General features: G+C 69.3%; 116 protein-coding genes, 1 tRNA gene and 1 riboswitch (1 of these 118 running past the window's edge). Of the genes, 61 read left to right on the plus strand and 56 right to left on the minus strand.

Features of this window, described 5'->3' with window-relative positions:
- Positions 1–70 precede the first annotated feature (70 nt).
- Positions 71–736, plus strand: coding sequence for a DsbA family oxidoreductase (locus IWC96_RS12820; RefSeq protein ID WP_021698412.1), 666 nt, complete (start codon positions 71–73; stop codon positions 734–736).
- An 82-nt stretch (positions 737–818) separates the two neighbouring features.
- Here IWC96_RS12820 and IWC96_RS12825 read toward each other — a convergent pair whose 3' ends face one another.
- Positions 819–1,538, minus strand: a complete 720-nt coding sequence (locus tag IWC96_RS12825; RefSeq protein WP_045319357.1) for a hypothetical protein — start codon at positions 1,536–1,538, stop codon at positions 819–821.
- 7 nt (positions 1,539–1,545) lie between these two features.
- Entirely contained in the window at positions 1,546–2,046 is a 501-nt protein-coding gene (locus IWC96_RS12830) for a Panacea domain-containing protein (RefSeq protein ID WP_045319358.1), read from the minus strand.
- Positions 2,047–2,089: 43 nt separating this feature from the next.
- On the opposite strand from IWC96_RS12830, the gene IWC96_RS12835 reads away from it, so the two are divergent.
- On the plus strand, positions 2,090–3,403 hold the full coding sequence (locus tag IWC96_RS12835) for a hypothetical protein (protein ID WP_045319359.1): 1,314 nt from the start codon (positions 2,090–2,092) through the stop codon (positions 3,401–3,403).
- A gap of 6 nt (positions 3,404–3,409) precedes the next feature.
- Here the strand turns inward: IWC96_RS12835 and thiC are convergent, their stop codons facing one another.
- From thiC to IWC96_RS12855, 4 genes are all read right to left on the minus strand, one after another.
- A complete protein-coding gene (gene thiC, locus IWC96_RS12840; RefSeq protein WP_231379082.1) occupies positions 3,410–5,203 on the minus strand; it encodes a phosphomethylpyrimidine synthase ThiC in 1,794 nt (597 codons plus the stop codon).
- A gap of 150 nt (positions 5,204–5,353) precedes the next feature.
- Positions 5,354–5,462, minus strand: a riboswitch (TPP riboswitch).
- Between the two features lie 18 nt (positions 5,463–5,480).
- Positions 5,481–5,858: a hypothetical protein gene (locus IWC96_RS12845; RefSeq protein ID WP_021698415.1), complete on the minus strand. Its 378-nt coding sequence runs from the start codon at positions 5,856–5,858 to the stop codon at positions 5,481–5,483.
- 3 nt (positions 5,859–5,861) lie between these two features.
- Complete coding sequence (locus IWC96_RS12850; protein ID WP_021698416.1) at positions 5,862–6,692, minus strand: TIGR02587 family membrane protein; 831 nt, start codon at positions 6,690–6,692, stop codon at positions 5,862–5,864.
- A gap of 36 nt (positions 6,693–6,728) precedes the next feature.
- Positions 6,729–7,499: a DUF4019 domain-containing protein gene (locus IWC96_RS12855; protein ID WP_021698417.1), complete on the minus strand. Its 771-nt coding sequence runs from the start codon at positions 7,497–7,499 to the stop codon at positions 6,729–6,731.
- Positions 7,500–7,557: 58 nt separating this feature from the next.
- On the opposite strand from IWC96_RS12855, the gene IWC96_RS12860 reads away from it, so the two are divergent.
- Positions 7,558–8,556, plus strand: a complete 999-nt coding sequence (locus IWC96_RS12860) for a D-cysteine desulfhydrase (protein ID WP_021698418.1) — start codon at positions 7,558–7,560, stop codon at positions 8,554–8,556.
- Complete coding sequence (locus IWC96_RS12865) at positions 8,556–9,206, plus strand: aspartate/glutamate racemase family protein (RefSeq protein WP_021698419.1); 651 nt, start codon at positions 8,556–8,558, stop codon at positions 9,204–9,206. Before IWC96_RS12860 ends, IWC96_RS12865 begins: the two co-directional genes overlap by 1 nt.
- On the opposite strand, the gene IWC96_RS12870 is transcribed toward IWC96_RS12865, so the two are convergent.
- Complete coding sequence (locus IWC96_RS12870; RefSeq protein ID WP_196839058.1) at positions 9,207–10,046, minus strand: DUF3298 and DUF4163 domain-containing protein; 840 nt, start codon at positions 10,044–10,046, stop codon at positions 9,207–9,209.
- Between the two features lie 30 nt (positions 10,047–10,076).
- Positions 10,077–11,090: a UbiA family prenyltransferase gene (locus IWC96_RS12875; protein WP_021698421.1), complete on the minus strand. Its 1,014-nt coding sequence runs from the start codon at positions 11,088–11,090 to the stop codon at positions 10,077–10,079.
- Between the two features lie 174 nt (positions 11,091–11,264).
- On the opposite strand from IWC96_RS12875, the gene IWC96_RS12880 reads away from it, so the two are divergent.
- The gene (locus tag IWC96_RS12880; RefSeq protein WP_021698422.1) at positions 11,265–13,499 is read left to right on the plus strand and encodes a TonB-dependent receptor domain-containing protein; all 2,235 of its coding nucleotides are present in this window, start codon (positions 11,265–11,267) and stop codon (positions 13,497–13,499) included.
- A 13-nt stretch (positions 13,500–13,512) separates the two neighbouring features.
- Here the strand turns inward: IWC96_RS12880 and ppk2 are convergent, their stop codons facing one another.
- Positions 13,513–14,262, minus strand: a complete 750-nt coding sequence (gene ppk2, locus IWC96_RS12885) for a polyphosphate kinase 2 (protein WP_196839059.1) — start codon at positions 14,260–14,262, stop codon at positions 13,513–13,515.
- Positions 14,263–14,360: 98 nt separating this feature from the next.
- On the opposite strand from ppk2, the gene IWC96_RS12890 reads away from it, so the two are divergent.
- The 3 genes from IWC96_RS12890 (at position 14,361) to IWC96_RS12900 (ending at position 16,668) form a co-directional block, all read left to right on the plus strand.
- Positions 14,361–15,461, plus strand: coding sequence for a serine hydrolase (locus IWC96_RS12890; protein WP_196839060.1), 1,101 nt, complete (start codon positions 14,361–14,363; stop codon positions 15,459–15,461).
- Positions 15,462–15,517: 56 nt separating this feature from the next.
- Positions 15,518–16,279: an extensin family protein gene (locus tag IWC96_RS12895; protein ID WP_021697935.1), complete on the plus strand. Its 762-nt coding sequence runs from the start codon at positions 15,518–15,520 to the stop codon at positions 16,277–16,279.
- Between the two features lie 185 nt (positions 16,280–16,464).
- A complete protein-coding gene (locus IWC96_RS12900) occupies positions 16,465–16,668 on the plus strand; it encodes a cold-shock protein (RefSeq protein ID WP_021697934.1) in 204 nt (67 codons plus the stop codon).
- Here IWC96_RS12900 and IWC96_RS12905 read toward each other — a convergent pair.
- On the minus strand, positions 16,665–17,627 hold the full coding sequence (locus IWC96_RS12905; RefSeq protein WP_196839061.1) for a DMT family transporter: 963 nt from the start codon (positions 17,625–17,627) through the stop codon (positions 16,665–16,667). The two genes, IWC96_RS12900 and IWC96_RS12905, sit on opposite strands and share 4 nt — an antisense overlap.
- A gap of 74 nt (positions 17,628–17,701) precedes the next feature.
- Positions 17,702–18,601, minus strand: a complete 900-nt coding sequence (locus tag IWC96_RS12910; protein WP_196839062.1) for a hydrogen peroxide-inducible genes activator — start codon at positions 18,599–18,601, stop codon at positions 17,702–17,704.
- A 210-nt stretch (positions 18,602–18,811) separates the two neighbouring features.
- Between IWC96_RS12910 and IWC96_RS12915 the strand changes: the two genes are divergently transcribed.
- Positions 18,812–19,366 carry a peroxiredoxin gene (locus IWC96_RS12915; RefSeq protein WP_045319186.1) on the plus strand — a complete coding sequence of 185 codons (555 nt, stop codon included), beginning with the start codon at positions 18,812–18,814 and terminating at the stop codon, positions 19,364–19,366.
- Between the two features lie 189 nt (positions 19,367–19,555).
- Positions 19,556–20,086: a carboxymuconolactone decarboxylase family protein gene (locus tag IWC96_RS12920; protein ID WP_045319185.1), complete on the plus strand. Its 531-nt coding sequence runs from the start codon at positions 19,556–19,558 to the stop codon at positions 20,084–20,086.
- A 1-nt stretch (position 20,087) separates the two neighbouring features.
- Here the strand turns inward: IWC96_RS12920 and IWC96_RS12925 are convergent, their stop codons facing one another.
- Complete coding sequence (locus IWC96_RS12925) at positions 20,088–20,630, minus strand: SRPBCC family protein (RefSeq protein ID WP_021697930.1); 543 nt, start codon at positions 20,628–20,630, stop codon at positions 20,088–20,090.
- A 47-nt stretch (positions 20,631–20,677) separates the two neighbouring features.
- Positions 20,678–21,529, minus strand: coding sequence for a glutamate racemase (locus IWC96_RS12930; RefSeq protein WP_021697929.1), 852 nt, complete (start codon positions 21,527–21,529; stop codon positions 20,678–20,680).
- A gap of 173 nt (positions 21,530–21,702) precedes the next feature.
- Between IWC96_RS12930 and IWC96_RS12935 the strand changes: the two genes are divergently transcribed.
- The 3 genes from IWC96_RS12935 to IWC96_RS12945 all read left to right on the plus strand — a co-directional run bounded on the left by IWC96_RS12935 (position 21,703) and on the right by IWC96_RS12945 (position 24,920).
- Entirely contained in the window at positions 21,703–23,826 is a 2,124-nt protein-coding gene (locus IWC96_RS12935; protein ID WP_196839063.1) for a M3 family metallopeptidase, read from the plus strand.
- A gap of 157 nt (positions 23,827–23,983) precedes the next feature.
- Positions 23,984–24,187: a hypothetical protein gene (locus IWC96_RS12940; protein ID WP_148291507.1), complete on the plus strand. Its 204-nt coding sequence runs from the start codon at positions 23,984–23,986 to the stop codon at positions 24,185–24,187.
- A gap of 16 nt (positions 24,188–24,203) precedes the next feature.
- Positions 24,204–24,920, plus strand: a complete 717-nt coding sequence (locus IWC96_RS12945) for a Crp/Fnr family transcriptional regulator (protein ID WP_196839064.1) — start codon at positions 24,204–24,206, stop codon at positions 24,918–24,920.
- Here the strand turns inward: IWC96_RS12945 and ppc are convergent.
- Positions 24,917–27,616, minus strand: a complete 2,700-nt coding sequence (gene ppc, locus IWC96_RS12950; RefSeq protein WP_021697923.1) for a phosphoenolpyruvate carboxylase — start codon at positions 27,614–27,616, stop codon at positions 24,917–24,919. The genes IWC96_RS12945 and ppc overlap by 4 nt on opposite strands.
- A gap of 345 nt (positions 27,617–27,961) precedes the next feature.
- Here ppc and ffh point away from each other — a divergent pair, with 345 nt between their 5' ends.
- From ffh to rimM, 3 genes are all read left to right on the plus strand, one after another.
- A complete protein-coding gene (gene ffh / locus IWC96_RS12955) occupies positions 27,962–29,476 on the plus strand; it encodes a signal recognition particle protein (RefSeq protein ID WP_021697922.1) in 1,515 nt (504 codons plus the stop codon).
- A gap of 25 nt (positions 29,477–29,501) precedes the next feature.
- The gene (gene rpsP, locus IWC96_RS12960; RefSeq protein ID WP_021697921.1) at positions 29,502–30,074 is read left to right on the plus strand and encodes a 30S ribosomal protein S16; all 573 of its coding nucleotides are present in this window, start codon (positions 29,502–29,504) and stop codon (positions 30,072–30,074) included.
- Between the two features lie 139 nt (positions 30,075–30,213).
- On the plus strand, positions 30,214–30,741 hold the full coding sequence (rimM, locus tag IWC96_RS12965; RefSeq protein WP_021697920.1) for a ribosome maturation factor RimM: 528 nt from the start codon (positions 30,214–30,216) through the stop codon (positions 30,739–30,741).
- On the opposite strand, the gene IWC96_RS12970 is transcribed toward rimM, so the two are convergent.
- The 3 genes from IWC96_RS12970 to IWC96_RS12980 all read right to left on the minus strand — a co-directional run bounded on the left by IWC96_RS12970 (position 30,738) and on the right by IWC96_RS12980 (position 32,990).
- The gene (locus tag IWC96_RS12970; protein WP_021697919.1) at positions 30,738–30,914 is read right to left on the minus strand and encodes a YegP family protein; all 177 of its coding nucleotides are present in this window, start codon (positions 30,912–30,914) and stop codon (positions 30,738–30,740) included. The genes rimM and IWC96_RS12970 overlap by 4 nt on opposite strands.
- A gap of 101 nt (positions 30,915–31,015) precedes the next feature.
- Positions 31,016–31,882 carry an alpha/beta fold hydrolase gene (locus IWC96_RS12975; protein ID WP_021697918.1) on the minus strand — a complete coding sequence of 289 codons (867 nt, stop codon included), beginning with the start codon at positions 31,880–31,882 and terminating at the stop codon, positions 31,016–31,018.
- A complete protein-coding gene (locus IWC96_RS12980; protein WP_196839065.1) occupies positions 31,848–32,990 on the minus strand; it encodes a mannose-1-phosphate guanylyltransferase in 1,143 nt (380 codons plus the stop codon). The genes IWC96_RS12975 and IWC96_RS12980 overlap by 35 nt, the downstream gene beginning before the upstream one ends.
- A 147-nt stretch (positions 32,991–33,137) precedes the next feature.
- Here IWC96_RS12980 and IWC96_RS12985 point away from each other — a divergent pair, with 147 nt between their 5' ends.
- Entirely contained in the window at positions 33,138–34,073 is a 936-nt protein-coding gene (locus tag IWC96_RS12985; protein WP_196839066.1) for a Gfo/Idh/MocA family protein, read from the plus strand.
- Positions 34,070–34,663, plus strand: a complete 594-nt coding sequence (locus IWC96_RS12990; protein WP_021697915.1) for a GNAT family N-acetyltransferase — start codon at positions 34,070–34,072, stop codon at positions 34,661–34,663. The genes IWC96_RS12985 and IWC96_RS12990 overlap by 4 nt, the downstream gene beginning before the upstream one ends.
- Here the strand turns inward: IWC96_RS12990 and IWC96_RS12995 are convergent.
- Positions 34,660–35,118 carry a MaoC family dehydratase gene (locus IWC96_RS12995; RefSeq protein WP_196839067.1) on the minus strand — a complete coding sequence of 153 codons (459 nt, stop codon included), beginning with the start codon at positions 35,116–35,118 and terminating at the stop codon, positions 34,660–34,662. The two genes, IWC96_RS12990 and IWC96_RS12995, sit on opposite strands and share 4 nt — an antisense overlap.
- Positions 35,115–36,119, minus strand: coding sequence for a threonine/serine dehydratase (locus tag IWC96_RS13000; protein ID WP_021697913.1), 1,005 nt, complete (start codon positions 36,117–36,119; stop codon positions 35,115–35,117). Before IWC96_RS13000 ends, IWC96_RS12995 begins: the two co-directional genes overlap by 4 nt.
- A 46-nt stretch (positions 36,120–36,165) precedes the next feature.
- Between IWC96_RS13000 and glpK the strand changes: the two genes are divergently transcribed.
- The 4 genes from glpK (at position 36,166) to IWC96_RS13020 (ending at position 40,134) form a co-directional block, all read left to right on the plus strand.
- Positions 36,166–37,656, plus strand: a complete 1,491-nt coding sequence (gene glpK / locus IWC96_RS13005) for a glycerol kinase GlpK (RefSeq protein WP_196839068.1) — start codon at positions 36,166–36,168, stop codon at positions 37,654–37,656.
- A gap of 15 nt (positions 37,657–37,671) precedes the next feature.
- Complete coding sequence (locus IWC96_RS13010; protein WP_045319183.1) at positions 37,672–38,745, plus strand: phosphotransferase family protein; 1,074 nt, start codon at positions 37,672–37,674, stop codon at positions 38,743–38,745.
- Between the two features lie 109 nt (positions 38,746–38,854).
- The gene (locus IWC96_RS13015; protein ID WP_021697910.1) at positions 38,855–39,214 is read left to right on the plus strand and encodes a DUF6481 family protein; all 360 of its coding nucleotides are present in this window, start codon (positions 38,855–38,857) and stop codon (positions 39,212–39,214) included.
- Between the two features lie 47 nt (positions 39,215–39,261).
- On the plus strand, positions 39,262–40,134 hold the full coding sequence (locus IWC96_RS13020; protein ID WP_021697909.1) for a pirin family protein: 873 nt from the start codon (positions 39,262–39,264) through the stop codon (positions 40,132–40,134).
- Here the strand turns inward: IWC96_RS13020 and IWC96_RS13025 are convergent.
- Both IWC96_RS13025 and IWC96_RS13030 read right to left on the minus strand, forming a co-directional pair.
- On the minus strand, positions 40,098–40,946 hold the full coding sequence (locus tag IWC96_RS13025; RefSeq protein ID WP_370541143.1) for an SDR family NAD(P)-dependent oxidoreductase: 849 nt from the start codon (positions 40,944–40,946) through the stop codon (positions 40,098–40,100). The two genes, IWC96_RS13020 and IWC96_RS13025, sit on opposite strands and share 37 nt — an antisense overlap.
- Entirely contained in the window at positions 40,943–41,398 is a 456-nt protein-coding gene (locus tag IWC96_RS13030; RefSeq protein ID WP_021697615.1) for an Rrf2 family transcriptional regulator, read from the minus strand. The genes IWC96_RS13025 and IWC96_RS13030 overlap by 4 nt, the downstream gene beginning before the upstream one ends.
- 167 nt (positions 41,399–41,565) lie before the next feature.
- On the opposite strand from IWC96_RS13030, the gene IWC96_RS13035 reads away from it, so the two are divergent.
- Both IWC96_RS13035 and IWC96_RS13040 read left to right on the plus strand, forming a co-directional pair.
- Positions 41,566–43,521 (plus strand): potassium transporter Kup, encoded by a 1,956-nt coding sequence (locus IWC96_RS13035; RefSeq protein WP_196839069.1) that lies wholly within the window; start codon positions 41,566–41,568, stop codon positions 43,519–43,521.
- On the plus strand, positions 43,518–44,810 hold the full coding sequence (locus IWC96_RS13040; protein WP_231379073.1) for an RsmB/NOP family class I SAM-dependent RNA methyltransferase: 1,293 nt from the start codon (positions 43,518–43,520) through the stop codon (positions 44,808–44,810). Before IWC96_RS13035 ends, IWC96_RS13040 begins: the two co-directional genes overlap by 4 nt.
- 8 nt (positions 44,811–44,818) lie before the next feature.
- Here IWC96_RS13040 and IWC96_RS13045 read toward each other — a convergent pair whose 3' ends face one another.
- Complete coding sequence (locus IWC96_RS13045; protein ID WP_021697618.1) at positions 44,819–45,862, minus strand: ribonucleotide-diphosphate reductase subunit beta; 1,044 nt, start codon at positions 45,860–45,862, stop codon at positions 44,819–44,821.
- 155 nt (positions 45,863–46,017) lie between these two features.
- Between IWC96_RS13045 and IWC96_RS13050 the strand changes: the two genes are divergently transcribed.
- Entirely contained in the window at positions 46,018–46,668 is a 651-nt protein-coding gene (locus IWC96_RS13050; protein WP_021697619.1) for a glutathione S-transferase family protein, read from the plus strand.
- 68 nt (positions 46,669–46,736) lie between these two features.
- Positions 46,737–47,573: a neutral zinc metallopeptidase gene (locus IWC96_RS13055; protein ID WP_021697620.1), complete on the plus strand. Its 837-nt coding sequence runs from the start codon at positions 46,737–46,739 to the stop codon at positions 47,571–47,573.
- A 1-nt stretch (position 47,574) separates the two neighbouring features.
- Here IWC96_RS13055 and metK read toward each other — a convergent pair whose 3' ends face one another.
- Positions 47,575–48,765, minus strand: a complete 1,191-nt coding sequence (gene metK / locus IWC96_RS13060) for a methionine adenosyltransferase (protein ID WP_021697621.1) — start codon at positions 48,763–48,765, stop codon at positions 47,575–47,577.
- Between the two features lie 88 nt (positions 48,766–48,853).
- Complete coding sequence (locus IWC96_RS13065) at positions 48,854–49,450, minus strand: type 1 glutamine amidotransferase domain-containing protein (protein ID WP_196839070.1); 597 nt, start codon at positions 49,448–49,450, stop codon at positions 48,854–48,856.
- Between the two features lie 106 nt (positions 49,451–49,556).
- On the opposite strand from IWC96_RS13065, the gene IWC96_RS13070 reads away from it, so the two are divergent.
- Entirely contained in the window at positions 49,557–49,907 is a 351-nt protein-coding gene (locus IWC96_RS13070) for a hypothetical protein (protein ID WP_021697624.1), read from the plus strand.
- A 3-nt stretch (positions 49,908–49,910) separates the two neighbouring features.
- On the opposite strand, the gene IWC96_RS13075 is transcribed toward IWC96_RS13070, so the two are convergent.
- From IWC96_RS13075 to IWC96_RS13095, 5 genes are all read right to left on the minus strand, one after another.
- Complete coding sequence (locus IWC96_RS13075) at positions 49,911–50,522, minus strand: YqgE/AlgH family protein (protein ID WP_231379074.1); 612 nt, start codon at positions 50,520–50,522, stop codon at positions 49,911–49,913.
- 58 nt (positions 50,523–50,580) lie between these two features.
- Positions 50,581–50,742 (minus strand): hypothetical protein, encoded by a 162-nt coding sequence (locus IWC96_RS13080; protein WP_231379075.1) that lies wholly within the window; start codon positions 50,740–50,742, stop codon positions 50,581–50,583.
- A gap of 155 nt (positions 50,743–50,897) precedes the next feature.
- Positions 50,898–51,458, minus strand: coding sequence for an HNH endonuclease (locus IWC96_RS13085; RefSeq protein WP_021697627.1), 561 nt, complete (start codon positions 51,456–51,458; stop codon positions 50,898–50,900).
- Between the two features lie 129 nt (positions 51,459–51,587).
- Complete coding sequence (locus tag IWC96_RS13090) at positions 51,588–52,253, minus strand: trimeric intracellular cation channel family protein (protein ID WP_196839072.1); 666 nt, start codon at positions 52,251–52,253, stop codon at positions 51,588–51,590.
- Positions 52,253–52,906, minus strand: coding sequence for a DNA-3-methyladenine glycosylase (locus IWC96_RS13095; RefSeq protein ID WP_021697629.1), 654 nt, complete (start codon positions 52,904–52,906; stop codon positions 52,253–52,255). Before IWC96_RS13095 ends, IWC96_RS13090 begins: the two co-directional genes overlap by 1 nt.
- Before the next feature lie 53 nt (positions 52,907–52,959).
- Here IWC96_RS13095 and IWC96_RS13100 point away from each other — a divergent pair, with 53 nt between their 5' ends.
- The gene (locus IWC96_RS13100; RefSeq protein WP_196839073.1) at positions 52,960–54,093 is read left to right on the plus strand and encodes a JmjC domain-containing protein; all 1,134 of its coding nucleotides are present in this window, start codon (positions 52,960–52,962) and stop codon (positions 54,091–54,093) included.
- Positions 54,094–54,097: 4 nt separating this feature from the next.
- Entirely contained in the window at positions 54,098–54,955 is an 858-nt protein-coding gene (gene gluQRS / locus IWC96_RS13105; protein ID WP_021697631.1) for a tRNA glutamyl-Q(34) synthetase GluQRS, read from the plus strand.
- A gap of 54 nt (positions 54,956–55,009) precedes the next feature.
- On the opposite strand, the gene acnA is transcribed toward gluQRS, so the two are convergent.
- Positions 55,010–57,706, minus strand: a complete 2,697-nt coding sequence (gene acnA / locus IWC96_RS13110) for an aconitate hydratase AcnA (protein WP_021697632.1) — start codon at positions 57,704–57,706, stop codon at positions 55,010–55,012.
- 187 nt (positions 57,707–57,893) lie between these two features.
- On the opposite strand from acnA, the gene ccmA reads away from it, so the two are divergent.
- The 7 genes from ccmA to IWC96_RS13145 all read left to right on the plus strand — a co-directional run bounded on the left by ccmA (position 57,894) and on the right by IWC96_RS13145 (position 61,504).
- Entirely contained in the window at positions 57,894–58,511 is a 618-nt protein-coding gene (gene ccmA / locus IWC96_RS13115; protein ID WP_021697634.1) for a heme ABC exporter ATP-binding protein CcmA, read from the plus strand.
- Positions 58,508–59,173: a heme exporter protein CcmB gene (ccmB, locus tag IWC96_RS13120; protein ID WP_196839074.1), complete on the plus strand. Its 666-nt coding sequence runs from the start codon at positions 58,508–58,510 to the stop codon at positions 59,171–59,173. Before ccmA ends, ccmB begins: the two co-directional genes overlap by 4 nt.
- 64 nt (positions 59,174–59,237) lie before the next feature.
- Positions 59,238–59,960 carry a heme ABC transporter permease CcmC gene (gene ccmC / locus IWC96_RS13125; RefSeq protein ID WP_021697636.1) on the plus strand — a complete coding sequence of 241 codons (723 nt, stop codon included), beginning with the start codon at positions 59,238–59,240 and terminating at the stop codon, positions 59,958–59,960.
- A gap of 2 nt (positions 59,961–59,962) precedes the next feature.
- Positions 59,963–60,112: a heme exporter protein CcmD gene (ccmD, locus tag IWC96_RS13130; protein WP_021697637.1), complete on the plus strand. Its 150-nt coding sequence runs from the start codon at positions 59,963–59,965 to the stop codon at positions 60,110–60,112.
- Positions 60,109–60,657, plus strand: coding sequence for a DsbE family thiol:disulfide interchange protein (locus IWC96_RS13135; protein WP_021697638.1), 549 nt, complete (start codon positions 60,109–60,111; stop codon positions 60,655–60,657). Before ccmD ends, IWC96_RS13135 begins: the two co-directional genes overlap by 4 nt.
- Before the next feature lie 34 nt (positions 60,658–60,691).
- Complete coding sequence (locus tag IWC96_RS13140) at positions 60,692–60,943, plus strand: hypothetical protein (protein WP_021697639.1); 252 nt, start codon at positions 60,692–60,694, stop codon at positions 60,941–60,943.
- Positions 60,944–61,015: 72 nt separating this feature from the next.
- Positions 61,016–61,504, plus strand: a complete 489-nt coding sequence (locus IWC96_RS13145) for a hypothetical protein (RefSeq protein ID WP_021697640.1) — start codon at positions 61,016–61,018, stop codon at positions 61,502–61,504.
- Between the two features lie 4 nt (positions 61,505–61,508).
- Here IWC96_RS13145 and IWC96_RS13150 read toward each other — a convergent pair whose 3' ends face one another.
- The 3 genes from IWC96_RS13150 to ftsY form a co-directional block, all read right to left on the minus strand.
- Positions 61,509–62,105, minus strand: a complete 597-nt coding sequence (locus IWC96_RS13150; RefSeq protein WP_021697641.1) for a MarR family winged helix-turn-helix transcriptional regulator — start codon at positions 62,103–62,105, stop codon at positions 61,509–61,511.
- A gap of 103 nt (positions 62,106–62,208) precedes the next feature.
- Entirely contained in the window at positions 62,209–62,862 is a 654-nt protein-coding gene (locus IWC96_RS13155) for an inner membrane-spanning protein YciB (RefSeq protein ID WP_045319104.1), read from the minus strand.
- A complete protein-coding gene (gene ftsY / locus IWC96_RS13160; protein WP_021697643.1) occupies positions 62,862–63,797 on the minus strand; it encodes a signal recognition particle-docking protein FtsY in 936 nt (311 codons plus the stop codon). The genes IWC96_RS13155 and ftsY overlap by 1 nt, the downstream gene beginning before the upstream one ends.
- 118 nt (positions 63,798–63,915) lie before the next feature.
- On the opposite strand from ftsY, the gene IWC96_RS13165 reads away from it, so the two are divergent.
- Entirely contained in the window at positions 63,916–65,973 is a 2,058-nt protein-coding gene (locus IWC96_RS13165) for an NAD(+) synthase (protein ID WP_021697644.1), read from the plus strand.
- Between the two features lies 1 nt (position 65,974).
- On the opposite strand, the gene dut is transcribed toward IWC96_RS13165, so the two are convergent.
- On the minus strand, positions 65,975–66,433 hold the full coding sequence (gene dut, locus IWC96_RS13170; RefSeq protein WP_021697645.1) for a dUTP diphosphatase: 459 nt from the start codon (positions 66,431–66,433) through the stop codon (positions 65,975–65,977).
- Between the two features lie 10 nt (positions 66,434–66,443).
- Complete coding sequence (gene coaBC / locus IWC96_RS13175) at positions 66,444–67,658, minus strand: bifunctional phosphopantothenoylcysteine decarboxylase/phosphopantothenate--cysteine ligase CoaBC (protein WP_021697646.1); 1,215 nt, start codon at positions 67,656–67,658, stop codon at positions 66,444–66,446.
- 121 nt (positions 67,659–67,779) lie between these two features.
- Here coaBC and IWC96_RS13180 point away from each other — a divergent pair, with 121 nt between their 5' ends.
- Positions 67,780–68,274, plus strand: coding sequence for a hypothetical protein (locus IWC96_RS13180; RefSeq protein WP_021697647.1), 495 nt, complete (start codon positions 67,780–67,782; stop codon positions 68,272–68,274).
- Positions 68,275–68,280: 6 nt separating this feature from the next.
- Here the strand turns inward: IWC96_RS13180 and IWC96_RS13185 are convergent, their stop codons facing one another.
- The 14 genes from IWC96_RS13185 to IWC96_RS13250 form a co-directional block, all read right to left on the minus strand.
- Entirely contained in the window at positions 68,281–68,700 is a 420-nt protein-coding gene (locus IWC96_RS13185; RefSeq protein WP_021697648.1) for a helix-turn-helix domain-containing protein, read from the minus strand.
- Positions 68,701–68,770: 70 nt separating this feature from the next.
- Entirely contained in the window at positions 68,771–70,441 is a 1,671-nt protein-coding gene (lnt, locus tag IWC96_RS13190; protein ID WP_081703472.1) for an apolipoprotein N-acyltransferase, read from the minus strand.
- Positions 70,431–70,874, minus strand: coding sequence for an rRNA maturation RNase YbeY (gene ybeY / locus IWC96_RS13195; RefSeq protein ID WP_021697650.1), 444 nt, complete (start codon positions 70,872–70,874; stop codon positions 70,431–70,433). The genes lnt and ybeY overlap by 11 nt, the downstream gene beginning before the upstream one ends.
- On the minus strand, positions 70,871–71,839 hold the full coding sequence (locus IWC96_RS13200) for a PhoH family protein (RefSeq protein ID WP_196839075.1): 969 nt from the start codon (positions 71,837–71,839) through the stop codon (positions 70,871–70,873). The genes ybeY and IWC96_RS13200 overlap by 4 nt, the downstream gene beginning before the upstream one ends.
- On the minus strand, positions 71,839–73,287 hold the full coding sequence (miaB, locus tag IWC96_RS13205; protein WP_196839076.1) for a tRNA (N6-isopentenyl adenosine(37)-C2)-methylthiotransferase MiaB: 1,449 nt from the start codon (positions 73,285–73,287) through the stop codon (positions 71,839–71,841). Before miaB ends, IWC96_RS13200 begins: the two co-directional genes overlap by 1 nt.
- Positions 73,288–73,336: 49 nt before the next feature.
- Positions 73,337–73,807: a Fur family transcriptional regulator gene (locus IWC96_RS13210; protein ID WP_021697683.1), complete on the minus strand. Its 471-nt coding sequence runs from the start codon at positions 73,805–73,807 to the stop codon at positions 73,337–73,339.
- A gap of 40 nt (positions 73,808–73,847) precedes the next feature.
- On the minus strand, positions 73,848–74,258 hold the full coding sequence (locus tag IWC96_RS13215) for a GNAT family N-acetyltransferase (RefSeq protein WP_021697684.1): 411 nt from the start codon (positions 74,256–74,258) through the stop codon (positions 73,848–73,850).
- Positions 74,255–74,899, minus strand: coding sequence for a tRNA (adenosine(37)-N6)-threonylcarbamoyltransferase complex dimerization subunit type 1 TsaB (gene tsaB, locus IWC96_RS13220; RefSeq protein ID WP_021697685.1), 645 nt, complete (start codon positions 74,897–74,899; stop codon positions 74,255–74,257). Before tsaB ends, IWC96_RS13215 begins: the two co-directional genes overlap by 4 nt.
- A gap of 22 nt (positions 74,900–74,921) precedes the next feature.
- Entirely contained in the window at positions 74,922–75,302 is a 381-nt protein-coding gene (locus IWC96_RS13225) for a helix-turn-helix domain-containing protein (protein WP_021697686.1), read from the minus strand.
- Positions 75,303–75,368: 66 nt separating this feature from the next.
- Positions 75,369–75,962, minus strand: coding sequence for a helix-turn-helix transcriptional regulator (locus IWC96_RS13230; RefSeq protein WP_021697687.1), 594 nt, complete (start codon positions 75,960–75,962; stop codon positions 75,369–75,371).
- 49 nt (positions 75,963–76,011) lie between these two features.
- Positions 76,012–76,578 (minus strand): NifU family protein, encoded by a 567-nt coding sequence (locus tag IWC96_RS13235; protein ID WP_021697688.1) that lies wholly within the window; start codon positions 76,576–76,578, stop codon positions 76,012–76,014.
- A gap of 60 nt (positions 76,579–76,638) precedes the next feature.
- Positions 76,639–77,106 carry a universal stress protein gene (locus IWC96_RS13240; protein ID WP_021697689.1) on the minus strand — a complete coding sequence of 156 codons (468 nt, stop codon included), beginning with the start codon at positions 77,104–77,106 and terminating at the stop codon, positions 76,639–76,641.
- 19 nt (positions 77,107–77,125) lie between these two features.
- Positions 77,126–82,060 (minus strand): NAD-glutamate dehydrogenase, encoded by a 4,935-nt coding sequence (locus IWC96_RS13245; protein ID WP_021697690.1) that lies wholly within the window; start codon positions 82,058–82,060, stop codon positions 77,126–77,128.
- Between the two features lie 293 nt (positions 82,061–82,353).
- Complete coding sequence (locus tag IWC96_RS13250; protein ID WP_021697691.1) at positions 82,354–83,493, minus strand: AI-2E family transporter; 1,140 nt, start codon at positions 83,491–83,493, stop codon at positions 82,354–82,356.
- A 99-nt stretch (positions 83,494–83,592) separates the two neighbouring features.
- On the opposite strand from IWC96_RS13250, the gene IWC96_RS13255 reads away from it, so the two are divergent.
- From IWC96_RS13255 to mdh, 12 genes are all read left to right on the plus strand, one after another.
- The gene (locus IWC96_RS13255) at positions 83,593–85,092 is read left to right on the plus strand and encodes a helicase HerA-like domain-containing protein (protein ID WP_021697692.1); all 1,500 of its coding nucleotides are present in this window, start codon (positions 83,593–83,595) and stop codon (positions 85,090–85,092) included.
- Positions 85,093–85,174: 82 nt separating this feature from the next.
- A complete protein-coding gene (gene obgE, locus IWC96_RS13260) occupies positions 85,175–86,227 on the plus strand; it encodes a GTPase ObgE (RefSeq protein WP_021697693.1) in 1,053 nt (350 codons plus the stop codon).
- Positions 86,228–86,319: 92 nt separating this feature from the next.
- Entirely contained in the window at positions 86,320–87,510 is a 1,191-nt protein-coding gene (proB, locus tag IWC96_RS13265) for a glutamate 5-kinase (RefSeq protein WP_045319129.1), read from the plus strand.
- A 50-nt stretch (positions 87,511–87,560) separates the two neighbouring features.
- Positions 87,561–88,853, plus strand: coding sequence for a glutamate-5-semialdehyde dehydrogenase (locus IWC96_RS13270; RefSeq protein ID WP_045319130.1), 1,293 nt, complete (start codon positions 87,561–87,563; stop codon positions 88,851–88,853).
- Between the two features lie 79 nt (positions 88,854–88,932).
- Positions 88,933–89,580: a nicotinate-nucleotide adenylyltransferase gene (locus tag IWC96_RS13275; protein ID WP_021697696.1), complete on the plus strand. Its 648-nt coding sequence runs from the start codon at positions 88,933–88,935 to the stop codon at positions 89,578–89,580.
- 156 nt (positions 89,581–89,736) lie between these two features.
- Positions 89,737–90,093, plus strand: coding sequence for a ribosome silencing factor (rsfS, locus tag IWC96_RS13280; protein ID WP_021697697.1), 357 nt, complete (start codon positions 89,737–89,739; stop codon positions 90,091–90,093).
- A gap of 13 nt (positions 90,094–90,106) precedes the next feature.
- Positions 90,107–90,571: a 23S rRNA (pseudouridine(1915)-N(3))-methyltransferase RlmH gene (gene rlmH / locus IWC96_RS13285; protein WP_196839077.1), complete on the plus strand. Its 465-nt coding sequence runs from the start codon at positions 90,107–90,109 to the stop codon at positions 90,569–90,571.
- Positions 90,571–91,668, plus strand: a complete 1,098-nt coding sequence (locus IWC96_RS13290) for a murein hydrolase activator EnvC (protein ID WP_021697699.1) — start codon at positions 90,571–90,573, stop codon at positions 91,666–91,668. The genes rlmH and IWC96_RS13290 overlap by 1 nt, the downstream gene beginning before the upstream one ends.
- Before the next feature lie 127 nt (positions 91,669–91,795).
- Positions 91,796–93,163, plus strand: coding sequence for a S41 family peptidase (locus IWC96_RS13295; protein WP_021697700.1), 1,368 nt, complete (start codon positions 91,796–91,798; stop codon positions 93,161–93,163).
- 93 nt (positions 93,164–93,256) lie between these two features.
- Positions 93,257–94,462 (plus strand): divergent polysaccharide deacetylase family protein, encoded by a 1,206-nt coding sequence (locus IWC96_RS13300; protein WP_021697701.1) that lies wholly within the window; start codon positions 93,257–93,259, stop codon positions 94,460–94,462.
- Positions 94,462–94,947, plus strand: coding sequence for an RNA pyrophosphohydrolase (locus tag IWC96_RS13305; protein ID WP_021697702.1), 486 nt, complete (start codon positions 94,462–94,464; stop codon positions 94,945–94,947). The genes IWC96_RS13300 and IWC96_RS13305 overlap by 1 nt, the downstream gene beginning before the upstream one ends.
- Positions 94,948–95,107: 160 nt before the next feature.
- Positions 95,108–96,070 (plus strand): malate dehydrogenase, encoded by a 963-nt coding sequence (mdh, locus tag IWC96_RS13310; RefSeq protein WP_021697703.1) that lies wholly within the window; start codon positions 95,108–95,110, stop codon positions 96,068–96,070.
- A gap of 56 nt (positions 96,071–96,126) precedes the next feature.
- On the opposite strand, the gene IWC96_RS13315 is transcribed toward mdh, so the two are convergent.
- Both IWC96_RS13315 and zapE read right to left on the minus strand, forming a co-directional pair.
- Positions 96,127–96,603 carry a YbjN domain-containing protein gene (locus tag IWC96_RS13315; RefSeq protein ID WP_021697704.1) on the minus strand — a complete coding sequence of 159 codons (477 nt, stop codon included), beginning with the start codon at positions 96,601–96,603 and terminating at the stop codon, positions 96,127–96,129.
- Positions 96,604–96,663: 60 nt separating this feature from the next.
- The gene (gene zapE / locus IWC96_RS13320; protein ID WP_196839078.1) at positions 96,664–97,770 is read right to left on the minus strand and encodes a cell division protein ZapE; all 1,107 of its coding nucleotides are present in this window, start codon (positions 97,768–97,770) and stop codon (positions 96,664–96,666) included.
- 124 nt (positions 97,771–97,894) lie between these two features.
- On the opposite strand from zapE, the gene IWC96_RS13325 reads away from it, so the two are divergent.
- Both IWC96_RS13325 and rarD read left to right on the plus strand, forming a co-directional pair.
- On the plus strand, positions 97,895–98,944 hold the full coding sequence (locus IWC96_RS13325; protein WP_045319131.1) for an aspartate-semialdehyde dehydrogenase: 1,050 nt from the start codon (positions 97,895–97,897) through the stop codon (positions 98,942–98,944).
- 10 nt (positions 98,945–98,954) lie between these two features.
- Positions 98,955–99,890: an EamA family transporter RarD gene (gene rarD / locus IWC96_RS13330; RefSeq protein ID WP_196839079.1), complete on the plus strand. Its 936-nt coding sequence runs from the start codon at positions 98,955–98,957 to the stop codon at positions 99,888–99,890.
- Here the strand turns inward: rarD and IWC96_RS13335 are convergent.
- Together IWC96_RS13335 and IWC96_RS13340 are read right to left on the minus strand one after the other, a co-directional pair.
- Complete coding sequence (locus IWC96_RS13335; protein WP_045319127.1) at positions 99,887–101,023, minus strand: serine hydrolase domain-containing protein; 1,137 nt, start codon at positions 101,021–101,023, stop codon at positions 99,887–99,889. The two genes, rarD and IWC96_RS13335, sit on opposite strands and share 4 nt — an antisense overlap.
- 164 nt (positions 101,024–101,187) lie before the next feature.
- A complete protein-coding gene (locus IWC96_RS13340) occupies positions 101,188–101,784 on the minus strand; it encodes a hypothetical protein (protein ID WP_196839080.1) in 597 nt (198 codons plus the stop codon).
- A gap of 187 nt (positions 101,785–101,971) precedes the next feature.
- On the opposite strand from IWC96_RS13340, the gene sdhC reads away from it, so the two are divergent.
- The 7 genes from sdhC (at position 101,972) to IWC96_RS13375 (ending at position 106,976) form a co-directional block, all read left to right on the plus strand.
- Complete coding sequence (gene sdhC / locus IWC96_RS13345) at positions 101,972–102,424, plus strand: succinate dehydrogenase, cytochrome b556 subunit (RefSeq protein WP_021698344.1); 453 nt, start codon at positions 101,972–101,974, stop codon at positions 102,422–102,424.
- Positions 102,421–102,825 (plus strand): succinate dehydrogenase, hydrophobic membrane anchor protein, encoded by a 405-nt coding sequence (gene sdhD, locus IWC96_RS13350; protein ID WP_021698345.1) that lies wholly within the window; start codon positions 102,421–102,423, stop codon positions 102,823–102,825. Before sdhC ends, sdhD begins: the two co-directional genes overlap by 4 nt.
- Before the next feature lie 7 nt (positions 102,826–102,832).
- Positions 102,833–104,617 (plus strand): succinate dehydrogenase flavoprotein subunit, encoded by a 1,785-nt coding sequence (gene sdhA / locus IWC96_RS13355; RefSeq protein ID WP_021698346.1) that lies wholly within the window; start codon positions 102,833–102,835, stop codon positions 104,615–104,617.
- A 2-nt stretch (positions 104,618–104,619) separates the two neighbouring features.
- Positions 104,620–105,423, plus strand: coding sequence for a succinate dehydrogenase iron-sulfur subunit (locus IWC96_RS13360; RefSeq protein ID WP_021698347.1), 804 nt, complete (start codon positions 104,620–104,622; stop codon positions 105,421–105,423).
- A gap of 75 nt (positions 105,424–105,498) precedes the next feature.
- The gene (locus IWC96_RS13365; protein ID WP_021698348.1) at positions 105,499–105,819 is read left to right on the plus strand and encodes a 2Fe-2S iron-sulfur cluster-binding protein; all 321 of its coding nucleotides are present in this window, start codon (positions 105,499–105,501) and stop codon (positions 105,817–105,819) included.
- 2 nt (positions 105,820–105,821) lie between these two features.
- Positions 105,822–106,637 (plus strand): D-glycerate 3-kinase plant type, encoded by an 816-nt coding sequence (locus tag IWC96_RS13370; protein ID WP_021698349.1) that lies wholly within the window; start codon positions 105,822–105,824, stop codon positions 106,635–106,637.
- Positions 106,638–106,643: 6 nt separating this feature from the next.
- On the plus strand, positions 106,644–106,976 hold the full coding sequence (locus IWC96_RS13375) for a PilZ domain-containing protein (protein WP_021698350.1): 333 nt from the start codon (positions 106,644–106,646) through the stop codon (positions 106,974–106,976).
- A 21-nt stretch (positions 106,977–106,997) separates the two neighbouring features.
- Here IWC96_RS13375 and IWC96_RS13380 read toward each other — a convergent pair.
- The 3 genes from IWC96_RS13380 to hemC form a co-directional block, all read right to left on the minus strand.
- Positions 106,998–107,073 (minus strand) — tRNA-Thr (locus IWC96_RS13380).
- 40 nt (positions 107,074–107,113) lie between these two features.
- On the minus strand, positions 107,114–107,836 hold the full coding sequence (locus IWC96_RS13385) for a uroporphyrinogen-III synthase (protein WP_196839081.1): 723 nt from the start codon (positions 107,834–107,836) through the stop codon (positions 107,114–107,116).
- Positions 107,836–108,774 carry a hydroxymethylbilane synthase gene (gene hemC / locus IWC96_RS13390; protein ID WP_196839082.1) on the minus strand — a complete coding sequence of 313 codons (939 nt, stop codon included), beginning with the start codon at positions 108,772–108,774 and terminating at the stop codon, positions 107,836–107,838. Before hemC ends, IWC96_RS13385 begins: the two co-directional genes overlap by 1 nt.
- Positions 108,775–108,826: 52 nt before the next feature.
- Between hemC and tsaD the strand changes: the two genes are divergently transcribed.
- Positions 108,827–109,975 (plus strand): tRNA (adenosine(37)-N6)-threonylcarbamoyltransferase complex transferase subunit TsaD, encoded by a 1,149-nt coding sequence (gene tsaD / locus IWC96_RS13395; RefSeq protein ID WP_021698354.1) that lies wholly within the window; start codon positions 108,827–108,829, stop codon positions 109,973–109,975.
- A 10-nt stretch (positions 109,976–109,985) separates the two neighbouring features.
- Positions 109,986–110,246 carry the start of an NAD(P)H-dependent glycerol-3-phosphate dehydrogenase gene (locus IWC96_RS13400; RefSeq protein ID WP_196839083.1) on the plus strand. It continues 741 nt past the right edge of the window, so the window shows 261 of its 1,002 coding nt (coding positions 1–261); its start codon is at positions 109,986–109,988; the stop codon falls past the right edge of the window.

Raw genomic sequence — 110,246 nt, forward strand, 5'->3', positions numbered from 1 at the left:
CCGCTTCGCGGTCCCCCTCCCCCGATGGGGGAGGATTGCCCCGACCGCCCCCGCGCCCCATGTGCCATCCATGACAAAGACCCTGAAGATTGATTTCGTTTCGGACGTGGTGTGCCCCTGGTGCGTGGTGGGGCTGGGCGGGCTGGAGACGGCGCTGGAGACGCTGAAGGCCGAGGGCATCGCGGCGGAGGTGCGCTTTCAGCCGTTCGAGCTGAACCCGGACATGGCGCCCGAGGGCGAGAACATCGTCGAGCACATCGGCCGCAAATACGGCGCGACGCCGGAGCAGTCGGCGGCCAACCGGGCCAATATCACCGCGCGGGCGGCGGAGGCCTGGCCGGGGTTCGAGATGAACATGGGCGAGGACAGCCGCATCTGGAACACCTTCGACGCCCACCGGCTGCTGCACTGGGCCGGGGAGGTCGCGCCCGGGAAACAGGCGGCGCTGAAAAAGGCCCTGTTCCACATCCACTTCACCGAGGGCCGCAACCTGACCGACGCGGGCGAACTGACTGCGGCCGCCGAGGCCGCCGGCCTGGACCGCGCCGAGGCCGCCGAGGTGCTGGCCTCCGGCCGCTATGTGGACGCGGTGCGCGAGGCCCAGGCCCTGTGGCGCGCGCGCGGCATCAACGCCGTGCCCGCCGTGGTGGTGGAGGGCAAATACCTGATCTCCGGCGGCCAGCCGGCGGGGGTGTTTGAGGAGGCGTTGCGGAAGATGGCGGGGGATACGGCCTAGGCCGCCCCGCAGGCCTTCTACCAAGCCGCGTCGGTGGCTTGGTAGAAGCACCGCATGGCGCCGGCTAAGGTTCGTCTAAGACCTATCGCCCGAACAGACTCGGCTGATTGGGGTCCGAGGGCGCCTCATTTTTGTCCGCGACGGGAGCCTCTGCTCCCAATTCGGCTTGGGCAGCGAAGTAACCTTCCGCAAAAATCTCGAGCATTTCATTCTTGCGCGCCTCAGAAAGGCTGGGCACGTCTGACGCCTGAACAATCTTTAGTTCTCTGTCTTTTGAGCCTTTAGGCGCACTAAAGTCCAAGATCTGGAAATCTGCTGCCTCCAAGTCCGGGTCTTCGGCCAAAATCTCCCGTACCATCGTCACGAAGAGTGAAAGCCGCTCGTCCGCGAGCGGATTAGACTTCCAGAAGCTAAACCAAGGAAACACGACGCCCGTCCGGCTCCCGTATATGATCGGCGGGTCGAACGGCACCATCAAGCCACGGCCCGCTGCGTAGTAGCGTCGATCAACACCCATGACGTAGGTGGGCAACTCACCCGCAAAGTGATCAGCTATTAAGGGCAAAAGTTCGAGGTAATAGCCACGAACGTCTTCGCGTTTTACCTTGGTTCGAATTGCGTGTTCGATCTGCTCCCTAGATACACCAAACAGCAACATATCACGCACAAGGCCAAACAGAGCAGCATAGCTGAATGTGGGTGGATTTTTGACAAGATGAACCAACCCCTTTTGAACTTTGGTAGGGGTTTCATGCCAGTTGCGAGCCAAATGCTGCGCGGAAGGGACTTTCAGCTTAGCCATGAGATCATCACTGAAGAGAGAAAGGGACAAACGCGTGCGAATAAAAGCTTACGATACTGTCTTCCTTGATCTTCATCCCTGGATTGACCACGCCAGCGTGGTTCCAAGTTTCGTCCCAAGGCCCCCCCTTAGCATGACTCAACTTCACTAGGTCGCTTGCTCTGAGCTGACTGTAGAAGGAAACCACCTTCTCCAAAAACTCCTGAGTCGTCGAATCGAATTCATAATCCACGATTCGTGAAGAACCTGAAAGAGGGTCAAAGGATTTGGCCCGGGACGTAATTGACGAATTGTCGAACGACTTAAACTCTCGATATAGGTAGGGCAGGACAGGCCCAAACTCCCACGCCTCGAAGGAGTGCTTGACTAGCGGAGTCTTCAGTTCGATCAGGCTCCACACGTGACAGAAATAGACAATTTTTTGGAGCGCAAGATTAGAGATAGGGCGACCCACGTCCTCACAGACGTCCAACACGAAGTTCGCAATCGCTCTGCCGTCGTATACCATTCGGGGTCCGTTCTGCTTACGTTCTAGATGTGCGAAGCTGTGGATGCAATATCGCGCCAAAGATGGAGGTTTCGATTTGTACGAATGCCCCCTGGCCGCTGTGGACCAACGGCTAGCCGATCTCCACCGCCATTGGCACATCGCCGAGGCCGCATACTTCGACCCCGATGCGTTCAGGGTTGGGATTCAGACAGCCATCCAGACCGCCCGCACTGTGACCTTTATACTTCAAGCGCAAAAGGCGATCTTCCCCGATTTCGACGAGTGGTATTCGGGGTGGCAGGACAGATTTAGAGCCGACACGCTGATGCGTTGGATGGTGAACGCTCGGAACAGAATCGAGAAGCAGGGCGATCTCGAAACCCACAGTTGGGTTCGCGCGGAGATTGTTGCTTCGCATCTCTCCGGAGAAGGGCCGCGGATAGATGCACCAGCGGAATTGTTTGACGCTCCCTGGAAGATCGTCCGCGCGATTCCACGAGATGCGCTGGGAGAACATCTCCGCAATAAAGGAACCCTACGAATTGAGCGCAGGTGGGTGGAGAACACGCTTCCAGATTGGGAACTCCTCGACGCTGTGGCCACCACGTATGGGCGATTGGCTGAGCTCGTCGCCGATGCTCACGGAGCATTGGGGCTCACGGAGCCCGAAACCGTAGGGGAAGGGGAAACGGTCTTTGGGCCCGGATTTCGTGAAGGTCGGCTCCCCTGCATGGTTGGTCATGCAGACCGGCGTGCAAAGCTGTTTGGCTTATTGGACGGTCGTCCGCTGACTATCACCACCTCCACGGTCAAGGTAGACATCAGCAAGAGAGCTGAACTTGAAGCGCACTACGGGATGACGCCTAAAGAGATGTTCCCGAAGCCGAAGGGAGCCTCAGCCGAGGAGTTTGCTGAGGCCACCTTCGAGGCGGCCCGGAAGGTGTTCCTCAAAGATGGATACCACGCCCACATCAACTTCCTGCTCAAGAAGGGTGTTCTCGTCCAACTGGCGGAGAGCCGCATCGACGACCCCGGGCAGAAGTACCTTCTCTCCAAGAAGTTGGGAGACCATGTCCGGCTTTCCGGTGCCGACGCAGTCCTGCTGATAGACGAGATTTGGACAGCTCCCTTTGACCCTGCGTTTCCTTATCGGGGAGCCGCCGAAGCGCCCAACCGGGGCGAGGCGCTCGCAGCCAGTTTGGCTCAGCGAGACGGCGACATCGTACGGTGGACCGCGCAGATTCATCGCGACGGGGACAAGGTCACACTTGGCAAAACTCGCCGAGAAAGAGGTGGCGCCGCTTTTCATTTCGCTCACGTCTATGAAGCGTGGGGGAAAGAGATTCCCGCCGCTTGGCGAGCGACGGGCGCCTAGGACCCCTCACACCTTCACCTCGATCTCCCCGCCCCCGGCGCGGAATTTCTCCGCCATGTCCTGCATGCCCTTCTCGGCCTCCGCCAGCGATCCGCCGGCATCATTCTGCGCCGCCGCGGCGTCGCGGATGTCCTGGCTGATCTTCATGCTGCAGAATTTCGGGCCGCACATGGAGCAGAAGTGGGCGGTCTTGTGGGCGTCCTTGGGCAGGGTCTCGTCGTGGAAGCTGCGGGCGGTTTCGGGGTCCAGGCCCAGGTTGAACTGGTCCTCCCAGCGGAACTCGAACCGCGCGCGGGACAGGGCGTCGTCGTGCAGGCGGGCGGCGGGGTGGCCCTTGGCCAGGTCGGCGGCGTGGGCGGCCAGCTTGTAGGTGATGACGCCGGTCTTGACGTCGTCGCGGTCGGGCAGGCCCAGATGCTCCTTGGGCGTGACGTAGCAGAGCATGGCGGTGCCGAACCAGCCGATCATGGCGGCGCCGATGGCTGAGGTGATGTGGTCGTAGCCCGGCGCGATGTCGGTGGTCAGCGGGCCCAGGGTGTAGAACGGCGCCTCGCCGCAGTGCTTGAGCTGTTCATCCATATTGGCCTTGATCTTGTGCATGGGCACATGGCCGGGGCCCTCGATCATGACCTGGCAACCGTGGTCCCAGGCGACCTTGGTCAGCTCGCCCAGGGTGCGCAGTTCGGCGAACTGGGCCTCGTCATTGGCGTCGGCGATGGAGCCGGGGCGCAGGCCGTCGCCGAGGCTGAAGGTCACGTCATAGGCCCGCATGATCTCGCAGATCTCGGCGAAATTCTCGTACAGGAAGGACTCGCGGTGGTGGGCCAGGCACCACTTGGCCATGATGGAGCCGCCCCGGCTGACGATGCCGGTGACCCGCTTTGCGGTCATGGGCACGAAGGGCAGGCGCACGCCCGCGTGGATGGTGAAATAGTCCACGCCCTGTTCGGCCTGTTCGATCAGGGTGTCGCGGAACACCTCCCAGTTGAGGTCCTCAGCCACGCCGCCGACCTTCTCCAGCGCCTGATAGATGGGCACGGTGCCGATGGGGACCGGGGCGTTGCGCACGATCCAGTCGCGGATGTTGTGGATGTTGCGGCCGGTGGACAGGTCCATGACCGTGTCGGCGCCCCAGCGGGTCGCCCAGACCATCTTGTCCACCTCGTCGGCCACGTGGCTGAGCACCGCCGAGTTGCCGATGTTGGCGTTGATCTTGACCAGGAAGTTGCGGCCGATGATGCACGGCTCCAGCTCCGGGTGGTTGATGTTGGCCGGAATGACCGCGCGGCCCCGGGCGACCTCCTCGCGCACGAACTCTGGCGTCACGTAGTCGGGGATGGACGCGCCGAAGTCCTCGCCGTCGCGGATGGTGGCGCGGGCGGCGTCGCGGGCCAGGTTCTCGCGGATGGCGACGTATTCCATCTCCTCGGTGATGATCCCGGCGCGGGCGTACTCCAGCTGGGTGGCGGGGCGGCCCTCGCGGGCGCGCCAGACCGGGCGGGCGCTGTCGTCGAAGGCGGGGGCCAGATGGGCGCCGGACGCGCCGCCGTTGTCTTCCGGTTTGACCTGCCGGGGATCGGCCACCTGCTCCACGTCGCCGCGCCGGGCCAGCCAGGCCTCGCGGTGACGGCCCAGACCCCGCGCGATGTCGATGGCGGGGGCGTCCTCGGTGTAGGGGCCGGAGGGGTCGTAGACGACGACCGGGGGCTCGTCGGCCGTGGGGTGCAGGTCGATCTGGCGGTGGGGGACGCGGATGTGGGGGAAGAGGCTGCCGCTCTCATAGACCTTGCGGCCGCCCATGCGGGGACCGACGGTGACGTCGCCGGTTTGAGGAGCCCTGGAAGGATTCTTCTTGGGGGAAACGTTGATGTTCATGGCGCGGCCTCTTCGTTCGCAAGAGGGTGCGCCGACGATCAGAAAAGGCGGAGCGGTCCTGTGGCGCCGGGGCGTGAGGGCCGCCCGTTCCCGTCCCTTCGCCGGCATGACCCGGATCAGGTTCGACCGGTCAGAGGGACACCTCTATCTCAGCCGCTCAAGCGCGACCCCCGGGAGAACAGGCGAGCAGCCTACGCCAATCTCACGGTTCCGACCAGCCCGTGACGCGGGCCTCCACCGGGGCGGGGGCGCCGGGGAAGGCCAGGGCGACGGCGGTGCGGCCCTTGCCGGGCACATAGTCGATGGTGGTGGAGGCGGTCTGCCCGCCCGAGCGGCCCTCCACCTGCACGGCTGCGGCGGTGTCGCGGCCCAGGTTGCGCACCTCGATCTCGGCCACGAAGCCGCTGGAGGCGGGGCGCACGGCGGTGACCTCGGCGGTCAGGTCGGGCGGGCTGGGAGGCTGGATCGCCGCGTGGACGATGACCCCGGCGGCGGCGAGGGTCAGGACCAGACCCAGCCCCGCCATGATCCACTGCAGGACGGGATGCCCGGGGGTCGAGGATTTGGAGGAGTCGGCCATGGGCTACACCAGAAGACGGGCGGCGGCCGCGCCGATGGCGGCGGGGAAGCCCAAGACGAGGACCACGGACACCAGCTCGGCCAGACCCTGATCGGCGACGCGGCCGAAGGTCCACATGACGAACAGGCCCACCAGAAGGGCGATGGCGTAGCCGGGCAGGGTGAAGTGGAAGAAGGCGGCGACGGGCCGGCCGTGCTCCTCCTGACCGGCGAAGCCCGCGGCATAGACGATCAGGTGCATCAGGGTCACGGACAGGGTCATGAGGCCGAGAATCTGCAGGGGCGAGGCCTTGTAGGCGATCAGCTCCATCTCCTCGGTGGGGGCCATGTTGAGGGCCAGGAACAGGGCGCCGGCGGCCATCAGGAACAGCTCGCCCGGATAGGAGGCCTTGTCCTCGTCGCCGTCGTCCTTGTCGTCCCCGCCGGCCAGCTGACGCCGGGCCAGAAGCGCGCCCATGGCCGCGGGCGCGGCCTGCAGCATCAGCCGCCCCGCGACCTCGCCTGCCGGGTCGCCCCACTGGATGACCCCGAACAGGACCAGCAGCATGGCTGCGGTGATGAAGCCCACGGCCAGGGCGACGGCCACGTCCAGCCCGTCGCTGACCACGCCGCCCCCGTTGCTGAACCCGGCGTAGTACGACAGCCCCCACAGCAGGGGGACGCTGAGCGCCAGAAAGGCCAGCTGGCGCCCCGGCCCCATGGCGGCGCCCGCCTCCCACATCTCCATGGTCATGAGCAGCGGCAGGCCGAACAGCAGGGCGCCGCCGAAGGCGCGGCCCAGATCGCGCAGCCAGGCGCGTTCGCAGTCCAGGTCGATCAGGGCGGCGCCGGTCATGGGCGCTCAACGCGCGAGACGGGCCAAGGCTTCACCCTAGAGGATGGCGCAGAACCGCTGGCGCATTGCGGCGCGTGTCTGATCATCCAGTCCGTGATCCAGCCATGTCTGCTCCTGCCTCGTGAGGGTGAAGGGGATGACGCCGTCCGGGCTGAACCAGATCAGATAGCCGCACTCATCCCGCCGCTCCCATGAGGCGACGTAGTCCACAGCGGCGTAGTATCCGGGGGGAACCCCGTCAGGGTTGGCGTACCAGGTCAGGCGGGCCAGCTGGCGCGAGATGGGGGCGCCCGCTTCGGCTCTGTGCTGTTCCCGGGTGCGCGTCCATTCCGCCAGCGAGGCGCCGCCGGTCATCTCTTCGGAGGTCATGGCGAGGGAATCGGCATGCCGCGCCTCCTCGACGGCGGAGAAATACCGCTCGGTCAGTCCGTCTATTATCGGAGTCAGGCGCTCGAGGTCGGTCTCTGAAAGCGGGGGGGCGGTCGTCGCACTCGATGCCGGTGCGGCCTCTCTCATCCCGCAGGTCACATTCTGGACCAGGGTCACGCTGTCCACGCCGGCCGCATCGCCGCTCGACTCCACGGCTTCATTGGAGGTGAAGCTGTAGCGACCGAAGACCCAGGACTCCGACCCGCAGAGCCGCACCGCCGTCGGCTGCAATGCGGCCTGTGCGTTGCCCGGATTTGTCTCACCTTCAACGGTCACCGTGAGGCGATACGCCTGATCGCCCAGGGTTTCGACCTGCACATCCGGAAGGGGCGTGGGCTGAACCAGCAGCAGGACAGCGGCGAACGTCGATGTGGGCATTGCTGGATCCCTGGGCTAAGGCGACATCTGATCGAAGCAGAGCCAGGACCGTAAAGCCATGCATCTTTCCCGCTTTCCCCGTGTGCGTCTGGCGCATCTGCCCACGCCGCTGGAGCCGGCGCCGCGCCTGTCCGAGGCGCTGGGGGTGGATATCTGGATCAAGCGGGACGACTGCACCGGCCTGGCCGGCGGGGGCAACAAGACCCGCAAGCTGGAGTTCCTGCTGGGCGACGCGATGGCGCAGGACGCCGACACCCTGGTGACCCAGGGTGCGGTGCAGTCCAACCATGTGCGCCAGACAGCGGCGGCGGCGGCGTCCTGCGGCCTGGCCTGCGAGATCATTCTGGAAGAACGCACCGGGTCCACGGCGGCGGACTATGTGGGCAACGGCAATGTGCTGCTGGACCGGCTGTTCGGGGCGGGCATCCGCACCGTGCCCGGCGGGACGGACATGGTCGCCGAGCTGGAGACCACGGCGGATCAGGTGCGGGCGCGGGGCGGCCGGCCCTATGTGATCCCCGGCGGCGGGTCCAATGCGATCGGGGCGCTGGGCTATGTGGACTGTGCGCGGGAGATCGTGGTCCAGGCCGATGATCTGGATCTGGAGATCGACCGCATCGTCACCGCCACAGGCAGCGCCGGCACCCATGCGGGGCTGGTGGCCGGACTGGCGGTGATGGGGGCCGACATTCCGGTGCTGGGCATCGGGGTGCGGGCGCCGAAGGACAGGCAGGAAGCCAATGTGCGCAAGCTGGCCCACGAGACCTGCGCCCTGCTGGGCCATGCGGGGCGCATGAAGGACGAACTGGTGGTCGCGGACTGCGACTATGTGGGCGAGGGCTACGGCCTGATCGACGACGGGGTGATCGAGGCCCTGAAGCTGGCGGCGCGCACCGACGGGCTGGTGCTGGACCCGGTCTATTCAGCCAAGGCCATGAAGGGGCTGATCGCCCTGGCGGGGCAAGGCCGCTTCGAGGGGGAGACCGTGGTGTTCCTGCACACCGGCGGGGCGCAGGGCCTGTTCGGCTATCACAGCGAGCTGGACGGCAAGCTGTAATGGGCAAGGTGCTGGGGGTTCTGGGCGGCATGGGGCCGGCCGCCACGGTGGCCTTTCTGGAACAGCTTCAGGCCCTGACCCCGGCGTCGGGCGACGCCGACCACATCCGGGTCATCGCCGACATCAATCCCCGCGTGCCCAACCGCAACACGGCGCCGGAGGCGGCGGGCCGCGAACTGGCGCGTATGGCGGCGGCCCTGAGGGACGCGGGCGCCGAGGTGCTGGCCATGCCGTGCAACACCGCCCACACCCACGCGGCGGCGATCGTCGAGGCCTCGGGCCTGCCGCTGATCCACATGATCGAGGAGACGGCCCGGGCGGTGCGTGAGGCCGGAGCCCGGCGTCCCGGCGTGCTGGGCACCGGCGCCGGGCGGATGCTGCACGCCGAACGCCTGGACGCCTTGCTGCTGGATGCGTCGGATCAGGCGGCGTTCATGGACCTGATCGGACGCATCAAGGCCGGCGATACGGGCGAGGCGGTGCGAACCGGCATGGCCCGGCTGGCCGGCCGGCTGGTGGATCAGGGCGCCGACGCGGTGGTGGCGGGCTGCACCGAGGTTCCGCTGGTGCTGGGACCGGGGGATCTGGACGCGCCGCTGATCGACACCAGCCGGGTGCTGGCGGCCGCCTGCGTCAAGGCGTGCCGTTGATCAGCCCAGGTCGGTGACGTCGCCGGTGCGGGGGGGCTGGCCGGCGAACTCGTCGGCGTAGGCGGGGGCCAGCAGGGACCGGAACACCGACTGGGGGATGGCGACCTCGTAGCCGCCCTCGGCGTAGGGGCCGACCTGATAGGGGCCGATCAGGAAGATCAGTCCGCCCGCCTTGCCCGGGGTGGTGGACGGGGCCAGCACGAAGGGGGTCGTGCCCGCGCGCGGACAGGACCAGCCGCCCTGGGTCGGGTTCAGGCCGATGGGCTGCGCGTCCGGATTGCGGCCGCGCCGGGCGGTGTTGAGGGCGTCGCACAGGGCCTGGTCCAGGGCCGACAGGTCGGCGCCGCGCCGGAACAGCTGGGCCGGCTGGACGAACTGCTTGAGGGCCTTGTCCCAGATCACCGCGCCATAGGCGGGGTTGGGGTGGGCGCCGCCGGTGTATTCGGAGCTGTTGCGCTGCAGGCTGATCAGCTTGCCGGTCTCGCCCGCAGCCACATAGTCGATGTGCTTGGAATAGGGCGGCAGATCCATGTCGCCTTCGTATTCGGTGCGGTCCGCCTGGGCGCCCTCGGAGAAGGTGCGCAGCTCGCGCACGGCTTCCGCATACAGGCGGGCGTGCAGGTCGGGCTGGGCGCGGACCGCGTCAGGCAGGGCCAGCTCGACCTGGGCGAAGCGGTTCTCGCTTTCGTAGGTCATGGGCGCCGCGCCGTCGGCGGGGGTGACGGCGGCGCCCTCGGCCGGGGCCTCGGGGGCGGGCGCCTCGCGCTCGCGGCGGTCGCAGGCGGCCAGGGTCAGGGCTGCGGCGGCGGTCAGGATCAGGGCGCGGGACGGCAGGCTCATCAAGGGTCTCCTCGGGAAGGAACGGCCAGCCTACAACGAGATCGCGCCGAGCGCGACGGCGGCCAGCAGGATCAGCCCCGCCTCGCGGTTGGATTTGAACAGGCGCAGGGCCAGGGCCCCGTCGTCGGGCTTCAGGCGGGCGATCTGCAGGGCCAGATGACCGGCATACGCCAGCAGGCCCAGGGCGAACAGCGGGCCGAGCCCGGCCAGCACCCCGGCGCACGCCGCGCACAGCACGGCCAGGCCGTAGAACACCGCGACCCCGGTCCTGACCTTGCCGCCCAGCCGCCGGGCGGAGGACTTCACCCCCACCATGGCGTCGTCCTCGATGTCCTGCAGGGCGTAGATGGTGTCGTAGCCGAGGGTCCAGAACACCCCGCCGAGGTAGAGCAGCAGGGCCGCCAGGGTCAGGGTTCCGGGATTGCCCGCATCCATATGGAAAAACGCCACGTCCGGGTTGAACCATTCAAAAATGGTTCCACGCCACGACCACATGCTGGCCGCCGCCGCATAGCCCAGCAGGGCGCCCCAGTTGAAGGTCAGGCCCAGCCAGGCCTGGGGCCACCAGGTGATGCGCTTCATGAAGGGATAGGCCGCCACCAGCACCAGCGATCCGACGCCCAGCAGTACAGCGGTCAGGTTGAAGGTCAGCAGGATCAGCAGGCTGATCAGGGAACAGCCGATGACGAAGGCCCAGGCCCGCTTCACGCTGATGCGCCCGGAAGCCACGGGCCGGGCGGCGGTGCGGGCCACCTGCCGGTCGATGTCGCGGTCGACGATGTCGTTGAAGGCGCAGCCCGCCGCCCGCATCAGGCAGGCCCCGACGGCGAAGGCGATGACCAGCCAGATCGTATGCTCGGGCGTTCGGCTCCGATCCTGCTCAAACAGAGCCAGAGCAATCCCCTGCCACCCGGGCAGCAACAGCAGCCAGATGCCGATGGGCCGGTCGAAGCGGCCCAGCTTCAGCCACGGCTTGAGGCCCTCCGGCGCGAACCGGTCCACCCAGTTGGCGCGGGCTGCGTCGGGAAGCGGCGCGGTGTTCATGGGCGAGCCATAGCGCCGCTTTGCGGCCCGGGCGAGTGGGCTGACGTCGTTTCGGCGCCACAGCGGGAGAAATGCGAACGCATCGCATTGCCATTCGCGACGCCGCCGCCTAAGAGCGCCAAATCTTAAGAATGCGTCGCAATCAAGCGTACGCGCACCCCGGACCTCAGCCCCATGACCCACCGCGCCGCCGTCTCCGTCCTCGCCCTCGCCGCCGCCCTGGCCGCCCCGACCGCCTGGGCCGCAGACAGCGATCCCACGGTGCTGGAGGCGGTCATCGTCACCGCCTCGGCGGAGGACGCCCGCACGGTGGGCGGGTCGGCGACCTTCCTGGACGACGATGCGCTGGAGGTGTTCGGCCACGCCGACGTCAACCAGGTGCTGCGTCAGGTCCCGGGCGTGTTCCTGCAGGAGGAGGACGGCTTCGGCCTGCGCCCCAACATCGGCATCCGGGGCTCGGGCACCGACCGCTCGGGCCGGGTGGCGGTCATGGAGGACGGGGTGCTGATCGCTCCGGCCCCCTATGCGGCCCCGGCCGCCTACTACTTCCCCCGCCTCGCGCGCATGACGGGCGTGGAGGTGACCAAGGGCCCCGGCGCCATCAAATACGGCCCCCTGACCACCGGCGGCGCCATCAACCTGTTCTCGACCCCCATTCCCGAGGCGGCGGCCGGCGAGCTGGAGCTGCTGGGCGGGACCGACGGCGCCCTGCGCGCCCACGGCTGGGCCGGGGGCTGGGCGCCGCTGGGCCAGGGGCTGGAGATCGGCGGCCTGATCGAGGGTCTGCGCGAGGAGAGCGACGGCTTCAAGGCGCTGGACAACGGCGGCCCCACCGGTTTCGGGATCGACGACCTGGTGTTCAAGCTGGCCCTGCGCACCGGGCCGGGCGCCGCCCTGCCCCAGTCGCTGGAGCTGAAGCACCAGACCTATGACGAGACCTCGCACGAGACCTATCTGGGCCTGACCCTGGCGGACTTCGGCGACGATCCGTTCCGGCGCTACAACGGCAGCCAGGCCGACCGCATGGATGTGGCCCACGACACCTGGCAGCTGACCCACCGCATCGCCCTCTCCAGCGCCCTGGACCTGACCACCGTCGCCTATCGCACGGACACCACCCGCGCCTGGTACAAGCTGAACGACGTGCGCAACTCGGCCGGGACCGGCTGGGTCGGGATCAGCGCGGTGCTGGCCGATCCGGCGGCCTATGCGGACCAGATGGCGGTGCTGGTCGGGGCGGACGGCTTCACCAGCGCCGACGGCGCCCTGCGGGTGCGCAACAACAACCGCGCCTATGAGGCGGAAGGCATCCAGACGGTCCTGACCGCGCGCTTCGACACCGGCGCCCTGTCCCACCAGCTGGAGGTTTCGGCCCGCTATCATCGGGACTCCGAGGACCGGTTCCAGCGGGACGACCTCTACCGCATGGACGACGGAACCATGGTCCTGACCAGCGCGGGCGTGGACGGGACCCAGGCCAACCGGGTCGCCGAGGCCGAGGCCTGGGCCTTCTTCGTGCGCGACGTGATCCGCGCCGGCGCCCTGACCCTGACCCCCGGCGTGCGCTATGAGACCATCGACCTGACCCGCACCAACCATGCCCTCGTGGGCGGGCCGCGCGGCGCGCCCCTGTCCGTGATCGAGTCCAGCGTCGACGTGTGGATCCCGGGCGTGGGCCTGACCTATGACCTGACCCCGTCCCTGCGTCTGGTGGCGGGGGCGCACCGGGGCTTCTCCAACCCCGGCCCGGGCTCCTCGGTGGATCCGGAGACCTCGTGGAACTATGAGGCGGGGGTGCGGCATCGGTCCGGCGGTCTGGACCTGGAGGTCATCGCCTACGTCAACGACTACGACAATCTGCTGGGCACCTGCACGGCCTCGACGGGCGGCGGCTGCACCATCGGCGACCAGTTCTCGGGCGGCGCCTTCGTGGCGCGCGGTGTGGAGGCGACGGCGGCCTATGATCTGGGTCCGACGGTGGGCGTGGGCTTCGGCCTGCCGGTGTCGCTGGTCTACACCTTCACCGACACCGAGTTCCGCACCAGCTTCTCGTCCAGCTACGAGCCCTGGGGCGAGGTGCAGGCCGGGGACGAGGCGCCCTATCTGCCGGCGCATCAGCTGACCCTGAACGCCGGGGTCCGGTTCGACCGGTGGCGCGCCGACGTGCGGCTGAACCGGGTCAGCGAGGCCCGCGCCGTGGCCGGATCGGGACCCATCGCCGCCGGGGACCGCATCGACGCGCGCACCCTGGTGGACCTGGCCGGGTCGTTCGACCTGACCGACAATGTCGCCCTGTTCGCCAGCGTCCAGAACCTGACCGACGAGGTCTACAACGTGAGCTTCTCGCCCGCCGGGGCGCGGCCGGGCGCGCCGCGCATGGCCATGGGCGGCCTGCGCCTGAGCTTCTGATCCAAGCCGGAGGTCAGGGCGCCATGCGGCCTTCGGCCTCGTGGAACGGGAAGACGATGTCCGGGTCGGGGACGATCGGCTTTTCACGGCCCGGGCGCTCCAGCCGGGACAGGACGTGGCTCATGATGCCGAGCCGGGCGTCCTTCTTGCGGTCGGTGCCCACGATGGTCCAGGGCGAGTGGCCGGTGTGGGTGGCCCACAACATCTGGTCGCGCGCGGTGGAGTAGTCGTCCCAGCGGGCCTGGGCCACGCCGTCCAGGGCGGAGATCTTGAACTTCTTGAGCGGGTCTTCGCGGCGCGCCTCGAGCCGGGCGGCCTGCTCCTCGCGGCTGATATCCAGCCACAGCTTGATCAGGGCGATGCCGTGGCGGGTCAGCATATCCTCGAATTCGGGCGCGTCCTCGAGGAAGGCGGCGTGCTCGGCCGGGGTGCAGAAACCCATGACCGGCTCGACGCCGCCGCGATTGTACCAGGAGCGGTTGAACACCACGAACTCGCCCGCCGCCGGGAAGTGGGGGGTGTAACGCTGGAAATACCACTGGGTGGTCTCGCGCTCGGTGGGCTTGGGCAGGGCCACCACGCGGGTGTTCCGCGGGGCCATGTGGGCGGTCATGCGGCGGATCGCGCCGTCCTTGCCGGCGGTGTCGCGCCCCTCCAGCACCACCAGCACCCGGCGGCCCTCGGCCATGAGCCAGGCCTGGGTCTGGACCATCTCGATCTGGAGCCGCTTCAGGCTCGCCTTGTAACCATCGTTTTTTGTCATGACCCACAGTGCGGCCGGCGGCGCGGCGGCGCAAGCGGGGCGCGAGGTGACAGGGTCGGCGATCCGGCTAGACTGCGTCCCGAGACAGGAGACACGCCATGCTCGACCGCCGCCGCCTGATGCTGGGCGCCGCCGCCCTGACGGCCGCCGGCGCCGCCGGACCGGTTCTGGCCACGCCCTCGCCGCGCGACGCGGCGCTGGCGGAGGCGCTGGAGCGCTCCGGCGCGCCCGCCCTGGCCGGGGCGGTGATCGGGCGCGAGGGCCTGATCTGGAGCGGGGCGGCGGGGGTGCGGATCGCCGGGGGCGAGGACGCGGTCACCGATCAGGACCTGTGGCATCTGGGATCCAACACCAAGGCCATGACGGCCATGCTGTACGGACGGCTGGTGGAGGATGGCCTGGCCCGCTGGGGCGCGACCCTGCCCGAACTGTTCCCGGACCTTGAGGTCGATGCGGCCTGGGCGGAGACCACGCTCGAGGACCTGATGGCCCACCGGGCGGGCCTGCTGGACGCGGCCGTGCTGGACATGCCGACCCGCGTCGCCGGGCTCAGCGACCCGCGCCCGGTGGACGAACAGCGCACCGATCTGGCCCGCCGCGCCCTGGCCGCGCCGCCCACGGGCGAGCCGGGCGTCTTCGCCTATGGCAATCTCAACTATGTGCTGGCGGGGGCGGCCATCGAGCGCCTGACCGGGACGACCTGGGAAGACGCCATGCGGGCGCGGCTGTTCCAGCCGCTGGGCATCACCAGCGCGGGCTTCGGTCCGCCCGTGGGCGATCAGCCGCGCGGCCACATGAACCTGGGCGGCCCCGTGCCGGTGGAGCCGGACCAGCCGGGATCGGACAATCCGCCATTCATGGGCCCGGCGGGCACGGCCCACATGACGCTGGCGGACTATGGCCGGTTCCTGGCGCTGTTCCTGACCGACGGCGGCGGATTCGTGACGCGGGAGACCCTCGCCCGGCTGACCACGCCGCCGGAGGGCGCGGACTACGCCCTGGGCTGGGCCGTGGCGGCGAACAGCCCGCTGACCGGCGGCCCGATGCTGGCCCACGAGGGCTCCAACACCATGTGGCATGTCACCACCGTGGTGGCGCCCGCGCGCGGCCTGGCCGCCGTCGCCGCCTCCAACGACCACGGCCGGGGCGGCGGCGCGACCCAGGGGCTGGCCGCCCGGCTGATCCGGCCGGAAGGCTGAACACGGCGGACGCGAACCGTTTTGGCGCCGTCACGCCCTTGGGCTAGACAGGGTCGATGGATCGCGATCTGGCCGACTTCTGGAATCTGCTGTGGGAGTTGGCGCTGGGCGTGGCGGCGGGGTTTTTCCTGCTGAACGCCTTCGCACCGCCCCAGGATCTGCCGTGGAAGCCGCTGGATCTGGAAGCGCCCATCGGCCGGGCGACGGCGGCCAAGGTGTCGGACTTCGAACTGGCGCGCACCGCGGCGGCCGAGGAGGTGACGGCGGTCACCGACGCCTGCATGGCGATGCTTCGCGAGGCGGGGGTGGAGGTCGAGCGGGCCCCAGACCGGGACGACGGCGGCTTCTGCATCGTGCGCGGGGCGGTGCGCATCACCGGCGGAGACGTGACCCCGCTGGCGCCGGGCGGGCTGGTCATGCAGTGCCCCCTGGCCATGCGCTATGTGATCTGGGACCGGCAGGTGCTGCGGCCCGCGGCGCAGGAGACCTATGGCGCCGATGTGGCCCGGGTGGACAACTACGGCTCCTATTCCTGCCGCCGCATCTATGGCTCGGAACGGATCAGCGACCGGCCCAGCGAGCACGCGCGGGCCAATGCCCTGGACGTGGCGGGGGTGACGCTGGAGGACGGACGGCGGGTCAGCCTGGCGGCGGACTGGGACGGCGACGGCCCGGCCGGACGTGAGGGCTCGGTGTTCCTGCGCCGCCTCAGCCGGGGCGCCTGCCAGGTGTTCTCCACCGTGCTGGGGCCGGACTACAACGCCGCCCACGAGGACCACCTGCATTTCGACGGCGCCCCGCGCAGCCTCTGCAGCTGAAATCCGCGAGTCGTTTCCCGGTTGACCGTTCTGGACAGACGGGAGAGAAAGTTGCGTGGTCCGAGACTGCGCGTGGTCAAACCCGTGTCGTCGGCCGCCCATCCGGGCGGGTTCTCCTTGATCGGACCGCCGTACGCTCCGTCGGGGCGTATGACTGGAAGAAGCGCCATTACGGAGTGCGCAACATGGCGACCGGCACGGTCAAGTGGTTCAACCCCACGAAGGGCTTCGGCTTCATTCAACCTGAAAACGGCGGCAACGACGTGTTCGTCCACGTCACCGCCGTGCAGAAGGCGGGGTTGCAGGGTCTCGATGAGAACGCCCGCATCGAGTACGAACTGGAGGAGCAGCGCGGCAAGACCGCCGCGGTGAACCTCAAGCTTCTCTAATCCTTCCGGCCGGAAGGCTCAGGATTTGAAGACAGGACGGGCGCGGGATCCACAGGTTCCGCGCCCGTTTGCCGTTCAAGGGCCGCCGGCAGGCGTCCCCGCGCGCTCCATTGCGCCAGCAGCACGGCGGACAGCACCAGGGCGCCGCCGGCCATCTGGATGGCGGTCATGGTCTCGCCGAAGATCAGCCAGCCGAGGACGGCGGCCACCACCGGCTGGATCAGGATGACCACGGCGGTCATGGCCGCCGAGACCCGGCCCAGGGCCCAGGCCACCCCGCCCTGTCCCGCCACATGCATGACGCCCAGGCCGACGCAGGCGGCCCATCCGGCGAGGGTGGCGGGGATGATGGACTCGCCCAGCACCAGACAGGCGGCCAGCATCAGGGGAATGGGGATGGCGGTGCTCCACAGCATGACCCGCACCGCGCCCGCCGTGGAGCGGGCCGCCTTCACCGCCAGGAAATAGCCCGCGTACCAGAGCGCCACCGACAGGGAGAGCAGGTCGCCCAGCAGCGGATCGGTCCCCTGCCCGCCGTCCGCCCCCGCCGCCATGGCGAAAGCGCCGGTCATGGCGAAGGCCAGGGCCAGCACGAACACCGGGCGCGGCCGCTGCTTCAGCACGAGCCAGGCGAACAGGGTGACGACGACAGGCGTCAGGTTGCACAGCACCGTGGCGTTGGCCACGGAGGTCATGACGATGCCGTAGTGCCAGAACGACAGGTCCAGAAAGAAGAACAGCCCCGCCAGCGCCATCCATCTGGACGGCCTCCCCACGCCCTCGCCGCCGGGCCGATGGGTCAGCAGGAGCAGCAGCGGCAGGGCGAAGATGAACCGCCACAGTCCGGCCGCCGCCGGTCCGGTCTCGGTCAGGCGAACCAGAATCGGCGCGAGGCTCAGCACCACGGCGGACGTGATCAGGACGATGAGCGGGAGAAGGGCCGCGAGGCGCGGGGACATCATGGCCGATCAGGCTCGCATTAAACTGGACCGATGCCGGTCTAGCGCCGCGCGGCGGGATTGGGGAGCCGCAATCAGTTCAGGGTCAGGGCCTCGGCCAGCATGCGGGCCTCGGCGGCGCGGCTGGAGCCGGCCCGCCAGGCCACCACGATCTCGCGGCGCGGGGGCAAGCCGGCGCTGGAAATGGAGATGGGCCGGGTGACGACGCCCGAGCCCTGGGTCAGGCCCGCGGTGACGGCCATGCGCGGCAGGAAGCTGACGCCCAGCCCGGCGTCGATCATCTGGACCAGGGTGTGCAGGGAGCTGGCGGCGAAGACGTCGTCGCCGCGCGGCGTCTCGATGTCGATGGCGGCCAGGGCCTGATCGCGCAGGCAGTGGCCGTCCTCCAGCAGGATCAGGTCCGAGGCCTCGAGATCGCCGGCGCCGAGGGTCTCGGCCAGGGCCAGGGGGTGGCCGGCGGGGGCGGCGGCGAGGATTTCGTCATAGCCGATGCGGGCGTGGTCGATGCCCGCCGCCTCATAGGGCAGGGCGATCACCGCCGCGTCCAGTTGGCCGCTCTTCAGCTGGGCCACCAGACGGGGAGTCAGATCCTCGCGCAGGAACAGACGCAGGGCCGGGTGCCGGTCCTTGAGGCGCGGCAGGGTGGCGGGCAGCAGGAACGGGGCGATGGTGGGGATCACCCCAAGGCGGAATCGGCCGCACAGGGGCTTGCCGGCGTTGCGGGCGGCCTCGACCAGATCCTCGGTGCGGGCCAGCACATCCTCGGCGCGCTTGACGGCCTCCGCGCCCACGGCGGTGAGCTGGACCGCGCCGCGGGTGCGCTCGACGACGGGGGAGCCCAGCACCTTCTCGAGCTCCTGCACCCCGGCGGACAGAGCGGGCTGGCTGACGTGCGCCGCCTCGGCCGCGCGGCTGAACGAGCCGTGCTCGGCGAGCAGTTTCAGATACTGGAGCTGGCGCAGGGTGGGGAGCATGAGGGCGGCATAGGCTCTTTCTATGCGAAGATCAAAAGTCATCGCACATATTTATGAAGAGATGAGGCTCGGCCTATGTGGGCCATAACCAAATCTTATGGTTATGCGTCGTTGTGACAGTTTGACTTTGTGCGCTGCAAGGTCCATCTCGCAGTTGCGGTCGTCACCTCCCCCGACGATCAATCGAAACAAAAGCAACGGAGAAACGCGATGCTCGGCGTCGGCGCAAAACTGCCTGAATTCAAACTGGTCGGCGTGAAGCCCGGCTTCAACAACCACGAAGAGAACGGCGTGTCGGCCTTCGAACCGCTCACCCAGGACAGCTTCGAGGGCAAGTGGAAGGTGATCTTCTTCTATCCCAAGGACTTCACCTTCGTGTGCCCGACCGAGATCGCGGAATTCGCCAAGCTGGCGCGCGAGTTCGAAGACCGTGACACGGTGGTTCTGGGCGGCTCGACCGACAACGAGTTCGTCAAGCTGGCCTGGCGCCGCGACCACGCCGACCTGGACAAGCTGCCGATCTGGTCCTTCGCGGACAACGGCGGCAAGTTCGCCCGCGACCTGGGCGTGCTGAACGAGGACGAGGGCGTGGCCCTGCGCGCCACCTTCGTGGTGGACCCGCACAACGTCGTGCAACACGTCTATGTCACCAACCTGAACGTGGGCCGCGCCCCGGCCGACACCCTGCGCGTGGTGGACGCCCTGCAGACCGACGAGCTGTGCGCCTGCAACCGCCCGGTGGGCGGCGAAACGCTCGCCGCGTAAAGACGGCGAACCGAGCTGAGGAAGGCGGCGGCGCGTGTGTCGCCGCCTTTTTCGCGGCTCGCTCTTATTTTTAGGGCGCTATCGCTCGACGCGCGGCGTCTCGCTGCTTGAGCGCGTTCATGTCTTGCGGCTGAAGCAGCGAGCGCCCGCGGCGCGAGCGGTAGCCGCTTTCCGAAGGAAACCTCAACAATGTCCATCGACGCCCTGCGCGACCTGATGCCGTCCTACGCCAAGGACATCTCGCTGAACCTCAGCTCCCTGGCCAACGAGACCCTGCTGAACGACCAGCAGAAGTGGGGCACGTTCCTGGCCTGCGCCCACGCCGTCGGTTCGGCGCCGGTGGTCCGGGCGACCGAGGCGCTGGTGGCCGACAAGCTGAGCCCGGAAGCCGCCGACGCGGCCCGCGCCGCCGCCGCCATCATGGGCATGAACAACATCTACTACCGCGCGCTGCACCTGATGAAGAACAGCGAGTACCAGACCCTGCCGGCGCGCCTGCGCATGAACATCATCGCCAACCCGGGCGTGGAGAAGCTGGACTTCGAGCTGTGGTCGGCGGCGGTGTCGGCCATCAACGGCTGCGGCGCCTGTCTGGACGCCCACGAGGGCGAGCTGAAGAAGCACGGCGTGGCCAACACCCAGGTCCAGGCCGTCCTGCGCATCGCCTCGGTGATGAACGCCGCGTCGCGGGTGGCGGCCGCCGAAGCCGCGCGCGCCTGACCTAGTTCCGGGCGTCCAGATGGTCGCCCAGCCGCCGGAACTGTTCGGCGATGACGCCGTCGATGGTCTCGGCCATGGCCCCGACGCCCGGCCCCTGAACCATGAAGGTCCAGCGCAGTTCACGCTGCGCCGGGCCTTCGGGATCGGCCCAGGTCATGGTCAGGACGGCGTCGGCGCCCACGGCCTGGAGCGGGCCGAAGGGGGCGTCGACGCGCAGCAGCCGCTGGTCCGGCCAGGCCAGCACGATCTCGCCGTGCTTGACCCCGCCGCCGGGCAGATCCTCGCACCAGCAGCCGCCCGGCGTCGGCTCCAGCCGGATGTTCGCGGCCGAGCCGGAATAGGTGTGCGCGTCGCTCCACCAGTCGGCGGGACGGGTCACCGCCGCCCAGACCGCTTCCGGGGACGCGGAAACGGATCGCGAATAGGTCAGGGTGAAACTGGTCTCGGTCCGGGCCGTGATCTCGGCGGAGGCCTGACCGGCCGCGGCCACGACGACAGCCAGGGCGACACCGAGCGTGGCCCATGTGCGCGTGGAGGATTTCATGGCGTAATCTCCCGTTTCCCGCAGGATCGCGCCAATGCGTCGGGGCTTCAAGCCGCGTCGAAGGTCAGGGGCGCGCCCCAGAACTGGCTGACGAGGGCGGACTGGGGGCCGGGGGCGCCGGTGGTCAGGAAGGTGCGGCGGCCCGACCCGCCGATGTCGTAGTCCGGGTGGCGGGCGAAATAGCGCTCCAGGGAGTCGGCCACGGCGGTGGGCTGGTGGATCAGCTCGACCCCCTCGGGCAGGGCGCGCCTGAACACGTCGGCGACGATTTCATAGTGGGTGCAGCCCAGAACCGCCTTGTCCGGATGGCGGCCGATGCGGCGGCGCAGGGCGTCCACGTGGTCGCGCACGACGACCTCCAGCTCCTCGGCCGGCGCGCCCAGCTCGATCAGGCCGGCCAGGCCGGGGCAGGGCTCGGTGAAGACGGCGATATCCTCGCGGCGCTTGTCGATCTCGATCTCATAGACCCGGCTCATGGCCGTGGCGGCGGTGCAGAAGACCCCGGTGACGGCGATGGCCTCGATCTTCTCGTCGCGCGGCTCGGCCTCATAGCTCCAGGGCAGGCCGGTGGCCGCCTCGATGGTGGGCACGATGATGCCCAGCACATTGACCGGACGGCCCAGCCGCTCGCGCTCGCCGGGAATCCAGGTCTGCTGCAGACGGCGCAGGGCGATGGCCGAGGCGGTGTTGCAGGCCAGGACGACCACGGAGGCGCCCGCGTCGAACAGGCGGCGGCATCCGTCGCGGGTCAGGTCGACGATCTCCTCGCCGCCCCGGCCGCCGTAGGGGGCGTGGGCCTGATCGGCCAGATAGATGAAATCGGCGCCGGAAAACCGGTTCACCAGCTCGCGGTGAACGGTCAGCCCGCCCACGCCGGAATCGAATACGCCTATGGCCATGGCCGGGCTTTAGCCGGATTTCTCCAAACCGAACAGGCTTGCGACAGGCGGGCTCGCGCTCCATTACATTCGTTCAGGTGACGGTCAGGCGCAGGATGATACTGTGCCGGTCACAAAAGGCCGAAACGGGCGTGCGCTTTCGCGCCGTGGGGCCGGAGATAACGGGAGTTCTCATGAACAGACGGCAGATGATCCTCACCAGCGCGGGCGTGCTCGCGGTCAGCGCTTGCGCCACCATGCCCGCCGCCCCCGGGGCGGCCGAAACGGTGCTGACCGGCAACCCGCTGGCCGACCCGTGGCCGGGTCCGTACCAGGGCGTGCCGCCGTGGGACCAGGTGACGCCGGACCTGCTGCGCGACGCCCTGAACAAGGGCATTGAACAGATGCGCGCCGAGGTGGCCGTGGTGGTGAACAACCCCGAGCCCGCCACCTTCGAGAACACCATCCTGCCCATGGAGCGGGGCGGCCAGCACATCCAGCGCGCCGGTTCGATCTTCGGCGTGATGATCGGCAACATCGGTTCGGCCGACTATCAGGCCCTGAACCGCGAGATGTCGCCGATCCTGTCGGCCGCCAGCGACGAGATCACCTTCAACGAGGTGCTGTTCCAGCGCATCCAGGCCGTGCATGAGGGCGCCGAGGCCGCCGGGCTGAGCGCCGAGCAGCGCCGTCTGGTCGAGCGGGAGTACGAGGGCCTGGTGCGCAACGGCGCCGCCCTGAACGCCGCGGGCAAGGCAGAGCTGGGCCGCATCAACCAGAGCCTGTCCACCGCCTTCACCAATTTCCAGCAGAAGGTGGTGGCCGACGAGCAGCTGTTCACCCACATCGCCGCCGAAGCCGGCGTGGCGGGCCTGCCGGACTCCAACAAGTCGGCCGCGGCCGAGGCGGCCAGCAGCCGCGACCTGTCGGGCTATGTGATCGTCAATACCCGCTCGGCGGTGGACCCGTTCCTGACCTTCGCCGACGACCGCGGCATGCGCGAGCAGATCTGGCGCAAATTCGTGAACCGCGGCGACAACGGCGACGCCAACGACACCAATGCGACCATCGCCGAGATCCTGCGCCTGCGCGCCGAGCGCGCCCGCCTGCTGGGCTTCGAGACCCACGCCCACTGGCGCATGCAGGACACCATGGCCAAGACGCCCGAGGCGGCCATGGAGCTGATGATGCGGGTCTGGCCGCCCGCCGTCGCCCGCGTCGGCGAGGAAGTGGCCGAGATGACCCGCATGGCCGGTCACGAGATCGAGCCCTGGGACTACCTCTATTACCTCGAGAAGGTCCGCAAGGAGCGCTACGACCTCGATCAGAACGACCTGAAGCCCTATTTCGAGCTCAACTCGATGAAGCAGGGCGCCTTCCACATGGCCGAGCGCCTGTACGGCATGGTGTTCACGCCGCTGCCGGACGGCACGGTGCCGGTGTTCCACCCGGACGTGAAGGTGTTCGAGGTCACCGACAAGGACTCGGGCGAGCACATCGGCCTGTTCTATTCGGACGACTTCGCCCGCTCGGGCAAGCGGTCGGGCGCCTGGATGACCACCTACCGCAGCCACTCGACCATCGACGGCGAGCGCAATGTGCTGGCGTCCAACAACAACAATTTCATCAAGGCGCCGGTGGGTGAGCCGCTGCTGATCTCGCTGGACGACACCCTCACCCTGTTCCACGAGTTCGGCCACGCCATCCACTATCTGCTGTCGACGGTGAACTATCCGAGCCTGGGCGGCACCCCGCGCGACTTCGTGGAGTATCCGTCGCAGGTGCACGAGAAGTGGGTGCTGACGCGCCCGATCCTGGACCGGTTCGCGCGCCACCACGAAACCGGCGAGGCCATGCCCCAGGCCCTGCTGGACAAGATCGAGGAGTCCTCCACCTTCGCCGAGGGCTACCACACGGTCAGCTATCTCTCGTCGGCCCTGGTGGACATGGACCTGCACAACCGGTCCACGGCGGTCACCGACCCGGACGCCTTCGAGCGCGAGGCCCTGGAGCGCATCGGCATGCCGCCGCAGATCGTGATGCGGCACCGCCTGCCCCAGTTCAATCACCTGTTCACGTCCGACGCCTATTCGGCGGGCTACTACTCGTACCTGTGGTCCGAGGTGATGGACGCCGACACCTGGGCGGCCTTCACCGAGGCGGGCGATCCGTTCGACCCGGACACGGCGCGGCGGTTCAAGGAGATCATCCTGGCGCCGGGCAACACCACGGACCGGGCCGAAGCCTATCGTCAGTTCCGCGGCCGCGATCCGGACGTGACGGCGCTGCTGCGCACGCGGGGCTTCCCCACCAGTTAAGCGCGCGTCTCAATCGCAAGGGTTGGAGGCCCGCCGGATCGATCCGGCGGGCCTTTTTCCTGCGTATACCCCCTTCTGTCGGGCGCCAGACAGACAGCTTGGCAGGAACCACCTATGGGTGAGTCTCAATGCGCAGGGGGCTGTGCTAGGGGCGTCGGTGAGTATCTACACATTCATGTTTATGGACGCGGCCGGGGTTTCGGCCATGCTGGAGTTCGACGACTGCGCCGACGATCAGGCGGCGCGTCGGCGCGCTCTCGACTTGCTGGCCTCGGCTCCGCATCGGGGGGGCGTGGAATTCTGGGTCGAGGGGGGCCAGCCCATGCGCGTCACCGCCACCGATCTGCCGGCGTCCAGCTAGGCTTCGGGTCATGTTGATGAACCAGAAGCTCACGGCCAACCGCCTGCTGGGTTCGCTGAGCGAGGCCGACCGCATGGCCTTGTCGCCCTATCTGACCCGCGAGGCCATGGTCAGCGGCCACCTGTTCTACGAACCGGGCGACACCATCCAGCACCTGCATTTCGTGGAAAGCGGCGTGGTGTCCCTGATGACCCTGCTGCGCGAGGGCGACGCGGTGGAATGCGGCATGGTGGGCCGCGAGGGTCTGGTCGGCGCCGGTCCCGCCCTGTCCGGCCTGCCGGTCTATACGCGGGCCATCTGTCAGGTGTCCGGCTCCACCCTCAAAATGGGGCTGGAGGACTTTCTGGGCCTGGTCGCCACACGGCCCACGTTCCGCCACGCCCTGTTCCAGTATCTGGAGGGTCTGGCCAACCAGGCGCAGCAGTCGGTTGCGTGCCGGGCCTGGCACCGGGCCGAGGCGCGCTTCTGTCGCTGGCTGGTGGCGGCCTGCGATCAGGCCGGGCGCGACGAGATCGACCTGACCCAGGAATTCCTGGCCCAGATGCTGGCGGTCCAGCGCACCACCGTCAGCCAGATCGCCGGTGAGATGCAGGCCCTGGGCCTGATCCAGCAGAAGCGCGGCCGCATCGCCATCATCGACCGGCCGGGCACCGAAGCCCGCGCCTGCGAATGCCTGGACGCGCACAGGGCGCGCTGGAACGACGTCTGGCCGCTGTCGCCGGGCAAGAGCTAGCCGCTGTTGCGCAGCCCCGCGGCCACGCCGTTGATGGTCAAGAGGATGCCTTCGCGCACGCGCGGGTCGTCATCCCCGGCGCGGCGGCGACGGATCAGCTCGATCTGGACGTGGTTCAACGGCTCCACATAGGGCATGCGCAAGCGGATCAGCCGGTCCAGTTCCGGCTGGCCGCCCAGCAGATCGTCATGGCCGGTGATGGCCAGCACCGCGTCGCGGGTGCGGTCGTGCTCGGACTGGATGGCGCCGAACACCCGCATGGCCAGCGCCTTGTCCGGCACCAGCGAGGCGTAGCGGCGGGCGATGGACATGTCGGCCTTGGCCAGCACCATCTCCAGGTTCTGGACCAGGGTCCTGAAGAAGGGCCAGTCCGCCGCCATGGCGCGGAGCTCTTCCATATCGGCCGACTTCACCGCCGAACCGAAGCCGAACCAGCCGGGCAGCATGACCCGCGACTGGGACCAGCTGAACACCCAGGGAATGGCGCGCAGGTCCTCGATGGCGGTGGAGGTGGAGCGGGACGCAGGGCGCGATCCGATCTTGAGGTCGGCGATCTCGGCGATGGGGGTGGCGGCGCGGAAATAGTCCACGAAGCCGGGGGTGTCGTAGACCACGGCCCGGTAGGCGGCCATGGAGGCGCGCGACAGGGTCCGCATGGAGTCGCCGTGGCGGCCGGTCAGGCTGTCGTCGGCGGGCGGACGCAGGGAGTTCAGCAGAACGCCGCAGGTCAGGGCGTCCAGATTGCGGGCCGCCACCTCGGGCTCGCCGTACTTGTTGGCGATGACCTCGCCCTGTTCGGTGATGCGGATGCGGCCGGCCACGGTGCCCTGGGGCTGGGCCAGCACGCCCGCGAAGGACGAGCCGCCGCCCCGGCCGACGGTGCCGCCGCGGCCGTGGAACAGTTGCAGCTTCAGGCCCGCCGCCTGGGTCACGTCCAGCAGGGCGCGCGAGGCCTCGTGCAGCTCCCAGGTGGAGGTCAGGTAGGAGCCGTCCTTGTTGGAATCCGAATAGCCGATCATCACTTCCTGAACGCCGCGCGCCCGGGCGACGGCGCGGGCCGACGGTTCGGCCAGAAGGCGCTCCAGCGTCGGCTGTGAGGCGCGCAGATCCTCGATGGTCTCGAACAGGGGCGCGGCCTGGATGGGGCATTCCTCCGGCGCCTCGGGCCGGTACAGGCCCACCTCCTTGAGCAGCAGATAGACTTCCAGCATGTCCGAGGCCGAGGTGGTCTTGGACACGATGTGGGTGCGGACCGCATTGGGGCCGTAGAGCCGCAGGGCTTCGCCCGCCGCGGCCAGAATGGCCCGCTCCTTGAGGGTTTCGTCGTCATACTCCGCATACGGAGAGAACAGCGGACGAGCGGATTTCAGTTCGGCGGCCAGCAGGGCGAGGCGGCCCTCCTCATCCAGGGCCAGATAGTCGGCGCAGACCCCGGCCACCTTGAGCAGGTCGGCCACCACGCGCTCGTGCACGTCGGAGTTCTGGCGCAGGTCCACGGTGGCCATGTGGAAGCCGAACACGTCCACGTTGGTGATCAGGCGGTTGAGCGAGTCGTCGGCGAACACCGCGCCGTGGTTCTCGGTCAGGGAGGCGTGCAGCACCTGAAGATCGGCGCGGAACCCGGCGGGGCCCTCATAGGGCGGGGCCTCGAAGCGGGCGGGACGGGGGGCCTGAACCCGGGTCAGCAGCGGGAAGGTGGCCGACAGCCGGGCGTAGATGTGGCTGAGCGCCTTGCGATAGGGCTCGTCGGCGCGGTGGGCGGAGGTGTCGCCGGACCCCTCGGCCAGGGCCTTCATCTCCGGGCTGATGCGGGCCAGGGCGCCGGACAGGCTGAGCTCGGCGCCCAGGGCGTGCACCTGATCCATGTAGTGGGCCAGCACGGCGCGGGACTGGGTGCGGAAGGCGGCGGTCAGCACATCGGCGTTGACGTTGGGATTGCCGTCCCGGTCGCCGCCGACCCAGCTGCCGATCTTCAGGAAGGGCTTGAGGTCCGGGGCCTCCAGCAGGTCGCGCCAGGCGTGCAGACGCTCGGGCGCCACGTTCAGGAACACCCGCTCCAGGAAGGACACCACGGTGTTGATCTCGTCCTGCACCACCAGCCGGCTCTGGCGCACCAGACGGGTGGCCCACAGGATGACGATCTGGCGGCGCAGGCCCGCGTTGCGCTGTTCGATGTCGCAGGCGGCCCCGCCCTTGTCGCAGGCGTCCAGCAGATCGCTGACCCCGGCGATGCGGTCGATGACGCTCTTGCGGCGCACCTCCGACGGGTGGGCGGTCAGCACCGGCGAGATCAGGGCCTGGGACAGCAGATCGCGGATCTCGCCCACGCCCACGCCCTGGTCGGACAGGCGCTTGAGAGCCCCGGCGGGGGTGTCGGGCCGCGCGGCGGCCTCGGCCTGATCGAGAGCGCGGCGCTTGCCGGCCCGGTCCTCGGCGATGTTGGCCAGCAGGGAGAAGGCCGCGAAGCCGTGGGCCAGACCCACCGCCTGATCCAGATCGATGTCCTTGAGCAGGGCCTCCAGCGCCTCGGCGTCGCCGTCGTCGTCCCGGTGATAGGCGACCGAGGCCTGACGCACCGCCTCGATGCGGTCGTAAAGCGCCTGCCCGCCCTCGCCCTTGATGACCTCGCCGAGCATCGCGCCCAGGAGGCGGATTTCGTCACGCAGGGTCTCGTCGGCGGCGGCGGTGGGCGTCATGGTGTGTCCTGAAAGCTCGGGGAGGCGCACAGTCTGACCCCAAAGGGGCGGCGATGGCGATAGAACCAGACCGAATTTTGCCCACCTGAAACGGTTTGTGCGTGAGATTGATCCCGATTCGACAAATGGCGGGAAATCACGCATAAGCCGCCACTTCCGGCGCAAGTGAACCTTCGCGTCTCCACCATCACGACCCCGATCCCGCGCTCAGGCAGCGAGGCTCCGCGAGCCGAGCGATAGCGCAAAAGGATGCGGACGAGGATGGCGAGAACCCTCTGCCGACGTGATCGTCGCCAGAGGCCGTTTCTCTATGGGGCCTGGTTCATCGCCAAACGAGGTTTGTGAATGTTCGAGGCTCTGAACGAGCGGCTGACAGGCGTCTTCGACCGGATCACCGGTCGCGGCGCCCTGTCCGAAAAGGACATCGCCGAGGCCATGCGCGAGGTGCGCGTGGCCCTGCTCGAGGCCGACGTGGCCCTGCCCGTGGTCAAGGACTTCATCGCCTTCGCCTCGGAGCGGGCCCAGGGCGAGGACGTGATCCGCTCGGTCAAGCCGGCCGACCAGGTCATCAAGATCGTCCACGACGGCCTGATCGAGATGCTGGGCGGCGAAGAGCCGGTTCCGCTGAACCTGAACGCCACGCCGCCGGCCGTCATCCTGATGAGCGGCCTGCAGGGCTCCGGCAAGACCACGACGTCGGCCAAGCTGGCGCTGAAGCTGACCAAGACCGAGCGCAAGAAGGTCATGATGGCCTCGCTGGACACCCGGCGTCCGGCGGCCATGGAGCAGCTGGAGACCCTCGGCAAGCAGATCGACGTGGCCACCCTGCCCATCGTCAAGGGCGAGAGCGCGGTCCAGATCACCCGGCGCGCGCTGCAGGCGGCCAAGCTGCAGGGCTTCGACGTCCTGATCCTGGACACGGCCGGACGCACCACCCTGGACGAGGCCATGATGGCCGAGGCGGCCGAGGTCGCGGCCATCTCCAGGCCCGTCGAGACCATTCTGGTGGCCGACAGCCTGACCGGCCAGGACGCGGTGCGCACCGCCCGGGCCTTCCACGAGCGCCTGCCCCTGACCGGCCTGATCCTGACCCGCGCGGACGGCGACGGCCGCGGCGGCGCCATGCTGTCCATGCGGGCGGTCACCGGCCTGCCGATCAAATATCTGGGCGCCGGCGAGAAGGTCGATGCGCTGGAGGTGTTCGACGCCCGCCGCGTGGCCGGACGCATCCTGGGCCAGGGCGACATCGTGGCCCTGGTGGAGAAGGCCTCCGAGGAGCTGGACCAGGTCAAGGCCGAGAAGATGGCCAAAAAACTGGCCAAAGGTCAGTTCGATCTGGACGATCTGGCCGGCCAGCTGGCGCAGATGAAGCGCATGGGCGGGCTGCAGGGCATCATGGGCATGCTGCCCGGCGCCGCCAAGATGAAGGCCCAGATGGCCAATGCGAACATCGACGACAAGATGATCTCGCGTCAGGAAGCCATCATCAGCTCCATGACCAAGGCCGAGCGCAAGAAGCCGGACGTGCTGAACGCCAGCCGCAAGCGCCGCATCGCGGCGGGCGCCGGGGTCGAGGTGCAGGAGATCAACCGCCTGCTGAAGCAGCACCGCCAGATGGCCGACGCGGTCAAGGCGCTGTCCAAGGGCGGCGGCAAGAACCTCCAGAAAATGGCCGCCATGATGGGCATGGGGGGCGGCGGCCAGGACATGGCCCGGCTGCAGGCCATGGGCGGCGGCAAGCTGCCGCCTCCCGACCCCGAGAAACTGAAATCGATGCTGCCGGGCCTGGGTGCGCCCGGCGGCCCCGACCTTCCCCCCGGCGGGCTTCCCGGCCTTCCCGGATTCCCTCCGAAGAAATAACGACTTCTAACGAAAGAGACTGAAAATGCTGAAGATTCGTCTGAGCCGCGGCGGCGCCAAGAAGCGCCCCTACTATCACATCGTGGTGGCCGACTCCCACTCGCCGCGCGACGGCAAGTTCATCGAGCGCGTGGGCAGCTACAACCCCATGCTGCCCAAGGACCACGCCGAGCCCCGCGTGAAGCTGAAGGCCGACCGCATCTCGGAATGGCTCAAGAAGGGCGCCCAGCCCACCGACCGCGTGGCCCGCTTCCTGAGCCAGGACGAGGCCCTCGCCGGCCAGGTCACCTGGACCCAGGGCAACAACCCGAACCGCGCCAAGCCGGGCAAGAAGGCCCAGGAGCGCGCCGCCGAGCGCGCCCAGCGCGAAACCGACCGCGCCGAGGCCGAAGCCGCCGCCAAGGAAGAGGCCAAGGCCGCCGCTGAAGCCGCCGCCGCCGCGCCCAAGGAAGAAGAAGCCCCGGCCGCCGAAGAGCCCGCCGCCGAGGCCCCTGCTGCTGAGGAAGCCGCTCCGGCTGAAGCCGCGGCTGAAGAGGCTCCGGCCGCCGAGGAGGCCCCCGCCGCCGAAGAGGCGACCGAGGAAAAGACCGAGGCCTAATCGGCCGTCCTCCCCGGCGCAGGCCGGGGTCCGGAGAAGTCAGGAGCAGCGTTTCCCACCGAGGCGCTGCTCCTTTCCGTTTCCGGCGGGCGCCTTACGATCTGGATCCCGGCCTTCGCCGGGGTGAGCGGAGTTCTGGATGATGTCCGACGCAAAACTCATCCTCGTGGGCCAGGTGGCCGGGGGCTTCGGGGTGCGGGGCGAGGTGCGGGTGACCGCCTTCACCGCCGACCCCCTGGCGCTGAAGGCCTATGGCCCGCTGCTGCGCGCCGACGGCTCGGTGGGCCTGACCCTGACCACGGCGCGCGCCGCCAAGGGCGCGGTGATCGGCCGGGCGAAGGAGATCGAGACCAAGGAACAGGCCGACGCCCTGCGCGGCCTGAAGCTCTTCGTGCCGCGCGAGCGCTTTCCCGCGCCGGACGAGGACGAGGTCTATGTCACCGACCTGATCGGGCTGGAGGCGCGCGACCCGGACGGCCGCGTGCTCGGACGCATCAAGGCGGTGCAGAATTTCGGCGCCTCGGACATGCTGGAGATCACGCCGGCGGAGGGCGGCCAGACCTGGTACCTGCCCTTCACCCTTGAGGCGACGCCCGAACTGCACATCGCCGACGGCTGGATTCTGGCGGTGCGCCCGGCCGAAGTGGGCGAGCGCGAGCCGGACTAGCTGTTGTCCTCGACCGGGGCGCCCGGGCCGTTCTTCTTGATGGACTCGATGGCGTTTTCGGCCGAGGCCCTGGAGGTGTAACCCTCGGTGGAGAACATGACTTCGGAATTGTACTTGAAGCGGACGCGGAACTCTCCGGCCTTGTCCTTGTAGATTTCGAACTTGTGGGCCACGGCGGCCTCCTATCCTCTGATCCCCGACCCCGCGACCGTGCCACGGCGACGCTTGGGGTCAACCGCAGGGCGGCGAACCCCGGACACAGTTGTGTGAGCGCTCAGGGCGCGTCCGCGAGGAAGCCCAGGATGGCGTCGCGCGCCGCCGGTTCGTCAAGCATGGGGGCGTGGCCGACGCCGGGGACCTCCACGAATTTCATGTGCGGGGCGGCCTCGCGCATGCGGCCCGCGATGTCGGGGCTGAGCAGGTCCGACGTGGCGCCGCGCACCAGCATGAGCTTGCGGCCCTGCGCCAGATGGCGGAAGGCGGGCCACAGGTCGGGGACAAGGGCGTCCTTGCCCGCCGCGCGCATGGGGACGGTGATGTCGGGGTCGTAGTCCAGCACCGGAGCCCCGTCCGGCCCCTCGCGGAACACACGACGCGCGAAGGCCATCCAGTCGTCCGGGCCGTAGTGCGGCAGGGCTGCGCCGTTGGTGCTCCGGGCGTAGTCGGCGGCGTCCTGCCAGTTGCGGATCTCCACCTTCTGGCCGGTGTAGGCGGCGATGCGGGCGAGGCCCTCGGGGGCCACTTCCGGCCCGATGTCGTTGAGGATGGAGGCGGCGACGCGCTCGGGCGCCGCGGCGGTCAGGGCCATGGTGATCAGACCGCCCATGGAGGTGCCCAGGAACACCGCTCGCCCTATGCCCGCCTGGTCCAGCAAGGCGAGGACGTCCTTCGCATAGACCGGCGGCTGATAGGTCATGGGATCGGCGGCGCGGTCCGACCGCCCGCGACCGCGCACGTCCAGCGCCAGCACCCGGCGGCCCGTGGCGGCGATCAGGGGGGCGATGGTCCCGAAATCGGCGCTGTTGCGGGTCAGGCCGTGGATGGCGATCACCGGCAGGCGCGCGGGCCCCTCGGCGCCCGCATAGTCGCGGGCGTAGAGGCTCAGTTCATCGGAGGTCCAGCGGCGGTCGGTGAAGATCATGGGGTGCTCCCTGTTCGGACGCAGACCCTAATTCATCGACAGCGGAATTAAAGACCCGAACGGGCAGGGCTGTGGACAAGGCCCCTACCTCCTGGGCGCGGGCCCGGGGCATGACCAGCACGCCGCTGGGGGTGGAGACCACCACCACGTCGGTCATGCCGATGACCGCCACCGGAGCGCCGCCGCCGCTCCAGACCAGACAGCCGGAGGACTCCACCACCGTGGCGGACCCCTGCAGATGGTTGTCGGCCGGGTCGCGGCTCGCGGCGGACCACAGGGCGCTCCAGCAGCCCACGTCGCGCCAGCCCACGTCGCAGGCCGTCATGGCCAGCCGGTCGCTGTGCTCGATCACCGCCCGGTCCAGGGAGATGGCCGGGCCGGACGCGGCGGCCAGCGCAAGGCGCGATCCGCGTCTTTCGGCGCCGGACCAGGCGACCCCGGCGCGGGCGGCGACCGTCGGCGCGTGGCGGGCGATCTGGTCCTGAAAGGCGGCCGGACGGCCCAGGAACAGCCCCATGTTCCAGCCCCAGCCGCCCTCGGCGATCATGGCCGTCGCCGTCTCCAGCGCGGGCTTTTCGATGAACCGCTCGATAAGGTGGAGGCCGCCGGGCAGGGCCCGGCCTCGCCGCATGTAGCCGTAGCCGGTCTCGGGAGACTCCGGCCGGGCCGAGAACAGCACGAGATCGTCGCCCGCGCCCCCGGCGGCGGCCATGACGGCGGCGCGAAAGCCCTGGGCGTCGCTGATGTGGTGGTCGGCGGGGGCGATCAGGACCTTGGCCTCCGGCGCGATCTCCATGGCCGCCCGGACGGCGCAGGCCGTGGCCAAGGCCGTGCCGCCGGGCTCGGCCTCCACCAGAACCATGGCCGGGCGCACCCCGATGGCGCGCAGCTGGGCCCGCACCAGATCCTCATGGGCGGCGGCGCAGACGATGACCGGGGCCAGGAACGGCGCGGCGGGCGAGGGTCGGAGCCGGCGCACCGTGGCCTGCAGCAGGGTTTCGTCACCCGCGATGGGATGGAACGGCTTGGGCCGATCGGCGGTGGACAGGGGCCACAGACGCGAGCCGGACCCGCCGCACAGGATCACCGGCAGGACGCCGTAATCCATCTTTCAGCCCTCCCAAAGCTCCTGGCGGGCACCCTAGTGAAAAAGGTTAACGCGTAGCAAGCCGCAACCGGAGTTGAGCGGTCGGGCGTGGCGCGCGGAGCTCTCGCTTGTTAGGAGGCGCACAGAGTTTTCAGCCAAGGCCAGACCATGCCCCAGTCCGCTCTCCAGACCCTCAAGGCCGGCGTCGCCGGCGTCGGCGTCATGGGCCGCAACCACGCCCGCGTCCTGGCCGAGGTCCGCGACGTGGACCTGACCACCATCTTCGATCCCGACGCCGTGACGGGCCAGGGCGTGGCGGACCTGTACGGTGCCGAGGCGGTGACCACCGCCGAGGCCTTCGTGGACGCCGGGCTGGACTGCGCCGTGGTGGCGACGCCCAACCGCTTCCATGCCGACCTGGGCGTGGCCCTGCTGGAAAAGGGCGTCCATGTGCTGGTGGAGAAACCCATCGCGCCGACGGTCCAGGACGCCCAGCGCATGATCGACGCGGCCAAGGCGAACGGCCGGGTGCTGATGGTGGGCCATGTGGAGCGCTTCAATCCGGCGGTGGAGACCGTGCGCCGGGCCATCGCCGACGAGGACGTCATCTCCATCCAGGTGACGCGGGTGGGCCCCTTCCCGCCGCGCATGGGCGAGGTGGGCGTGGTCATCGACCTGGCGGTGCACGACATCGACATCATTCGCCACCTGACCGGCTCGGAGATCACCGAGGTCCAGCCCCAGCTGGCGCGCACCCGCGCCGAGCGCGAGGACACGGCCTTGCTGCAGTTCCGGCTGGAGAACGGGGTCATCGCCCACATCACCACCAACTGGCTCACCCCCTACAAGACCCGCACCCTGCAGGTGGCCACGCGGGGCAAGTTCGTGGTGGCGGACCTGATCACCCGTCAGGTGACCGAGTATTTCGGCCAGCAGGCCGACGGCTCCTACTCCACCCGCATGCTGAACAGCTGGCCCGCCGAGCCGCTGAAGCTGGAGCTGGAGGCCCTCGTCCACGCCATCCGCACCGGCGAGCCCCCCGCCGTCACCGGCCAGGACGGGCTGAAGAATCTGGAAGTGGCGCTGAGGTGTCTGGGGGAATGAACCTCCGGACGGCGGTGCTGGAGAACCGTTTCGTCCGGCTCGAGCCCTTCGAGGACCATCACAAGGAGCCCCTGCGCGCGGCCTGCGACGCCGACCCGGAGCTCTGGCCGACGTTCTACTACACCTCGCTGGGCGGTGACCGGTTTGACGCCGGCTGGGAGACCTTGCGGGCTCAGCAGCGGGCGGGATCGCGCATTCCGTTCGCCGTGATCCATGGCGGCGAGGTTGTCGGCCTCAGCACCTTCATGGACATTCGGCCCGTGGACGGGGCGGTGGAGATCGGCACGACCTACTATCGACCCTCGGCGCGCGGCGGCGTCGTCAACCCGGCCGCCAAGCGCCTGCTGCTGGATCACGCCTTCGCCTGCGGCGTCGGGCGGGTCGCCTTCCAGGTCGACGCCATCAACAGCCGGAGCCGCGCCGCCATGACCAAACTCGGGGCGGTGGAGGAAGGGATCCTGAGAAACCACCTGGTCACCTGGACGGGCCGGGTCCGCAGCTCCGTGATCTACTCGGTCCTCGCCGACGAATGGCCGGCGGTGCGGGCGGGTCTGGATGCGCGGCTGGCGTCGTTCAGGGCGGCGGGCTAGCCCACCATCTGCATGCCCAGCCATTCGGCGATGAGGGCGGGCTTGTCGCCGCCTTCGATCTCGACGGTGACCTCGTGTTTCAGCAGCCAGCGGCCGCCGCCCTTGTCCTCGGCTGCGAGCAGCTTGAACCGGGCGCGGACCCGCGCGCCGGACGGCACGGGGGCGAGGAAACGGACCTTGTCGAATCCATAGTTGACGCCCATCACCACGCCCTCCAGCGGGGCCACGCCGTCGAAGGACATGCGCGACAGCAGCGACAGGGTCAGGAAGCCGTGGGCGATGGTTCCGCCGAAGGGCGTGGCTTTCGCCCTCTCCGGGTCCACATGGATGAACTGGCGGTCCTCGGTGATGTCGGCGAAGGCGTCGATGCGGGCCTGATCAACGGTGATCCAGTCCGAGACGCCCACCTCGGTTCCGATGAGGCCGGACAGGGCGGACGGGGCGATGGGCGTCATGGCGTGTCTCCGGGAAAACGGTTCTCGATAATGGCGGAATAGAGCGCCGGGTCCACATTGCCGCCGGTCAGCATGACCACGGTGGTGCGGTCTGCGGCGGGAATCCGGCCCGCCAGAAGCGCGGCAAGGGACACCGCGCCGCCGGGCTCCACCACCAGTTTCAGCCAGCGGAAGGCGAAACGCATGGCCTCGGCCACCTCGGCGTCGGTGACGGTCAGGGCGTCCTGCACCCGGCGCTGATTGATGGGGAAGGTCAGTTCGCCCGGCATGGGCGCCATGAGGGCGTCGCAGATGGAGGGGGTCGCCTCGCCGTGGGTGGCGCGGGCGCCCTGGGCCAGGGAGCGGCCGTGGTCGTCGAAGCCGGCGGGCTCCACCACCACGACGCGGGTCTCCGGGCTCCGGGCCTCCATGACAAGGTTGATTCCCGCCAGAAGGCCGCCGCCCGATGCGCCGCACAACAGTTGATTCAGCGGTCCCGCGCCCAGGGACTCCGCCTGATCGAGAATCTCCAGCGCCGTGGTCCCCTGTCCCTCGATGACGAAGGGGTCGTCGAAGGGCGGCACCAGCACCGCGCCCCGCTCCCGGGCGATCTCGGCGCCGATGGCCTCGCGGCTTTCGGTCCAGCGGTCGTAGAGCCGAACCTCGCCGCCGAACGCCCGCACCCCCTCCACCTTCACGGCGGGGGAATCGGACGGCATGACGATCAGGGCGCGGGTTCCCACCGCGCGGGCGGCCGCCGCGACCCCCTGGGCGTGGTTGCCCGAGGAATAGGCCACGACGCCCCGGGCTTTCTCCTCGTCGGTCAGGCGGCTGATGCGGTTACAGGCGCCGCGGAACTTGAAGCTGCCGGCCACCTGCAGGGTCTCGGCCTTCAGCAGCACGCGCCCTCCGACCCGGTCGTTGAGGGCGGGGTGCTCGATCAGGGGCGTGCGCACGGCGGCGGGAGCGATCTGGCGGGCGGCGTCGAGGACGCCTTCGAAGGAGGGAGCGGAATCGGCCATGAACCTCACTTAGCGTAACGCGCGGATCATCGCTAAGGTGGCTTCCATGAGCGGACTGATCCTCGCCATTGACCAGGGCACCACCTCCACCCGCGCCATCGCCTTCGAGGGGGCGGTGGAGGACGCGGTGCGGCCGGTGGCCGTCAGCCAGATCGAGCTGGCCCAGCATTTCCCGCAATCGGGCTGGGTCGAGCACGACGCCGCCGAAATCTGGCGCGCGACCCTGCAGACCTGCCGCGAGGTGATCCGCAAGGCGGGCGGCGCGGCGCGGTTTTCGGCCATCGGCATCACCAACCAGCGCGAGACGGCGGTGCTGTGGGACCGCAAGACCGGCGAGCCGCTGCACCGGGCCGTGGTCTGGCAGGACCGGCGCACCGCCGACGTGGCCGCGAGCCTGCGGGAGGCGGGCCATGAGGCCATGGTGCAGGCGGCCACGGGACTGGTGCTGGACCCCTATTTCTCGGCGACCAAATTCGCCTGGCTGCTGGACGCGGTTCCCGGCGCCCGGGACCGGGCCGAGGCGGGCGAGCTGTGTCTGGGCACCATCGACGCCTGGCTGATCTGGAACCTGACCGGCGGGCGCAGCTTCGTCACCGACGCCTCCAACGCCTCGCGCACCCTGCTGATGGACCTGAAGACGGTGCAGTGGCGCGATGACCTGTGCGACCTGTTCCGGGTTCCGGCGGCCGCCCTGCCCGAAATCCGCGGCTGCGCCGAGGTGCTGGGCGAAAGCGAACCCAGCCTGTTCGGCCAGGCCCTGCCCATCGCCGGATGCGCGGGGGACCAGCAGGCGGCGCTGGTGGGCCACGGGGCGCTGGAGGCGGGCGAGGCCAAGATCACCTACGGCACCGGGGCCTTTCTGGTGGTCAACACGGGCGACACGCCGGTGGCCTCCGCCAATCGACTGTTGACGACCCTGGGCTATCGGGTCGGCGGACGCACCGCCTATGCGCTGGAGGGCGCGATCTTCTCGGCCGGATCGACGATCCAGTGGCTGCGGGATCAGATGGGGCTGATCGGGGCGTCACGGGATTCCGAAGGGGTGGCCCAGTCCCTGAGCGACAACGGCGGGGTCTATCTTGTGCCCGGCTTCACGGGGCTGGGCGCGCCGTGGTGGAACGCCGAGGCGCGCGGGGCCATCACCGGGCTGTCGCGCGGGACCGGCCCGGCCCATGTGGTGCGGGCGGGCCTGGAGTCGCTGGCCTATCAGACCCGCGATCTGCTGGACGCCCTGGCCGTCGACGGCTCGCCGCGCCCGGCGGTGCTGAAGGTGGACGGCGGGGTCACCGCCAACGCCTTCGCCATGCAGTTCGTCGCCGACATCTGCGAAGTGACGGTGGAGCGCCCCGCCTTTCAGGAGATGACGGCCCTGGGCGCCGCGCGGCTGGCGGCGCTGGGCTGCGGCCTGACCGCCGACCTGCCCCGGGCCTCGGGCGAGGCGCCTGCCTGCTGGACGCCCCGCATGAAGCCGGAAGACCGCGACCGCCTCCTGACCGGCTGGAACAAGGCGGTCCGCGCCGCCATCGCCGCCGCCTGATCCCAAGAAAAGAAGATGAGTATGGAAACGCCCGATCCCCAGGCCGCCTTCGCCGGCACCCGCCCCGTCGATCCCCGCCACGCCTTTGACGTGGACGCGCTGGAGCGCTGGATGGCGGCGCATGTTGCGGACTACGCCGGTCCGCTGACCGTCAACCAGTTCAAGGGCGGGCAGTCGAACCCCACCTATGAGCTGGTCACGCCGGGGCGGACCTATGTGCTGCGGCGCAAGCCGCCGGGGAATCTGCTGCCTTCGGCCCATGCGGTGGACCGGGAGTTCCGGGTCATCTCGGCCCTGGCCAGGCAGGGCTTTCCCGTCGCCCGGCCTTACGCCCTGTGCGAGGACGCGGAGGTCATCGGCTCCATGTTCTATGTGATGGACAAGGTGGTGGGCCGCATCCTGTGGGACCTGAAGCTGCCGGGCATGGAGCCCGATCAGCGGCGGGCGATCTATGAGGCCCAGACGGACACCCTGGCCCGGCTGCACGCCATCGATCCCGAGGCGGCGGGCCTTGGCGACTACGGCCGGCCCGGCAACTACTTCGCCCGGCAGGTGGGGCGGTGGTCCAAACAGTATGCGGCGTCGGAGACCGAGGCCATTCCCGCCATGGACCGGCTGATGGCCTTCCTGCCCGACAGCCTGCCGCCGGAGAGCCCCGCGCGGATCGTCCACGGCGACTGGCGGCTGGACAACATGATTCTGGCGCCGGACCGGCCCGAGGTTCTGGCGGTGCTGGACTGGGAGCTGTCGACCCTGGGCGACCCCATGGCGGACCTGTCCTACTATCTGATCGGCTGGGTCATTCCCGCCAGCCAGCGCAACGGCGTGGGCGGCGCGGACCTGAAGGCGCTGGGCATTCCGACGGTGGAGGAGACGGTGGATCGCTATGCGGCGACCACCGGCATGCGGCCCGACAATCTGGACTGGCTGATGGCCTACAACCTGTTCCGGCTGGCGGCCATTTGTCAGGGCATCGCCGGGCGGGTGCGCGACGGCACCGCCTCCAGCCCCCAGGCGGTGGCCACCGCTGCGCAGGTTCATCCTCTGTCGGAGGCCGCCTGGGGCTTTGCGCAAAAGGCCGGCGCCTGAGGGTTTCTTGCGCCGCGTCTTGATTATCGCCCCAATTCCGCGTTAGCCCGCTTCTCCTTGAGCGCCGCCCCGGCTGCGCCGCACGCAGCACTGGACATTCCCGCTCCGCATGAGAGACCTCAAACAAACCGGCTTCACCGACCGCATCGCGGCCCAGCAGGCCCGCAAGAAGGCGCTTCTGGAAGGCTTCAAGCCCAAGCCCGCCCAGCCGGACCCCGAGTTCGACAAGCTGGCCGCCAAGCGCGCCGCCGAGAAGGAAGCCATCCGGGCCCAGCACGAGGCGGAAAAGGCCGAGAAGAAGCGTCTGGCCGCCGAGAAGGCCGCCGCCCGCGAGGCGGAGGCGCAGGAAGCCCAGGAGGCCGTCGACGCCGAACGCCGCGGCGCCCGCAAGGAGCGCAAGGCCCTCACCAAGGCCGAGCAGAAGGCGGCCCGTGACGCCCGCTACGCCCGCCGCAAGGCCGGACGCTAAACCACGCCGATCTGGTCAGAACGCATCCGTCACATTATCTGTGGCGGATGACCGCGCTCACATCCCGCACCGTCGCCCGCCTGCATCCCGCCCAGCGGGACGACATCGGCGATCTGATCACCCGTCGCCCCTTGCCGGGACCGGACCTGCCGCAGGTGGATCCGTTCCTGTTCCTGAACCATCACGGGCCCCAGACCTATCCGCCGAACAACCGGGGCCTGCCGTTCGGGCCGCACCCGCACCGGGGCTTCGAGACCGTCACCTTCATTCTGGAGGGCGAGCTGTCGCACGCGGACAGCGGCGGCGGTGAGAGCATCATCGGGCCGGGCGGGGTGCAGTGGATGACGGCCGGCTCCGGCCTGATCCACGCCGAGCTGTCCCCCGCCAGCTTCAAGCGCGACGGCGGGCCCATGGAGATCCTGCAACTGTGGGTGAACCTGCCGTCACGGCTGAAGATGACGGCGCCCAACTATGTGGGGCTGCAGGCCGCCGACATTCCCAAGGTCGCGCTGGATGACGGCCGGGTCACCGTCGAGGCGGTCTCGGGCCGCTGGGCCGGGACCGAGGCGCCGATCCAGTCCCTGATCGACATCCAGATGGCGGTTGTGCGCCTGAAGGCGGGCGGACGTCTGGAAACGCCGGTCGCGCCGGACCGCAACGTCTTTCTCTATGTGGTGCGCGGCGACGTGTCCGTGGGCGGGGCTCCGGTTCCCGCCTGGCATCTGGCTGCGCTGAACGATGACGGCGACGCGGTGCGTATCGAGGCCTCCAGCGACGCCGTGGTCCTGCTGGGCCATGCCGCGCCCATCGGCGAGCCGGTCTTCGCCCACGGCCCGTTCGTGATGAACACCCGCGAGGAGATCATCCAGGCGGTGCAGGATTATCAGGCCGGCAGGTTCGGCCCGCCGCCGCCGGTCTGAGGCAGGCGCTGAAGACGCCGGGCGTGCTTGTCGGCCATTTTCAGCGCCCAGCCCGTGGGGGTGACGCGCGCGGCGATGGACATGAAGCGGTTGAAGGCGCCGGGGATCACCACCGGCCGGTTGGCCTCGCAGGCCTCGTAGCCCGCCCGGATGACCGGTTCGGCGTCCATCCACATCCAGCGAGGATAGGCGCGGCTGACCGCGTCGCGTGAGCCGTTGGCGTCGTGGAACTCGGTCAGGGTGTAGCCGGGGCACAGGACGGTGACGTGCACCCCGGTCCGCTTCAGCTCCAGATGCAGGCCCTGGGACGCCTTGATGAGGAAGCTCTTGAGCGGACCGTACAGGGTGTCGCCGCCGGTGGCGGGCAGGAAGCCGGCCAGGGAGGCCACATTGAGGATGCGGCCGAAGCGGCGCTGCGCCATGCCCGGCGCGACCCGGCGGGACAGGGCGACGGGGGCCGTGGCCATCACCGCCAGCATGCCCGCGTGCTGCGCTGGCGAAAGGCTCAGGAAGCCGCCCGTCAGGCTGTAGCCCGCATTGTTGATCAGACCGTCCACATGGCGGCCCTCGGCCTCCACAGCATCGACCAGACGGTCGGGGGCGCCGGGCTCGGCCAGATCCAGCGGGATGGTCAGGACCTGGGCGCCGTGGCGGGCGCGCAGCTCGGCGGCGATGGCCTCCAGCCGTTCGGCCCGGCGGGCGGTCAGGGCCAGGTCCCAGCCATGGGCCGCATACAGGCGCGCGAAGCCTTCGCCCAGCCCGGCCGAGGCGCCGGTGATCAACATCATGGGGCGCGGGGTCGGGGCGCTCACGCAGTGGGCAGCCGGATGCCGGCCAGGGACGGCGGGTTCTGGGCCAGCAGGTCGGCGATGGTGATGCGCGACAGGGCGTGGGCCGCCGCGTCCTCGGCCGCAGTCAGGGCCTTGGCCACCTGACGGGGAATGTGCTGGCCTACGGGGCAGCCTTTGGCCCCGGCGGGTGGCGAGCCCAGATGGGCGCAGCCGTTCACGGCCTTGAGCACCATGTCCAGGGTGATGGTTTCGGGCTGACGCGTCAGCCAGGCGCCGCCGCCGGAGCCCGGACGGGTGGCGATCAGCCCGGCCCGGGCCAGCATGGCCGTGACCCGGCGGATGACCACCGGATTGGTGGGGATGGAGGCCGCGAGGATCGAGGACGGCGCGGCGGCGGCCGCGTCGAAGGCCCCCTTGTGCGCCAGATAGGCCAGGGTGTGGGCGGCGACGGGAAATCTCTGGCTGTCTGACATGGTCCGGCTCCGTCCAAACAGATAGGGGGGAAAGCCCGGTTTCACAAACCCGCGCCGTTGTGCGGCGCAACAAAAATTGCCCCTCCGCGATTGAACCCCGTGCGTAAAGGGCGTAAAGCCCCGCCGCTTTGATGGCTGTCGCCGCCGCGACGCCGGAGGATCATTGAATGGCTGGGACTGTTCCCGGCGAAAACGGCGCCTCCCCCGCCGCTTCGCCCACGCCAGACGGCGCTTCCGAACATTCGACATCGCACGGCTCCGGCCACGGGCGCGGCCCTCTGCTCGCCCTGACCGTGGGCGCCATCGGCGTGGTGTTCGGCGATATCGGCACCAGCCCGCTCTACGCCATGCGCGAATCCCTCGCCCGCACCTCGGGCGCGCCCGAGATGGCGGTGCTCGGCGTGCTGTCCCTGATCTTCTGGGCCCTGATCCTGGTGGTGACGGTCAAGTACGTCATCTTCCTGATGCGGGCGGACAACAAGGGCGAAGGCGGCACCCTGTCGCTGATGTCGCTGGCCCAGCGGGCGTTGGGTCGACGTTCGACGCTGATCTTCTTCCTGGGCCTGTGCGGGGCGGCCCTGTTCTACGCCGACGGCGTGCTGACCCCGGCGGTGTCGGTTCTGTCGGCGGTGGAGGGGCTGCGCGAGGCGCCCGGCGTGGGCCGTATTCTCACGCCCTTCGTCCTGCCCATCACCGCAGGCATCCTGATCGCCCTGTTCATGGTCCAGTCGCGCGGCACCGCCGGACTGGCCAAGGCCTTCGGGCCCATCACCGCCGTCTGGTTCCTGATCCTCGCGGGTCTGGGGATCATGCACATCTTCGACGACGTCTCGATCCTCAGGGGCATTTCACCCCACTACGGAATCCTGTTCCTGATCGACAACGGCTTCCTCGGGTTCATCATCCTCGGCAGCGTGTTCCTCGCGGTGACCGGCGCCGAGGCGCTCTATACGGACATGGGTCACTTCGGGAAGGCGCCCATCCGCGCCGGATGGCTGGTGTTCGTCCTGCCCTGCCTGATGCTGAATTATCTCGGACAGGGCGCCCTGGCCCTGTCCCATCCCGCCGCCGTCGAGAACCTGTTCTGGATGATGGTGCCCCAGGCGGCCTACTGGCCGATCCTGATCATGGCCACCCTGGCCACCATCATCGCCAGCCAGGCGGTGATCACCGGCGCCTTCTCCATCACCCAGCAGGCGGTCCAGCTGGGTCTGCTGCCGCGCATGAACATCCGCCGCACGTCCGAGACCCAGGCCGGCCAGATCTTCGTGCCGTCGGTGAACATGATGATGCTGGCCGGGGTGCTGCTGCTGCTGGCCATGTTCCCCACCTCCTCCCAGCTGGCGGGCGCCTACGGCGTGGCGGTCACCGGCGCCATGTTCGTGGACAGCCTGCTGGCCTTCTTCATCGTGCGTTACATGTGGAAGCGCAGCCTGCTGGTCAGCATCCTGGCCCTGACCCCGTTCCTGATCATCGACATCGCCTTCTTCGGCTCGAACCTGATGAAGATCCCCGACGGCGCCTGGGCGCCCCTGGCCATCGGCGGCGCCATCGTCATGGTCATGTGGACCTGGACCCGGGGCACCCGCCTGCTGACCGACAAGGCCCGCAAGGACAGCCTGCCCATGGCGGACCTGATCGAGATGCTGGGCGCCCGACCGCCGTACCGGGCGCCCGGCACGGCCATCTTCCTGACCTCGGACCCGGACGTGGCGCCGGTGGCCCTGATGCATAATCTCAAGCACAACAAGGTGCTGCACGAGAAGAACATCATCCTGACGGTGCGCACCCAGGACCGCCCGCGCGTGTCCAAGGAGAAGCGGGTCGAGATCGAGATCATCAACGACGACTTCAAGCGCCTGACCATCAACTACGGCTTCATGGAGAGCCCCAATGTGCCCAAGGCCCTGGGCCTGTGCCGCAAGCAGGGGCTGAAGTTCGACATCATGTCGACCAGCTTCTTCCTGGGCCGCCGCTCCGTGGCCCCCGCGCCGGGCAAGAACATGCCGCACTGGCAGGACAAGCTGTATGTGTTCCTGATGCGAAACGCCGCCAATCCCACGGACTTCTTCCATATCCCCGCCGGCCGCGTGGTCGAGATGGGCACGCAGGTGACGGTTTGAGTGAAACGAACGAGGCGGGCATCGAGGCCCGCATCGCCGCCGGCGTGCTGCTGAACGCGGCGCTGGAGCGGCGCGGCGGCATGGACGAGGCGCTGAACTTCCGCGAGCTCAAGGGCCTGTCGCCCCAGGATCGCGCCTTCGCCCGGGCCGTGGCCATGGCCGCCCTGCGTCGTCTGGGCGAGATCGACGCCATCCTCGACCGCCGCCTGAAGAAGGGTCCGCCGCTGGCGGTGCGCACCATCCTGCGCGTGGCTTTGGCCCAGACCATGGTGCTGAACACGCCGGACTTCGCGGCGGTGTCCAGCGCAGTGAAGCTGGCCGAGCGGGACGTCAAGACGCGGCCCTACAAGGGTCTGGTCAATGCGGTGCTGCGCGGCATCGGCCGGGACGGGCCGGACAAGACCGCCGCCGAAGCCAATCTGCCCGACTGGATCGCCGCCCGCTGGCGGGCGGCCTTTGGCGTGGACACCTTGATCGCCCTGGCCGAGGCTGGACGGGTCGAGCCGGCCACGGACCTGAGCCTGAAGCCCGGCGCGGACGCTCCCGCTCTGGCCGAGGCGCTGGAGGGCGTGGTCCTGCCCGGCGGTTCGGTGCGGACGACCCGGCGCGGCGACATCGCCGAATGGCCGGGCTTCGCCGACGGAAGCTGGTGGATCCAGGACGCCGCCGCCGCCGTGCCGGCCCGCCTGCTGGACGTGAAGCCGGGCGAGAGCGCGCTGGATATGTGCGCCGCGCCGGGGGGCAAGACCCTGCAGCTGGCCGCGGCGGGCGCCGCGGTCACGGCGCTGGATCGGTCAGAGTCGCGCCTGCGCCGCCTGACCCAGAACCTTGAGCGCACCGGCCTGACCGCCGAGGCGGTCGCCGTTCCGGCCGAGGACTGGGAGGATGCGCGGACCTTCGACGCCGTGCTGCTGGATGCGCCGTGCACCGCCACCGGCACCTATCGCCGCAATCCCGAGGCCCTGCGCCGCACGCGCCCCGCCGACGTGGCCGATCTGGCGGATGTGCAGCATCGCCTGCTGGACGCCGCCGCTGCACGGGTGAAGCCCGGCGGACGGATGGTCTATTGCGTCTGTTCGCTGGAGCGCGAGGAGGGCGAGAGCCAGATCATCGCCTTCTTGCGCCGCCACACCGACTTCAGCCTTGCCCCCGCCGACCCGGCCGCCGTGGGCGCGCCGCCCGAAGCCTTGGCCAGCGAGGGCTGGTTGCGCATCCTGCCGTCCATGTGGAGCGAGCACGGGGGCCTGGACGGCTTCTTCGTCGCCCGGCTGGAGCGGGTCCAGGCCTAAATCAGGCTCTAGACCTCCGCGCCTTCCGTGCGCTTCTTCATCAGGGCGTCGAAGGAGTCCCAGACGCCCTCGGCGCCGTGCCAGGCGCCCTTGGTGGCGGCCTTGGAGTATTCCGTGGCGCGGGCCTCGAAGAAATTGGCGTGCTCGACCCCCGACAGCATCGACTGCAGCCACGGCAGGGGGTTCTCGGTCGCGCCGTAGACCTCGGGCAGCTTGAGCTGGCGCAGGCGCCAGTCGGCGATGAAGCGGATGTATTTCTTGATGTCGTCCGGGGTCATGCCCTGCACCGGCCCGGTCTCGAAGGCCAGGTCGATGAACTTGTCCTCCATGTCCACCACGGTCTTGCAGCAGTCGACGATGTCGTCGGCCACGGCCCTGGTCACCGCGCCGGTCTCATGGTTGAAGGCGTGGTACAGCTTGATGATGCCCTCGCAGTGCAGGCTCTCGTCGCGCACCGACCAGCTGACGATCTGGCCCATGCCCTTCATCTTGTTGAAGCGCGGGAAGTTCATCAGCATGGCGAAGCTGGCGAACAGCTGCAGCCCTTCGGAGAAGCCTCCGAACATGGCCAGGGTGCGGGCGATGTCGGCGTCAGTGTCGACCCCGAACTGGCCCATGTAGTCGTGCTTGTCCTTCATGGCCTCGTATTCCATGAAGGCGCCGAACTCGCTCTCGGGCATGCCGATGGTCTCGAGCAGCAGGGCGTAGGCCGCGATGTGGATGGTCTCCATGTTGGCGAAGGAGGCCAGCATCATCTTCACTTCGGTCGGTTTGAAGACCCGGCCGTAGCGCTCCATGTAGTTGTCCTGCACCTCGATGTCCGCTTGGGTGAAGAAGCGGAAGATCTGGGTCAGCAGGTTGCGCTCGCCGTCGTCCAGCCGGGTCGCCCAGTCCTTGCAGTCCTCGCCCAGCGGCACCTCTTCGGGCATCCAGTGGACCTGCTGCTGCTTCTTCCACATGTCGAACGCCCACGGATAGCGGAACGGCTTGTAGGCGGCTGAGGCGGTCAGCAGACCGGGCAGATCGGAACGGATCGGGGTGATGGCGTTCATGGTATTCTCGAATGCGACTCGGGCGGCGGAGCGGTCTTCACCATGATGGCCCGGCCGCCCGGCGCCAAGTCAGAATACGGCTATATTGCGATCACTTTTTCCGCAGCCCCCATATCTGGTGTGTCGGCGCGGATTTGATGGGGAGGAACCTGGGGATGAGTTTCACCGTCTACGGCGCCGCCGGCTCCGGTTCGGTCCCGGTGGAGGCGGCCCTGACGCTGCTCGGCATCGATCATGAGGTGGTGGAGGCGCCGACCTGGGAGGGCGAGGCGCAACGGGATCGGGTGGCCCCGGTCAATCCCATGCGCCAGATCCCGGCCCTGATCACGCCGGACGGAGAGACCATCACTGAAAGCGCCGCCATCCTGATCTGGCTGGCCGACAACCATCCCGAGGCGAGGCTGGCGCCCGCGCCGGACGACCCGCGCCGGGCCCAGTTCCTGCGCTGGATGAGCTTCATCCCCGCCGCGATCTATTCCATGTTCTGGGTGCGCGACGAGCCCTCGAGGCTGGTGGGCGACGACGAGGCGATGCAGGCGATCGTGCGGAACCGCACCGCCGCGCGCATCGCCGCCTGCTGGGCCGTGATGGACGCCCAGGTGCAGCCCGGCGACTTCATCCTGGGCGACCATCTGACGGTGCTGGATCTCTATGTGGCGGTGGCCAGCCGCTGGACGCCCCGACGGCGGCGCTTCCATGCCGAGGCGCCGAAGATGAGCCAGGTGGTCCGCCGCGTGGACGCCCTGCCCGAACTGGCGGACTTCTGGCCCCGCCGCTTTCCCTTCGAGGCGGGCTGGGAGGGGTGAGGCATCCCTTCCCTTCGTGCTGCGTTCCGGCATAGCTTGAACGGCATCGGCAGGATGGGAGACGGCGCATGCGCTGGAGAGGCGGACGGCGGGGCGGCGGCATCGAGGACCGGCGCGGCATGGGCGCGGGGGTCGCCGGCGGCGGCATCGGCGCGGCCGTGCTGGGGATCATCGTTTATCTGGTGTTCGGCATCGACCCCCAGGTCACCACCCAGGTGGCCGGCCAGCTGGGCGGGCTGGGCCAGGCCGAACGCGGCGAGGTCGGCACGCCCGAGGACGAGGCAGGCCTGTTCGTCGACGTCATCGGCACCAACGTCAACGACGTCTGGGCGTCGCAGATGCCGGGCTATCAGGCGCCGGGCTTCGTTCTGTACGAACAGGGCACGTCAACCGACGGGTGCGGATACGGCCAGGCGGCGATGGGGCCGTTCTACTGCCCGGCGGACCGGACGGTCTATCTGGACCTGGGCTTCTGGCAGGTGATGAGCGAGCAGCTGGGCGCCGGCGGGGACTTCGCCAAGGCCTATGTGATCGCCCACGAGATCGGCCACCACGTCCAGACCCTGACGGGCGCCTCGGATCAGGTGCGCCAGGCCCAGAGCCGGGCTCGTTCGGAAGGCGAGGCGAACCGTTACTCGGTGGCGCTGGAGCTTCAGGCCGACTGCTATGCGGGCGTCTGGGCGGCCAACGCCGCCGCCGTCTCGGGCGGCGCGGTGGCGCTGGAGGCGGGCAGCCTTGAAGAAGGCATGACCGCCGCCTCGGCTATCGGCGACGACCGCCTGTCCGGCGGCCGGGCCAGCCCGGAGAGCTTCACCCACGGCACCTCGGCCCAGCGCATGGAGTGGCTGCGGCGGGGCTATGACTCGGGCGACCCCGCCGCCTGCGACACCTTCGCGAGGCTGTAGATCAGGCCAGGGCCTTCAGCTTGTCGGTCAGGTCGGTGCGTTCCCAGCTGAAGCCGCCGTCGGCGTCCGGCTCGCGGCCGAAGTGGCCATAGGCGGCGGTGCGGGCGTAGATGGGCCGGTTCAGGCCCAGATGCTCGCGGATGGCGCGGGGCGTGGCGCCGCCGATCATGGCGGGCAGTTCGCGCTCCAGCACTTCCTCGGAAATCTTGCCGGTGCCGTGCAGGTCCACGTGGACCGACTGGGGCTCAGCCACGCCGATGGCGTAGCTGAGCTGGATGGTGCAGCGGTCGGCCAGGCCGGACGCCACCACGTTCTTGGCCAGATAGCGGGCCGCATAGGCGGCCGAGCGGTCCACTTTGGTGCAGTCCTTGCCCGAGAAGGCGCCGCCGCCGTGGGGCGAGGCGCCGCCGTAGGTGTCGACGATGATCTTGCGGCCGGTCAGGCCGGCGTCGCCGTCCGGGCCGCCGATCTCGAAGACGCCGGTGGGATTGATGTGCCAGACGGTCTCGTCGGTGATGAAGCCCTCGGGCAGCACCTCGGCCACCACCGGCTTGACCAGAGCGGCCACGTCGGCCTGGGTCATGCCCTTCGCGTGCTGGGTCGAGACGACGATGGCGGTGGCGCGCACCGGGACGCCGTTCTCGTAGAACAGGCTGACCTGGCTCTTGGCGTCGGGCTCCAGACGCTTCTCGCCGCCGTGGCGCAGCTCAGCCAGACGCTTCAGGATGCGGTGGCTGTAGGCCAGGGTGGCGGGCATCAGCTCGGGGGTCTCGTTCGAGGCGTAGCCGAACATGATGCCCTGGTCGCCCGCGCCCTCGTCCTTGCCGTCGGCGGCGTCGACGCCCACGGCGATGTCGGCGGACTGGCCGTGCAGGTGATTTTCGAAGGTCAGGGTCTTCCAGTGGAAGCCGTCCTGCTCGTAGCCGATGTCCTTGACGGCGGCGCGCACGGCGTCCTCGATCTCTTTCTCGACGCCCGGCGCCCAGGCCCCGTTCTCCCAGATGCCCTTGCCGCGGATCTCACCGGCCAGCACCACCCGATTGGTGGTGGTCAGGGTCTCGCAGGCCACCCGGGCCTCCGGGTCCTTGGCCATGAACAGGTCGACAATGGTGTCGGAGATGCGGTCGGACACCTTGTCGGGGTGGCCTTCGGACACGCTTTCCGAGGTGAAGACGTAGGAGGTGCGGCTCACGGGCGAGGCTCCGGTATTCGAGGGAGCGTCAGCCATATAAAGATATCCTTATATCTTCAAGCGTTCTCGACCATGAGCCGCAGGTTCCTCAGTGGGCGACGGGCCGGTCGGCCTCCTGCGCCGCCTCGGCCTGACCTTCGTGACGGCCTTCGGCGAACTCCTCGATCATTTTGGCGCAGAAGGCGGGCAGGTCGTCGGGATCGCGGCTGGTGACCAGGCCTTCGTCCACGACCACCTCTTCGTCCACCACCTCGGCGCCCGCGTTTCGCAGGTCTGTGCGGATGGTCTTGTAGCTGGTCAGCTTGCGGCCCTCGACCACGCCCGCATCGATCAGGATCCAGGGCGCGTGGCAGATCGCGGCCACCGGCTTGCCGGCGTCGAAGAAGGCGCGCACGAATTTCAGGGCGTCCTCATCGACGCGCAGGGTGTCGGGGTTATGGGCGCCGCCCGGCAGCATCAGACCGGCGTAGGCCGAGGCGTCCGCCGCGCTAACGGCGCGGTCCACTTTGAAGGCGTCGCCCTTGTCGAAATGGTTGAACCCCTGGATCTCGCCCTGCCTGGGCGACACGATCTCCACGGTCGCGCCGGCGTCCTTGAGCGCCTTCATGGGTTCCGTCAGCTCGACCTGTTCAAAGCCATCCGTGGCCAGGATGGCGATGGTCTTGCCCTTGAGGGTCTGGGCCATGATGCGGTCCTCCTGTGGTTGCTCGCATGAGCCTGACCAACCCGGGAGACGGTCATGGGTTGCGGCCACGCTTGGAGAACGGGCGGGCAGGCCGCATCTTGTGAGCATGCGCACCCTGACCGGACTGATCCTGATCGGCCTGCTGACCGCCTCCGGCGCGGCGCATGCCCAGATCGCGCCCTATGGGACGGACCCGCACCGCTATCAGGTCGAGCGGCACCAGGCCCGGATGGAGAGTCTGCGCCTTCAGGCTGAGGCCCGCGCCGACACGGCCCGTCGTCTCGACACCGAAACGCGCCTGACCCTGCGCGATCTGGAGGCCGCCCGTCAGCCGCCCACGCCCTATGTGGAGCAGGCGGTCCCGCCCGGCGATCCGGCCGTGACGACCGAACGCCACCGCCGCACGCGCGAGGCCGTGACCCAGATCGACGACTGGCTCGAGCGGGCGCCCGACTGAGCCTCAGGCCCGGCCGCCATGGGCGGACAGCATGGCCGCGTCCACGCCGATGCCCGCCAGGGCCCGGCTCCACTTGGTCGTGTGATCGGCATCGAACAGCAGGTCCGCGGTCGGCTCGGCGGTGAGCCAGACGTTTTCGGTCAGCTCGTCCTCGATCCGCCCCTCGCCCCAGCCGGCGTAGCCCAGAACCAGCACGGAGCGCTCGGGGCGGGTCTCGTCATCCGTCATGGCCGCCAGGGCCTCGCGGGTGGCGGTGATGGCCAGGCCCTCGCCCACCGGCAGGGAGGCGTCCGGCGCGGTCCAGTCGCTGGTGTGCAGCACGAAACCCCGCTCCCGATCCACCGGCCCGCCCATGAGCACAGCCTGATCCGTCGCCAGCTCCGCGCCCTCCATCTCCAGCTTCTGCAGCACGGTCCTGAGGGTAACGCCGGGAGCAGGCCGGTCCAGGCGCAGACCCATGGCGTGGTCCGCCTGATGGGCGCAGATCAGGATCACGGCATGTTCGAAGCGCGGATCGCCGATGCCCGGCATGGCCACCAGCAGTTTGCCCGCGAGGGACTGGAATTCCGACATGGCGTCATCATCGGGGGCGGCTTCGGCGGATGCAAGGTGCATCCGTCCCGGCGCTCACCTCCCCGGCCCCGGCTGTGATCCCGGCGCGGCCGGGTCTCGGTCAATCGGTGCGGAAGGCGCGTCCCCGCTCGCCCAGCAGGTTCCACCCGGCGGTGGTCGGACGGTAGCCGTTGCGCCCGACGCGCTCGACAAGGCCAAGGACGGTGAGCTGGGCGCTGCGGTCGGCGCTTTCTGAGCGCTCGGCGTCGACAAGATCGAGCAAGGCCTCAATACGTTCAGCTTCAGTCACGACACGCCCAGCAAGCTATTGGTCCTGCGGGTTACCTGCGCGTCTGGCAGGCGGTTGGCAAGGTCATGCGGCATTTCGCTTCGCCGGGTGAGGCGTCGTCGCCGACTGGAAAGGAAGACCGGCGACCCTCAGGGTTCCAGTTCGATGTCCCAGTAGAGGTAGTCCAGCCAGCTCTGGTGCAGATAGTTGGGCGGGAAGCGGCGGCCCAGATCCTGAAGCTGCCAGCTGTTGGGCCGGAAGGGATCGCGACGGATGGGCATGTCGGCCTGACGGGGCGTGCGCCCGCCCTTCCTGAGATTGCAGGGGGCGCAGGCGGCGACGATGTTCTCCCAGCTGGTGGTCCCGCCCTGGGAGCGCGGCAGCACATGGTCGAAGGTCAGGTCCGAACCGGATCCGCAGTACTGGCAGAGGAAGCCGTCGCGCAGGAAGACGTTGAAGCGGGTGAAGGCGGGCTGGCGGTCCTGATCGATGTAGCTTTTCAGCGCGATGACGCTGGGCAGCTGGAATTCCAGCGAGGGGCTGCGCACCACCTTGTCGTAGGTGGAGACCACGTCCACCCGTTCCTGGAACACCGCCTTGACCACTTCCTGCCAGGGCCAGACGGAAAGGGGATAATAGGACAGCGGCCGGAAATCGGCGTTCAGCACCAGGGCGGGAAAACCGGACGGCGGCCGGGACAGGACCTGCATCAGGCCCCTCCCGCGCGAAATACGGAGAGGATCGAGGCGACGGGACTGAAGACACGCCCTCCTTCACGCTCGGAACAAATTGATCCTAGACCCGATTCGATGACGCCGCCATGACCTGACGAACACGCTTCAGGACTTCAGCGGCGTCTCGGGAAACGAGGGCAGGCTCCAGCCCCACTTCAAGGCGCCCGCGCGCAGAATGAAGCCCACGGCGGTCGCGACGGCGGCGGCGAGCCATGTGCTCACGCCCAGGGCGGTCAGCATCACGAAAGCGGTCGCCGCAGCCAGCGCCGCCGAAACCACGATCTCGCGCCGCAGAAGCACGGAGGGCTGGCCAGCCAGAAGGTCGCGCACCACTCCGCCGAAACAGGCGGTCAGGGCGCCCATGACGATGCAGATCAGAGGCGCGGCGCCCCAGGCTTCGGCCTTGGCGGCGCCGATCACGCCGTAGGCGGCCAGGCCGAAGGCGTCGAGCCACAGCAGAAGCCTGAAGCGCCAGGGGCGAGGCCCCAGCAGCCAGACGATGACGCTGGCGGCGATGCACATGGCGATGTAGCGCCAGTCCACCACCCAGAACACCGGCGCCCCGATCAACAGGTCCCGCAGGGTGCCGCCACCCACCCCGGTGACGGCGGCGAAGAAGGTCATGGTCACCAGATCATGCCGGTCGCGCGCGGCGGCCAGCGCCCCGGTGGCGGCAAACACGGCGACGCCCACGAGGTCCAGCGCCGCGAGGGGCGCGATGTCGGCGATGGGCAGGTCGGGCGGGGTCAGGCCCAGGATCGATCGGGTCATCAGGCGGTCTCATCCAGCACGATCTCGCCGCGCTTGACCCCGCCATACCACGCCCACAGCAGATGCGCGGCCACACCCCGGTGGGGCCGCCAGATTTCAGCCCGCAGATAGGCGGTCTTTTCGTTGGGACGGTCGTCGGCCCCGTCGGCCCAGCGCATGGCTTCCTGCAAGGCCACGTCGCCGCCGGGGAACACGTCCAGGCGCCCTTCGCAGAACATCAGATAGGTCTCGGCCGTCCACTTGCCGACGCCCTTGATGGCGGTCAGGGCGGCGACCGCCTCGTCGTCGCCCAGGGTCTGCATGTGCTCCAGGTCGATGCGGCCGTCGGCCTGGGCGCGGGCGATCTCCTGACCGTATTTCGCCTTCTGGCCGGACAGGCCGAAGGCGCGCAGGGAATCGATGTCCCGGGCCAGCACGGCTTCCGGCGTAATCTCGCCCAGCCCTTCGCCCACGCGACGCCAGATGGAGGCGGCGGCGGCCACCGACACCTGCTGCTCGACGATCATGCGGAACAGGCCCTCGAACCCGCCGGGACGCAGGCGCCATTCGAACGCTGGCGTCATGGCATGGGCGCGCGCCAGGGCGGGGTCGGCCTGGGCCAGGTCGGCGCGGGCGGCGGCGACGGCGTCGGGATCGGGGGCGATGACGGGCACGGGCGCCTCCTGGCGTGATCGACAGGGGCACGGTCCGGCGCTAGCGTCCGACCATGCGCACCCTTGTCGATCTTCTGGCGCCGATGACGCCGGATCAATTCCTCTCGGACCATGACGGCCGAAAGCCGCTGCATATTCCAGCGGCCGACGGCGCAGACAAGCGGGCCCTGCTGGACTGGGACACCTTCAACGGCCTGCTGGGCCAGGCGTCCCTCTGGACCCACACGAACCTCCAGATGGTTCACAACGGCCAGCCCATCGCGGCGGACGCCTACTGCGCCGAGGTGCAGACCCTGGCCGGCCCCGTGGTCAGGCCGTCACCGGCCAAGGTCCAGGTGATGATGGCCATGGGCGCGACCGTCATCGCCAATGAGGCGGGCGAGCTGACGCCGGAACTGCGCGCCGTCTGCGACATGCTGCGCGAAACCTTCGCGGCCTCGGTGGCGGCCAACGTCTATTGCTCCTTCCAGGGCGTGCGGGGGTTCGGCCCCCACTATGACCTGCACGACGTCTTCGCGATCCAGACCGAGGGGGAAAAGGTCTGGCGGCTGTATCGGAACCGCGCCGAGGATCCGGTGGATTACCCCGGTGAAGGGGAGTCGGCCCGCGACTGGCTGGCGCGCAACGCCGGGCCGGTGATGCAGGAGGTGCGCATGCGCCCCGGCGACGTGCTCTACCTGCCGCGCGGCTGGTACCACGACGCCCTGGCGGTGGACGGACCGTCGCTGCATGTGACCCTGTCGGTGACCCCGCTTTACGGGCGCATCCTGTTCCGCCTGCTGGAGCCGGCCGCCATGCAGGACCCCGCGTTCCGCGCTTGGCTGCCGCCGGCAGACCGCGACGGGGGCGCGGCCCTGGCCGGGCGGCTCGCCGATCTGGGGCGACGCCTTTCGGAGCTGGCGGCCAGTCCGGCCTTCCGGGACGAGGTGGCCATGGCCCAGCAGCGGCTGCGGCCGCGCCTTCCGGCCTATGACCTGCCCCGACGTCAGACCCTGACCTTCTACGCCGCCACCGGGCTGGCGCCGCCCGTGGTCAGCGGACCGGCGCGCCTGGCGATCGACTGGGCCATGACCCAGCCCAGGTTCGCGCTGGAGGACATGATCGCCCAGTTCGACTTCGTCGCGGAAGCGGACCTCCGCGCGGCCGTCGAGGGGGCCGAGAAGGCCGGCGCCCTGCGGCGCGCCTGAGCCGGTGTTCATCACCCGCTTCGCCCCGTCGCCCACCGGCCTGCTGCACCGGGGCCACGCCTTCTCGGCCCTGACCGCCGGGGCGGCGGCGCGCGCCGAAGAGGGGCGCTTCATCCTGCGCATCGAGGACATCGACCAGACCCGCTGTCGGCCCGAATACGAGGCCGCGATTTTCGAGGATCTGGCCTGGCTGGGGCTGGATTGGGAGACGCCGGTGCGGCGCCAGTCCGATCACCTTGGCGACTACGCCGCCGTCATCGACAACCTGAACGCGCGCGGCCTGCTGTATCGCTGTTTCCGCACCCGCCGCGAGATCATGGCGGACATCGGGCAGGCGCCCCACGGGCCCGCCGACGCGGCGCGGCCCGGCCCGCACCCTCCGGACGAGGAAGCGCGGCTGCTGGACGAGGGGCGGCCGTTCGCCTGGCGCCTGTCGCTGGACCGGGCGCGGGACGCTCTGGGCGGCGTCTGGGAAGATCTGGCCTTCCATGAGGAGGGCGCCGGACCGGATGGCGAGACGGGCGTGATCCGCGCCCGGCAGGAGACGGCCGGGGATGTGGTGCTCGCGCGCAAGGATGCGGGCGTGGCCTATCATCTGGCGGCGACCCACGACGACGCGCTGCAGGGCGTCACCCATGTGATCCGGGGCCATGACCTGTTCGAGGCCGCCCACATCCAGCGTCTGATCCAGGCGCTGATGGACTGGCCCGCGCCGGTCTATTGCCACCACCGCCTGCTGACCGGACCGGACGGCAAGCGCTACGCCAAGCGCGACCGGTCGCAAACCCTGGCCGAACTCCGGGCGGGCGGGATGACGGCGCGGGGGCTCAGGGCGGAGCTCGGCTTTCCCGACGCGGCATGAAAAAGGGCCGGAGCAGCGAGGCTCCGGCCCTTGGTCATTTCAGTCCGGAGACGATCAGCCCCGGGCCAGATTCCGCAGCACGAACGGCATGACGCCGCCGGCCTTGAAGTATTCCAGCTCGGTCTGGTTATCGATGCGGCAGCGCACCGGGAAGCGGGCCATCTTGCCGTCCGACGGGCGGAACAGCTCGACCCACAGCTCCTGACGGGGCTTGAGCTTGCCAGTGTTGACGTCCGACAGGCCGCGGATGGTGACGATCTCCTCGCCGGTCAGGCCCAGACGGGTCCAGCCGTCCTGCTTGAACTGCAGCGGGACCACGCCCATGCCGATCAGATTGGAGCGGTGGATGCGCTCATAGCTCTCGGCGATGACCGCGCGCACGCCCAGCAGGTTGGTGCCCTTGGCCGCCCAGTCGCGCGACGAGCCGGTGCCGTATTCCTTGCCGGCGAACACCACCAGCGGACGACCCTCGGCCTGATAGCGCATGGCCGCGTCATAGATCGACATGGTGTCGCCCGACGGGAAGTGCTTGGTCACCCCGCCCTCGATCTCCGGGGTGATCTTGTTGCGGATGCGGATGTTGGCGAAGGTGCCGCGCATCATGACTTCGTGGTTGCCCCGGCGCGCGCCGTAGCTGTTGAAGTCCAGCGGGTCGACGCCGTGCTCGGTCAGATAGGCGCCGGCGGGCGAGGCCTTCTTGATGGCTCCGGCCGGGCTGATGTGGTCGGTGGTGATGGAGTCGCCGAAGATCCCCAGCACGCGCGCCTCGATGATGTCCTCGACCGGGGTCGGCTCCATCGACAGGCCCTCGAAATAGGGCGGGTTGCGCACATAGGTGGAGGTGTCGTCCCAAGCGTAGGTTTGGCCGCCCTCCACGTCGATCTTCTGCCAGTGCTTGTCGCCCTTGAAGACGTCCTTGTAGCGCTTGGCGAACATCGCGGGCGTGACGCAGGAGCGCTGCAGCTCGGCGATCTCGGCGCTGGTCGGCCAGATGTCCTTCAGGAAGACATCCTTGCCCTTCTTGTCCTTGCCCAGCGGCTGGGTGGCCACATCGATGCGCATGGAGCCGGCCAGGGCGTAGGCCACCACCAGCGGCGGCGAGGCCAGGTAGTTGGCGCGCACGTCCGGGTTCACCCGGCCCTCGAAATTGCGGTTGCCCGACAGCACCGAGGTGGCGACCAGATCGTTGTCGTTGATGGTCTTCGAGATGGCCGGGTCCAGCGGCCCGGAGTTGCCGATGCAGGTGGTGCAGCCGTAGCCCACCAGGTTGAAGCCCAGGGCGTCCAGATCCTTCTGCAGGCCGGCGGCCGTCAGATAGTCGGTGACCACCTGCGACCCGGGCGCCAGGGAGGTCTTGACCCACGGCTTGACCGTCATGCCCAGGGCATGGGCCTTGCGCGCCACCAGACCCGCGGCGATCAGCACCGAGGGGTTGGAGGTGTTGGTGCAGGAGGTGATGGCGGCGATCACCACGTCGCCGTCGCCGAGGTCGAATTTCTCACCCTCGACCGCGACGCGCGGGGCGTCCGTCGGGCGGTTGAAGACCTCGCCCAGCGCGGTTTCGAACGCCGAGGCGGCGATGGTCAGCTCGACCTTGTCCTGCGGACGCTTGGGACCGGCCAGCGACGGCACGACCTCGGCCATGTCCAGTTCCAGCACGTCGGTGAAGACCGGGTCTTCGCTGTTCTCGTCGATCCACAGTCCCTGCGCCTTGGCATAGGCCTCGACCAGGGCCACGCGGGCCTTGTCGCGGCCCGTGGCGGTCAGATAGTCCAGCGTCGCCCGGGACACCGGGAAGAAGCCGCAGGTGGCGCCGTATTCGGGGGCCATGTTGGCGATGGTGGCCTGGTCCTCGATGGTCAGGGCGGTGACGCCCGGGCCGAAGAACTCCACGAACTTGCCCACCACGCCCTTCTTGCGCAGCATCTGGGTGACGGTCAGCACCAGATCGGTGGCCGTGGCGCCCTCGGGCAGGCGTCCGTTCAGCTTGAAGCCGATGACCTCGGGGATCAGCATGGGGATCGGCTGGCCCAGCATGGCCGCCTCGGCCTCGATGCCGCCGACGCCCCAGCCCAGAACGGCAAGGCCGTTGATCATGGTGGTGTGGGAATCGGTGCCGACGACGGTGTCGGGATAGGCCACGGTCTTGCGGCCTTCCTCGGCGGTCCAGACGGTCTGGGCCAGGTTCTCGAGGTTCACCTGGTGGCAGATGCCGGTGCCGGGGGGCACCACGCGGAAATTGTTGAAGGCGGTCGAGCCCCAGCGCAGGAACTTGTAGCGCTCCATGTTGCGCTCGTATTCGCGGTCCACGTTCTGGTCGAACGCCTTGGGGGTGCCGAAGTGGTCGACCATGACCGAGTGGTCGATGACCAGATCCACGGGATTCAGCGGATTGATCCGGGCCGGGTCGGCGCCCAGGGCCGTCATGGCGTCGCGCATGGCCGCCAGGTCCACCACCGCCGGAACGCCGGTGAAGTCCTGCATCAGGACACGAGCGGGCCGGAAGGCGATCTCGTGCTCGACCGCGCCCTTGTTGTCGATCCAGGCGGCCACGGCCTTGAGGTCGTCCTCGGTGACCGAGACGCCGTCTTCATTGCGAAGAAGGTTCTCCAGCAGCACCTTCATGGAGCGCGGCAGGCGGGAAATCCCGGCCAGACCGGCTTCCTCGGCGGCGGGAAGGCTGTAATAGGCGTACTTCTTGCGCCCGACGGAAAGGTCCTGACGGGTCTTGAGGCTGTCGTTCGACGGCATGTGGGAGAGTTCCTCTGGTCTACGCCGCCCGACAATCCGGTTGCGCGTTCGCGCTGCAGGCGCTGGGGCGCACAGGTCCCCGGCGCGCGCGGCGAAAGCCTGCTGCGGCGAGGCTGGATATAAGCCCAAGCGGCGCGGGCGTCCATGTATCCACGACGACGACGTGGACATTGCGAACGGCTCGCACATGATTGGGCGTCTCTGCATCGACGATCTGGGCCTGTCGCGGGGCGAGCGGGTGCTGTTTCACGGCCTGTCTGTCGATCTGGACGCCGGCGAAGCGCTGGCCCTGACCGGGGCCAACGGCGCGGGCAAGACCAGCCTGCTGCGCGCGATCGCCGGGTTCATTCGCCCGGATGCGGGCGCGGTGCGCTTTTCGGAAGGGCCTGGAGCCGAGATCGAGCCCGAGACCGCCCGGGCCCGCCACATCCACCTGCTGGGGCATCTGGAAGGGCTGAAGGGCGCCCGCACCGCGCGCGAGGAGCTGGCCTTTCAGACCGCCTGGTGCGGGCGGGGCGGCATTGATTCTGCGGTCGAGGCCCTTGGCCTCGCGCCCCTGCTGGATCTGGAGACCCGCAAACTGTCGGCGGGGCAGAGGCGGCGGCTGTCGCTGGCCCGGCTGATCGCGGCGCCGCGCGCGCTGTGGCTGCTGGACGAGCCTCTGGCCCCGCTGGACGCCCGCTGGCGCGCCGTCGCCACACAGTTGATGCAGGACCATCTGGCGGGCGGCGGCATGGTGATCGCCGCCGTTCACGACCCGCTGGACCTGCCCTGCCACACGCTGGACGTGGGGGCGGCGTCATGAGCGCGGGCCGCGTCCTGCTGAAACGCGAGCTGTCGCTGGCCTGGGGCGGCGGCGGCGGGCCCCTGCTGGCCTGCGGTTTCTTTCTGGCGTTGACCGCCATCGTGCCGCTGGCGGCCGGCGGCGATCCGCGCGTGCTCCAGCCGGTGGCGGGCGGGATCGCCTGGATTGCCCTGGCCCTCGCCAGCCTGCTGTCGCTGGAACGGCTGTTCGAGCGGGATTTCGAGGACGGGGCGCTGGACCTGCTGGCGCTGGGACCCTTGCCGTTGGAGGCGGTGTTCGCCGTCAAGGCCCTGGCCCAATGGCTGGCCATCGGCCTGCCGCTGGCCGTCGCCGCACCGGTGGCGGCCATCGCGCTGGGGGCAGATCCGGGTTGGGCGCCGCTGATCCTGGGCTCGGCGCTGCTGGGCAGTCTGGGCTTCGCCTTCACCGGAGCGCTGGGCGCGGCCCTGGCGCTGGGGTCGAAGCGGGGCGGCCTGTTGATCGCCGTGGTGGTGCTGCCCCTGTTCATCCCGCCGGTGATTTTCGGCGCGGGCGCCCTGGAGCAGGCCCTGACCGGCCTCTCGCCATGGCCCGCCCTGGCGCTGCTGGGCGCCTACGCCCTGTTCGCCGTGGCGCTGAGCCCCGTGGCAGGGGCGGCCGCCATCCGGAACGCGCAGGGATGAGGCAGCCCCGTGCGGCGCCGCGCCCGCTTGCCCGCGCGGTCCCCCGCGCGTATGCGCCCTGACCATGGTCTTCGGCCTCGCCAATCCTGATCGCTTCATGCGGTTCACCCGGCCCCTCATGCCCGTGGTCTGGGCGGCGGCCGTGGGGCTGCTGCTCGCCGGAACATGGCTGAGCTTCACCGCGCCGGAGGACTATCAGCAGCTGGACACCGTGCGGATCATGTTCGTGCATGTGCCGGCCGCCTGGCTGGGCCTGGCCGCCTATGTGGCGCTGGGGGTGTCGTCCTTCTTCGCCCTGGTGTTCCGCCATCCGCTGGCCGACGCCGCCGCCCGCGCCGCCGCTCTGCCCGGGGCGGTGTTCACCGCCCTGGCGCTGGCCACCGGCTCCCTGTGGGGCAAGCCCATGTGGGGGGCCTGGTGGGTGTGGGACGCGCGCCTGACCTCGGTGGTGGTGCTGTTCCTGTTCTATGTGGCCTACATGGCCCTGCGCGCCGCCATCGATGACGAGGCCAAGGCCGCCCGCGCCGCCGCCGTGCTGGGGCTGGTGGGGCTGGTGAACCTGCCGATCGTGAAATTCTCGGTGGACTGGTGGAACACCCTGCACCAACCCGCGTCCCTGCTGCGGGCCGAGGGGCCCTCCATGACTGCAGCCCACCTGACGCCGCTGCTGGTGATGGGGCTGGCCTATATGATGCTTTTCACGGCGCTGTGGTTGACCGACATCCGCACCGAGGTGCGTCGCCGTCGTGTCCTCACTATGCGCGCCCGCGCAGCCCAGGAGGCTTAAGGATGCTCGACCTCGACATGGGCGCCTACGCCGCCTTCGTCTGGCCCGCCTGGGGCATCAGCGCCTTGGCCCTGGCGGCCCTCGTGGTGCGGAGCGTCATGGCAGCCCGCCGCTGGAAGCGCGAGCTGGATCGGCTGGAGGGGGGCAAATGAAGCGCTGGCTGGCCGTCGTCCCGCTGATCGTGCTGGTCGCCCTGGCGGTGCTGTTCGTGGGCTGGTCCCTGCGCCGGGACCCGGCCTATCAGCCTGACGCCATGGTGGGTCAGGCCGTGCCCGCCCTGACCCTGCCGGTTCTGACCAATGGAACGGCTGGGCCGGGCCAGGCCGACCTGGTCACCGCCGCCGCCGGCCAGCCGACGGTGGTCAACATCTTCGCCTCCTGGTGCGCGCCATGCCGCATCGAACACCCGCAGCTGATGGCGCTGCGCGAACAGGGCGTGCGAGTCATCGGCGTGGCCTACAAGGACGATCCCGCCGCCACCGCCGCTTTCCTCGAGGAGCTGGGCGATCCCTTCGCCGTGGTGCTGGTGGACGCCGACGGGCGGCTGGGCCTGGAGATGGGATCCTCGGGCGTGCCCGAGACCTTCGCGGTCGATCCGTGGGGCGTCATCACCGCCAAACACTCCGGCCCCATCGTGAATCAGGCCGAGCTGGACCGGTTGACCGAAGGTCTCGCCCCCGAGCGCTGGTCGCGTTAACCCTTTTTCCAGACGCCCTGTTAACCATCGGGGCATGAGCCCGATTCGCCCCGACCTGCCCACTCCGCGTCACGCCGCCACCCATCCGGTGGCCACCACGACCGCGCGGGTGGCCCAGGCGGCGTTCTTTCAGCAGGCCCTGGCCGGGGTGAAATCGGCGCAGGAAGCGCAGCAGGCCCAACCGGCGCCCAAGGCCGAAGCGCCGCGGGCCGCGCCGGCGGCGCGCGCGGCGGATCAGGCCGACATGCCGCGCCGTCCCGGCTCGTTCCTCGACATCACCGTCTGATCCGGTTTTCGGGAACGACCCGGGCCGTTCACACGCTTCATTCCCGAACAGAAACAGGAATGGAGACGCCCCATGGCCCAGTCCCGCAAGGCTGACGAACGCTATCTCGACAAGGACGAACGCGAACTGTGCGAGCGCGCCCGCCAGCCGGCCCTGCGCGAGATGAAGCAGGACGAGCTGAGGGACCTGGCCAAGCGGCTGCGCGAGCGGCGCAACCGCGCCCGCGATATTGCCCGGGACCAGCGGCGCAGCGCCAGCCGGGGCGGCAAGCCCACCGAGGGCGAGACGGGGTCGGATCGGAAGAAAGCCCTGCTGTCCGCGGGCATGAAGCGGGTGAACCGCGAGCTGGACCGCCGCCGGGCGGGCGATCGCGGCAAGGCGGCCACGGCGAACCTGAAAAGGGCGCTGAAACGCAAGACGGCCAACCAGTGGTCCGGCCCCGCCTACCGCAATGCGGATGAAGGCCTGAACCCGACGCCGAACACGGGGATCGCGCCTTCCGGCGCCCTGAACGCCGAGGGGCAGCGGCCGGTGCTGGAGCGGTCTCGAAAGGTCCGCTGACGGATCAGGCGGCGCGGACGTCCAGGCCGGGACCACCCGCCTTGCGGCGCGTCTTGGTCTTCTGGACCTTCTCGGCGGCCTTGCGGGCTTCCTTTTCCGCCTTCCGGGCCAGCTTTTCGGCGCGTCTGGCGGCCTTGGCTTCGTCCGGCCCCGCGTCGGCCACGGCGGCCAGGTCGGCCAGCAGCTTCATGAAGCTGTCGCGCCTGGCCTTGGGCATCAGCGCCAGGATGCGACGGTCGGCGGCCTCGACCTTTGCGCGGGCGCTCTCGAGCAGGGCGCGGCCTTCGTCCGACAGGCTGACGGCCTTGGCGCGGCCGTCCAGCACCGAGCGTTCGCGGTTCAGCAGGCCCTTGGCCGTCATGCGGGCGACCAGATCCGCCAGGGTGGAGCGGTCGATGCCGGTGGCGCGGACCAGATCAGTCTGGGTCAGGCCCTCGTTCCGCGAGGCGATCTCCAGCACCGCGAACTGACGCTGGGTGGGGCCGTCGGCGCCCACTTCCTCGGCGTAGATGTCCAGCGCCAGCTGCAGCGCCCGGTGCATCAGGTGGCTGGGCGATGCGTCCAGAGGCCCGGAGCGCGCCTTCTTTCCATCCTTGACCATGCCGGGACCCCGCTTACCGATAATCCGTGCAAGGCACGGTTCATGGCAGGGTTAGCAGCGCCGTGTTTCGGTTTGGCGACAGCTCCGTGAAGGCTTGCACAGCCTACAGGCCTGTATCGGGGCTGACCGGGCCCGGCTGCTCGTCCTTGATCATGTGCTTCAGGATCACCGGAATCTGCGACAGGCCGAAAATCGAGGCGGCGATCCACAGAATGCCCCGGAAGCTGGTCCAGACCGCGTCGGGATCCGGCGTGGCCCAACCGAAAGCGTCCCAGATGGCCAGAACGGCGGCCTCGCTGCGGAACACCTCATTGGCCGCCGCCACCACCAGGAAATAGGCGCCATAGCGGAAGGTCAGGATGCGCCAGCCGTGGTCTGTCACCTTGATGGCGTCGCCCAGGAGATATTTGAACGGGTATTTCTTCAGCGGCAGCGAGCCCAGCAGGATGCCGCCCAGGATCACATTCTGGATGGTCAGCTTCAGCTTGATGAACAGGTCGTCGTCGAAGAAGATGGTCAGCACCCCGAACACCAGGGCGAACAGGCCGGTGATCAGCGGCAGGGGCGCGAAACGACGCTCCACCACATAGCCGACCGCCAGGGCGATGGCCGAGGCGATGACCAGCACCCAGGTGGCCTTGATCAGGTCGCGGGTGATGAAGTAGGCGCCGATGAAGGCGACCAGGGCCCCGAAATCCACCGCCTGGCGGATCCATTGGGGGCGCTTCTTTGCCGTTGCCGGTTGCTCGGTCGTCATCAGTCCTCAAGTCCCACCAGAAGGCGGGAGAACGCCCGCGCGTCGAACGGCTGCAGATCCTCGATGCCCTCGCCCACCCCGATCAGCTTGATGGGGGCGTCGGAGGCCTGGGCCACCGGCACCAGAACCCCGCCGCGGGCCGTGCCGTCCAGTTTGGTCATGACGATGCCGGACACATAGGCCGTGCGGCCGAAGATCTGCTCCTGGGCCAAGGCGTTGCGCCCCACCGTGGCGTCCAGCACCAGCAGGGTTTCGTGCGGGGCGTCCGGATCGATCTTCTTCAGCACCCGAACGATCTTCAGCAGTTCGTCCATCAGGGCCTGCTTGTTCTGCAGGCGGCCGGCGGTGTCGATCAGGACCACGTCATGGCCCTCGTTTCTGGCGCGGGTGAAGGCGTCGAAGGCCAGGCCGGCCGGGTCGGCGCCGTCGCGGCGGCTCTCGAAATCTGCGCCGGCCCGTTCGGACCAGATGCGCAGCTGATCCCGGGCGGCGGCGCGGAAGGTGTCGCCCGCCACCACCATGACCCTGGCGCCCCTGCCCGTCAGGTCGGCGGCGATCTTGCCCAGGGTGGTGGTCTTGCCCGAGCCGTTGACGCCCACGAACAGCACCACATAGGGCTTCGGTCCGGACAGGGGATCGAACACGGCCTGGCGCGGCGCCAGTTCGGCGGTCACCGCCTCGGCCAGGGCTTCCTTGATCTCGCGCTCGTCGGAGGTCTTGCCGAAGCGCAGCGCGCGGAAGCGCTCGGTGATCCGGGCGGCGGCGGCCGGGCCCAGATCGCTCTCGATCAGGTGCTCCTCCAGGCGCTCCAGCGCCGCTTCGTCGAGCGGCTCCTTGACGAAGGAGGAGACGACCTGCTCGGTCATCTGTTTGGAGGATCGGGACAGTCCCTGGCTGAGCCGCTGGAACCAGCCCTTTTTCGGCGTGTCGTTCATGGGCTCCGTCTAGCGGGAAAGGCCCGGCCCCGTCACCCGCAATCGTTCAGCCGGATTCATGGCGCGGGAAGGCTTGAGGGGTTACATGAACCCCGGAACAGGGATCAGGACACCGGATTTGGCCCGACAGCACCCCTTCTTCACCCCCGCCGCCCACGGCTTCGTGCGCGTGGCCGCCGCCACCCCGGTGGTCCACACCGCCGACCCGGTCGCCAATGCGGACGAGCACATCGCCCTGATCGCCGAGGCGGGCGAACAGGGCGTCGACCTGCTGGTGTTCCCGGAGCTGAGCCTGACCGGCTACGCCATCGACGATCTGCTGATGCAGGACGCGCTGCTGGATGAGGCGGACCGCCAGCTGGGCCGTCTGGCCGAGGCGACGAAGGATGCAGGGGTGGCGGTGATCGCCGGCGCCCCCGTCCGCCACGACGAGCGGCTGTACAACTGCGCCGTGGTTATGGCGAACGGCTGCATTCGCGGCGTCGTGCCCAAGACCTATCTGCCCAACTACCGGGAGTATTACGAGAAGCGCTGGTTCTCGCCGGCCGCCGACGAGCTTCACGACGGCGCCGGGGTTCGCGTCGGCGGCGACGTGGTCGGCTTCGGCACGCGGCTGCTGTTCCACGCCGGAAACAGGCCGGGCTTCGTATTCGGCGTGGAGATTTGCGAGGACTACTGGTCCCCGCTGCCGCCCTCCACCCGCCAGGCCCTGGGCGGGGCGCGCATCCTGACCAATCTCTCCGCCTCCAATGTGGTGATCGGCAAGGCCGACGAGCGGGCGCTGCTGTGCGCCAGCCAGTCGGCACGCGCGATGGCCGCCTATGTGTTCGCCGCGGCCGGATGGGGCGAAAGCACCACCGATCTAGCGTGGGACGGCCAAGCCTCGATCCACGAGATGGGCGCCTGCCTGGCCTCGGGCGAGCGGTTCGCCATGGCAAGCCACCTGATCATCGCCGATGTGGACGTGGAGCGCATCGGTCTGGAGCGCCTGCGCACGGGCACCTTCGCGGACTGCGCGCGGCGCGAGGAATCGGACGTGGGCTTCGACCGGGTTCTGTTCGAGGCCCGGGACGCGGGAGACGCCGCCGACCTGATCCGCCCGCTGGACCGCTTCCCGTTCGTGCCGGACGATCCGGCGCGGCTGGATCAGGACTGCTACGAGGCGTTCAACATCCAGGTGCAGGGCCTGATGCGGCGCATGAAGGCGACGAACGGCGAGCGGATCGTCATCGGCGTCTCCGGCGGTCTGGATTCGACCCAGGCGCTGCTGGTGGCCTGCCGGGCGTTCGACCGGCTGGACCTGCCGCGCAAGAACATCCTGGCCTTCACCCTGCCGGGCTTCGCCACGTCCGAGGGCACCAAATCCAACGCCTGGGACCTGATGAAAGCACTGGGGGTTACGGGCGAGGAGATCGACATCCGCCCGGCGGCCGAACAGATGCTGAAGGACATCGGCCATCCCTATTCACAGGGTCAGCCGGTCCACGACATCACCTTCGAGAACGTTCAGGCGGGCCTGCGCACCGACTATCTGTTTCGCCTCGCCAACCACCACGGCGCCTTCGTGCTGGGCACCGGCGACCTGTCGGAGCTGGCGCTGGGCTGGGCCACCTATGGCGTGGGCGACCACATGAGCCACTACAACGTCAACGGCGGGGTGGCGAAAACCCTGATCCAGCACCTGATCCGCTGGGTGGCCGACAAGGCGATCGTCGGGCCCGAGGCGGCCCCCACCCTGCACGCCATCCTGGGCACCGAGATTTCGCCCGAACTGGTGCCCGCCGACGAGAGCGGCGCGATCCAGTCCACCCAGGCCACGGTGGGACCCTATGCCCTGAACGACTTCTTCCTGTTCTACATCACCCGCTTCGGCCTGAAGCCGTCCAAGGTGGCCTATCTGGCCCATCAGGCGTGGGGCGACCGCACCCACGGCGCCTGGCCCGCCAATCTGCCCGAGGCGGACAAGGTCGAGTACGACCTGGCGACCATCAAGTCGTGGCTGCGCAAATTCCTGATCCGCTTCTTCCAGACCAGCCAGTTCAAGCGCTCGGCCCTGCCCAACGGGCCCAAGGTGGTCACCGGCGGTTCGCTGTCGCCTCGCGGGGACTGGCGGGCGCCGTCGGACGCCACGGCGCGTGTCTGGCTGGACGAACTGGACGCGAACGTCCCGGACTGAGCTATCGCCCGGTGGAGCCGAAGCCGCCTTCGCCACGCGCGGTGTCGTCGAGACTCTTCACCTCGGACCACTGCACCCGTTCGTGGCGGGCGATGACCATCTGGGCGATACGCTCGCCCCGCCGGATCACGAAGGGCTCGGACCCCAGATTGGCCAGGATCACCCCCACCTCGCCGCGATAGTCGCTGTCGATGGTGCCGGGGCTGTTCAGACAGGTGATCCCGTGCTTCAGCGCCAGACCCGAGCGGGGCCGCACCTGCGCCTCGAAGCCCGGCTCCAGCGCGATCTTCAGCCCCGTGGGGACCAGCGCCCGCGCGCCCGGCGCCAGGGTCATGGGCTGGTCCTCCGGCACGGCCGCCCGCAGGTCCATGCCCGCAGAACCCTCGGTCTCATAGGCGGGCAGCAGCAGGTCCTCGGCGTGGGGCAGGCGCAGGATTCGGGCGGTCACGGTCTCGGTCATTCTCGGTCCGTCAATCTGTCAGGGTTTCGGCGATACGGGCGGCCAGCGCACGGGCCACGGCGGCCTTGGACTGGCGCGGCCAGGCTTTGGCGCCGCCCCTGGTGATCAGGGTCACGGCGTTGCCGTCCGAGCCGAACACCTCGTCGGACACGTCATTGCCCACGATCCAGTCGCAGCCCTTGCGCGACAGCTTGGCCCGCGCCTGGGCCTCCAGATCGCTGGTCTCGGCGGCGAAGCCGATCACCAACCGGGGGCGCTTGCTCTTGGCCGAGGAGACCGACGCCAGAATGTCCGGGTTCTCGATCAGGCTCAGCATGGGCGGCCCGCCCGGCGCCTTCTTGATCTTGCCGGAGGCCACGTCGTCCACGCGCCAGTCGGCCACCGCCGCCGTCATGACCGCCACGTCCACGGGCAGGGTCGACATGGAGGCCGCGTGCATCTCGGCCGCCGTCTCCACATCCACGCGCGTCACGCCCGGAGGCGCGCTCAGGGCCGTGGGGCCCGACACCAGCGTCACCTCGGCGCCCAGATCGGCCAGGGCGGCGGCGATGGCGTAGCCCTGTTTGCCGCTGGAGCGATTGGTCAGGCCACGCACCGGGTCGATGGGCTCGAAGGTCGGGCCTGCGGTCACCAGGGCCCGCTTGCCCTTCAGGGGGCGTCCGGCGGCGCCGGCCAGCAGCCCCTGCACCGCCTCGAGGATCGCGGCGGGCTCGGCCATGCGGCCCGGCCCGTACTCGCCGCAGGCCATCTCGCCGTCGTCGGGGCCGACAACCGCCATGCCGTGCAGACCGTCGAAGCCGGTCAGGCGCGCCAGATTGGCCTTCACCGCCGGATGCTCCCACATGCGCACATTCATGGCCGGGGCCAGCAGAACCCGCTTGTCGGTGGCCAGCAGGGCGGTGGAGGCCAGGTCGTCCGCCAGACCGTTCGCCGCCTTGGCCATCAGACCGGCGGTTGCGGGCGCCACCACGATCAGGTCGGCCCAGCGGGACAGCTCGATATGGCCCATGGCGGTCTCGTCCTCGGGCGAGAACAGGGCCTGATGCACCGGGTGGCCTGTCAGGGAGGCCAGCGACAGGGGCGTGACGAACTCGGCGCCCGCCTTCGTCAGCACGGCGCGCACGGTCATGCCCGCCTTCTTCATCAGGCGCACCAGCTCCAGCGCCTTGTAGGCGGCGATGCCGCCGCCGACGATCAGCAGGATTTTCGGGGCTGTCCGGGTCATGCCTTCGCCTTACCGGGCGCCGCCGCCGCCGTCGAGGGGCGCAGCAGGACCGAACAAGAACATTGCATGAACATTAACTTTGTGCCTAACGTCGTTCTGCGGGTTTTCGAGGGAGGGTTTCATGACCTTGCGCAATCTGTGGATGGCGGGCGGCGTCGCCCTGGCGGCTGTCACTTTGGCGGCGTGCGACAACGGGCCCAGCGCGGTCGAGACGCGCGACCGGTCGGAGCAGGCCGCGACCGAGGCGACGGTTCAGCCCGTCGCCGTCGTGGCTGAACCCGCCAGGGCCGAGCGTTCAGGCGAGCCGGCGCGCTGGACGTCAAACAGCCGCAACACCGCCGAGCAGAACATCCAGCGGCTGTTCGAACGCAACGGCGCGGCCTTCAGCGCCGCGTCCGCCGAAGATTATGTGGAGAAGGCCCACGCCTTCATCACCGCCCCACCCGCCGGGACCGAGACCGTACGGCGAGGCAACGGCGACACGCTCTATTATCACGCCGCGACCAACACCTTCCTGGTGGCCACTTCGGACGGAACGCCGCGCACCATGTTCAAGCCGGATGACGGCCCCGCCTACTGGGATCAGCAGAAGGCGCGCGCGGCGGGCTCAGGTTGATTCCGCTCAGTCCTGGGCGTCGGCCTTTTGCTCACCGGCCAGTTCACGAACCATGGCCAGCGCCGCCTTTTGCTGGCTGAGGCTGAGCCGGGGCGCCAAGCGGGCGATCTCCTGACTCTGGCGGGTCACGGGATAATCGTGGTCCAGGGACACGGTGTCGCTCGCGGCCACCCCCGGCGCGGCGGCGGTCAGGCCGTCGAAGAAGTAGCCGATCTCCACCTTGAAGAACTGGGCGATCTCCCAGAGCTTGGAGGCCGAGATGCGGTTGGCGCCCTTCTCGTATTTCTGGATCTGCTGGAACGTCAGGCCCAGCGCCGCGCCCAGCTGGCTCTGGCTGTAGCCCAGCGCCTTGCGCCGCGTCTCGACCCGCCGCCCCACGTGGCGGTCCACCAGATGGGGCCCTTCGTCGCCCTTGCCTCGCGCCATGTCACGCCACCTTCCGTGCATTCTGAGCAGGATTTTAGCCTGAATGAGCCTCAAAATCTAAGAAGTCATCTTAATTCCCGGAGAGACTCCTGGCGCGGGAAATCCGGGAGCGGAAAGGCCAGAGTCCCCCGGCCAGAGCCGCCATCATCATACCCAAAAAGATCAGATTGCCCCCTATGGCGTAAGGAGTCCGCCCCAGCGGCCGGGGCAGGCGCGCGTCGATGACCCCGCTCTCGCCCGGCTCCAGACGCTTGCCCGGCACGACACGGCCCCAGGGGTCGATCAGGGCCGAGATTCCGGTCGGCGTCGCCCGCACCATGGGCAGTCCGGTCTCGATAGCCCGGAAGCTGGCCAGGTTCAGGTGCTGGACAGGCCCGGAGGTGCGTCCGAACCAGGCGTCGTTCGACACATTGGCGATCCAGGCCGGCCGCGTCTCGCCGCCCGGGGTGAAGCCGGGATAGAGGCTTTCGTAACAGATCAGCGGCTGCACATCGGGCAGGCCGGGCAGGGCCAGCGGCGCCGGGGTCGGGCCGGCGCTGAAATCGGCGGGCACATGCACCAGGCTGCGCAGGCCCGTGCGGCTCATGATGTCGCCCAGCGGCAGATATTCGCCGAAGGGCACCAGCCGGTGCTTGTCATAGACCGCCTCGACCCTCAGCCCCGCCTCGCCCGCGTCGGACAGGGCGTAGAGGCTGTTGAAATAGCGCCACTCCCCCCCGGGAGTCGGCTCCGCGCGGCTGAAACCCGCCAGCAGGGTCTGGCCCGGCTGAACCGCGCGCGCCATGGCGGCGGCCACGGGCGAACCTTCGGTGAAGGCCTCATTCGCGGTCACCGGCAAGGCGCCCTCGGGCCAGACGATCACGTCCGGCACCTGCGCCCCGGGCCGGGCCGTCAGATTCACATACCGCTGGACGATGGCCTCGAAATTGGCCGCGTCCCACTTGGCTTGCTGCTCCACGTCGGCCTGGACGATGCGTACGGTGGTGTCCGAGGCTTCGGGCCGGGCCACGCTGAGCCGGTAGGCCCCGCCGATGACCATGACGGCGATCATCAGCACCCCCAGCACCGCCGCGCCGATCCGCGTTTTCAGGCGTCCCGGCGCGAACAGCGGGCCGATCAAGGACGTCCCAGCCACGGTGACAAGGCCGAGACCATAGACGCCCGCCACCGCCGCGAACTGCGAGGCCGCCGATCCCGCGCCCCAGGCGGCGCCCGCCGGGTTCCAGGGGAAGCCGGTCAGAACCGTGCCGCGCAGCCATTCGAAGGCGCAGAACACCACCGCGAACAGCAGCGGCCGGAGCGGGTGGCCCGCCACATGGAACCGGCGATAGATCGCCACCGCCGCGCCCCAGAACAGGGCCAGACCCGCCGGCAGCAGCGAGGCGGCGAAGGGCGCCATCCAGGCGTGGGCCTCGGCATTGACCAGAAAGGCCTCGGCCACCCACCAGCAGCTGATGAAGAAATAGGCGAACCCCGCCAGCCAGCCGAGACCGAAGGCGCCGCGCGTGGTGCGCGTCCGCTCGGCCAGCAACATCAGGGCCGGATAGGCGAGGATTCCAATCAGGAAGCCGAACGGCGGATGCGACGCCGCGGCTGCCGCGCCCAGAATCAGCGCCGTCAGGGCCGCGCCCACACGGAGCCAGACGGCGCCTCCCCGTGAGCGCGGGGCGGCTTCAGCCGTCTCCGGCGCCGCGTCAGGCTCGGCGTGGTTAAGATCAGCGGGTTCGGTTTCAGGTGTCATTTCGAGACAGGTACGGATCAGGGATCCCCAGCGCCGCAAGAAGCGTGCGCTCCTGCGCCTCCATCGCCTCGGCCTCGTCATCCGCTTCATGGTCATGCCCGGTCAGATGCAGAAGCCCGTGGATGACCAGATGGCTCAGGTGGTCGGCGAAGGGCTTGCCCTGATCCCGGGCCTCGGCCGCGCACACCCCATGGGCCAGGACGATGTCGCCCAGATGGGGCCGGGCGTTTTCGGGGGCGGGAAACGACAGCACGTTGGTGGGGCGGTCCTTGCCGCGAAAGCGGGCGTTCAGCTCGCGCACGGTTTCGTCGTCCGTCAGCAGGATCACCACGTCGCCCGGCGGCGCGGCCTGTTCGGCCGCCCGGGAAACGACGCCCTGCACATCCGGAACACTCCCGGACCAGGCGTCGTCCTCGACCTCGATGTCGATCATGGCGCGGTCGCGTCACCGCCGCGCGCGGCCGCTGCGTCGGCGTCATAGGCCCGCACGATCCGCTCGACCATGGCGTGGCGCACCACGTCCGCGGCCTCGAAGCGCAGCACGCCGACGCCCTTCACGTTCTCGAGAATGCGCAGGGCGTGGGGCAGGCCGGAGTCCCGGGTGTTGACCAGATCGACCTGGCTGGGGTCACCGGTCACCACCATGCGCGCGCCTTCGCCCAGACGGGTCAGCACCATCTTCATCTGGAGACGGGTCAGGTTCTGGGCCTCATCGGCGATGATGAAGGCGTGGGACAGGGTCCGTCCCCGCATGAAAGCGATGGGCGCGGCCTCGATCTCACCCTTGTCCCGTCGGCGGCGCACGTCGTCGGCGCCCAGGATCTCGTTCAGGGCCTCCCATATGGGCGCCAGATAGGGGTCCACCTTCTCGTTCAGGTCGCCGGGCAGGAAGCCCAGCTTCTCGCCCGCCTCCACCGCAGGACGGGTGATGACCAGACGGTCCACCTGGCCCCGCCGCAGCAGCGACGCGCCATAGGCGGCCGCCAGAAAGGTCTTGCCCGTGCCCGCGGGGCCGACGCCGAAGGTCAGTTCGCACTTGGCGAGGGCCTCCAGATAGCGGGCCTGGGCCGGGGTCTTGGGGGCGATGGCGCCGCGACGGCCCACCGGCAGGGCCACGCCCTCCGGCGTCTTGCCGCCGGAGCGCTGGGCGCCCAAGGCCGTGCGCACGTCCGCCTCGGTGATCTCGGCGCCCAGATCAGCGCGCTTGGCCAAGGTCTCGACGACCCGCTTCGCCGCCGCCCGGTCCTTGGCCGATCCGTTGATGGACACCCCGCCCCCGGGCGATTCCACCAGCACCTTAAAGGCGTCCTCGATCAGGGCGACGTGACGGCTGCCCGGACCGATGATCGAACGAAGGGCCGCGTCAGACAGGGAAAGAAACTCGGACTCACGGGCCATTATGCTTGGCGTCCTGTCGCTCGCGCCGCGGGCGCTCGCTGCTTGAGGGCGTCGTGCTCAGGGGCGTCCACCAGCGCCCCGGTCAGGCTGTTCTGCTGGCCGCGCTCAATGCGGACGGGAACGATCCGCCCCATCAGGTGATCGGCGTCCTCCACGTGAACCGACTGCAGATAGGGCGAGCGGCCGATGGCCTGAAGCCCATGACGCCCCTTGCGCTCGAACAGAACCGGCAGGACCTTGCCCGCCTGGGACTGGTTGAAGACGACCTGTTGTTCGAACAGCAGGGCCTGCAGCGCCTGAAGGCGTTCAGACGCCACATGGGGCTCCACCTGGGCGGCCATGGTCGCCGCCGGGGTGCCGGGCCGCGGCGAATAGATGAACGAGAAGGCCGAGGCGTAATTCACCCGCCGCACCAGATCGAGGGTGTCCTCGAAATCCCGGTCGGTCTCGCCAGGGAAGCCGACGATGAAGTCGCCCGACAGGGCCATGTCCGGCCGGGCCGCGCGGATGCGGTCGATCAGGTCGAAATACTTCTGGCGCCCGTGCTTGCGGTTCATCAGCCGCAGCAGGTGGTCAGAGCCCGACTGAACCGGCAGGTGCAGATAGGGCATCAGGGCATCCAGCTCGGCGTGGGCCGCGATCAGGTCATCGCCCATGTCGTTGGGGTGGCTGGTCGTATAGCGGATGCGATCCAGCCCCTCGATCTCCGCCAGCCCGTAGGCCAGCCGCGCCAGCGTCCAGACCGCGCCGTCCGGCCCCGCGCCGTCATAGGCGTTGACGTTCTGGCCCAGCAGGGTGACCTCGCGCACGCCGCGCGCCGCCAGCTCGCGCGCCTCGCTCAGGATGTCGGCGGCCGGGCGCGACCATTCGGCGCCCCGCGTATAGGGCACCACGCAGAAGGTGCAGAACTTGTCGCAGCCCTCCTGCACGGTGAGGAAGGCGGTCGGACCCTTCACGCCCCGCGCTCCGATCTTCTCAGTGGTCAGGGCGTCGAACTTGGCGTTGGGGGCGAAGTCCGCCCCGATGCGCTCGCCCCGCGCCCGCGCCGTGCGGGTCAGCAGCTCGGGCAGCTGGTGATAGGCCTGCGGCCCGACCACCAGATCCACGGCGGGCTGGCGGCGCATGATCTCCTCGCCCTCGGCCTGGGCCACGCAGCCGGCCACGGCGATGGTCATGGCGCCCCGGCCGTCCGACGCCTTCTCGTCCTTGAGCATCCGCAGCTTGCCCAGCTCGGAATAGACCTTCTCGGCCGCCTTCTCGCGGATGTGGCAGGTATTCAGGATGACGAAGTCGGCATCTTCAGGCGTGTCGGTCGGCGCATAGCCCAGCGGGCGCAGGACATCGGCCATGCGCTCGGAGTCATAGACGTTCATCTGGCAGCCGTAAGTCTTGATGAACAGGCGCTTTTCGGCCCGTTCGGACGTCGGCTTGTCTTCAGCGTCGATCATCGCGCGGTTATGGGGATTTCGCACAGCCCCCACAAGCGTAAGCGAAGAATCAAGCGTCCTCGGTGCGGCGGTTGTGCCGGGTGAAGATCAGGCCCTCGCGACTGGTGGGCGAGGCGCCTTCGATGGCCGTGCCGTACAGTTCCAGCTTGTGGCCGATCAGCTTGAAGCCCAGCCGCTCGGCGATCTCGGTCTTCAGCCGCTCGATCTCGGCGTCATAGAATTCGATGACCTCGCCGGACTTGGTGTCGATCAGGTGGTCGTGATGATCGTCGCCGGCTTCTTCGTAGCGGCTGCGCCCGTCGCCGAAGTCGTGCTTCTCGACCACGCCCGCCTCTTCGAACAGGCGCACGGTGCGGTAGACCGTGGCGATGGAGATGTGCGGATCGATGGCCGAGGCGCGGCGGTACAGTTCCTCCACGTCGGGGTGGTCATCGGCTTCCGACAGCACCCGCGCGATGACGCGTCGTTGCTCGGTCATGCGCATGCCGCGCTCGGCGCAGAGTTTCTCGATCCGGTCCATGGTCGCCAAGATAGTCACCCCTCGCTCGCGTGGAAAGCGCTCAGGCCAAGTTGAGAGCCAGTATCAGTGCGTCCGCCCTCACGCCGTCCGGGCGGGCGTAATAGGCGGGCCGCCCTCCGGCCTGTTCGAAGCCCCTGGAGGCATAGAGGGCAAGGGCTGCGTCATTGTCGTGCGCCACCTCCAGGAACAGGCGCGCCACGCCCTGGTCGCGTGCGCGATCCAGGACCCTGTCCAGCAGCCGCCCGCCCAGACCCCGTCGCCGGGCTTCGGGCCGAACGGCCAGGGTGACGATCTCGGCCTCGTCCGCCGCGCGGCGCCAGAGCAGGAAGCCGTCGGCCTCCGTCTCCAGCGCGGCGCCGGGCATGTCCAGCAGCGTCTGGATCGCCGCCGCGTCCCAGCCCGCGTCGAAGGCCGAGGCGTGGATCGCCGCCAGATCGGCCGGGTCGCTCACGATGGATCCCGCCCGCCGGGCAGCTTGGCGTCCGGCCCGCGCAAGTAGAGCGGCCGGGCCTCGCCGTCGGGCTGGTCCGCAGCCAGCCGCGCGAGGGCCTCCGGCGACGGCGCTGCGCTGTCCATGACGCGCGCGCCGGCAGGGGCCACAAGGACCGCTCCCGAGCCGACCAGGACGACAGTGTTGTGTTCACCCGCGATGCGGGCCGCCGCGTCCTCAATGGCCAGGGCGGCAGGGTCTTCCGTGGGCGTATAATCCACGAATCGCTGGCCATAGACCTGGCCCCGGCGGGCATCGATCATGGCCCAGACCGCCGCGCCGGGCGCCGCCTCCGCGTCGCGGGCCAGGGCGGCCAGGGTGGACAGGCCCGCCACCGGCCGATCCAACGCCAGCCCGAGGCCCTGGGCAAAGGCAAGGCCCACGCGCAGGCCGGTGAACGAGCCCGGCCCCGTGGTCACGGCGATGCGGTCCAGCTGGTCGAAGGACCATCCCGCCGCCGCCATGGCCCCACGCGCCATGCCGCCCAGCCGTTCCTGATGGCCGCGGGCCATGACCTCGCTTTCGGCGGCGACCACGCGCGAGCCGTCGGCGGCCACGGCGGTGCAGGCGCCCAGCGCCGTGTCGATGATCAGGGTCTTCACAGGGCCGTCTCCGACCGAAGCCTCAGGCGTTCCGGGCCAACCCCTCGACGATCACCCCCAGCGCGCGGCGCTGTGCCATGTCGTGGATGCGGGAAAAGCCGCGCGACAGGGCGCGCCCTTCCGGGGTTCCCAGCAACGCCTCCAGTCCGTCCGGCCCGCCGGGGGCGGGGAAGAAGGCCGTCACCGGCTGGTCCAGTTCGCGGGTGATCCGATAGAGGGTCGAGGCCGACACCCGGTTGGCCCCGCTCTCGTACTTCTGAAGCTGCTGGCCGCTCAGCGACAGGCGCGCGGCCAGGGCGTGCTGGGACAGGCCCAGATCGGTGCGGAAGCGGCGGATGGCCGCGCCCAGGTCGCGGTCCAGAAGATCCGCCTCGGGCGAGGGATGGGGCGAGCGGCGCGGCAAGGGAACCTCCGTGGGCTGCGGCGCCCCAAGGTTTCATTATCAGACGCAAAATACAACCATATTGTTTCATTGCGGCCAGCCCACCCCTTCGAGCCGGGCCACGACCGCCCCCACGGAGCCGATCCGGCTCCGCTCCAGCACCCGCTTGTCGCCCGATGGGCCGCGCAGGACCACCGTGTCGCGGTCGCCCCGGTGATAGAGACCGATCACCGGCCCATCGTCCGTTTCGACCACGCAGCCCTGATCCCGCCGGGGCCAGACGGCCAGATCATAAACCAGCACCACGCCCGAGCCCGCCCACGGCGCCAGATCGTCATCACGCAGTTGCAGCGTCCGCCGAACGGACCCCGCCGTCCCGTTGGCGGAGAAGGCTCGTCCGCCTTCCTCAAGCCGTTCAGCGGCTCGTGTGGGGGAGACGGGCTGACGGGCCATCTCCAGCGCCAGATCCTCGGGCGTCAGATCCAGGGCGGCGGTCAGGCGCCGCTGCACGTCCGGCCGGAACATGCCGGGACGGCGTCCGGCCTCATAGAGACCCCAGGCCTGGCTGGTCACGCCCATGCGGGCGCCGGCCTCGGCCTGACTCAGACCCCGCGCCTTGCGCAGGGCAGCCAGGGCCTGACCCAGCGCATCGGCCTCGGGATCATCACGGAATCGCGTCATGAAAACAGAATGAACCGGCTTGCAACCGTTTGCGAGCGACCGTTTGGTTTCACAAAGTCTGTTCGACCCGCGCCACCTCGGGCACATAGTGGCGCATCATGTTCTCCACACCGGCCTTGAGGGTGGCCGATGAGGACGGGCACCCGGCGCAGGCCCCGCGCATGCGCAGCCACAGCACCCCGTCCGCCTCGTCGAACCGGTCGAACAGGATGTCGCCGCCGTCCTGGGCTACGGCCGGGCGGATGCGGGTGTCCAGCAGAGCCTTGATTTCCTTGACCACCTCACTGTCGCCCTCGCCGCCCGCATGGGCGTCGGCCTGGGCGGCCTCGCCTCGCGTCAGGGGCGCGCCGGAGGTGAAATGATCCATCAGGGCGGTCAGAACCGGCGCCTTCAGGGCGCTCCAGTCCGGGCCGGCCGCCGCCCGCGTCACGGCCACGTAGTCGGCCCCGAAGAACACGCCCTCGACGCCTTCCAGCTGGAACAGTCCCTCGGCCAGGGGCGAGACCTGGGCCTCGTCGATGGTTCGAAACTCCAGGGCGCGGTCTGGCGAGACGTCGCGGCCGGGCAGGAATTTGACGACGTTGGGGTTAGGGGTGGCTTCGGTCTGGATGAACATGGGCCTCAGATGCGCGTCCGCTGCCCGCTTCGCAAGAGCACGCGCCGCCTGCGAGCCGGGTCAGGCTAGGTCCTCGACCTCCTCGTCGGTCAGGTCGCCCGGCACCACGGTGACCGGCAGACGACGACCGCCCACGCCGGCGCCCTCCTTGGCGATGGCCGCCACCAGCGGCCCGGGTCCGCGCGTGCCGACGGCGGCGGCGAGGACCAGGATCTTGATTTCAGGATCCGCGTCCACCGCCTTGATGATGGCGTCGCGGGTCTCGGCCTCCTCCACCAGGAACACGGGCGCCGCGCCGGACAGGTCGGCGGCCTTTTCGCCAAAGCGGTTGAGAAGGGCCTCGGCCTCCTCCCGCTGCTGCCGCTCGATCTCCTCACGTACGCCGGACCAGTGCTCGAAGGCCGAGGGCGGAATGGCGCGCAACAGCACCACGCGCCCGCCGGTGGACCGGGCGCGGCGGGCGGCGAAACGCAGGGCCGAATCGAACTCGGGGGTGTCATCCACCACCACCAGGAACTTGCGCGCCATGATCAGCCCCTGCCCTGGTTCAGCCGGACCGTTTGGTCGCGGCCATGGATTGGGCGGCCGCGGCGGCGAAGTCGCGCACAGCCACATTGGCGATGGTCAGCTTGGCGAAGCTCCAGCCGTGGGACGACTGCTCGATCTCGTCCACGGTGCTGCGCACGCCCTCGGCGATGCCCAGGCGATCACCGACCCAGGCGTCCACGGCCGCCTCGGCGGTCTTCTCACTTTCGCCCACGGCTTCCTTGCAGCCCCTGGCCACGGCGCGGGTGATGACCACCTGCTCGGCCATGAAGTCCTCGACCATCCGTCGCACGGCCAGCCGCTCATAGTGGTCGGCAGAGGCCAGCGACCCGGCCGCGGCGCGCAGTCGGTCCAGATCGAAAGCCGCCCCGACCTGGTGATACAGCCGCGCCATGGCCGGCGCGGACCATTTCAGTTCGCGCGCCAGATCGGCGATGTCGCTGGCCGCCACCATGGGCCGCATCAGGGCGATGGTGGCGGCCAGTTCGCGCGGCGACCCCGCCTCGACAAAGGTTTCCTTGCGCGTCTTCAGCCGGGCCTGCTCGAATCGCGACAGGACCGAGCCGCCCGCGTCGCGCAGGTCGTCCGCCGCCTGGCGATAGGCCTTTATCAGGTCACCCACCCCGCCCATGTTCTGACGGGCGACGCGGCGCGCCAACCAGAAGGTGTGGCGGCGCAGAACCACGGCGATCTCTTCGTACAGCCTCAACTGTGCTTCGGCGTCGATCTTGCCGTCCAGGGCCGAAACCGCGTCCCACGCCTCGTCCAGGCGGAAGATGCGCCGCGCCGCCTCGAACCCGATCACCAGGGCGGTGGTGTCGCATTCGGCGCTGACCCTAAGGCGCTCGGGGAAGGTGGGCCCGCACATGTTGACGATGTCGTTGCACAGCACCGTGGCCACGATCTCGCGGCGCAGGCGGTGGCTGTTCATGGCCTTGCCGAACTTGCCCAGCGCCTCGGGGAAATAGCCCTCCAGCACGCGTTCGAAGAAGGGATCCTCCGGCGCCGCGGAAGCTACGATGTCCTCGGCCAGCTCCAGTTTGGAATAGGCGGTCAGGACCGACAGCTCGGGCCGCGTCAGCCCCCCCCTGGACGCCTGCATCTCGGTCAGCCGCGCGTCGCCGGGAAGCCCCTCGACCGTCCGATCCAGTTTTCCCTCGGATTCCAGCCGGTTCATGAACCGGATCTGGGCCTCCAGTTCCGTGGCGGCGTTGCGCTCCTGAAGGCTGATGGCCAGGGTCTGATCGTAGTTGTGCACCAGCACCTTGCGGGCCACGTCCTCGGTCATGGACGCCAGCAGGGCGTTGCGGTCCTTGTCCTTCAGCTTGCCGGCCACGATGGCCGAGCCGGTCAGGATCTTGATGTTGACCTCGTGGTCGGAGGAATCCACCCCTGCCGAATTGTCGATGGCGTCGGTGTTGATGCGTCCGCCATTGCGCGCGAAGCCGATCCGTCCGGCCTGGGTCAGGCCCAGATTGGCGCCCTCGCCCACCACCTTTGCCCGCAGATCGACGCCGTTGACGCGAATGGCGTCATTGGCCTTGTCGCCAACCTGAAGATCGCTTTCCTGGGCCGCCTTCACATAGGTGCCGATGCCGCCGAAATAGAGCAGTTCGGCCGGCGCGGTGATGATGGCCTTCATCAGGGTGAAGGGATCGACCTCGTTCGCCTCGATCTCCAGCGCCGCCTTGATCTCGGGCGTCAGCTTGATGGACTTTGCGGAACGCGAAAACACGCCGCCGCCCTTGGAGAGCTTGGACTTGTCGTAGTCCTGCCAGGACGAACGGGGCAGTTCGAACAGCCGCTGACGTTCCTTGAAGGACGTCGCCGGATCAGGATCGGGGTCGATGAAGATGTCCCGGTGATCGAAGGCCGCCACCAGTCGAATCTGTTTCGACAGCAGCATGCCGTTGCCGAACACATCGCCGGACATGTCGCCCACGCCCACCACCGTGAAGGGCTCGGCCTGGATGTTCTTGCCCATCTCGCGGAAGTGGCGCTTGACCGCCTCCCAGGCCCCGCGGGCAGTGATGCCCATCTCCTTGTGGTCGTAGCCGGCCGAGCCGCCCGAGGCGAAGGCGTCGCCCAGCCAGAAGCCGTAGTCGGCCGAGACGCCGTTGGCGATGTCCGAGAAGGTGGCCGTGCCCTTGTCGGCGGCCACGACCAGATAGGGGTCATCCCCTTCCCAGGCGACGACAGCGGGCGGGCGGACCACCGCCCCGGAGGCCACGATGTTGTCCGTCAGGTCCAGCAATCCGGACAGGAAGGTCTTGTAGGCGCGGATCGCCTCGGCCTGGACGGCGTCCCGGCTTCCGCCGCGCGGAAGCTGCTTGGGATAGAACCCACCCTTTGAGCCCACGGGCACGATGACCGCGTTCTTGACCTGCTGCGCCTTGACCAGACCCAGGACCTCGGTGCGGAAATCGTCGCGCCGGTCAGACCAGCGCAGGCCGCCACGCGCCACGGGGCCGAAGCGCAGGTGGGCGCCTTCCACATGGGGCGCCCAGACGAAAATCTCGCGATAGGGTTTGGGGGCGGGAACGTCCGCCAGTTCGCGCGAGGCGATCTTGATGGAGATGTAGGGCTTGGACTCGCCGTCTTCGCCGGTCTGGAAATAGTTGGTCCGCTTGATCGCCTGGATCAGCAGCGACAGCCGGCGCAGGGCCCGGTCGTGATCGAGGCTGGCCACATCCTGCAGCGCCCGGTCGATCTTGTCGACAAGCTCTTTCACCGCGGCTTCGCGCTTCGCCGCCGCCCCTCCGTCGGCAGGGTCGAACTTGGCGTAGAACAGGGAGAGCAGGGCGCGCGCCACCACCGAATGCTCGCGCAGGGCCTCCTCCTGCACCGCCTGGCTGGGGTCCAGGCCGGTCTGCTGGCGGTAACGCGCCAGGGTGCGGATCAGGGCCGCCTGGCGCCAGTCGACGCCCAGTTCGATCACCAGCCGGTTGAAGCCGTCGCTCTCCGTACGGCCGGTCCACACCGCCGCGAACGCATCTTCGAACGGCGTCTTCACGTCGCTGAAGTTGAGGTTCTGGCCGCGCGGATCCTCCAGCAGGAACTCGTGCACATGCACCGGGGTGTCGCCGGCGGGCTTCAGCGAATGCCCGTACTCCTCGATGGTCTTGAGACCCATGTCCGCCAGGATCGGCAGGACGTCGGACAGCGGCGCCGGGTCGCCGCGGCGGTACAGCTTGAAGCGGAACTGCAGGGGCGTGTCCTCGGGCAGGCGGAAGGCCCGCACAGCCACGGGAGAGCCTTGGCCTTCCTCGCCCAGCACATCGAATTCGAACAGGTCCGTCACCGCTTCGATGGCGTCATAGCGGTCGCGATAACCGGGACTGAAGGCTTCGGACCATTTGGAGGTCAGGGCCCCGATCTGGGCTTCGGCCACACCCGCCCGGCGCGCGGCGCTCTCGAAGCGGTCCGCCCAGCTTCGGCTGGTGTCCACCACCATGGACTCCACGTCCGCCACATCGGGCTCAAGATGGTCGCCCGGCTCGACGCCGATGATGTAGTGGATGCGCACCAGAGGCGCGTCACTCAGTTGCGGGTACCAGGCTGAGAGCCGCCCGCCCCAGGCCGCCGCCAGGATGCGGCCGATGCGTTCTCGCACGCTGGCGTCGTAACGCTCGCGCGGCACATAGGTCAGCACCGAGACGAAGCGGTCGAACGGGTCCTTGCGCGCGAAGATCTTGACCCTGGGCCGGTCCATCAGGTGCAGGACGCCCAGAGAAATCTCCAGCAGCTCGTTCTCGCTCATCTGGAACAGCTCGTCCCGGGGATAATTCTCCAGGACGTTCTTCAGGCGTTTGTGGTTGTGGCTGCCCGGCGCCTTGCCGGCGCGCTCCAGGGCGTTCCTGACCTTACGCCGGATCAACGGGACCTCGGACGCCGACCGGTCATAGGCCTCGGCGGTGAAGAGGCCTACGAAGCGGGTCTCGCCCGCCGCCTTGCCATCGGCGCCGTAGCGCTTGACCCCCACATAATCCATGTAGGCCCGGCGGTGGACGCGGCTGCGGAGGTTGGCTTTGGCCACGCTGACCGGCTCGCCCAGGTTCAGCTGGCGCTTCATCTGTTTGGTCAGGACGGCGGGCTCGCTGGCCCGACGCAGCACGCGGCGCTCCGGATCGCGCAGCACGCCCAGCCCCTCGCCGGACTGCGACAGCGGAGCCTCGGCTTCATAGGCGCCGTCAGGGGTGCGGGGGAACTCGTACTCCCGGGCCCCGAGGAAGACGAAATGGTCGGCGTTCAGCCATTTCAGGAAGGCGAGATTCTCCTCCAGCGCCTCAGCGTCCATCTCCGGCGCCTGGCTGTTCAGATCGTCGAGGCAGCGCTGCATCAGCTTCGCCATGCGTCCGTGGTCCGCGACGGCGGCGCGCACATCGGACAGGGTCTCGGCCAGACTGGCGGCCACCGCCGCGCGCCGCTCGGGCGGCAGGGTGTCGACCAGGACCAGAATCATGGACTCACGCGTCTGGGCCCCGAGCCGCGCGCCGGCCTTGTCACGACCGACTTCGATAAGCGGATGGAACATGGCGCGTACAGAGACGCCGGCGGCGGCCAGATCACCCATGACGCTGTCCACCAGGAACGGCGCGTCGTCCTGGATCACCTGGATGGCGTCATAGCCCAACGCCTCGCCCTTGCAGTCCAGCATGGGGGCGATGTCGATCAGGGGCGCGTCGCCGGTCTTGCGCTTCTCGCCCAGCAGCCAGAAGGCCGCCAGGACGCAGGCGAGGTCGTCGGGCCCCACCTCCGGCGTCTCGTCGGCCTCATAGTCCTCGAACGCCTGGCGCAGGAACGCCGCCTGCAAGGCGTCAGGCGCGCCCTTGGCGCCCAGGGCCTTGATGAACCGCCGGCTCAAGACCTCAAGGGTTATCGGTTCGTCCGCCCCCGCGTTGGAATCCTTCGCCGGGGTCCGGTTTTCGCCGCGCATGATGTTTCCGTCCGAGCCGCGACCCAGGGCCGCTTTGTTCTGATCTTGAGGCTGACCCTAGCCGTGTTGTGCGGCCGATCAACCGTTTCGCGCTAGCTAGTCCAGCCGTGCGTTCTGCGAAAGGGGGAAGAATGGGGATGACGGGACCGGAATTGAGAACCGCCGGACGCGGGGCGTCCGGCGGTCTCTATGGCCGATCCGGGGAGGGGAGAGGATCGACCGCTGGCCCGGCCGTCGGGAGGGGGAGGGAAGGCCGGGCTGCTGATGCCCAGATAGGGGGGCGAAAGCGGCGATCAAGTGGCGGTCGTGCCGTCCGCGTCTTTCCGCCGCAGCCTGTCCAGAAGCGACGGCTTGACCGGCTTGTCGTCGGGCTCGCGGTGATCGTCGGCATAGGGGTCTCCGTCCCCCGACAGCAGCACGGCGATCCAGCGCGAACCCTTGAATTCGGCGAGGATCGCCATGGCCATCACGGCGAGAGGGGTGGAGAGGAACATGCCCACCACGCCCCAGAGCTGGCCCCAGAAAGCCAGTGACAACAGCACCACCACCGGGTCGATGTTCTGGTTGTCGCCCTGCATGCGGGGCTGGATCACATTGCCCATGATGAACAGCAGCGCCTGCAGGCCCGTCAGCAGCACCACCGCCTGCCAATAGGTTTCGAACTGCACCAGGGCGAACAGCGGCGGGGCCAATCCGGCGATGGCGCCGCCCAGGATCGGGATATAGCCCACGATGAAAATGACGAAGGTCCAGAAGCCGGCGTTCTCCAGCCCCACCGCGCGCATCAGGACATAGGCCACCGCGCAGATCATGGCCCCGGTCACGGTCTGGACCCACAGGTAGCCCTCGACTCCGCCGCGCACCCGCTCGAAAATCTCCATGGCCTCCTGCCGGTCGTGACGGCGGGGGAACATGTTCACCACCTTCCTCTTGAAGCCGACCTGGGAGGCGATCAGAAAACCCAGATAGATCAGCACGAAGAAGGCGCCGGTGGCGATGTTCTGGAGGTCCATGGCCACGTCGGCCAGCAGGCCGCGCAGATTCACCTCGCCGATCAGCTCGCGCGCGGTGGGCGCAACCTCGATGCCGATCAGGCCGGCCATGTCGGCGATGATGGCGTCCAGCCGCTCCACCACCCCCGTGGCCTGGGCGATGAACCCCGCCGCCCCGTCCACGATGATCCAGATGGAGGCGATGAAGCCCAACAGAACAAGGGTCACAGCGGCGGTCATGGACAGCCCCGGCCCCAGTCCCACATGTGTCTCGATGCCCCGCCGCACCCCGTCGATCATGATCAGCAGGAAGATGGCCATGGCCAGCGGCGTCAGGATGTCGCTGAGCCAGTAGATGGCCGCCCCGGCCGCCACCACGGCCAGGATGACCAGGGCGTTTCGGGACACGGCCGAGCCGGGCAGGGTGATGGGCGATTTCATGCCTCCTTGTCCGCGTCGGGGCGGCGCGCGTCAATCGCCGGTGGCGCCGCTCCGCGACTGCGCTAACAATCGGGCCCACGACAATGAGGAGACCCCGCCATGGCCGACACCAACCTGTTTCTGGGCAAGGCCGAGGAGGCGCAGTTCCTCAGGCTGGACCGCGCCAACCGCCACGGGGTGGTGGCCGGCGCCACCGGCACGGGCAAGACCGTGACCCTCCAGATCATGGCCCAGGGATTCTCCGACGCCGGCGTCCCGGTCTTCTGCGCCGACGTGAAGGGCGACCTGTCCGGAATCTGCGTGGCCGGAACGCCCAATGAGAAACTGCTGGCCCGCGCGCAGGCCATTGGTCTGGACCTCCAGTCCGCCGCCGCCCCCACGGTTTTCTGGGACCTGTTCGGTGAAAAGGGCCACCCGGTGCGCGCCACGGTCAGCGAGGTGGGGCCCCTGCTCCTGGCGCGGATGCTGGAGCTCTCGGACGTCCAGACCGATGTGCTCTCGGTGGTCTTCCATGTGGCGGACAAGGAGGGGCTGCTGCTGCTGGATATGGACGACCTGCGCGCCCTGCTGACCCATGTGGCTGAAAATGCGTCTGAGATCGGCAAGGCCTATGGCCATGTGGCCCCGGCCTCCATCGCCGCCATCCAGCGGTCCCTGCTGGCGCTCGAGCGCCAGGGGGCCGGCGCCTTCTTCGGTGAGCCGGCGCTGCGGCTGGAGGACATGATCCGCACCGGTCTGGACGGGCGCGGTCAGGTCAATGTTCTGGCGGCAGACCGGCTGATGTCCAGCCCGCGGCTGTACGCGGCCTTCCTGCTCTGGTTGCTGTCGGAGTTGTTCGAGCAACTGCCCGAGGTGGGTGATCCGGAGAAGCCGCGTCTCGTGTTCTTCTTCGACGAGGCCCACCTGCTGTTCGACGACACTCCGCGTGCGCTGGTGGAGAAGGTCGAACAGGTGGTGCGCCTGATCCGCTCCAAGGGCGTCGGCGTCTATTTCGTCACCCAGAACCCGGCCGACATCCCCGACAGCGTGCTGGGCCAGCTCGGCAACCGCATCCAGCACGCCCTGCGCGCCTACACCCCGGCCGAGCAGAAGGGTCTGAAGGCCGCCTCCGGGTCGTTCCGCGCCAATCCCGCCTTCGACACCGCCGAGGCCATCCAGTCGCTCGGCGTGGGCGAGGCCCTGGTCTCGGTGCTGGACGAAAAGGGTGCGCCGACAGTGGTGGCCCGCACCCTGATCCGTCCGCCCGCCAGCCGCCTCGGACCCGCCACCGACGCCGAACGCGCCCAGATCATGGCCCAAAGCCCCGTGCGCGGCGTCTATGAACAGACCGTGGATCGCGAATCCGCCCACGAAATCCTCACCGCCCGCGCCGAAGCCCAGGCGGCGGAGGAAAAAGCGGTAGCGCGCGAGGCCGAGGACCGGACGCCCAGCCGGACGTCCTCCCGCTCCACAGCGCGGCCCAAGGCCGCCCCCCGGCGCCGGACCTCGAACCGCCAGACTCCCATGGAGGCTCTGACCAAGTCCGTCCTTCGCACAGCCGGAACGACCATCACCCGCGAACTCCTGCGCGGCGTTCTCGGCGGTCTGCGCCGGCGCTAGGCCCCGGTTCGGAAGGCGCCCGCTGCGCCGTTTATGGGCGGCGCCCTACCGCTGCATGCCGCATTGCGGCATAAGCCCTGTCATGAAGTTTCTCGACCAGGCCAAGATCTATATCCGTTCCGGAAACGGCGGGGCGGGCTCCGTCTCGTTCCGGCGCGAGAAATTCATTCCCAACGGCGGACCGGACGGCGGCGACGGCGGCCGGGGCGGCCACGTCTGGATCGAGGCGGTCGAAGGGCTGAACACCCTGATCGACTATCGCTACCAGCAGCACTTCAAGGCCCAGACCGGCCACCACGGCCAGGGCCGCCAGATGCACGGCGCCAAGGGCGAGGACGTGGTGCTGAAGGTGCCCGTGGGCACCCAGGTGCTCGACGAGGACAAGGAAACGGTCCTGCTGGACATGGACGAGCCCGGCAAGCTGGTGAAGCTGCTCAGCGGCGGCAACGGCGGCTGGGGCAACGTCCATTTCAAGGGCCCGGTCAATCAGGCCCCGCGCCACGCCAATCCGGGCCAGGAAGGCCAGGAGAAGTGGATCTGGCTGCGGTTGAAACTGATCGCCGATGTGGGTCTGGCGGGCCTGCCCAACGCAGGCAAGTCCACCTTCCTGGCGGCGGCCAGCGCGGCCAGGCCCAAGATCGCGGACTACCCTTTCACCACCCTGACGCCCAACCTGGGCGTGGTGGACCTGAGCCCGACCGAGCGCTTCGTCATCGCCGACATCCCCGGCCTGATCGAGGGCGCCAGCGAGGGCGCGGGACTGGGCACGCGGTTCCTCGGCCATGTGGAGCGCACCGCCAGCCTGATCCATCTGATCGACGGAACGCAGGACGACGTGGCCGGCGCCTGGCGCACCATCCGCGCCGAGCTGGAAGCCTATGGCGAGGGTCTGGGGGAAAAGACCGAGATCCTGGCCCTGAACAAGATCGACGCCTTGACGCCGGAGCTGCGTGAAGAAAAGGCCGCCGAACTGGAAGCCGTGGCGGGCCGACGCCCCATGCTGGTGTCCGGCGTGTCCGGCGAGGGGGTGCCTGAACTGCTGCGCGCCGCCTGGGCCGAGGTGCGCAAGACCCGGGGCGAGATCCCCACCGAAGAAGAAGCAACCGAGGAGACGCAGGGCGGCTGGACCCCGTGAGGGACCGCCCCATTCAATTCATGACTGACGACGCCCAGACCACCACGCAGACCGACGCCGCCACGGACGATCACGTCGACAAGCCCCGGCGCATGACCCGCGCCGCGCGGGTGATCTCCGAGTCCAAGCGCATCGTGGTCAAGATCGGCTCATCCCTGCTGGTGGACCGCAAGACCAACCGGGTGGACCACGTGCGGCTGAATGGACTGGCCGCCGACATCTCGGGCTGGCGGAAGCAGGGCAAGGAAGTGCTGATCGTGTCGTCCGGCGCCGTGGCGCTCGGCCGCCGCCGCCTGGGCCCGAAGGCGCGCGGACCGGGGCTGGAGAAGAAGCAGGCCTCCGCCGCCGCCGGACAATCGCTGCTGATGGCCGGGTGGGAGCAGGCGTTCGACCCGCACGGCGTCATCACCGCCCAGATCCTGTTGACCCGCGACGACACCGAGACGAGGCGGCGCTGGCTGAACGCCCGGGCCACCGTGGGGGCCCTGCTGGGCATGGGCGCGGTGCCCATCATCAACGAGAACGACACCATCGTCACCGAGCAGATCCGCTATGGCGACAACGACCGCCTGGCCGCCCGCGTGGCCCAGATGATCAGCGCCGACCTGCTGATCCTCCTGTCGGACGTGGACGGCATCTACACCGCCGACCCCCGCGTCGATCCCGACGCGAAGCACATCCCCTACATCGAGACCCTGACGCCCGAGATCGAGGCCATGGCCACCGGCGCCAATGCCGAAGCGGGCGTGGGCACCGGCGGCATGGCCACCAAGGTCATGGCCGCGCGCATCGCCTCGGAGGCGGGCTGCATCACCCTGATCGCGGCGGGCCGGGCAAAGACGCGCGGCTCCCAGCATCTGGAGCAGGGGCGCCGCTGCACGGTCATCGCCGCCTCGACGACGGTGAAGGACGCATACAAGCAGTGGATCGGGGGCTCCCTGGCCACACGCGGCGAGCTGGTTGTGGACGCCGGCTGCAAGCGGGCCCTGATCTCGGGAAAGTCGTTGCTGGCCGTGGGCGTGAAAGAGGTCCGGGGCACGTTCGGCAAGGGCGACACCGTGGTGCTGCTGGACGAGACGGGCGCCGACCTGGCCAGCGGCCTGGTGCGCTACGACGTCAAGGACCTGGAGAGGATCAAGGGCCTGCGCTCCGGCGCCCTCAAGGAGGCGCTCGGCTATGCGGGCGGACCAGTGGTGATTCACGCCGACGACCTGTCCCTGAGGGACACGGTGGTGGAGACACGGGGCCCGCACAATGTCCGCCCGAAGCGGGCCAAACGCTGACCGGGCCTTGAAATTTCAGGGTTTGAGGCGATGTTAAGGGCATGACTGTGATGACCAAGACCGCCCCGCCGCCCGTCGACGCCGCCGATCTGGAACAGGACATGCTGGCCATGGGCCGCCGCGCTCGCGCCGCCGCCCGTCAGCTGGCCCTGGCCTCGCCCGAGGCCCGCACCAGGGCCATCAGCGGCATGGCCAAGGCCCTGCGCGCCCGCGCCGCCGACGTGCTGAAGGCCAACGCCGCCGATCAGGACGCGGCCCGGGAAAAGGGCATGGATTCAGCCATGCTGGACCGGCTGGGTCTGGACGAAGCCCGGTTGGAGGGCGTGGCCAGGGCGCTGGACTCCATCGCCGCCATTCCCGACCCGGTCGGCGCCGAGACAGCGCGCTGGACACCCGAGAACGGGCTGGACATCGCCCGGGTCCGCACCCCCATCGGCGTGCTGGCCATCATCTATGAAAGCCGCCCCAATGTGACCGCCGACGCCGCCGCCCTGGCCGTGCGGGCGGGCAATGCGGTGATCCTGCGCGGGGGTTCCGAATGCCTGCGCTCCAATCTCGCCATCCACGGCGCCCTGATCGAGGGCCTGACCGCCGCCGGCCTGCCGGCGGACGCGGTGCAGATGGTCACCACCCGCGACCGCGCAGCGGTGGGCCATATCCTGAGCGGGCTGGACGGCTCCATCGATCTGCTGATCCCGCGCGGCGGCCGGTCTCTGGTCGAGCGGGTCAAGAGCGACGCCCGCGTGGCCGTGCTGGGCCATCTGGAAGGCGTCAATCACGTCTATGTCCATGAAAGCGCCGATCCCGACACCGCCCGCGCCGTAGCGGTGAACGCCAAGATGCGCCGCGTCTCGGTCTGCGGCGCCGCCGAGACCCTGGTGATCGACCGCAGCGTGGCCGCTGACCTGCTGCCGAAGATCGCCGCCGATCTGGCCGACAAGGGCTGTGAACTGCGCGGCGACGCCGCCGCCCAGGCGCTGGTTCCGGCCGCCAGTGCGGCAACCGACGAAGACTGGGCCACCGAATACCTCAAGGCCATCATCGCTGTGAAGGTGGTGGACGGCATCGACGAGGCGATCGCGCACATCGACGCCTACGGCTCGGGCCACACCGAATGCATCGTCGCCTCGGACGACAAGGCCGTAGAACGGTTCCTGGCCCAGGTGGATGCGGGCATCGTGCTGGCCAACGCCTCGACCCAGTTCGCCGACGGCGGCGAGTTCGGCTTCGGCGGCGAGATCGGCATTTCCACCGACCGGCTGCACGCGCGCGGCCCTGTCGGCGCCGAGCAGCTCACCAGCTTCAAATACGTCATCCGCGGCAAGGGCCAGATTCGTCCGTAATCCGCGCGACAACATGGGGCGGGCGTGTTAGGGCGCGGGTGAGCATAAGTCGCTCCTGCGCCTCTCCGAGCCCCCGCCCTTGGCCTTTTTCCACGCCGGCCCCGCGCCCCGCTCCGCCGGTCCCCGACCGGGGCTGTTGCGCGACGGCCTGCGGCTTGAGCCGGGGCTGAAGGTCGGGCTGCTGGGCGGCTCCTTCAATCCGGCCCATGAGGGCCACGCCCATGTGGCCGAAACAGCCATGCAGCGGCTGGGCCTGGACCGGGTGATCTGGCTGGTCTCGCCGCAGAACCCCCTCAAGGACGACAGCGAGACCGCCCCGCTGGTCGAGCGCATGGCCTCGGCGCGGGAATTCGCGCGCGGCCCGGCCATGGTGGTGTCGGACTTCGAGAGCCGGGTGGGCTGTCGCTGGACCGTGGACACCCTGCGCGCCGTCACCGCACGGCACCCCGGCGTCAAGTTCGTGTGGCTGATGGGATCGGACAATCTGGCGACGTTCCATCGCTGGCGCGGCTGGACCGACATCGCCGCCGCCATGCCCATGGCCGTGATCGCCCGGCCGGGCTCCCAGCTTCAAAGCCGCACCGCCCCGGCGGCGCGTCGCTACGCCGCCTTCCGCGTGCCCCAGGAGCAGGCCCGCCTGTTGCCGGATGCCGCCGCGCCGGCCTGGACCTACCTGACCGCGCCCCTGAACCGGGCCTCCTCCACGGCGATACGGGCCGCCGGGTGACCGCCGCGGCCATCCGTGCTAGGATGCGGTTCAAGTCAGTCAATGTGGAGCACTTCGCTGTCCCCCTCGCCCGCGTCCGAGACGCAAGCCCCGGCCATTTCCGACTCCCCGCGTGAGATGGAGCCGACCGCGCCCATCGGCGCAGAAGACCCCCAAATGCCCGAGATCGACGCCGCCGGCCTGGAAGCGGCCATTCTTGCACGCCTGGATGATGACAAGGCGCAGGAGATCGTTCTGATCGACCTGAAGGGCAAGAGTCCCATGGCCGACACCATGATCGTGGCCTCCGGCCGGTCGCAGCGTCACGTGGGCGCCCTGGCCGACCACCTGCTGCGCCTGCTCAAGGAGCACGGCCTTGGCAAGGCCAAGGTGGAGGGCCTGCCGCACTGCGACTGGGTGCTGATCGATGCGGGCGACGTGATCGTCCACCTGTTCCGCCCCGAAGTGCGCACCTTCTACAACATCGAGAAGATCTGGTCGGTGGACTCGGCCCACCGGACCCAGTCGGCCTGACGCGCCGCGCCCGGTGCGCATCGGCATCATCGCCATCGGAAAAGCGGGCCGCGGCCCGGAGGCCCAACTGGCCGACGACTATGTGCGTCGCGCCACGGCGGCGGGCCGCGCCCTGGGTCTCGGCCCCGTGGAGCTGATCGATCTTGATCCGAAAAAGCCCGGCAAGGCGCCGGAGGCTGAAATGATCCTGACCGCCGCCGAGGGCGCCCACCTGATCGCGTGCGACGAACGGGGGCGCACCTACGGATCGCGCGCCTTTTCCGATCACATCGCGGGCCTGAGGGATCAGGGCGAGCGCCGGCTGGTGTTCGCCATCGGCGGAGCCGACGGGCTGGACCGCCCGGTGCTGGACGCGGCACGATCGACCCTGGCCTTCGGTCCACAGACCTGGCCCCACGCCCTGGCCCGGGCGATGCTGGCGGAGCAGGTCTACCGGGCGGTGACCATCATGGCCGGATCACCCTATCATCGCGATTGATGTCATCGCTTCGCCCCCTGCTCCTGATTCTGGCCGTTCTCACGGCCGCGCCGCCCGCCGTCGGTCAACGCGCCGACGCGCCCGCCGAGGAGCTGGCGCGCCTGCGCGTGGAGCACCGTGAGGAGCAGTTGCGCGCCCGCCGCCTGCGCGCCGACGCCGAGGACGCCGCCGAGGAGGTGGCGCGGCTGGATCAGGATCTGCGGCGTCTGGCGCTGGAGGATGAGGGCGACACCACCGCCATCAACGCCCAGCGGGCGCGCCTGGCCGAACTGGGCGAGCGCGAGGCGGTCCTGCTGGCGCAGCTGAGCGGCGAGCGGGCCCGTCAGGGCCGGCTGCTGTCGTCGCTGCAGATGATGAGCCGCGAGCCGCCGCCGCCGCTGCTGATCCCCGCCGACCGGGCCGTGGACACCGTGCGCGCCGCCATCCTGATGCAGGCCATGGCGCCGGCCTTGCGCGAGCGCGCCGACGCCCTGCTGGAGCAACAAGCCGAGATTCAACACACCCGCCGCCGCGCCGCCCTGGCCAGCGAGGCGCTGTTCACCGCCGAGAGCGCCCAGATGAACCGGCGGGCCGAGATCGAAACCTTGCGTGGCCGCCGCCGTGAGCTGGCCGTCATCCTGCGGGCCGACGCCGAGCGGGCCGAACGGGCGGCGCGGACGCTGGAGGCGCGCATCGAGGCGCTGGGTGGGTCGCCGGCGCCGCTCGAGCCGGGCGCCGCCCGTTCCGCCACCGCAGCCGCGCCGGGCGGGCGGGACCAGCTGACCGCGCCAGTGGAGGGACCGCCGAACGCTCGATACAGTCGCGCCACGCGGGGATGGACCTGGCGGGCCGACGGCGGGGCGGAGATCCGGGCGCCCATGAACGCAGTGGTGGAGCACGCCGGCCCCCTGGACGGCTGGGGCGAAGTGGTGATCCTGGATCTGTCGCCCGGCTGGCGCGCCGTCATCGCCGGGCTCGGGCCTCTGGCCGTGGGCACCGGCGACCGGGTCGAGGATGGCGAAACCCTGGGGCGACTGCCCGAGGGCGCCGAGGCCGAGGTCTATTTCGAACTGCGCCGGGACAATCGCCCGGTGGACCCCTCGCCATGGCTGGAATGATCAGGCCAAGACGCTCGACGCGGGGCTTTGCGCCTGATTTTATGGACCAAAGGCCTCACGCCATGATTTCGTCGCTGTGGGGGTGACTGATATGACCCTGCGATCCTTCCCGATATCGAGAGACCGAATGCGCAAACTGCTTCTGATCGGCGCCGCCTCCATCGCCCTTGGCGGCAGCGCCATGGCCGTGGCCAGCCAGACGCCCCGCAGCGAAACCTTCCGCATGCTGGAGTTGTTCGGCGACGTCCTGGCCATCGTGGAGCGGGCCTATGTGGTCGAGGTGGACAACACCGACCTGATCCAGGCGGCCCTGCGCGGCATGATGACGGCGCTGGACCCCCACTCCAGCTACATGGCGCCGGAGGATTTCGACAATCTGCGCGAGCGCACCGAAGGCTCCTACTCCGGGGTGGGCCTGGAGATTACGTCCGAGAACGGTCTGGTGAAGGTGATCTCGCCCATGGACGGCGGCCCGGCGGCGCGCGCGGACGTGCAGCCCGGCGATGTCATCTCGGCCATCGAGGGCCAGAGCGCGGCGGGCCTGACGGTCAGCCAGGTGTCCGAGCGCCTGCGGGGCGCGGCGGGAACTGACGTCACCGTCACCTTCATGCGCGACGGCGAGGAGCCGCGCGAGGTGGTCCTGACCCGCGAGGTGATCCGCGTGGATTCGGTCACCGGCCGCATGGAAGGCGAGTTCGCCTATATCCGCGTGGCCACCTTCAACGAGAACACCGGCCGTGAGTTGAACACGGTCATGGCCGAGTTGAAGGCAGAGAACCCGAACATCCAGGGCTACGTGCTCGATCTGCGCAACAATGGCGGGGGCCTGCTGACCGCCGCCATCGCCGTGTCGGACGCCTTCCTGGAGCGGGGCGAGATCGTCAGCCAGCGCGGCCGCACCCCCGAACAGATCGAGCGTTACGCCGCCCAGGCCGGGGATCTGGCCGACGGCCTGCCCATCGCGGTGCTGATCAACTATGGCTCGGCCTCGGCGTCGGAGATCGTGGCGGGGGCTCTCCAGGATCACGAGCGGGCCACGCTGGTGGGACTGACCAGCTTCGGCAAGGGCTCGGTGCAGACGGTTCTGCCGCTGCGCGAAGGCCGCGACGGGGCCCTGTCGATCACCACGGCGCGCTATTACACCCCCTCTGGCCAGTCGATCCAGAAGATCGGCATCGAGCCGGATCTTGAGGTGGCGCGCACCGCCGCCGAGGCGCGCATCGTCTCGCGTTCGTCCTTCATCTACAGCGAAGCGGCCTATTCCAACGCCCTGGACTCCTCCATCGGGGCCGAGCGGCGCGGGGCGCACACGCCGCGCGAAGCGCCGGGCGAGGATCACCCCGAGGACGAGGATTACCAGCTGCAGCGGGCGCTGGACGTGCTTCGCGCCGGCGGAAACCTGGCCCAGCTGGCCGCCGCGCCGGAGACCGTGGTGGTCACCCTGCCCGAGCCGGAAGAGACCATCCGCGTGGCGGAGACCGGCCCCGAGGACTGATCGTTACATGGTGAACGCCGCGTTAGGCTTTCTTAACCGGCGCACTGCGAACATGGGGCGTTAGTCCGGCAGCCGAGTTCCGCAAGCCTGCACATGTTCGCCAAACGTCATTCCGCCCTGGCCGCCACCGCTGGAACGGCTCCCCGCCGTCGCCCGACGGCCGGGCTGTCGCGGGTTCTGGCCTTTCTGCGCCGACCCGTGGTGGCCGTGGGCGCGGCCCTGACGCTGCTGATCGGCGCAGCGGGACTGTTCATCCTGGTGCTGGGCGATCCGACTGCGGGAAGCCCTTCGGCCCGCGCCTCCCTGACCCGCCCCGACGCGCCGGCCGCCGAGCCGCCCACCGGCATGGAGGCGTTCACCCTCGACACCCTGGGCCTGTACCAGGACCTGACCGCGCCCGGCTTCGAACTCGATGACGAGGGCGGGCCCATCGCGGGCGAGGCCCTGATCACTCTTCCCGACGGGGCCAGCGCCGGCGGTGGTTCGTCCATAACCGCGCCGCGCCGCCCGCCCGCCGATCCCCTGCCCGCAGCCCCGATCACGGGTCTAAGCCAGCCCGGACCCAACGGCCCGCTGCCGGTGATCAACGCCGACGGCCGCACCCCGGCCCAGGCCTACGCCCGGCCCTTCCGTCCCAATGGCCGCCCGCGCGTGGCCCTCGTCGTCGGGGGACTGGGCCTGAACGCCGTCACCACCCGCGCCGCCATCGAACGCCTGCCGGCCGAGGTGACCCTGTCCTTCGTGCCCTACGCCGAGGGACTACAGGGCTGGATCGACCTGGCCCGCGCCCACGGCCACGAGGTCCTGATCGAGATCCCCATGGAGCCGACGGGCTATCCCGACAACGATCCCGGCCCCTACACCCTGCTGGCCAACGCCGGGCCCGATGACATCCGCCAGAGGCTGGACTGGCTGCTGGGCCGCGCGACGGGCTATTTCGGGGTGACCAACTATCTGGGCGACCGCTTCGTCGCCTCGGACGGCGCCATGTCGGCCTTCCTGGGGGTGATGCGAAGCCGGGGCCTGGCCTTTGTGGACGACGGATCGGCCAGCCGCCGTCCCGGCGCCTACGCCCGCGGCAGCGCCGATCGCATCATTGACGAGGTCCAGAGCCCCGCCGCCATCGTGGCCCAGTTGAACGCCCTGGAGGCCGCCGCCCGCGAGAACGGCGACGCCCTGGGCGCCGGTTTCTCCTATCCCGTGACGGTGGAGGCGGCCGCCCGTTGGGCCGACGGCCTGTCGGACCGGGGCCTGCAGCTGGCGCCTGCCTCGGCCATGACCCGGCGGTCGGGCCGCTAGTGGTCGACCTGTCCCTGTACCGGCCCAATGTGGGCGTGGTGCTGTTCCATCCGGACGGCCGGGTCTGGCTCGGCCGCAGGGCCAAGACCCCGGAACCCTGGTGCTGGCAGTTTCCGCAAGGCGGCGTCGATCGCGATGAAGCCGAGCGGGGCGACTGGGAAGCGGCGGCCCGGCGGGAATTGCTGGAGGAGACCGGGGTCCGGTCCGCGGACCTGCTGGCCGCCACCGAGGGCTGGATCACCTACGACTTCCCGTCCGAAGTCTCCGGCGCGAAGATCGCGCGCGGCTGGAAGGGCCAGAAGCAGAAGTGGTTCGCCCTGCGCTTCACGGGCGACGAGACCGAGATCGACCTGACCGCCTGGCCGCCCATCGAGTTCGAGGCCTGGCGCTGGGGTGCGCTGGAGGAGGTCTGCGACCTGATCGTGCCGTTCAAGCGCCCGGCCTATGAACAGGTGGCCGCCGCCTTCGCCCGCTTCGCCGCCTGACCCTTGCGGCGCGCCCGGCTCGGGTCTAGACCGCCGCCAAGGTTTCAACCTCCCACCATCCCGGCCTCAAAGCGCGCAAGACGCCGACGGGCCTCAAGGACCATCCCATGGCCTCAAGCCGCGCGACCGCGCGACAGGCCACTCAACTGGAGACTCGCCCATGGCTCGCGCCAAGATCGCCCTCATCGGCGCCGGAATGATCGGCGGCACCCTGGCTCACATCGCCGCCCGCGAAGAGCTGGGCGACGTGATCCTGTTCGACATCGCCGAGGGCACGCCGCAGGGCAAGGCGCTGGACATCGTTGAGGCCACCGCCGTGTTCGGCTCGGACGTGACCCTGAAGGGCGCCAACGACTATGCCGACATCGCCGGCGCCGACGTGTGCATCGTCACCGCCGGCGTGCCGCGCAAGCCGGGCATGAGCCGCGACGACCTGATCGGGATCAACCTCAAGGTCATGAAGGCCGTGGGCGAGGGCATCAAGGCCCACGCGCCGAACGCCTTCGTCATCTGCATCACCAACCCCCTCGACGCGATGGTCTGGGCCCTGCAGAAGTTCTCGGGTCTGCCCAAGGAGAAGGTGGTTGGCATGGCCGGCGTGCTGGATTCGGCGCGCTTCGCCTGGTTCCTGGCCGAGAAGACCGGCGTGTCCATCAAGGACATCAACGCCTGGACCCTGGGCGGCCACGGCGACGACATGGTGCCCATGGTGCGCCACTCCACCATCGGCGGCCTGCCCCTGCCGGACGCGGTCAAGCAGGGCTTCATGACCCAGGCCGAGCTGGACGCCATCGTCGAGCGCACCCGCAAGGGCGGCGGCGAGATCGTGGCCCTGCTGAAGACCGGCTCGGCCTTCTACGCCCCGGCCGAGAGCGCCATCGCCATGGCCCGGTCCTATCTGAAGGACCAGAAGCGCGTCCTGCCGATCGCCGCCTGGCTGTCGGGAGAGTACGGCGTGTCGGACATGTACGTGGGCGTGCCCGCCCTGATCGGCGCGAACGGGGTGGAGAAGATCATCCAGTTCGACACCAACGACGACGAAAAGGCCATGTTCAAGACCTCGGTGGACTCGGTGAAGGGCCTGATCAAGGCCTGCCAAGACATCGACGGCTCGCTGGCCTGAGCCCTCTTCAGGGCGTCTGAAATGCGAAAGGGCGGAGCCTCGGCTCCGCCCTTTTTCTATTCCGCCTCCGCGGCCGCCTGGAGGTAGCCGACGTGGACGGCGAAGTCCGCGAGGGTTCCGCGCCACAGGTCGACATGGTCTGACAGGTGATCCATGGGCGCGCCCGCTGTGGGGATCATGTCATACTGGACGATGGCCGACCCCTCTTCGCCAGCCTCGAAGTAGGCCTTGAGGAAGCGTCGATCGCGGTTCCAGGCGTTGACCATGTCCTGGGTGATGCTGTCATTGGTGAAGCCGGCGCCGAACTGCAGGCTGTCGCAACCCTGGGCCTCACAGCCGTAGAAGAACAGAAGCCAGGTCAAACCTTCGTCCTGGACGCGGATGAAGCTTTCCTCACCTTCGGTGACCAGTTCCGGCGTCAGCGCCCGGCCGGAGAGCCAGTCGGACACGGCCTGGGGCGTCACCTGGGCCGAAGCGGCTCCGGCGGACAGAGACAGGGCGGCCACGACGGCGGCCAGACGGAACATGTGCATGAAACCCTCCCGATGCTTTCCCCATTCTAGCCCCGAGGCCGCATCGGGGAAAAGGGGCCGTCAGGCCGCGTCAGCCTGCTCCAGCCAGTCGGCGGAAGACATCTGGTTCAGGCGCGAGACGGTGCGTTCGAACTCGAAGGCCCCGACGCCCTTGGGATAGAGGGCTCCCGGCGCCGCTTCGGCCAGCACCACCAGCCGGGTGCGGGCCTCGTAGAGGGCGTCGATCAGGGTGACCAGACGGCGGGCCTCCTGCTCTCTGTCGGGGCCCAGCACCGGCACGCCCTCCAGGAACAGGGTGTGGAACCGCTCGGCCATGGCCAGATAGTCCGAAGCGCCCAGCGGGCGGGCGCACAGTTCGGCGAAAGTGGCCCGCGCCAGGCCGCCCGCCGTGCGCTCGATCACCACGTCGCGGCCCGCAACCGCCAGATGGGCGGGTTCTTCAGGCTCATCGCCCTTGAGGTCTTCCCACAGGTGCTCGAAGGCCTGGGAGCGTCCCATGTCCACCCCCGAATACCACAGTCGCGAATTGGCCATGCGGGCCAGGCGCCAGTCGCGCCCGCCCGCCATCTGCACGACCTCGCAGCGGTCCTGGATCATGTCGATGAAGGGCTCGAACAGCGGGCGGTTGATGCCGTTGGCGTAGAGGGAGTCCGGCGCGCGGTTGGAGGTGACGGCCAGCACCACCTGGTGCTCGAACAGGGCCTCGAACAGACGGCCGAGGATCATGGCGTCGGCGATGTCTGTGACCTGCAGTTCGTCGAAGCACAGCAGGCGCGCCTCCGAGGCGATCAGCTCGGCGGTGGGGGCGATGGGGTCGTCGCCCTTGGACTGGCCGAATACGACCTTGCGCTGGGCCGCGTCGCCTTCGCGCCACTGGCGGATCAGGTCGTGGACCCGGGCCATGAAGGCATGGAAGTGGGCGCGGGTTTTCCTCGGCTCAGGCGCCTCGGCGTAGAACAGGTCCATCAGCATGGACTTGCCCCGGCCCGGCGGCCCCCAGAGGTACAGCCCCTTGACCCGCGGCGGCTTGCGAAACAGCCGCCCGCCCCTGGCCAGATCGCGCTCCAGCCGGCTGAGGGCCGCGATGGCGGTTTCCTGGGCGGGGTCGGCGGTCAGGGCGCCGGATTGAAGGCGGCGGTCATAGGCGGCGCGGGTCAGGGAGGGCATGGAAATGCGCATAAAGGCTCGAAACGGGGCTGCAAAGCGATTGCTTCGCGGGTGCGAAGGACTAAATGCAATGGGCATGCGCGTCCGCGCGCAAACCTCCCCCTTTCGGAACAGGATCGAGATCATGGGCTATCGCGTCGCCATCGTTGGCGCCACCGGCAATGTGGGCCGGGAAATGCTGGCCATCCTGGAAGAGCTGAACTTCCCGGTGGATGAGATGCACGCCTTGGCTTCGCGCAAGTCCAAGGGGAACGAGGTTTCGTTCGGCGAGAAGACCATCCGCTGCCAGGACATCGAGCAGTTCGACTTCTCGACAGTGGACCTGGTGCTGATGTCGGCGGGCGGCGCGGTGTCGCGGGAATGGTCCGAGAAGATCGGCAAGGCCGGCCCCATCGTGATCGACAACTCCTCGGCCTTCCGCAAGGACCCCGACGTGCCGCTGATCGTGCCCGAGGTGAACCCGGATCACATCAAGCTGGCGAAGAAGAAGAACATCGTCGCCAACCCCAACTGCTCCACCGCCCAGCTGGTGGTGGCGCTGAAGCCCCTGCATGACGCGGCGAAGATCAAGCGCGCGGTGGTGTCGACCTATCAGTCCGTGTCCGGCGCGGGCAAGGAAGGCATGGACGAGCTGTGGAACCAGACCAAGGCCATCTATGGCCTGGGCGACGCCACGCCGAAGAAGTTCCCCAAGCAGATCGCCTTCAACGTCCTGCCCTTCATCGGCGAGTTCCGCGACGACGGCTACACCGACGAGGAAGCCAAGATGTGGGACGAGACCCACAAGATGCTGGACCCCGACATCAAGCTGACCGTCACCTGCGTGCGGGTGCCGGTGTTCGTGGGCCACTCCGAGGCCGTAACGCTGGAGTTCGAGCGCCCCATCGCGGTGGAGGAGGCCCGGGCCATCCTGCGCGACGCGCCCGGGATCATGGTGATCGATAAGCATGAGGACGACGGCTACATCACCCCGGTGGACGCCGCCGGGGAGCACGCGGTGTTCGTCTCGCGCATCCGCAAGGACCCGACCGTGGAGCACGGCCTGAACCTGTGGGTGGTGTCGGACAACCTGCGCAAGGGCGCGGCCCTGAACGCCGTGCAGATCGCCCAGCTTCTGGACGAGCAGGGCATGCTGAAGACCGCCAGCGGATACCGCACCCTGACCGTGGGATAAGGACCTCGCCATGACCGGCCAACCGGCGGGCGGGGGCGACTCCGCCCGCGCGGCCCTGATCGCCGGGGTCGCCTGTTACGTCCTGTGGGGCCTGTCGCCCCTCGTCTATCAGCCCATGGGCCGCATCGGCGCGGACGCCGGCGAGATCATGGGCCACCGGGCCGTGTGGGGCGTGCTGCTCGCGGCGGGGCTGGTGTGGCTGGCGGGACAGTCGGATCAGGTGCGGCGGGTGCTGCGCAATCCGCGCACCCTGATGTGGCTGACCCTCTCCACCGCCCTGATCGCCGTCAACTGGTTCATCTTCGTCTGGGCCGTGAACAGCGGGCGGACGCTGGAGACCAGCCTGGGCTATTACCTCAACCCCCTGTTCAACATGGCGCTGGGGGCCTGGCTGTTCCGGGAGCGGATCAGCCGGCTGGGTTATGTGGCCATCGCCTTGGCGGCCATGGGGGTGGTGCTGCAGGGTGTGGCCATCGGCGGCCTGCCCTATGTGTCGCTGGCCCTGGCCGTGTCGTTCGCCGCCTACGGAGTCATCCGCAAACGGGTGCAGGCGGACGCCCAGACAGGCCTGCTGGTGGAATGCCTGATCATGGCGCCGTTCGGCCTCGCCTGGCTGATCTGGCTGCACCATCAGGGGCTGGGCCACTTCACCGACAGCCCGGCCGCCGCCTTCTGGCTGTTCCTGGCCGGACCGATGACGGTGGCGCCGCTGGTGCTGTTTTCCTGGGCCGCGCGGCGGATGCCCCTGTCGACCATCGGCTTCATCCAGTTCATCGCCCCGACCCTCAGCTTCGTCATCGGGGTGTCCCAGGGCGAGCCGTTCAACCTGACCCGGCTGGTCAGCTTCGCCTTCATCTGGGGCGGGGCGGCGGTGTTCCTGGCCGCGGCCATGCACCGGGCGCGAGCCGCGCGCCGGGCCCTGAAGGACGCGGCCGGACCCGCCTAGATCGCTGCGTAGAGCGCTTCGAACAGGCGCAGGGCGCGCGGGTCGCCGATCAGGTGCGGCGACTGGCGGGTCATGACGTAGGCGGCTGAAACGTTCGTGTTCGGGTCCGCCATGGCGCAGGAGCCGCCCCAGCCGCAGTGGCCCAGGGTCTCGGGATTCGGGCCGAAGATGTCCAGGCCCTCGTTGCGCATCCAGCCCGCCGCCCAGGGGATGGTGAAGGGCAGGACGCGGTCCGGGCCGTGGATGCGCTCGCGGGTGGCCTCCGCCAGGGTCTCCGGCGACAGGATGACCTTGCCGTCCAGCGTGCCGCCGTTGGCCAGCACCCCCATGATGCGGGCCAGGGCGTCGGCGCGGGCGTGCATGTTGGCGGACGGGATCTCCATCTTGCGCCACTCGGCGGAGCCGCGTCCGCCGGGGGCGGAGCCGCGGTCGAGAAATGCAGATTTCTTGACCGCGTCGATGGTCCCCAGGTCCGGCGCGGCCGAGGGCTTGCGCAGCTGGGCCACCCGATCGTGCTGGTCCTCGGGCAGGCCGATCCACAGGTCCAGATCGAAAAGCTCGGCGAAATCCTGGCGCAGGGCCGTGCCCATGCTCCGCCCGTCCAGCCGGCGAAACACCTCGCCCGCCAGATAGCCGATGGTGATGGGGTGATAGCCGGACGCGGTTCCGGGCGCCCACAGGGGGGCCTGGGCGGCCAGCCGCTCCAGCACCGCCTCGGGGTCGAACCAGACGGTCGGATCGACAGTCTCGTCAAAGCCGGCCAGACCCGCCTGATGGCTCATCATCTGGCCCAGGGTGATCCGGTTCTTGCCCGCCTGGCCGAAGGCGGGCCAGACCTCGGCCACCGGCGCATCGTAGGCGGCCAGGCCCCGCTCCACCAGGGTGGCGATCATCAGGCTCATGACCACCTTGCCGGTGGAGAAGACCGGGACCAGCGACCGGTCGGTGAAGGGCGTGGTCTTTGCGGCGTCCGCATGACCGGCCCACAGATCCACGACCGTCTCGCCGCCGATGCAGACGGAAAAGCGCGCGGCCAGTTCGTCGAGCCCCTCGGGGGCGTCGGTGAAATTGGCGGCGAAGGCGTCTTTCACGCCGGAAAAGCGGTCAGGGCAGGGTCCGTGGATGTCGATCATGGGCGTCCATAGCATCCGGGCGGCGCGGTTTCAGACGCGGGGCGCGGAAAAAAACAGGGTCCAAATAGTCTGAATAGTCTGAAATCGGCCCTCGGGTCTGTCTTCACCGTGCAGTTTACGGCGCCGGGAGGGAGGGGGCGAAAACAGGGAAGTCGCCTCGGCGTTCAGCCCAGCGGCGCCATGACCACGGGGGTGGTCGCCCCTTTGCGCTGCAGCGTCCCGCGCCAGTGGGCGCCGTCCCGCTCGAGGCTGAGACGGCCCGGGCCGTCGGGGTCGTCCACCTCGATGGTCAGGGTCTCGCCCGACCGCACCACCAGCGACAGGGCGCCCAGGCGGCGGCTGGTCAGGGCGGCGTCCGGGGCCGTGGGCTCGCGCCAGGCCCCTTCCACCAGGGCGCCGTCGCCCCGGTCCATCATCAGAAGCTCAAGCACCGGGGCGCCGTCCGGAGCCGTGACGCGCCAGCGGCCGTCCAGCGGCCCCATGATGGAATTGGCCCGGAGGGCGGCGGACGTGACCCCCTGCTGATAGACCACCTCGGCGTCGGTGGGGGTGGTCTCGTAGGTCCCGTCATAGGATTCCAGCAGGGCCGGCGCCTCCAGCGCGCGGCGGGTGATCATATAGGCGTCGCCCTCGGCGCCCGGGGTGTCCCACGACGGCTCGTAAGGCCGCACCGGCGGGCCGGAGTACAGCTCCAGCGAGGTGGGCGAAGCCGCCTCATAGGCGACCGGGCCGTCCTGTGCGGCGGTCATGGCGAGGGTCATGGCGATCCAGATCATGGGGAAAGGGTAGCGACAGGAGGCCGCAGCGCAAGACCGGGCCTGCCAGCAAGGGAATCCGGGCTGTTGAGCGAACCGTGAAGCCTGCCGCGTTGACACCCCCCTGCGCAGGTTCGTAAAGCTTTCCGCACTGCATCATCGCTGATTTTTCAATGGTTTGAGAACGATTCGCATGTCGACCGCCTCAGACGCCGACGACGACCAGACCGGCCGTTTCGTGCGCCAGCCCAACGGCCGCATCCGGCCCTTGTCCCCTCACCTCCAGATCTGGCGCTGGCATATCACCATGCTGGCCTCGATCCTGTTCCGCATGACCATCGGCGCCGCCAGCGTCGGCGCGATCCTGGTCATCGGCTGGCTTGGGGCCCTGGCCTTCGGGCCCGAGGCCCATGCCGGGGTGATGGCCTTCATGGGATCGCCCCTGGGGCTGCTGATCGGCTTTGGCCTGACCCTGGTGATGTTCTCCTTCATCCTGAACGGCGGTCGCCACCTGGTGCAGGACACCGGCGCAGCGCTGGAGATCGCGCCGGCCAACCTGCTGTCGCACCTTTCGGTGTGGGGGCCGGTGGTCCTGACGGTGCTGTTCTGGGTCGTCCTGTTCGCTGCCGGGAAGGTTTCGCTGTGAGCGGCTACGCCCAGTACAAGAACCGCGTGAAGATCTCCGAGCGCTACGGGGCCCGTGAGTGGGTGGTGGAGCGGGTCGCCCTGCTGCTGCTCATGCCGCTGGGCGTCTGGGCGGCCTTCAGCGCCTTCACCCTGACCGGCGCCGATTACGACACGGCGACGGCGTGGTTCGCCAGCCCCTTCAACGCCGTGCTGCTCGGCGTCACGGCGGTGGTGTTCCTGGGCTACATCAGCCTGGCGTGGAAGGTGATCATCGAGGACTACATCCACCGGCCCGGCAACAAGGCCTTGTTGATCGGCCTGTCGAACCTGATCTTCCTGGTGCTGGCGGCGACCAGCATCTTCTTCATCACGCGGCTGGCGCTGGGGTCTGCGCCGCTGCCCGCCGGCTTCGGGGCCTGAGGACGACATGGCTGCTTATGAATTCGTCGATCACGAATACGACGTCGTCGTCGTGGGCGCCGGCGGCTCCGGCCTTCGCGCCGCGCTGGGCGCCGCCCAGCAGGGTCTGAAGGTCGCCTGCGTCACCAAGGTTTTCCCGACCCGCTCCCACACCGTGGCCGCCCAGGGCGGCATCTCCGCCTCGCTGGGCAACATGGGCGAGGACGACTGGAAATGGCACATGTACGACACCGTGAAGGGGTCGGACTGGCTGGGCGACCAGGACGCCATTGAATATCTGGTGCGCGAGGCGCCCAAGGCGGTCTACGAGCTGGAGCACTGGGGCGTGCCCTTCAGTCGCACCGAGGACGGCAAGATCTATCAGCGCGCCTTCGGCGGCATGACCCGCAATTTCGGCGAGGGCCCGGTGCAGCGCACCTGCGCCGCCGCCGACCGCACCGGCCACGCCATCCTGCACACCCTGTACGGCCAGTCGGTGCGCCGCGAGGTGAAGTTCTTCGTCGAGTATTTCGCGCTGGACCTGATCATGCAGGACGGCGCCTGCACCGGCGTGACCGCCTGGCAGCTGGACAACGGCCAGCTGCATCGTTTCCGGGCCAAGCTGGTGATCCTGGCCACCGGCGGCTACGGCCGTGCCTATTTCTCGGCCACCAGCGCCCACACCTGCACCGGCGACGGCAACGCCATGGTGCTGCGCGCCGGCCTGCCGCTGCAGGACATGGAGTTCGTGCAGTTCCACCCCACCGGCATCTACGGCGCCGGCTGCCTGATCACCGAGGGCGCACGCGGCGAGGGCGGCTATCTGACCAATTCCGAGGGCGAGCGGTTCATGGAACGCTACGCCCCCTCGGCCAAGGATCTGGCCAGCCGCGACGTGGTCAGCCGCTCCATGACCATCGAGATCCGCGAAGGCCGCGGCGTGGGCCCGAACAAGGACCACATCTTCCTGCATCTGGATCACCTGGATCCCAAGACCCTGCACGCGCGTCTTCCGGGCATTTCCGAAAGCGCCAAGATCTTCGCGGGCGTGGACGTGACCAAGGCCCCGATCCCGGTCCTGCCGACCGTGCACTACAACATGGGCGGCATCCCCACGAACTATCACGGCGAGGTGCTGACCAAGGTGGGCGACAACGCCGACACCGTGGTGCCCGGCCTGATGGCCGTGGGCGAGGCGGCGTGCGTCTCGGTGCACGGCGCCAACCGCCTGGGCTCCAACAGCCTGACCGACCTGGTGGTGTTCGGCCGCGCCGCCGGCCTGCGCGCCGGAGAGGTGGTGGACAAGGCCGCGCCGGTCCCCGCCGCGCCCGCCGGCGCCACCGACGCCCACCTGGCCCGGCTGGACCGCTTCCGCCACGCCTCCGGCGGCACGCCCACGGCCAAGCTGCGCGACGACATGCAGCGGGCCATGCAGTCCGACGCGGCGGTGTTCCGCACCGGCAAGACCCTGGACGAGGGCGTGGCCAAGCTGCGCGCCATCCACGCGGCGGGCGAGGATATCAAGACCACCGATCGCGGCCTGATCTGGAACACCGATCTGGTCGAGACCCTGGAATACGACAACCTGATCGATCAGGCGCTGGTGACCATCGAGAGCGCGGCCAACCGCAAGGAAAGCCGCGGGGCCCACGCCCGCGAGGACTATCCCGACCGCGACGACGCGGAATGGATGAAGCACACCCTGGCGTGGAAGCGTCCGGGACAGGGCGTGGCCATCGATTACCGACCGGTCCACGAGTACACGATGTCCAGCGACATCGACTACATCAAGCCCAAGGCGAGGGTTTACTAAGCATGGTCCAGCTCACCCTTCCGCGCGGTTCCAAGCCTACCACAGGCAAGGTCCACAAGGCCCCCGAAGGCGCGACCAACGTCAAGACCTACAAGGTCTACCGGTATGACCCCGAGGTGGACTCCGATCCGCGCTGGGACGTGTTCGAGGTGTCGGCCGACGACCACGGGCCGATGCTGCTGGACGCCCTGATCCACATCAAGAACACCATCGACCCGACCCTGGCGTTCCGCCGCTCATGCCGCGAAGGCATCTGCGGGTCGTGCTCCATGACCATCGACGGGCGCAACACCCTGTCCTGCACCAAGGGCTGGGAGGAGTGCTCGTCCTCCACCATCACCATCGCGCCCCTGCCCCACCAGCCGGTGGTCAAGGATCTGGTGACGGACCTGAGCCTGTTCTACGCCCAATACGACTCGATCCAGCCCTATCTGCAGTCCGACGAACCGGACCCGACCACCGAGCGCCTTCAGTCGCCGGAGGACCGGGAGAAGCTGGACGGGCTGTACGAGTGCATCCTGTGCGCCTGCTGCTCCACCTCTTGCCCCAGCTACTGGTGGAACCAGAAGGACTACCTGGGCCCGGCGGCGCTGCTGCAGTCCTACCGCTGGATCGCCGACAGCCGCGACGACGCCACCCAGAAGCGGCTGGACGACCTTGAGGACCCCTTCAAGCTCTACCGCTGCCACACCATCATGAACTGCACCCAGGTGTGCCCCAAGGGCCTGAACCCGGCCAAGGCCATCGCCGAGACCAAGAAGCTGATGGTGTCCCGGGAGCGGAACAAGGCGAAGGCTTCGGCCTGATGGTTCATGCGCCGTATTGCTTCGCGACTTGAGGGCTTGTTTCCTTCGCCCTATCGCTTCGCTACTTGAGGGCTGATGGCCAAGATCACCTACATCGAGCATGACGGGACCGAGCACGTCGTCGACGTGAAAAACGGGCTGTCCGTCATGGAGGGCGCGATCCGCAACAATGTGCCGGGCATCGACGCAGACTGCGGCGGCGCCTGCGCCTGCGCCACCTGCCACGTCTATGTGGACGCGGAGTGGCAGGCGGAGACGGGGCGGCCGTCAGCCATGGAGGAGTCCATGCTGGACTTCGCCGAGGCGGTGGAGCCCAACTCGCGGCTATCGTGCCAGATCCGGGTCAGCGACGACCTGGACGGCCTGATCGTGCGCCTGCCGGAAAACCAGCACTGACCATGACCGATCCCCGCCTGATCACGGCGGTGGAGCGGTTGATCGAGGCCGCCGAACGGCCGGGCCACGTGCCGCTGATCGGGATCTCGGGCGCGCAGGGGTCGGGCAAGACCACCCTGGCGCGGGCGGCGGCGCAGGCCTTGGGCTGCGCCCACCTGTCACTGGACGATGTCTATCTGACGCGGGCGGAGCGGGAACAGATGGCGCGCGAGGTCCACCCCCTGTTCGCCACGCGCGGCCCGCCGGGGACCCATGATCTGGCGTTGTTGAGCGCGACGGTCGCGGCCCTGGGCGCCGCCGGACCGGAGCAGACCACGGCCCTGCCCGCCTTCGACAAACTGGCCGATGACCGGAAGCCCCCGTCGCAGTGGCCCGGCTTCAAGGGGCGGCCGCGCGCCGTTCTGGTGGACGGCTGGCTCATCGGCGCGATCCCGCAGAACGCCGACGCCCTCGCCGCGCCGGTCAACGCCCTGGAGCGGAGCGAGGACGCCGACGGCGTCTGGCGGCGTTCGGCCAACGCCCGGCTGGCCGATGGCCAGGCCGCGCTGACCACCGGCTTCGACGGGATCCTTTTTCTGAAGGCGCCGGGCTTCGGTGTCATACTGGACTGGCGCTGCGAACAGGAAGCCGGGCTGCGGGGGAGTGACCCCCCGGCGCTCGGCAAGGATGAGCGGGCGCGGCTGGCCCGCTTCGTCGCCCATTTCGAGCGCATCACCCGCCACATGCTGGCGGGCGGCGTGCGGGCGGACACGGTGGTTCGCCTGGACCGGGACCGGCGGGTCGTGGACGTGGACACCAACGGCGGACCGGAGCGTTAGGACATCATGCTGTTTCGCAAGAAGGACGACCGCCGGTCAGAGCCTCGGCGCCTGACCAATGTGCGCGGCCTGGTGGTGGCGCCCGGTCTCGAACTGGGCTGCGCCGTCGTGGACGAATCCCGCGGCGGCCTGCGCCTGCGGCTGCAGCGCGACGTGCAGCTGCCCGAGGTCGTGATGGTAGTGACCATCGCCGAGGGCGTCGCCCGCGAAGGCCGCGTCGCCTGGAAGAAGGGCCACGAGGCCGGCCTCAGGATCACCGGAACGTCTCGCGTCGACGGCCTGGTCCCCCAGCGCTTCGCCGCCGCACGCGACGCCTGGCTGAGAGCGGGCGGTCGCTGACGGCGGTAAACGGGGAAGTGGTGGTGCCGCCTGCGTGACTCGAACACGCGACCCTCGCATTACGAATGCGATGCTCTACCGGCTGAGCTAAGGCGGCCCGGTGCGCGGGGCGGATGGCCGCGCGCGAGGACGGCTCTTTATACGGGCGGGCGCGGCTTGCCAAGAAGGGACAGCAGGGCGGCTTCGTCGGGGTGCTCCGCGGCCACGGGGGCGAAGGCGGGCGAGCCGCCGAGGGGCGCCGCGGCGGCCGGGGAGATGCAGAACGCGGGCACGGCGCCGGCGGCGGGGACCAGGCCCTCGGTCAGGTCGGCCAGGCGGCGGGCGGCGCGGGGGGAGTGGATGAGGACGCCCTCAAGCTTGCCGGTTTTCAGCGCGGCCAGGCCGCGCCCGCCGGGGGCGGTGACGGCGGCGTAGAGGACGGCGGCGCGGGTCTGCACCCCGGCGGTGGTCAGGGCGCCGGGCAGGTCGCCGGCGGGCTCGCGGGCGCCCGCGATCAGGACGGCCCCGCCCCCATGCTGCGCAATGATCAGGTCGGCCAGGGCGGTCACGTCGCCGGAGGCGGAGCGAACGTGGCGGAACCCGGCCTCGCGGGCGGACTCGGCGGTGGCGTCGCCAACGGTGAAAACCGGCAAGGCGCGTTCGGGGTCGAGGGCGGCGAAGGCGGCGACGCCGTTGCGGCTGGTGAAGGCGACGCCGCCGACCCCGGTCAGGTCGAGGCGGGGCTTCAGGCGGCGGACGGCCAGCAGGGGCGAGACCAGCGGGTGATGCCCCATGGCGGTCAGGCGTTCGGCGGTGGCCTCGGCGCCGGGCCGGGCGCGGGTGACCCACAGGCGCAGGGGCGCGTGGGCGGGCCGGTCCATCAGGCGGGGAGTTCCTGATCGCCGGCCTCGGCGTGGACCGCCTCGCCGATGCGCACGCCCAGATCGTGGGCGGTCTCGGTGTCGGGGGCGTCGATTTCCCCCGAATGACGCCAGCGGGCAGAGCCGTCGGGGCTCAGGATCTCGGCGGTCAGAGACAGGCGGTCGTTCTCGATGACGGCATAGGCCCCCACGGCGGTGCGGCAGGAACCCTCCAGCGCCAGCATGGCGCCGCGCTCGGCGGTCACGGCCACGGCGGTGGGGCGATGGTTCAGGGCGGCGGCCCAGGGGGCGAGGGCGTCCGCGGACCGGGTCTGGATGGCCAGGGCCCCCTGGCCGGGGGCGGGGACGAAGCGCTCCACGTCCAGACAGGCGGTGATGACCTCGGCCCGGCCCAGACGGTTCAGGCCCGAGGCCGCCAGCAGGATGGCGTCGAAGTCCCCGGCGGCGAGACGGTTCAGGCGGGTGTCCACATTGCCGCGCAGCATCTCGATGCGCAGGTCCGGCCGCGCGGCCAGCAGCTGGGCCTGACGGCGCAGGCTGGCGGTGCCCACCAGCGCCCCGTGGGGCAGGTCTTCAAGACCGGAGTGATTGACGCTGACGAAGGCGTCGCGGTGATCCTCGCGCTCGGGAATGGCGGCCAGCACGAGGCCCGGCGGCATGTCGGCGGGCACGTCCTTGAGCGAATGGACCGCCAGATCGATGCGACCGTCGATCAGGGCCTGCTCGATCTCCTTGGTGAAGAGGGCCTTGCCGCCCACGTCCATCAGGCGGCGGTCCTGGATGCGGTCCCCGGTGGTCACGATGGGGACCAGGATCACCGCGTCCTCGACGCTGTCGTCGTCTGCGCCGAGCGCGCGGGCCACGGCGCGCTGCATCATGCCGGACTGGGCCATGGCCAGGGTCGAGCGGCGGGTTCCGAGGCGAAGGGGCGTGGACAAGGCGGGCGGGCTTTCTGTTGCGCGGGAGGGGGCGGGGGGCTACCTCGACCCGATGAGCATGGGCGCGGACTATAGCAGCGAGGCGGCGGCGGCAACGGCGGCCCCGAAGACGGCTGAAGCGCGCGTCCTGACCGTGCTGGGGCTGGAGACCAGCTGCGACGAGACCGCGGCCTCGGTGGTGCGGCAGATGCCGGACGGCGCGGTTCAGGTGCTGTCCTCCGTGGTGCACAGCCAGATCGCGGAGCACGCCCCCTTCGGCGGGGTGGTGCCCGAGATCGCGGCGCGCAGCCATGTGGAGGCCATCGCGGGCACGGTGCGGCGGGCCATGGAACAATCCGGCGTGGATTTCGAGGGGCTGGACGCGGTGGCGGCGACCGCCGGGCCCGGCCTTGTGGGCGGGGTCATGGTGGGGCTCAGCTTCGGCAAGGCGGTGGCTCTGGCCCGCGGCATTCCCCTGATCGCGGTCAACCACCTTGAGGGCCACGCGGTGTCGGCCCGTCTGGCGGCGCCGGCGCCCTATCCGTTCCTGTTGCTGCTGGTGTCGGGCGGGCACTGCCAGCTGATGGAGGTGCGCGGCATCGGCCACATGACCCGGCTGGGCGCCACCATCGACGACGCAGCGGGCGAGGCGTTCGACAAGATCGCCAAGACTTTGGGCCTGGGTTATCCGGGCGGCCCGGCGCTGGAAAAGCTGGCGGCGACCGGCGACGGGGCGCGGTTCGACCTGCCCCGGGCCCTTCTGGGGCGAAAGGGCTGCGACTTCTCGTTCTCGGGGCTGAAGACGGCGGCGGCCAAGCTGGCGGCCACCTGCGAGACCGATCAGGACCGGGCCGATCTGGCCGATGCGGTGCAGAAGGCCATCGCCCGCCAGCTGACCGAGCGGTCGGCGCGGGCCATGGACGACTATGGGACGCGCCATGAGCACCGCCTGCTGGTGGTGGCGGGCGGGGTCGCGGCCAATCGCACGGTGCGCACCGAACTGGAGCGCGCGGCGACCGCATGCGGTTTTGAGTTTATGGCGCCGCCGCTGGCCTATTGCACCGACAACGCGGCCATGATCGCCCTGGCCGGGGCGGAACGACTGGCGCTGGGGCTGGTTTCGGACATCGATGTGGCGGCCCGGCCCCGCTGGCCGCTGGACGAGGCGACGGCCCTGGCCGATCCGCTCTATAAAACAGGCCGCAAAGGCGCGAAGGCGTAAGGGAGAAGCCATGGGTGAGTTCCGCACGGCGGGGGTGATCGGCGCGGGCGCCTGGGGCACCGCCCTGGCCCAGGTCTGCGCACGGGCCGGACTGAAGACCACGCTGCAGGCCCGCGAGGCCGAGGTGGTCGAGAGCATCCGCAACCGGCGCAGCAACGACCTGTTCCTGCCCGGCGTGACGCTGGAGGACGGCGTCGCCGCCACCACCGACATGGCGGATCTGAAAGGCTGCGACCTGATCCTGGCCGTGCCGCCGGCCCAGCACCTGCGG

It is taken from the genome of Brevundimonas sp. BAL450 (assembly GCF_015767455.1).
Classification (GTDB): domain Bacteria; phylum Pseudomonadota; class Alphaproteobacteria; order Caulobacterales; family Caulobacteraceae; genus Brevundimonas; species Brevundimonas abyssalis.

Excerpts from the sequence above, each read along its gene's own strand:
- IWC96_RS12820 (WP_021698412.1), top strand. The coding sequence starts at position 71 with ATGACAAAGACCCTGAAGATTGATTTCGTTTCGGACGTGGTGTGCCCC.
- IWC96_RS12825 (WP_045319357.1), bottom strand. The coding sequence starts at position 1,538 with ATGGCTAAGCTGAAAGTCCCTTCCGCGCAGCATTTGGCTCGCAACTGG.
- IWC96_RS12830 (WP_045319358.1), bottom strand. The coding sequence starts at position 2,046 with ATGGTATACGACGGCAGAGCGATTGCGAACTTCGTGTTGGACGTCTGT.
- IWC96_RS12835 (WP_045319359.1), top strand. The coding sequence starts at position 2,090 with ATGCAATATCGCGCCAAAGATGGAGGTTTCGATTTGTACGAATGCCCC.
- thiC (WP_231379082.1), bottom strand. The coding sequence starts at position 5,203 with ATGGGCGGCCGCAAGGTCTATGAGAGCGGCAGCCTCTTCCCCCACATC.
- IWC96_RS12845 (WP_021698415.1), bottom strand. The coding sequence starts at position 5,858 with ATGGCCGACTCCTCCAAATCCTCGACCCCCGGGCATCCCGTCCTGCAG.
- IWC96_RS12850 (WP_021698416.1), bottom strand. The coding sequence starts at position 6,692 with ATGACCGGCGCCGCCCTGATCGACCTGGACTGCGAACGCGCCTGGCTG.
- IWC96_RS12855 (WP_021698417.1), bottom strand. The coding sequence starts at position 7,499 with ATGCCCACATCGACGTTCGCCGCTGTCCTGCTGCTGGTTCAGCCCACG.
- IWC96_RS12860 (WP_021698418.1), top strand. The coding sequence starts at position 7,558 with ATGCATCTTTCCCGCTTTCCCCGTGTGCGTCTGGCGCATCTGCCCACG.
- IWC96_RS12865 (WP_021698419.1), top strand. The coding sequence starts at position 8,556 with ATGGGCAAGGTGCTGGGGGTTCTGGGCGGCATGGGGCCGGCCGCCACG.
- IWC96_RS12870 (WP_196839058.1), bottom strand. The coding sequence starts at position 10,046 with ATGAGCCTGCCGTCCCGCGCCCTGATCCTGACCGCCGCCGCAGCCCTG.
- IWC96_RS12875 (WP_021698421.1), bottom strand. The coding sequence starts at position 11,090 with ATGAACACCGCGCCGCTTCCCGACGCAGCCCGCGCCAACTGGGTGGAC.
- IWC96_RS12880 (WP_021698422.1), top strand. The coding sequence starts at position 11,265 with ATGACCCACCGCGCCGCCGTCTCCGTCCTCGCCCTCGCCGCCGCCCTG.
- ppk2 (WP_196839059.1), bottom strand. The coding sequence starts at position 14,262 with ATGACAAAAAACGATGGTTACAAGGCGAGCCTGAAGCGGCTCCAGATC.
- IWC96_RS12890 (WP_196839060.1), top strand. The coding sequence starts at position 14,361 with ATGCTCGACCGCCGCCGCCTGATGCTGGGCGCCGCCGCCCTGACGGCC.
- IWC96_RS12895 (WP_021697935.1), top strand. The coding sequence starts at position 15,518 with ATGGATCGCGATCTGGCCGACTTCTGGAATCTGCTGTGGGAGTTGGCG.
- IWC96_RS12900 (WP_021697934.1), top strand. The coding sequence starts at position 16,465 with ATGGCGACCGGCACGGTCAAGTGGTTCAACCCCACGAAGGGCTTCGGC.
- IWC96_RS12905 (WP_196839061.1), bottom strand. The coding sequence starts at position 17,627 with ATGTCCCCGCGCCTCGCGGCCCTTCTCCCGCTCATCGTCCTGATCACG.
- IWC96_RS12910 (WP_196839062.1), bottom strand. The coding sequence starts at position 18,601 with ATGCTCCCCACCCTGCGCCAGCTCCAGTATCTGAAACTGCTCGCCGAG.
- IWC96_RS12915 (WP_045319186.1), top strand. The coding sequence starts at position 18,812 with ATGCTCGGCGTCGGCGCAAAACTGCCTGAATTCAAACTGGTCGGCGTG.
- IWC96_RS12920 (WP_045319185.1), top strand. The coding sequence starts at position 19,556 with ATGTCCATCGACGCCCTGCGCGACCTGATGCCGTCCTACGCCAAGGAC.
- IWC96_RS12925 (WP_021697930.1), bottom strand. The coding sequence starts at position 20,630 with ATGAAATCCTCCACGCGCACATGGGCCACGCTCGGTGTCGCCCTGGCT.
- IWC96_RS12930 (WP_021697929.1), bottom strand. The coding sequence starts at position 21,529 with ATGGCCATAGGCGTATTCGATTCCGGCGTGGGCGGGCTGACCGTTCAC.
- IWC96_RS12935 (WP_196839063.1), top strand. The coding sequence starts at position 21,703 with ATGAACAGACGGCAGATGATCCTCACCAGCGCGGGCGTGCTCGCGGTC.
- IWC96_RS12945 (WP_196839064.1), top strand. The coding sequence starts at position 24,204 with ATGAACCAGAAGCTCACGGCCAACCGCCTGCTGGGTTCGCTGAGCGAG.
- ppc (WP_021697923.1), bottom strand. The coding sequence starts at position 27,616 with ATGACGCCCACCGCCGCCGCCGACGAGACCCTGCGTGACGAAATCCGC.
- ffh (WP_021697922.1), top strand. The coding sequence starts at position 27,962 with ATGTTCGAGGCTCTGAACGAGCGGCTGACAGGCGTCTTCGACCGGATC.
- rpsP (WP_021697921.1), top strand. The coding sequence starts at position 29,502 with ATGCTGAAGATTCGTCTGAGCCGCGGCGGCGCCAAGAAGCGCCCCTAC.
- rimM (WP_021697920.1), top strand. The coding sequence starts at position 30,214 with ATGATGTCCGACGCAAAACTCATCCTCGTGGGCCAGGTGGCCGGGGGC.
- IWC96_RS12975 (WP_021697918.1), bottom strand. The coding sequence starts at position 31,882 with ATGATCTTCACCGACCGCCGCTGGACCTCCGATGAACTGAGCCTCTAC.
- IWC96_RS12980 (WP_196839065.1), bottom strand. The coding sequence starts at position 32,990 with ATGGATTACGGCGTCCTGCCGGTGATCCTGTGCGGCGGGTCCGGCTCG.
- IWC96_RS12985 (WP_196839066.1), top strand. The coding sequence starts at position 33,138 with ATGCCCCAGTCCGCTCTCCAGACCCTCAAGGCCGGCGTCGCCGGCGTC.
- IWC96_RS12990 (WP_021697915.1), top strand. The coding sequence starts at position 34,070 with ATGAACCTCCGGACGGCGGTGCTGGAGAACCGTTTCGTCCGGCTCGAG.
- IWC96_RS12995 (WP_196839067.1), bottom strand. The coding sequence starts at position 35,118 with ATGACGCCCATCGCCCCGTCCGCCCTGTCCGGCCTCATCGGAACCGAG.
- IWC96_RS13000 (WP_021697913.1), bottom strand. The coding sequence starts at position 36,119 with ATGGCCGATTCCGCTCCCTCCTTCGAAGGCGTCCTCGACGCCGCCCGC.
- glpK (WP_196839068.1), top strand. The coding sequence starts at position 36,166 with ATGAGCGGACTGATCCTCGCCATTGACCAGGGCACCACCTCCACCCGC.
- IWC96_RS13010 (WP_045319183.1), top strand. The coding sequence starts at position 37,672 with ATGAGTATGGAAACGCCCGATCCCCAGGCCGCCTTCGCCGGCACCCGC.
- IWC96_RS13015 (WP_021697910.1), top strand. The coding sequence starts at position 38,855 with ATGAGAGACCTCAAACAAACCGGCTTCACCGACCGCATCGCGGCCCAG.
- IWC96_RS13020 (WP_021697909.1), top strand. The coding sequence starts at position 39,262 with ATGACCGCGCTCACATCCCGCACCGTCGCCCGCCTGCATCCCGCCCAG.
- IWC96_RS13030 (WP_021697615.1), bottom strand. The coding sequence starts at position 41,398 with ATGTCAGACAGCCAGAGATTTCCCGTCGCCGCCCACACCCTGGCCTAT.
- IWC96_RS13035 (WP_196839069.1), top strand. The coding sequence starts at position 41,566 with ATGGCTGGGACTGTTCCCGGCGAAAACGGCGCCTCCCCCGCCGCTTCG.
- IWC96_RS13045 (WP_021697618.1), bottom strand. The coding sequence starts at position 45,862 with ATGAACGCCATCACCCCGATCCGTTCCGATCTGCCCGGTCTGCTGACC.
- IWC96_RS13050 (WP_021697619.1), top strand. The coding sequence starts at position 46,018 with ATGAGTTTCACCGTCTACGGCGCCGCCGGCTCCGGTTCGGTCCCGGTG.
- IWC96_RS13055 (WP_021697620.1), top strand. The coding sequence starts at position 46,737 with ATGCGCTGGAGAGGCGGACGGCGGGGCGGCGGCATCGAGGACCGGCGC.
- IWC96_RS13065 (WP_196839070.1), bottom strand. The coding sequence starts at position 49,450 with ATGGCCCAGACCCTCAAGGGCAAGACCATCGCCATCCTGGCCACGGAT.
- IWC96_RS13070 (WP_021697624.1), top strand. The coding sequence starts at position 49,557 with ATGCGCACCCTGACCGGACTGATCCTGATCGGCCTGCTGACCGCCTCC.
- IWC96_RS13075 (WP_231379074.1), bottom strand. The coding sequence starts at position 50,522 with ATGCACCTTGCATCCGCCGAAGCCGCCCCCGATGATGACGCCATGTCG.
- IWC96_RS13085 (WP_021697627.1), bottom strand. The coding sequence starts at position 51,458 with ATGCAGGTCCTGTCCCGGCCGCCGTCCGGTTTTCCCGCCCTGGTGCTG.
- IWC96_RS13090 (WP_196839072.1), bottom strand. The coding sequence starts at position 52,253 with ATGACCCGATCGATCCTGGGCCTGACCCCGCCCGACCTGCCCATCGCC.
- IWC96_RS13100 (WP_196839073.1), top strand. The coding sequence starts at position 52,960 with ATGCGCACCCTTGTCGATCTTCTGGCGCCGATGACGCCGGATCAATTC.
- acnA (WP_021697632.1), bottom strand. The coding sequence starts at position 57,706 with ATGCCGTCGAACGACAGCCTCAAGACCCGTCAGGACCTTTCCGTCGGG.
- ccmA (WP_021697634.1), top strand. The coding sequence starts at position 57,894 with ATGATTGGGCGTCTCTGCATCGACGATCTGGGCCTGTCGCGGGGCGAG.
- ccmB (WP_196839074.1), top strand. The coding sequence starts at position 58,508 with ATGAGCGCGGGCCGCGTCCTGCTGAAACGCGAGCTGTCGCTGGCCTGG.
- ccmC (WP_021697636.1), top strand. The coding sequence starts at position 59,238 with ATGGTCTTCGGCCTCGCCAATCCTGATCGCTTCATGCGGTTCACCCGG.
- ccmD (WP_021697637.1), top strand. The coding sequence starts at position 59,963 with ATGCTCGACCTCGACATGGGCGCCTACGCCGCCTTCGTCTGGCCCGCC.
- IWC96_RS13135 (WP_021697638.1), top strand. The coding sequence starts at position 60,109 with ATGAAGCGCTGGCTGGCCGTCGTCCCGCTGATCGTGCTGGTCGCCCTG.
- IWC96_RS13140 (WP_021697639.1), top strand. The coding sequence starts at position 60,692 with ATGAGCCCGATTCGCCCCGACCTGCCCACTCCGCGTCACGCCGCCACC.
- IWC96_RS13145 (WP_021697640.1), top strand. The coding sequence starts at position 61,016 with ATGGCCCAGTCCCGCAAGGCTGACGAACGCTATCTCGACAAGGACGAA.
- IWC96_RS13150 (WP_021697641.1), bottom strand. The coding sequence starts at position 62,105 with ATGGTCAAGGATGGAAAGAAGGCGCGCTCCGGGCCTCTGGACGCATCG.
- IWC96_RS13155 (WP_045319104.1), bottom strand. The coding sequence starts at position 62,862 with ATGACGACCGAGCAACCGGCAACGGCAAAGAAGCGCCCCCAATGGATC.
- ftsY (WP_021697643.1), bottom strand. The coding sequence starts at position 63,797 with ATGAACGACACGCCGAAAAAGGGCTGGTTCCAGCGGCTCAGCCAGGGA.
- dut (WP_021697645.1), bottom strand. The coding sequence starts at position 66,433 with ATGACCGAGACCGTGACCGCCCGAATCCTGCGCCTGCCCCACGCCGAG.
- coaBC (WP_021697646.1), bottom strand. The coding sequence starts at position 67,658 with ATGACCCGGACAGCCCCGAAAATCCTGCTGATCGTCGGCGGCGGCATC.
- IWC96_RS13180 (WP_021697647.1), top strand. The coding sequence starts at position 67,780 with ATGACCTTGCGCAATCTGTGGATGGCGGGCGGCGTCGCCCTGGCGGCT.
- IWC96_RS13185 (WP_021697648.1), bottom strand. The coding sequence starts at position 68,700 with ATGGCGCGAGGCAAGGGCGACGAAGGGCCCCATCTGGTGGACCGCCAC.
- lnt (WP_081703472.1), bottom strand. The coding sequence starts at position 70,441 with ATGACACCTGAAACCGAACCCGCTGATCTTAACCACGCCGAGCCTGAC.
- ybeY (WP_021697650.1), bottom strand. The coding sequence starts at position 70,874 with ATGATCGACATCGAGGTCGAGGACGACGCCTGGTCCGGGAGTGTTCCG.
- IWC96_RS13200 (WP_196839075.1), bottom strand. The coding sequence starts at position 71,839 with ATGGCCCGTGAGTCCGAGTTTCTTTCCCTGTCTGACGCGGCCCTTCGT.
- miaB (WP_196839076.1), bottom strand. The coding sequence starts at position 73,287 with ATGATCGACGCTGAAGACAAGCCGACGTCCGAACGGGCCGAAAAGCGC.
- IWC96_RS13210 (WP_021697683.1), bottom strand. The coding sequence starts at position 73,807 with ATGGACCGGATCGAGAAACTCTGCGCCGAGCGCGGCATGCGCATGACC.
- IWC96_RS13230 (WP_021697687.1), bottom strand. The coding sequence starts at position 75,962 with ATGACGCGATTCCGTGATGATCCCGAGGCCGATGCGCTGGGTCAGGCC.
- IWC96_RS13235 (WP_021697688.1), bottom strand. The coding sequence starts at position 76,578 with ATGTTCATCCAGACCGAAGCCACCCCTAACCCCAACGTCGTCAAATTC.
- IWC96_RS13240 (WP_021697689.1), bottom strand. The coding sequence starts at position 77,106 with ATGGCGCGCAAGTTCCTGGTGGTGGTGGATGACACCCCCGAGTTCGAT.
- IWC96_RS13245 (WP_021697690.1), bottom strand. The coding sequence starts at position 82,060 with ATGCGCGGCGAAAACCGGACCCCGGCGAAGGATTCCAACGCGGGGGCG.
- IWC96_RS13250 (WP_021697691.1), bottom strand. The coding sequence starts at position 83,493 with ATGAAATCGCCCATCACCCTGCCCGGCTCGGCCGTGTCCCGAAACGCC.
- IWC96_RS13255 (WP_021697692.1), top strand. The coding sequence starts at position 83,593 with ATGGCCGACACCAACCTGTTTCTGGGCAAGGCCGAGGAGGCGCAGTTC.
- obgE (WP_021697693.1), top strand. The coding sequence starts at position 85,175 with ATGAAGTTTCTCGACCAGGCCAAGATCTATATCCGTTCCGGAAACGGC.
- proB (WP_045319129.1), top strand. The coding sequence starts at position 86,320 with ATGACCCGCGCCGCGCGGGTGATCTCCGAGTCCAAGCGCATCGTGGTC.
- IWC96_RS13270 (WP_045319130.1), top strand. The coding sequence starts at position 87,561 with ATGACCAAGACCGCCCCGCCGCCCGTCGACGCCGCCGATCTGGAACAG.
- rsfS (WP_021697697.1), top strand. The coding sequence starts at position 89,737 with ATGCCCGAGATCGACGCCGCCGGCCTGGAAGCGGCCATTCTTGCACGC.
- IWC96_RS13290 (WP_021697699.1), top strand. The coding sequence starts at position 90,571 with ATGTCATCGCTTCGCCCCCTGCTCCTGATTCTGGCCGTTCTCACGGCC.
- IWC96_RS13295 (WP_021697700.1), top strand. The coding sequence starts at position 91,796 with ATGCGCAAACTGCTTCTGATCGGCGCCGCCTCCATCGCCCTTGGCGGC.
- IWC96_RS13300 (WP_021697701.1), top strand. The coding sequence starts at position 93,257 with ATGTTCGCCAAACGTCATTCCGCCCTGGCCGCCACCGCTGGAACGGCT.
- mdh (WP_021697703.1), top strand. The coding sequence starts at position 95,108 with ATGGCTCGCGCCAAGATCGCCCTCATCGGCGCCGGAATGATCGGCGGC.
- IWC96_RS13315 (WP_021697704.1), bottom strand. The coding sequence starts at position 96,603 with ATGCACATGTTCCGTCTGGCCGCCGTCGTGGCCGCCCTGTCTCTGTCC.
- zapE (WP_196839078.1), bottom strand. The coding sequence starts at position 97,770 with ATGCCCTCCCTGACCCGCGCCGCCTATGACCGCCGCCTTCAATCCGGC.
- IWC96_RS13325 (WP_045319131.1), top strand. The coding sequence starts at position 97,895 with ATGGGCTATCGCGTCGCCATCGTTGGCGCCACCGGCAATGTGGGCCGG.
- rarD (WP_196839079.1), top strand. The coding sequence starts at position 98,955 with ATGACCGGCCAACCGGCGGGCGGGGGCGACTCCGCCCGCGCGGCCCTG.
- IWC96_RS13335 (WP_045319127.1), bottom strand. The coding sequence starts at position 101,023 with ATGATCGACATCCACGGACCCTGCCCTGACCGCTTTTCCGGCGTGAAA.
- IWC96_RS13340 (WP_196839080.1), bottom strand. The coding sequence starts at position 101,784 with ATGACCCTCGCCATGACCGCCGCACAGGACGGCCCGGTCGCCTATGAG.
- sdhC (WP_021698344.1), top strand. The coding sequence starts at position 101,972 with ATGTCGACCGCCTCAGACGCCGACGACGACCAGACCGGCCGTTTCGTG.
- sdhA (WP_021698346.1), top strand. The coding sequence starts at position 102,833 with ATGGCTGCTTATGAATTCGTCGATCACGAATACGACGTCGTCGTCGTG.
- IWC96_RS13360 (WP_021698347.1), top strand. The coding sequence starts at position 104,620 with ATGGTCCAGCTCACCCTTCCGCGCGGTTCCAAGCCTACCACAGGCAAG.
- IWC96_RS13365 (WP_021698348.1), top strand. The coding sequence starts at position 105,499 with ATGGCCAAGATCACCTACATCGAGCATGACGGGACCGAGCACGTCGTC.
- IWC96_RS13370 (WP_021698349.1), top strand. The coding sequence starts at position 105,822 with ATGACCGATCCCCGCCTGATCACGGCGGTGGAGCGGTTGATCGAGGCC.
- IWC96_RS13375 (WP_021698350.1), top strand. The coding sequence starts at position 106,644 with ATGCTGTTTCGCAAGAAGGACGACCGCCGGTCAGAGCCTCGGCGCCTG.
- IWC96_RS13385 (WP_196839081.1), bottom strand. The coding sequence starts at position 107,836 with ATGGACCGGCCCGCCCACGCGCCCCTGCGCCTGTGGGTCACCCGCGCC.
- tsaD (WP_021698354.1), top strand. The coding sequence starts at position 108,827 with ATGAGCATGGGCGCGGACTATAGCAGCGAGGCGGCGGCGGCAACGGCG.